The organism is Pseudohaemophilus paraphrohaemolyticus (assembly GCF_003253115.1).
Lineage (GTDB): Bacteria > Pseudomonadota > Gammaproteobacteria > Enterobacterales > Pasteurellaceae > Haemophilus_A > Haemophilus_A paraphrohaemolyticus_A.
Window position 1 is genome coordinate 461,374 of the sequence record NZ_QEQF01000001.1, and the last position, 115,343, is coordinate 576,716.

A 115,343-nucleotide genomic window follows, 5' to 3' on the forward strand; every position below is an offset into this window, starting at 1 on the left:
AAATGCCCGCTTTTGTAACCTTAGATTTATCATTACCCACAGGGATAAGCCATGCCGAAACAACACCTTTTAACCGCTCAAGGCAATCGCATTGCGATTGTAAGTGGGTTAAGAACGCCTTTTGCTCGTCGTGATACTGGCTTTAAAGATGCCTATGCCACTAGCCTTGGCACAATGGTCACCAACGAACTATTAAGCCGCTTGGCGATTGACCGCAATGAAATTGAACAACTTGTCTTTGGGCAAGTCCTCCAACAGCCCGATATTCCTAACCCTGCCCGCGAAATTGCTCTCGCTCTAAATATGCCACGCCTTCAAAGTTATAGCATTAGTAGCTCTTGTCTTTCTGGCTTGCAAGCGATTGTCAATGTTGCAGGTAGCATTCTTTCTGGCTCAATTTCAGCAGGCATTGCAGGCGGTGCAGATTCGATTTCAAACGCCCCTATTAGCCTTAGCCCTCGCGTGATTTATAAATTCAAATCCATTTTCAAAGCTGAAACGCTCGATGAAAAATTTCGCCGTTTTCGTGATTTTTCTTGGGGTGATTTCAAGCTGCACGGGGTAAATTTAAAAGATTTCACTACGCAACTTTCAGTAGCTGAACTCTCTGAACAGATAGCGCAAGATTACAACATTAGCCGAGCAGCACAAGATGAATACGCACGTTTTTCAAATGAAAAAGCCTCAAATGCGTGGAAATTGGGCTTATTTAAAGAAGAAGTAATGCAATCTGTGCCACGCCCTTACACCGATTTTGTGGTGGCGGATACGCTCATTAACGCAGCGACTCGCCTACAATATTATCAGCGCTTTTCGCCAATTATGCATAAACCTTATGCAACGGTTACTGAGGCAAATATTCCACAACCTATGGATGGAGCGGCGGCGGTGTTGTTGATGAACGAAAGCCGAGCTAAAGCGTTAGGGCTTGAAGTGTTGGGCTATATTCGCAGTTATGCAATTACAGGCAATGATATTTGGCACAATATGTTTGCAGGGGCAACGATTTCTAGTTCAATTGCCCTTGAACGTGCGAGCTTAACGCTTGCCGATATGGATTTTATTGATATTCACGAAACCTCAGCAAGCCAGATGATTATGAACATTCGCTTGTTTGAATCGGATGAATTTGCAAAAAATCAGCTAAATCGTACCGCTTGTTTGGGCAAAATTGACCTCGATAAGCTCAACCATTTGGGCGGTTCGATTGCCTTTGGTAACCCACGAGCAGTTACTAGTCTTCGCACCGTGATTCAGTCGCTTTTTACCTTAAAACGTAAAGGTGGTGGCACATCGCTGGTAGCTTCAAGTGGCTTGGGCGGTTTAGGTGCGGCAATGGTGTTAGAAACGGAATAGAAAGTGAGGATGATATGACAGATCAAATTGAACAAGCACAAAGCGAAATGAACGAGATAAACCGTCCTACTTTCCAAGTTGAAGTTGATGATAATCGTATTGCAGTGGTAAACATTTTAAGCCCAGAAAATGATGCGAACTGGCTGCCAGAAAATTGCGTAGAAGAACTGCGTAACGTGATTGGTAAGGCGATTTATCAACAAGTGCGAGGCATTTTATTTATTTCAGCTCGCCCCAAAAACTTTATTCAAGGCTTTAAACTTTCAGTATTGCAAGGCAAAACGGAAGCTCAACTCAAACAATTTTCGCAAGAAATGCAATTAGTAATGCGAGAACTAAATGTGCTTAAAGTGCCAGTGGTTGCGGCTATTGATGGTAATTGCTTCGGAGCAGGTTTGGAGCTCGCTTTAGCCTGTGATTATCGCATCGCCTCTGATGAAGTTTACACTCAATTCGCCATGCCACAAATTCGCTCTGGCATTCTTCCGTTTTCAGGCGGTACTCAGCGTCTGCCGCGTTTAATTGGCTTAAATCAGGCAGCGGATATGCTCAGCTCAGGCAAAAAAGTGGATGTGGAGCACGCCCTCAAACTCGGTTTGGTTGATATGACTGTGCCTGCAAATCGCTTATTCGAAGTGGCTTATCAGCTTTTGTTAGAAAATCAAGTCACAAAAGCGGATTACAAGAAACCTAAAAATCTCCTGCACAAATGGCGTAAAAAATTGGAAGGGACGCCATCGTTGCGTAATAAACTGCTTGACCGCTTGGAAAATCGCCTCTGGCAACGAACATTCGGTAACTATCCTGCTGTGGTTGAATTGATTGAGTTGCTCAAAGAGCCACACTTCAAGCAAGGTTTAACTTTTGAACAAGATACGTTGGTTAAACTGCTCAACACTGAAACTGCAAAAGTGTTGGTAAACTTGAAGAAAACCGAACGAGCGATGAAAGATAAATACGCCATTCGTGGCAATGTTCGTGATGTATTGCAGGTTAGTATCCTCGGTTCTGGCTATATGGGGGCGGGTATTGCTTACTTAACCGCCAATAATGCCCGTATTCCTGTGCGAATTAAGGATATTCACCCTTCTGAAATCCAAAAAGCATTACGCACTTGTTACGATTTGATGCGACAAGCGATGCAAAAAAAGCAGCTGCGTGAAGGCGAGATGATTCAAAGAATGAACCTGATCACTGGTGGCGAACGTTTAGTTGCCGCGAAATCGACCGACTTTATTATCGAAGCGGTGTATGAAGATCTCAAGCTTAAGCAAAGAATGTTGCAAGAAATCGAAAATTACTATGACGAACATGCTATTTTTGCGACAAATACCTCTACGTTTTCGATCAAAGAGATTGCATCGGTGGCGAAACGTCCAGAAAATGTGATCGGTTTTCACTATTTTAGCCCTGTAACCAAACAGCAATTGGTGGAAATTATCCCCCACGAAGGTACGTGCGAACACACCATTGCCACCGCGATCCACTTTGCGATTCAGCAAGGCAAAGTACCGCTTTTGGTTTCGGATACGCAAGGTTTCTTTATCAACCGATTACTTACGCCATTATTGCTTGAAGCGATGCAATGTGTGATTGATGGAGAAGCGATTGAATTTATCGACCGCTCATTGCAGGAATTTGGCTTCAAAATTGGACCGCTTGCCATGATTGATGAAATGGGTTTAGACGTGCTAAACAAAGCGACACCAGCCTTGGTAAACGCTTATGGCGAACGTTTCGAAATGCCAGCTAAAACAGAGCTACTTATTCGTAACGAACGCAAAGGCTGCAAAAATAAGCGTGGCTTCTATATGTATGACAAGCACGGTACGTGCTTGCAAGAGGATAAAAGTATCTATCACGTGATGGAAACTATCACGCAAAATGATTTAGAAGCAGAAGAGATCGCTCGCCGTTGTATTTTACGAATGATCAACGAAGCCGCATGGTGTTTGCACGAAAAAGTGATCCAATCGCCTGAAGAAGGGAATGTCGCTTCCGTGCTTGGCACTGGTTTCCCGCAATTCAGAGGCGGTATCTATGCCTATATGGAAAAAGTGGGCACGAAAGAGATTGTTAAACAGCTCAAAGCTCACCAGAAAATTTATGGAAATAGATTTGCGCCTTGTCCGTTTTTGTTAGTGCAAGCTGAAAAATAATGTAAAAAAACTAACCTTACTTCGCATACCGCTTTTGTCTTTCTGCCAACCATTCTGATGCAGAAAGGGCAATTAAAGAAATTGCAATCGCCACAGCGCAAAGGCGGGCTGCCGCGAGTTCTCCATCAGGCGTTTCGATAAAGGTGAAAAGAGCTGCTGGAATCGTTTGGGTTTGATTTGGAATGTTCGACACAAAAGTGATAGTCGCCCCAAATTCTCCAAGCGAACGGGCAAAACCTAATACCGCTCCAGCAATGACGCCTGAAAATGAGAGTGGAAGATTAAGCGTAAAAAAGACTTTAAGTGGGCTTGCACCTAATGTTCTAGCTGCTTGTTCAAGTTTAGGATCAATTGCATCAAAGGCTTGTTTGATAGAACGCACCATCAGCGGAAAGGCCATTACCGCAGAGGCTAATACCGCACCTCGCCAAGAAAAACTAAAAGAAAAACCGAACCACTCCCACAAATATTGTCCAATCGCCCCACGTTTTGCCATCACAATAAGCAAGAGATAGCCAATCACCACAGGGGGTAACACCAGCGGTAGATGCACGATGCCATTTAGCAATTGCTTACCCCAGAATTGTTTGCGTGAGAGTATCCAAGCAATCAAAATAGCAACAGGTAGAGCAAAAAGAATCGCAATCGTGGCGATTTTAAGGCTCAAATAAATGGCATTCAGTTCTGGTTGAGAAAAGAAAAACATAGGCAGTTTCAGTTGTTACCGAGGGTATAATACCCTCGGTTAGGCATAATTCAACCTCGTTGGGGTTGTAAGTTATAAATTATTGTACTGGATAAAAACCAGCTTCTTTAAATTTCGCTTGAGCTGCAGGTGTTTTTAAAAAATCGAGGAATTTTTTCGCTTCCGTTTTATCACTTACTGTTGCAGCAGGATAAACCACTTCACCATAACTTTCATTTGGGAAAGTTGCCACGATTTTCACTTTAGTTGCAGAGACTTTTGCATCAGTTGCATAAACAATCCCTAATGGAGCCTCGTTGCGTTCTACATAAGATAACGCATCACGCACATTTTTTGCTCGAACTAACTTACTTTCTAAACCATCCCAGAGTTTGTAATATTCCAATGCTTTTTTTGCATATTTGCCAGCAGGCACATGTGATGGATCGCCCACAGATAAATACCCATCCGCTAATTCTTTGTTAAAATCGACCGCTTGAATGCTTTTTGCTTCGATTTTACTGTCAATCGGTGCAATCAACACAAGGTCGTTTTTCACTAAATTATGCACATTTTTGGTTTTTGCAGGTTGTTTTTCTTTAACGTAATCCATCCATTTTGTATCAGCTGAAATAAATACATCCGCTGGGGCGTCTTGTTCAATTTGTTTCGCAAGCACAGAAGAAGAGGCAAACGAGAATGTAACTTTATCTTGCGGGTTGGCTTTTTCAAAATCTTTGTTGATTTCTTGAAGCACGTTGGTCATTGAGGCTGCGGCAAAAACGGTAATATCTTGCGCAAAGCTAGAGGAAGAAAAAAGAGAAAGTGCACTTACAAAGCAGAGTTTTTTAAATTTCATTTTGGGTTCCTTTTGAGATAAGCACGAGAGCAACAAGCGGTAGAATTTTTCCTAATTTTAGCAAAACTCTCGTGCAATCCGTGGCAAAGAAAATTAGGAACGTAATCCTACACCTTTCTCAATCAGTGAAAAGGCAAACCAGTATAACATAATACATAACGATCCCAATACCAAAAATGTGTAAAAAATGGGCATATCACTGATACCTAAAAAGCCATAACGGAAACCATTGATCATATACACAATGGGGTTGAACTTGGACACTGCTTGCCAGAAATCAGGCAGTAATGAGATCGAATAAAACACACCGCCCAAGTATGTAAGTGGTGTTAAAACGAAAGTTGGGATTAAACCTACATCATCAAATGTTTTCGCATACACCGCATTAATTAATCCACCTAGTGCGAAACTAATCGTTGTCAGCAAAAGCGTTGAAAAAATCATCAACCAAGAGTGGATATCAAAGGTGATAAACAACAAAGCAACCAGCATTACCAAAATACCAGCCAGCCCACCGCGAACAACACTGCCCACTACATAACCCCAAATAATGTTATGCGTCGAAAGAGGGGAAATAAGCATCTCTTCATAAGTTTTGGTAAATTTACTCAAGAAAAATGATGAGGCGGAATTGACATAAGAGGCTGTGATTGCGGTCATCATCACAAGTCCAGGGGCAATAAACTGCATATAGCTTACCCCGTGCATATCACCAATACGTCCACCAATTAATTGCCCGAAAATCAAGAAATAGAGCGTGGTAGTAATAACCGGTGGCACGAGTGTCTGTCTCCAAATGCGAATAACGCGTTTGCTCTCTTTAGTTGCGAGCGTAAAAAATCCAGTTAAATTCATACTAATTAGCCATTTTAAGGAAAAGTTCTTCCAAGCGGTTTGATTTATTTCGCATACTTAATACTTCCACATTTTGTGTGGTCAGCTGCGTAAACAAATTAGTTAAGCCTTGAGCACGCTGTACTTCTACTTCCAACGTATTTTCATCCAATAATTTATGCGGATAATGCTCAATCACAAGTCGTCTATTTTGCGGAATGTTTTGCAAATCAAGCACGAAAATTTCGGTTTCTAATTTTGCCAAGAGCGACTTCATTGAGGTATTTTCAATCAATTTACCGTGCTGAATAATACCAATGTTTCGGCAGAGGTTTTCCGCTTCTTCAAGATAGTGCGTGGTAAGAATAATAGTGGTGCCTTGTTGATTGAGTTCCCGCAAAAAATCCCAGAGTGAACGGCGAAGTTCAATATCCACGCCCGCGGTAGGTTCATCCAAAATCAACAATTTCGGGTTATGCATTAAAGCGCGAGCAATCATTACCCGACGTTTCATCCCCCCCGACAGTTCGCGGGTTAAATGTGTACGTTTTTCCCATAAATCCAATTTTTTCAGCCACATTTCTGCACGAGCTTTGGCTTCTTTTAACGGAATGCCATAAAAGCCCGCTTGCTGGGTAAGCACATCCTTCACTCTCTCGAATTGGTTGAAATTGAACTCTTGAGGCACCAAGCCGATTTGCTGTTTGAGCTGTGTTTTTTGGGTATCTAAATCATAACCGAAGACTTTTACCGAACCACTGGTTTTATTTACGAGTGAACTAATAATACCAATGGTGGTTGATTTACCCGCCCCGTTATGCCCAAGCAAGGCATAAAAATCGCCCTGCTCGACGGTAAGATCAATGCCCTTTACCGCTTGAACGCCTGTAGCATAGGTTTTGATAAGATTTTTGATTTCTAATGCATGCATAGTTTTTTAGATATAGATGCTAGGGCTACACGCCCTAGGTTAGTGATAAAAGTGTCCCTACGGGACACAAATCTCTTAATAGCACAATCCACGTTTGTGCCATCTATTGATTACAGACACTCCCAGCGCTGATTTATGCGTAACCTAGAGCGAAAGCTCTAGGCTCTTACTACCGCCCTAATCGTCGATTCATCCAGCTCAGCATCAAAGGCTTCGCGTAATAATTTTAATTTTGCATCATTAAACAACGCATTTCTTGCTTCTTGGGTTAATCCCTCAAAAATAGCACGGCGAATTTCAAGCGGGGTTTTACGTTCGGGATTATCAGCAATTGAGAGTTGATAAGTAAGCCCTTTTTCCGATAACGCATCAGCTAAACTTTGGCGAGCTTCTGGGCTGTCTAAATGCGCCATATTCGGTTTTAACACCAAATAAAGCTCATTATCTTGCTTTTCTGCCAAGTAGCTATTTAACGCAATTTGGCGAGTCAATCCGCCTAATTTCAGTTCATTAACCAACGCTGCCCACTCATCCTGTTGACAAGCTAACTCAATGGTTTTCGCCACTAATTCGGGAGTGCGTTCTTGCAAAATAGTTTGCTTAATATCGGAAGGTTTTGCGGTTTCTTCTTGATTTTCTAATTCAGGATTGAGCCAAGTCCAACGGTAATCTTCATCGTTTTTTACAGACGTTTGTTTCGCCTGTTTTTCGTGCTCAAGTTCCGCTTTTTCAGTTTCCGCCAAATGCATAAACCGCTCTTGCAAATTCATTTTTTTTGCAGAAGCACGGTTTGGCATTGAAGGTATTACGGCGTTATTCGGCTTTTTTTTTTCAGTTTGTGCCAGTTGATCTTGCGTCTGCTGTAACTGTTTTCTCGCTTGCATTGCCGCTAATGCGGGTGATATTGCAGGTGCTAAGGCTGGCGGAGTTTGAACTTGAGGTACTACAGCCTGAGTGTAAGCAGTTGGATTTTCTTGCGATTTTGCAAATTGAGGTCGATTTTCTACCGCTTTTGCTGCTGGCTGAACCGCTTTTTCACTTGGTGTTAAGTGCGCTTTAAGCTGAGCGATATTTTGCTCAGACGATGCCGAAGGTCGGCTTACAGCGGGTGTGCTTACCGTTTGATTTTGCACCTGCACACGGTTAATCTCTTCCACACGTTTTGGGTGGAAGGCTAATGCACGCAAGAAAGTCATTTCCACACCCGCACGAGGCTCTGGCGAGAATGGTAACTCTTTTTTGCCCATCAACATCATTTGATAGAAAAACTGTACATCTTCAGGCGCAATCTGTTTTGCTAATAAGTGCAATGGCGTTTCGTCCGCTTCAGGCGATTTAACCAATTGCAACAAGGCAATTTTATGCAATGTTTCTGCGACATCGCTTAATAATTGCGACCAATCGACACCTTTCTCGGATACTTGTTGAATGATAGAAAGTATTTTTTCGCCATTAGCTTGTGAAAGAGCCATCACCAATTCAAGCGGTTGATGATCGTCAATCAAACCAAGCATTTGGCTGACTGCTTCAAGCGTAATGTTAGCATTGCTGACTGCAATCGCTTGGTCTGTCAGGCTTAAAGAGTCACGAATACTGCCTTGAGCCGCTTTGGCTAATTTCTCAATGGCTGGTAGCTCATAAGGGATGTTTTCTTGCTTTAAGATGAATTCAAGATGATTGGCGATTTGATGCTGATCTAACGCACGCAAGTGGAATTGCATGCAACGCGATAAGATCGTAATTGGCAATTTTTGCGGATCTGTCGTCGCTAACAAAAATTTGACGTATTCAGGCGGTTCTTCCAAAGTTTTCAATAATGCATTGAAACTATGACGCGAAAGCATATGCACTTCGTCAATTAGATAAACCTTAAACCGCCCAACGGTTGGCTTATATTGTACGTTATCAAGTAGCTCGCGGGTGTCTTCCACTTTGGTGCGAGAGGCTGCATCGATCTCAATTAAGTCAATAAAACGTCCTTCTTCAATCGCTTTACAATTCGCACACTCGCCACAAGGGGTTGCAGTAATGCCCGTTTCGCAGTTTAATCCTTTCGCAAAAAGACGCGCAATTGAGGTTTTGCCCACCCCGCGCGTGCCAGAGAAAAGATAAGCGTGGTGCAGGCGATTTTCACGTAATCCGTTTTCTAATGCGGATAAAACATGTTGTTGCCCCACCACTTCGGAAAAACGTTGCGGACGCCATTTGCGTGCTAAAACTTGATAACTCATTGATAATAATGACTCAATTAGTGCCCTTCAAAATTCACTAAAGTGAATGATTTAATGCCTTCTTGCTCAAGTCGTTCACGACCACCCAATTCTGGTAAGCAGATCACAAAAGCGGCGTGTTCGACTTTACCGCCTAATTTGCGGATAAGTTTTGCGGTTGCATCAATTGTACCACCTGTTGCTAATAAATCGTCAATCACCAAAACATTGTCGTTAGCATTCACAGAATCGGTGTGGATTTCAAGCGTATCTTCGCCATATTCCAATTGATAAGATTGTGAAATGACTTCACGTGGTAATTTTTTCGGTTTACGCACCAACACAAACGGCAAGCCTAAAGCCAAAGCCACAGGAGCGCCAAAGATAAAACCGCGTGATTCTGTGCCGACAATTTTAGTAATACCTTTATCTTTAAACTCTGCCACAATCGCATCAATACTTGCTTTGAAAGCTTCTGGCACTTCAAGTAGTGATGTAATATCACGGAAAATAATGCCTGCTTTGGGATAATCTGGAATGGATTTGATAGAAGATTTGATTAAATCTAATTGGCTCATTTTTTAACCTTTTATAAATAACAAAATAGCTTCAAGAATTTAGACAAAAATAGATAAAATTACAAGGAAAATTGCAATAAAGAAGCAAAAAATAACCGCTTGTAAAAATTATTCATTACAAGCGGTGCTTTTTTTACACTTAATTTGAATTACAAGATAAAATTCGGTTTGCTTTTCGGAATTAAACATATTCCACATCAATAATATCAAACTCAACCTTACCACCTGGGGTTGTAATGGTTACTGAGTCATCCACTTCTTTGCCGACTAAACCACGAGCGATTGGTGTGTTTACTGAAATCAATCCTTCTTTAATATTTGCTTCATCATCACCTACGATACGATAAGTCACTTCTTCATCGGTTTCAACATTGGTTAATGTCACTGTTGCTCCAAAAATAACCTTGCCGTTATTTTGCATTTTAGTCACATCAATAATTTGGGCACTGCCTAATTTTCCTTCGATTTCTTGAATACGACCTTCACAGAAACCTTGTTGCTCACGAGCAGCGTGATATTCCGCATTTTCTTTTAAGTCACCGTGTTCACGGGCTTCAGCAATGGCAGCAATAATTTGTGGACGGCGTACGTTTTTGAGGAAATCTAACTCTTCACGCAGTTGCTCTGCGCCACGTACCGTCATTGGAATTTGTTTCATGCTCTACCTCTTAGCATTTCTCATAAAATAAAAGTGTTATTATTCAATTTCTTGGTCAAAATAGCAATAGGCGATTGAAAGTGGTCTATTTTTTGCATCAGCCAACTACTCATTAAGAGGTAATTAACTTGTGGTAAATCAAACCAATCTCTGTAATTATTTGCACCGCTTTCGCCTATTCGCTAGAATGCTCAACACTTTTTTATTTTTATTGTGGGACACATTGTAGGTAAGAATGACCATTCTAGCATTAGGCATTAACCATAAAACTGCTTCAGTAAATTTGCGAGGAAAGGTGGCGTTTGATGAACAAAAACGCCAGCTTGCTTTAACGCAGATTCAGCAACAGCATTTGGCTGAAAGCGTGGTTATTCTTTCTACTTGTAACCGAACAGAACTCTATTTCCACAATTCTGATATTACCCCTCAAGAAGAGAGCGAGGAGAACCAAGCGTGGCGTGAACGTTGCTTTGAATGGTTTGCAAACATTCATCAGCTTGAACATACCGAACTTCGCGAATGTCTGTATTTCAAACAAAATATGCAAGCCGCACAGCATTTAATGCGAGTCGCTTGTGGCTTAGACTCGCTCATTTTAGGTGAGCCGCAAATTTTAGGGCAAGTAAAACAAGCCTATCACGCTAGCGAAGATTTTTATCAAGCAAACGGTGGGATTTCAACAAAACTTTCTCGATTGTTTCAACGTACGTTTGCAACCGCAAAACGCGTGCGAACAGAGACGGATATTGGGGCAAGTGCCGTTTCTGTGGCATATGCTGCCTGTGGTTTGGCTCGCCAAATTTTCGATAATTTCGGAAAATTACGTTTTTTATTAGTCGGTGCCGGGGAAACAATTGAGCTTGTTGCGCGTTATTTAATCCAGCATGGTGCAAAAAATATAATGATTGCCAACCGTACGGCTCAACGTGCGGAACAGCTTTCTGAGAAGCTTGAAACGCCGATGCAGATTTTATCGCTAAGTGCATTGCAAATTGGTTTGAATCAAGCTGATGTGGTCATTAGCTCAACGGGTAGTCCTGATACGTTGATTACACAATCGATGGTAAAAGAGGCGCAGAAGAATCGCCAATTCGATCCAATGCTATTGATAGATATTGCCGTACCGCGTGATATTGACGAAAAATCGGGCGATGTAGATGCGGTTTATTCCTATAGCGTGGATGATTTACAAAATATTATTCAACGTAATCTTGCCCAACGCCAACAAGCGGCAGAGCAAGCAGCAGAAATTGTTGATGAAGAGTGCAAAGCCTTTTTTGAATGGCTCAAACAACAGCAGTCAAGTGACTTAATTAAACGTTATCGTCAAGATGCAGAAGCCTTACGCCAAGAGCTGCTTGCAAAAGCCATTCAAGATTTAACTTTAGGGCGAGACAGCGAAAAAGTGCTTCACGATTTAAGCTATAAATTAACCAATCACCTCCTTCACGCGCCAACACAAGCTTTACAAGAGATGGCGAAAAAAGGCAATTCGCAAGGGTTGCAGAGTTTTTCAAGGGCATTGAAGTTAAGTTAAAACCTATTCTTTTTCTCAAGCGGTTGATTTTTGCAATATTTTTGCAGAATTCAACCGCTTGTTTGCTCCTACCGTTATGCTTCGCTTTAGTATATAATATGTCGATTTTGCTGTTCTCCTTTTTAGGTTGGGCAAAGACAAATAGATTAAAGGACAGAAATAAATGACTCCAGTTGTTGCCCTTGTGGGCAGACCGAATGTGGGTAAATCCACATTATTTAACCGCTTAACTCGCACCCGTGATGCGTTAGTGGCGGATTTTCCAGGTTTAACCCGTGACCGTAAATATGGTCACGCTAATATCGCAGGTTATGATTTTATCGTGATTGACACGGGCGGTATTGATGGCACCGAGGAAGGTGTTGAAGAAAAAATGGCGGAACAATCCCTTTTAGCCATTGAGGAAGCTGATGTAGTCCTTTTCTTGGTAGATGCACGTGCAGGGCTTGTGCCAGCAGATGTAGGTATTGCACAATACCTACGACAACGTGAAAAAACGACTGTTCTGGTAGCAAACAAAACTGATGGTATTGATGCTGATTCACACTGTGCAGAATTCTATCAATTAGGCTTAGGCGAAGTAGAACAAATTGCTGCAGCACAAGGTCGTGGTGTTACTCAGTTGATTGAGCAAGTGTTAACCCCATTAGGTGAGCAATTAAATGCGGATAAAGCGGTCGAAAATGGTGAAGAATTTGCAGAAGAAGAGGAAACCTCGCAAGACGAATGGGATCACGATTTCGATGTGGACAATGAAGAAGATGCGGCATTATTAGACCAAGCATTGGAAGAAGAAATCAAAGAACGTATTGAAGATAAAAATATTAAAATTGCGATCGTTGGGCGTCCAAATGTGGGCAAATCAACCTTGACTAACCGCATCCTTGGCGAAGAGCGTGTTGTCGTTTACGATATGCCAGGCACAACTCGCGATTCCATTTATATCCCGATGGAACGCGATGGTCAGCAATATACGATTATCGACACCGCAGGTGTGCGTAAGCGTGGTAAGGTAAATTTAGCTGTCGAGAAATTCTCGGTAATCAAAACCTTACAAGCGATTCAAGATGCGAACGTAGTGCTATTGACTATTGATGCCCGTGAAGGGATTTCCGACCAAGATTTATCGCTCTTGGGCTTTATTCTCAACGCTGGTCGCTCATTAGTGATCGTGGTAAATAAATGGGACGGTTTATCACAAGATATTAAAGATCAAGTGAAATCAGAACTTGATCGCCGTTTAGATTTTATCGACTTCGCTCGTGTGCATTTTATTTCGGCATTACACGGCTCTGGCGTGGGTAACTTGTTCGATTCAGTGAAAGAGGCTTACGCTTGTGCAACACAAAAAACATCGACTTCAATGCTGACTCGTATTTTGCGTATGGCAGCAGACGAACATCAACCACCACTCGTAAATGGTCGCCGTGTGAAATTGAAATATGCGCACCCAGGTGGTTACAACCCGCCGATTATCGTGATTCACGGTAATCAAGTGGAAAAATTAGCTGATTCATACAAACGTTACTTATCGAACTATTTCCGTAAGAGCTTGAAAATTATTGGTAGCCCAATTCGCATTCAATTCCAAGAAGGGAATAACCCATTTGCGGGCAAACGCAATAAACTTACTCCAAGCCAATTGCGTAAACGTAAACGTTTGATGAAATTTATTAAGAAATCAAAAAGATAAGAGAAAACATTATGATGATGCAATACTCTCCCAAATTTAATCAAGCCAAAGTATTGGTGTTGGGCGATGTGATGCTCGACCGCTACTGGTTTGGGGCGACCAATCGTATTTCACCTGAAGCTCCTGTGCCTGTGGTGAAAGTGCAGGATATTGAAGAGCGTGCAGGCGGTGCGGCAAACGTGGCGATGAACATTGCCAGCCTTAATGTGCCTGTGGCTTTGCACGGTTTGATTGGGCGAGATGATGCGGGTAATGCGTTGGATAAATTGCTCAACTCGCACAACATTGAGAACCATTGTGTGGCTGTAGATACTCACCCAACCATTACCAAATTGCGTATTCTCTCTCGCCATCAGCAACTGTTGCGTTTAGATTTTGAAGAAGGCTTTCATAATGTCGATAGCCAACCACTTCTTGCAAAACTTCAGCAAGAAATCACCTCTTACGGGGCGTTAATTTTATCGGATTACGGCAAAGGCACATTGGAAAGCGTTCAGCAGATGATCCAAATTGCACGCCAAGCAAATGTGCCAGTGTTGATCGACCCAAAAGGTACCGATTTTGAACGTTATCGTGGTGCAACCTTGCTCACGCCAAATATGTCTGAATTTGAAGCTGTGGTAGGGCCTTGTAAAGACGATGACGAAATCGTGGCGAAAGGCTTAAAAATGATCATCGACTTTGATTTATCGGCATTATTAGTCACTCGTTCTGAAAAAGGAATGACCTTGCTTCGTCCAAATCAAGCCCCTTATCACTTACCGACTCAAGCTAAAGAGGTATATGATGTGACGGGTGCAGGCGATACGGTAATCAGCGTGTTGGCAACGGCGATTGCTGATGGTCGCCCTTACGAAGAAGCGTGCTATTTAGCCAATGCTGCAGCTGGCGTAGTTGTGGGTAAACTTGGCACTTCAACCATCACTCATGTGGAATTAGAAAATGCGATTCACCAACGTGCAACAACAGGTTTTGGTGTGGTTTCCGAAGCGGAGCTGAAAGAGATCGTGCTAGATGCCAAAAACCGGGGCGAAAAAATCGTAATGACCAACGGTTGTTTTGATATTCTTCACCCAGGACATGTTTCTTACTTAGAAAACGCGCGTAAACTTGGGGATCGTTTAATCGTAGCTGTAAACACTGATGAATCTGTGAAACGCTTAAAAGGCGAAAGTCGCCCAATTAACGATCTGGCAGCACGTATGGCTGTATTAGCAGGCTTAGCTTCTGTGGATTGGGTTGTGCCATTTGATGAAGATACGCCTCAACGCTTGATCGGCGAAATTTTGCCAGATTTGTTAGTGAAAGGCGGAGACTATAAACCCGAAGAGATCGCAGGCAGCCAAGAAGTCTGGGCAAATGGCGGTGAAGTGCAAGTGTTGAACTTCGAGAATGGCTGTTCTACCACCAATGTGATTAAGAAAATTCAATCTCTAGCCTAATTGAACCTTGTGTGTTCAGTTTGCTCTAATAGTCGTTATTTAGTGGTTCTTATATAGGAAAAATAAAATGAAAATGACTTCCGCAAAATCAATTTTAGTCGCTGTAATAGGGGCTTTATTCTTCGCTAAATCTGCAATCGCAGAAGAGCGTGTTGTAGCAACCGTTGATGGCAATATGATTATGGAAAGCCAAGTGGTACGCGCATTAGGTAAAAATGCTAATAATGCGGCAAACCGTAAAGCTGCTCTTGAAAGCATTATTGATGAAACATTGGTTCAACAAGCTGTGAAAAAAGCAGGCATTATAGTCGATCACCGCCAAGTTGATCGTGCAATTGAAGATATTGCCGCTCGTAATGGCTTAACCTATGGCCAATTATTGGATGCATTGGATTACCAAGGCATCAGCCTTAATCAATATCGCCAACAAATTGCTCAGCAAATGATGATGGAAGCTGTACGCCATCAAAGCATTGGTCAAGCAATCCAAGTGCAACCTGAACAAGTTCAAGCTCAAGCAAAAGCAATGTTAGAGCAAGATAAAGCTGCTGGAAAAGTTCAACAAGTATCAGCACCAGAATATCGCATCAGCCATATTCTTATCAAAACTAATCCTGTGTTAAATGATGTTAAAGCTAAAACAAAATTAAACCAACTTGTTGCAGATATCAAAGCAGGAAAAACGACCTTTGAAGAGGCGGCAAAAGCAAATTCAGTTGATTATGTTTCCGCAGCGGATGGAGGAGATTTAGGTTTCCAATTCTTAGATACCTTTGATCCAGCTTTTGCTAACGTGGCAAGCCGTGCGAAAAAAGATCAAATCTCTGCACCATTTAAATCACAGTTCGGCTGGCACATTTTGAAAGTGACTGATACACGTCAAGGTGACAGAACTCAAGATGCATATGCTCAAAAAGCCTATCAAAACTTGGTGAATAAACAAGCCGAGGAAGCCTCAAAAGATTGGGTAAAAACCTTACGTAAAGGGGCAAATATCCAATATGTAGATGCTAAATAATTCAATCTATTTCAGAGAACCTCGCTTAAGCGGGGTTCTTTAATTTCAAAAACATTCTTCACACATTTAAAACATAATGAGTACAAATTCAAAAAAACATTTAGGCCATACTGCTCGTAAACGTTTAGGGCAAAACTTCTTACACGATATGAATGTTATTCATAATATCGTATCAGCAATTAACCCCAAAAGCGGTCAATTTTTATTAGAAATTGGTCCAGGCTTGGGGGCTTTAACTGAACCTGTTGCGGAATTAGTCAATAAACTTACCGTCGTAGAACTTGACCGTGATTTAGCGGAGCGTTTACGCCATCATCCTTTTATCAACCAAAAACTGACCATCATCGAACAAGATGCACTGCGTTTTAATTTCCGTGAATATTTTGAAAGCCTGAATTTACAATATGGCGAGGGCGTACGTGTATTCGGTAACTTGCCTTATAATATCTCTACCCCATTGATGTTCCATCTGTTTAAGTTCCATGACTTAATCCAAGATATGCATTTTATGTTGCAAAAAGAGGTGGTAAAACGTTTATGTGCCGCACCAAATAGCAAAGCTTACGGACGCTTAACCATCATGGCGCAATATTATTGCCAAGTAATGCCTGTGCTTGAAGTACCACCGACAGCATTCAAACCTGCACCAAAAGTAGATTCTGCGGTCGTGCGTTTAGTGCCATACAAAACCTTACCACACCCCGTAAAAGATATTTATTGGCTTAATCGCGTAACAACTCAAGCATTTAACCAGCGTCGTAAAACCTTACGTAACGCATTATCAACGCTATTTACTGCCGAACAATTAGAAGCATTAGGCGTAGATTTAACCGCTCGTGCTGAAAATCTTAGCATCGCAGATTATTCTCGTTTGGCGAACTGGTTGTGCGATAATCCGCCTGCAGATGTGAATCATGAGGAAGTGTTGAAAGAGGTTTTTGAAGAATAATTGACAAAGAAAAGCTATAAACTACTGAAAAATATAAGGTTATGTTTATTAGTTTGAGGTAGGCGCTGAATAAGTAGTATTCAGAACCAATCATAAACTGATTGTTACGACGTTTAGTATTATTTTGAACTGCTACTGAATTTAATTTATTTTCTTTGTACTCATACATTGTGTACACACTTAAAATAAGTGTATTGTACCGAGTGGTGCACTGTGTAAGTTAATAAGCCATCAGAAAGGCTTCATGTGTTTGGTACTCACTTCATCGGTAATGATTGTCATATTGCCGTAAGTTAATTCACCAAATGATTAGTGACTAAAATCCACATAAAGTTGGCAGTCATAAAGATGGTCAAAACTGTTTTGTGATGAAAATAAATCTTAGAAACGCTGCTCCACACGACACAATGCATAAAAGCTTCGCCTAATTGTTGAGTTACTTTAAAGCCAAAACGTGAACCATTATCGCGAACTGCTTGGTTTACGTGGTTACGGGTAGTTTCACCATTTACTGGTGAAGTTTTATTTGTAGTACTGAGCCATTGCAAACGTACAGAGCCTGTGAAATCAATTTGAGTGCCTGTTTCTTCTACTTTATAAGTTAAAGCAGATGCTTCATTTGCTAAGAATGCAGTTGCTAAAAGTGCTAATGCTGTTTTTTCATTGTAAAATAAGGTTAGAACAAGCGGTTTGATTTTCCAAAATTTTTACAAAAAACCTCGCTAACTTTTTATTAGCGAGGTTTTTATTTAAAACGTGAAAGGTAAGACATTAGTCAAATTTGACCGTTTCTACTTTCCAAATTCTCTCCGCATACTCTTTAATCGTACGGTCAGACGAGAAGAAGCCCATATTGACGATGTTTTGGATCGTGCTTTCAATCCATTGATCGCGTTGTTTGTATTTCTCATCCACCGCATTTTGTGCTTCCACGTAGCTACGGAAATCCGCAAAGGCTTGGTAATAGTCGTGATATTGCAAGCCTTGCAATAATTGGTGATAGCGTTGTGGTTCGGCTGATGAGAATTTACCTTCGATGATTTGATCTACCACGGTACGTAATTGTGCATCATTTTGGTAGTATTCAAATGAACGATAGCCATCGCGACGAAGCTGTTCCACTTGTTCTACGGTGTTACCGAAGATAAAGATATGGTCTTCGCCCACGTTTTCCAAAATTTCTACGTTTGCCCCATCAAGCGTGCCAAGGGTTAATGCACCGTTAAGTGCAAATTTCATATTGCTGGTGCCTGATGCTTCAGTACCAGCAAGGGAAATTTGCTCTGAAATATCAGCTGCTGGAATAATCAACTGAGCAAGGCTCACGCTGTAGTTTGGGATGAACACCACTTTCAAGCGACCTTTCAAGCGTTCGTCGTTATTGATTACATTTGCCACATCATTGATGAGATGAATGGTTTGTTTGGCCGCGTAATAGGCTGAAGCCGCTTTACCCGCCAAGATGAACACGCGTGGTTGCCAATCTTTTTCTGGGTTCGCAAGCATTTCATTGTAGCGAGCGATAATGTGTAATACGTTCAACATTTGGCGTTTGTATTCGTGAATACGTTTTACTTGCACGTCAAATAACGCGTGCGGATCGAGCTCTACGCCCAATTCGCGTTTCACATATTCGGCTAATTTCACTTTATTCGCAAATTTGATGTCGGCAATCGCTTCTTTGAACACCTTTTCCTCTACGAATGGCTTGAGTTTTTCGATTTGGCTTAAATCGCAACGCCATTCTGAACCGATATATTTATCAAACAATGTGGCTAATTGTGGATTCGCCACGGCTAACCAACGACGCGGTGTGATACCGTTTGTTACATTGGTGAAACGTTCTGGGAAGATGCGTGCGAAATCGGCGAAAGTTGATGTGACCATCAAATCAGAGTGGATTTCTGCCACACCGTTGATTTTATGTGAGCCCACAACAGACAACCAGCCCATACGTACTTTGCGTTGGTAGCCTTCTTCGATAAGAGAAACACGGCGAATAAAATCGTTGTCGGTGGTCACATAAGTGCGAACATATTCTAAGAAGTGATCGTTAATTTCAAAGATCATTTGTAAATGGCGCGGTAAAATTTTCGCCATCATTTCTACCGGCCAAGTTTCTAACGCTTCCGACATTAACGTATGGCAGGTGTAAGAGAAAATATTACGCGTCATATCCCACGCTTTTTTCCACTCGAAACCTTCATCATCCACTAAAATGCGCATTAATTCTGGAATCGCTAATGCTGGGTGGGTGTCGTTTAAGTGGATCGCCACTTTGTCTGCCAAGTTTTCAAGGCTATCGTGCGTACGTTTGTGACGGCGTAAAATATCTTGCAATGAAGCCGAAACCAAGAAGTACTCTTGGCGTAAACGCAATTCTCGACCATTCCAAGTAGAATCATCAGGATAAAGTACGCGTGATAAGTTTTTATTTGCGGAGTGTTCTTCTAATGCTGCCAGGTGTTCACCGCGGTTAAAGTCTGCAAGATTAAATACTTCGCCTGCGTGTGCTGACCATAAACGTAAGGTTGCAGCTGAGTTATTGCGATAGCCTGGGATCATTTGGTCATAAGCAAGAGCAGTCACTTTTTCGGTATCTTGCCAAATGCATTTTTTACCTTCAAAGTGAATGTTACCGCCAAATTCTACGGTAAAACGTTTTGAAGGGCGGATAAATTCCCAAGGTGCACCTTTTTCAAGCCACGCATCTGGGCGTTCTACTTGCTGACCATTCTCGATTTTTTGGCGGAACATCCCATATTCATAACGAATCCCGTAGCCCATACCGGGTAAGCCTAAAGTGGCGATAGAATCCATAAAGCACGCCGCTAAACGTCCTAAGCCGCCGTTACCCAAGCCTGGATCGACTTCTTTTTCTAAAATTTCTTCCAAATCGACATTTAATTCAGATAAGGCTTCCTGTGCTAATCCGTAAATGCCTTCTGCGATCATTGCATTAGAAAGCGTACGCCCGATTAAAAATTCCATTGAAAGGTAGTACACACGGCGAGCATCTTCTGCTCGTGTTTGGCGAGCGGTGGTGATCCAGCCTTCGGTGACTAAATCACGCACGGCATGGAGTGTTGCGTTGAGCCAATCACGTTGGCTGGCTTCACACGGTGAACGACCGATTAAGAAAATCAGTTTATACACGATTGATTTTTTAATCGCTTCAACGGTCATTTCAGGACGATTGTATAGGAATGGAGAATCAAAGTTATCCATTATCATAGGTAAAACCTCTATTTGAATGTTAATAAATTATCAACGTAGGGTGTGTGAATTTGCAAAATTCACGCACGTTTGTAAAAAACAATAAAAATTTGACCGCTCTTTTCGTGCGTGAACCTTGTTCCCTCCTACAAAAGTGGTTCGAATTTTATGCTTATTTTGTCGAAAAACAAGCACAATCACACCGCTTGCAAAAGATTTTCTCACAAGCGGTGTGGTTCTTAAGGCAATTTGTAAATTCTACAAGCGTTCATAAAGTGTACGATACTGCTCTGCGGCTTTACGCCAGCTGAAATCTTGTTCCATCGCATCGGTACGAACCATTGCCCACGCTCTTGGTTTTTTCCAGATGGAGAACGCGTGTTGAAGGGCACGGCGTAAATCTTCTGCGGTTGCCTGTTCAAACACAAAACCTGTTGCGGTGCGGTTTTTGATGCTTTCGGACGTACTATCCACCACGGTGTCTGCCAAGCCACCTGTTTTACGAACTAGCGGTAAGGTGCCGTATTGCAAGCCGTAAAGTTGGGTTAAACCACAAGGCTCAAAACGACTTGGCATGAGAATCACATCACCGCCTGCCACCATTAAATGTGAAAGGGCTTCATCATAGCCGATTTTTACCGCAATATTTTCTGGATATTGGGTGGCAAGATCGCGAATGCCTTGTTCCAAGTGCGGTGCACCTGAACCTAAAATCATCAACTGACCGCCTTGTTTGACGATTTCATCTACACTTTCAATCAATAAATCCACGCCTTTTTGCTCGGTTAAACGGGTCACCATTACAAATGTCAACGCGGCTTCATCTTGTGGCAAATTGAAATACGCCTGCAATTCAGCTTTGTTTTTCTTTTTGCCTGCCATATATTTCAGCTTGTAATGGTGCGGAATATATTGATCCACGTTCGGATGCCAAATGTTTTCGTCCACTCCATTTAAAATGCCCACTAAACGCCCTTGGGCTTTTAAGCCTGAAAGCAAGCCTTGCAAGCCATAGGCAAATTCTGGTGTGGTAATTTCTTCCGCATAAGTTGGGCTAACAGCCGTGCTTGCATCAGAATAAAACAAGCCTGATTTTAAATAAGAAATTTGTCCGAATAACTCCAAACCGTCCACATTAAACATTCCCGCAGGCAAACCAATTTCATATAAATGATGATAAGAAAACTGACCTTGATACGCCAAGTTATGAATAGTAAAGACAGATTTTGCTGGTTTGCCTTTGTTGAACAAATAAGCTGCACAAAGCCCTGCGTGCCAGTCGTGAGCGTGTACCACTTCCGCACACCACCAGCTGTCTAAACCTGTAGCAAGCCCTGCCCCCACCCAACCGAGCAAGGCGAAACGTTTATAGTTGTCTCCGTAATCGTTGTAGTAGGCATCGTGATAAGGATTGCCTTCGCGACCATATAAGTGCGGTGCGTCAATCAAATAGATTCCGACACCGTTATATTCGCCATAACGCAATACCACGTGCCCTGCGAAGTTATCAAATTCCGCCACAACTTGGGTGTTTAGAATCCCTGCGGAAATGGCAGGATACGCTGGCAATAACACGCGAGCATCCAGCCCGATTTGGTTTTGTGCTTGGGGTAACGCCCCTAAAACATCGGCAAGCCCACCGGTTTTTAAGAGCGGATAGAGTTCCGAGCAAACGTGTAATATTTTCATTGAATTTTTTATTTTCCCTATAAATATGAATAACGCTCGATCAACCCCCTCTTTAGAAAAGAGGGGGGTTCAGAAAGAGCGGTCAATTTTCACCGCGTTTTTCCTAACTAATCCAAATGCCCATCTTCTTCAATTTCGTGTCCCTCAAGTTTCTTTAACATTTTCGGGGTCACAAGAATCACTTTGCCTGTTGAGCTAATGCGGAAGCGTTTTTTATCTTCTTCCATATTCACACCAATTTGCATACCGTCAGGAATTTCACATTCACGATCGATGATGCAATTTTTCAAGATGCAGTTTTTACCAATTTTCACTTGTGGCAACACTACACAGTGATCGACTTTTGAAAATGCATCAATTTTAATGCGGTCGAATAACACAGAATTGCTGATCGAAGCATCGGTAATCACACAACCACCGCCAATCAATGAGTTATCTACAGGGTGCACGTTAGAGTGTTTATAGAAGAATTTAGACGGATAAGCCTGAATCGGATTGCCACGAATTGGCCAGCTTTGGTCGTAAATATCTAATTGTGGATTTTCAGAGACTAAGTCGATATTGGATTGCCAGAAGCTATCAAGCGTCCCCACATCACGCCAGTAAATTTCGCCTTCAGTGTTGCGCCCCATGCAAGAGCGGCTGAATGGGTGAGCATAAAGAGTCTCTTCCGCTAAACATTTTGGTAACACATCTTTACCGAAGTCGTGGCTGGTGTTCGGAGTGCCAACTTCACGATCTAACATTTTGTAAAGATAATCCGCATCAAACACATAAATCCCCATTGAAGCAAGCGAAACATCAGGTTTGCCCACCATAGCTGGTGGATCTTTCGGTTTTTCCACGAAAGCTTTTACTTTCAAGTTTTCGTTCACTGCCATTACGCCAAATTCGTGTGCTTCAGAACGGGGCACTTCAATGCAACCTACGGTACATTTTGCACCGCTATTTACGTGATCCATCAACATCACGCTGTAATCTTGTTTGTAAATATGGTCGCCCGCTAAGATCAAAATATATTTCGGGCAATAGTGATTTTTAATAATAGCCATATTTTGATATACCGCATCTGCCGTACCGCGATACCAAGTGGAATCATCGATTTGTTGGCGAGCAGGTAGCATATCCACAAATTCGCCGCGTTCTTGTGGCAAGAAAGACCAACCTGTTTGCAAATGGCGAAGCAATGAGTGTGCAGCATATTGAGTCACCACGCCGATACGGTTTAAACCTGAGTTAATACAGTTAGAAAGTGCGAAGTCGATAATACGACGGTTGCCACCGAAATAAAGCGCAGGTTTTGCACGTTTATCTGTCAACTCGTGTAAGCGCGAACCGCGTCCACCTGCAAGAATAAGCACTAAAGTATTTTTGACCAAGTCATATTTGTTAAGGTCTCTCGCTTTCATAGGGATCTCCATAGTCTTTTGGTTATTCATTGCTCAATGCACAGAACCCCATCGAACATAGTTCAGCTTGCTGTGTATTGAGAGTTAAATGGTGTATGCCATTCAGGGGCGTCCATTCCCCTGCAGGTAGGCGAAATGCCTGCCCTTCGGCTTTGGCGTTAATCAATAAAAGCCAACGATTATCTAAAACTACCTGTAATGCTTTGGTTTCTCGATTTTGCCAATCTTCAACTGTCATCGGTTCGCCTGCAATGTTCAGCCATTGCACATTCTCGCCCGACCACCATTGATCTCGGTTTAAACTGCCCATTCTTTTGCGGAGTGCAATTGTTTGCTTGGTCAGTTCAAATAATACTGTGTTAAATTCTGCCCATTTTAGCCAAGTGATTTCGTTGTCTTGGCAATAGGCGTTGTTGTTGCCATATTGCGTGTTGCCGAACTCATCGCCCGCCAGCAACATTGGTGTACCATTGGCAAGCAGCAAGCTCATTAGCAAGCCCGTCTGGGCGAAAGTGCGCTCATATTCCACCGCACTTTTTTGCGGTTCAGAAAGGCTATCTGTTGAGCCTTCAATACCGTGGTTATAGCTGTAATTTTCGTTTCTGCCGTCGCGATTTTCTTCGCCGTTCGCTTCATTATGTTTTTGGTTGTAACTCACTAAATCTTTAAGCGTAAAACCATCGTGGGCAGTAATAAAATTAAGCGTTGTGTGTGGCAAGTGGTCATTTTTCTTGAACAAATCGCTAGAGCCTGCAAAGCGTTCCGCAAAGGCACCCACTTCGCCACTTTTCCACAACCAAAAACGGCATAAATCATCGCGGAAACGGTCGTTCCATTCAGCAAAGTAACTTGGGAATTGCCCCACTTGATAGCCGTAATACCCAATATCCCACGGCTCGGCAATCAGTTTCACATTCTGTAAGCTTGGATCGTTTTGAATGTCGGCAAAGAGCTGAGCCCGTGCATTAAAATCGGGTTTATCGCGTCCCAGTACGCTTGCCAAATCAAAGCGAAAACCATCAACGTGGCATTGTTCTACCCAATAACGCAGGCAATCTATCACCCATTTTCGCCCCACATCAGACGAGAGATTGAGCATATTGCCGCAGCCCGTCCAGTTGATGTAACGCCCTTGATCATTTCGCCAATAGTAGGTTTGATCATCAATCCCACGTTGACAGAAGGTCGGGTAATCTTGCTCCGATTCCGCGGAATGGTTGAACACCACGTCTAAAATCACTTCAATACCTGCCGCGTGAAAGGCTTTGACCATCGCTTTAAATTCCGCCAACGGATTGTCAGTTGCCGCATATTTCGGCTCGGCAGCGAACATCGCAAGCGGGTTATATCCCCAATAGTTTTGCAAATTTTTTTCTTGCAAATGTGGCTCATCCACAAAGAAATTTACGGGCAACAATTCCACCGCCGTCACGCCCAACTCCTGTAAATAGGCAAGATTGACAGGGTGTGCTAAGCCTGCATAAGTTCCACGTAAGGCGGCAGGAATTTTCTCATTGAGCTGGCTAAAGCCCTTAACGTGCAATTCATACACGATGGTTTCCGCCCAAGGCGTGTTCGGGGTTGGATCGTTTTCCCAATCAAAATCTTCCGAAATAATGACCGCTCTTGGAGCAAGATGGGCGTTGTCGCGATTATCCGAAAGTAAGAACCACGCACGGCTTTCTTCCGTGCTTAAATCAGGCTTGCTACTCACCGCTTTGGCATAAGGATCGAGCATTAATTTCTGCGGATTGGCAAATTCGCCGTGAATACGAAAACCATACTGCGTGCCGACCTGTACACCCGCCACAGCCAAATGCCAAGTGTTATTAGTACGCACCATCGGCAAACGGGTTTCTTGGTTTTGTTCGTCAAACAGGCAAAGTTCTACGCCTGTAGCCGCAGCGGAAAACAGGGCGAAATTGGTAATTTGCACGTCGTTTTCGACCGCTTGCATAGAGCCGAATGAGGTTGGGGTGCCATTGTTGTAAATCGTAAACATATTTCGTAGGGTGTGTGGATTGGAACAATCCACGCACGAAAATTAAAAATGGATCATTGCAGTGTGCGTGAAACGTTGTTTCACACACTCTACCCTTTAAATTTCAAATACACCGTCGCCAACGGCGGAATGCTTACCGAAATCGAATTTTCGCGTTCGTGGCTTTCAATGGCTTCACTTTGTACTGTGCCGAAATTCCCCACGTTTGAACCTTCGTAATACATTGAATCGGTGTTCAAAATTTCTTCGTAGCAGCCTGCCACATTCACGCCAATGCGGTAATCGTGACGTGGCACAGGGGTGAAGTTGCTGATCACGATAATTCGTTCATCGTCTGAGCTTCTGCGTTCAAAGGCGAATACCGAGTTTTGGGCATCGTCCACCACCAACCAATCGAAGCCTTCCGGCGAGTTATCCAGCTCAAAGAGCGGTCGATTTTGTTGGTAAATTCGGTTGAGATCCTTCACCAGTTTCAACACGCCTTTGTGCCAACCACCGCCGATGTTTTCATCGAGCAAGAACCAGTCGAGGCTTTCTTCGTAGTTCCATTCTCGACCTTGGGCGAACTCGTTGCCCATAAAGAGCAATTTTTTGCCTGGGTAGCCCCACATATAGCCGTAATAAGCACGTAAGTTAGCAAATTTTTGCCATGCGTCTCCCGGCATTTTATCGAGGAGCGAATATTTGCCATGTACCACTTCATCATGGGAAAGCGGCAGCACGAAGTTTTCGCTGTATTGGTACACCATCCCGAAGGTCATTTTGTTGTGGTGGTATTGGCGATAAATCGGGTCGAGCTTCATATAAGCGAGGGTGTCATTCATCCAGCCCATATTCCATTTGAAATTGAAACCCAAACCGCCGTTTTCGCTTGGGTGGGTTACACCAGCAAACGAAGTGGACTCTTCCGCAATAGAAATCGCACCTGCCATTTCACTGTGAATTTTCCAGTTGGTGTGTTTTAAAAACTCAATAGCTTCTAGATTTTCACGTCCGCCATATTGGTTGGGAATCCATTCGCCTTCGGCACGACTGTAATCGCGATAAATCATTGAAGCCACAGCATCCACGCGAATGCCATCTACGCCAAAACGTTCGAGCCAGTAAAGGGCGTTGCTGGAAAGGAAGTTTTTCACTTCGTTGCGTCCGTAGTTGTAAATTAGCGTGTTCCAGTCTTGGTGGTAGCCTTCTCGTGGGTCGGCATGTTCGTAAAGGGCCGTGCCGTCAAAATTACTCAAGCCGTGGGTATCACTTGGGAAATGCCCTGGCACCCAATCTAAAATTACGTTGATGCCTGCTTCGTGAGCACGTTTTACTAAACGGCGAAATGCTTCAGGCGAGCCAAAACGACTGGTTGGAGAATAAAGTCCAAGTGGTTGATAACCCCAAGAACCATCAAACGGAAATTCAGAAAGTGGTAAAAATTCAATGTGGGTAAAACCCATCTCTTTTACATAAGGAATTAATTCATCAGCAATTTGATCGTAATCTAACCAAAAATTATTTTCTAAATTACGACGCCAAGAGCCTAAATGCACTTCATAAATAGAAATCGGTTGGTTCGCTTGGTTGGCTTTTTTGCGGGCTTTGGTCATTTCCACAACATTCGGCAAGGCACTGATTTGTGAAGCCGTATCAGGGCGAAGTTGCGAACTGAACGCATAAGGATCGGCTTTCAAACGTAAGTTGCCGTGGCAATCAATTAATTCAAATTTATAAAGCTGACCGAGGCTCGCTTTCGGCAGGAACAGCTCCCACACACCGCTTTTCGGGTGAAAACGCATCGGATGGCGGCGACCGTCCCAATAGTTGAAATCGCCCACGATGGAAACCCGTTTCGCATTCGGTGCCCACAAACGGAAATTTACCCCACTCACACCATCACATTCCATAAAATGTGCACCAAGCACTTCATACGGGCGAATCATCGAACCTTCAGCAAGTAGCCATTGCTCTAAATCGTCAATCATCGGATGGAAGCGGTAAGGGTCTTCCACAATCTGCACATCGTGCCCCCAATGCACTTCAAGCTGATAAATAAAAAACTCACGGCAATTCGATACTACGCCCGCAAAGAAACCGCGATCGTCCAAGCGGTCTAATTCTGTGATGGTTTTACCACTTTCACGTGCAATCACTTTTACTTGATTGGCATCGGGTAACAAGGCTCGGATTTCAATACCACGGTCTGTTTCGTGCATACCGAGCACGGAAAAAGGATCAGAATGGGTTGCATCAAAAAAATCATCAATAACAGATTGGGCAATGAGTTGAGTCATAAAAACCTCACAATAGACGAGTGGCATGAACAAAAAACACGATAGGGATGAAAGGGAAGATAGAAATGAAGGCAAGCAGTCAAGTTTTGCCAAAATATTGCAAAAGGTTGAGAAACCTTGCCTTCATTGGTTGGCGGTTGTTGAGCAAACAAGCATGACGAAAACGTTTGCTTAAAAGAACCAGAAAAAGAGAACCCGCCTTCCTCATCAAGTGGTTTTGTGGAAATATCCCTATCAAAAAATGTGCTTTCCAATGTCATGCGTTTAAAAACTTACCAATTTTTAGTTAATTTGCATTCTAGGCTTAAACAAAATAAATACAACGACTTTTGTCAAAAAGCGTGATCTCTGTCAAGAAATTTCTGGAATATCATATAAAATTTCGGTATAGATTGCTATTCACGCCAATCACAATATAATGAAACTATTTTGACTTTAGAAAATGACAGAAAAATCAGAAAAAATGGAACAAAAATCCCCTTTAATAGCCCTCGTGGCTGGCGAGGTGTCGGGCGATATTTTAGGTGCTGGTTTAATCAATGCCCTGAAATTGCACTATCCTAATGCCCGCTTTATTGGCGTGGCAGGCGAGCAGATGAAAAAAACTGGTTGCGAGACGCTATTTGATATGGAAGAACTTTCCGTGATGGGCTTGGCAGAAGTGTTGAAGCATCTACCTCGCTTACTAAAACGCCGTAAGCAAGTGATTGAAACGATGCTTGAAATGAAACCCGATGTGTTTATCGGCATTGATGCCCCAGATTTTAACCTTACGGTCGAGGAAAAGCTCAAGGCAAACGGCATCAAAACGATTCACTATGTTAGTCCTTCTGTTTGGGCGTGGCGACAAAATCGGGTACATAAAATCAAACGTGCGACTGATTTAGTGTTAGCATTTTTACCGTTCGAAAAAGCTTTTTACGATAAATTTGACACCCCTTGTCGTTTTATCGGGCACACCATGGCAGATGCGATTGCCTTAAAACCTAACCGAACAGAAGCCTGTGAAAAGCTCGGTTTAGATGAAAGCAAACGTTATGTGGCTATTTTGATGGGTAGTCGAGGCAGTGAAATCCAATTCTTGGCAGAGCCTTTTTTGAAAACCGCTCAACTGTTAAAAGAGAAGCATCCAGATTTGGAATTTCTTGTGCCGATGGTGAATGAAAAACGGCAAGCACAGTTAGAAGAGATTAAAGAAAATATTGCCCCAGAATTGGACCTGCATATTTTACAAGGGCAAGCTCGCCAAACGATGATCGCTGCAGAATGTACGTTACTCGCTTCTGGTACGGCAGCATTAGAAGCAATGCTCTGTAAATCGCCGATGGTGGTGGGGTATAAAATGAAACCACTGACCTATTGGCTTGCGAAAAAATTGGTCAAAACCGAGTATATCTCTTTGCCAAATTTACTTGCAAATGCACCGCTTGTCCCAGAGATGATTCAAGAAGAGTGTAATCCTGATAACCTTGCATGGTCGCTCAATCACTATTTGAGCAATGATGTAGAGAGTTTAAAACAAAAAAATGAACTCAAGCACCGTTTTACAGACTTACATAAACTGATCCAATGCGATGCCGATACACAGGCAGCACAAGCTGTGGTGGATGTGTTGGAACAAAAATAACAAGCGGTCAAATTTATTCATTATTTTACAAATTAACAAAGGAACCCATTCAATGTGGAAAGATATTTTACTTAACTACGGCATTTTCTTATTAGAACTTCTCACTATCTTCGGCGTAGTTGCTGTGATTGTGATGATTATTTTAGAAAGCAAAAAGCATCCAGAAAACGGCACAATCGTGCTAACTGATTTTTCTGAAAAATATAAAGAACAGAAAGAATCGCTTGAAGCTTTTTTCCTTAGCGGAGAAGAGCTAAAACAAAAAGAGAAAGCCGAGAAAAAAGAGGCAAAAGCGAAAGCAAAAGCTGAGAAAAAACGTTTAAAAGAGGGTGAAGAAAAACCTGCCGAAGAGCAAAAATCTCGCTTATTTGTGCTTGATTTTAATGGTGATGTGCACGCTCACGCCGTGAGTGCTTTACGCCGTGAGATTACCGCAGTGCTTTCGATTGCGAAACCAGAAGATGAAGTGCTGCTGAAACTTGAAAGCCCTGGTGGTGTGGTACACGGATATGGCTTAGCGGCATCGCAGTTACAACGCTTGCGTGAGCGTAATATTCCACTCACCGTAGCTGTCGATAAAGTTGCTGCAAGTGGAGGCTATATGATGGCGTGTGTGGCGAATAAAATTGTTTCTGCACCTTTTGCTATTATCGGTTCTGTGGGCGTAGTGGCTGAAGTGCCAAACATTCACCGCTTGCTCAAAAAACACGATGTCGATGTAGATGTAATGACGGCGGGTGAATTTAAACGCACCGTGACTTTTATGGGTGAAAACACCGAAAAAGGCAAACAAAAATTCCAACAAGAATTAGAAGAAACTCACGAATTATTCAAACAATTTGTGCGTGAAAACCGTCCACAATTAGATATTGAAAAAATTGCAACGGGTGAGCACTGGTTCGGCAAGCAAGCGCTTGAACTGAATTTGATTGATGAGATTTCAACGAGCGATGATTTGCTTGTGAAAGCAGTTGAAAACAAAGAAATTATTGAAATCAAATATAAAGAGAAGAAAAATCTGACCAAACGCATTGGCTTACAGATGGAGGAGTCGATTGGTAATGTGATTACTAAGCTCTTGAATAAACGAGTGGATGTGATGTAAATAAAAAAGCGAGGAAATGATGATTTCATTACCTCGCTTGTTTTTTATTTTATATGCCTAGTCTTAGATTACCCCGCCCTTCTCGCCTCAATCACATCATCAAGCAGTGTAATGCGAGCTAAGATTTTATTCAGCATTGCCACATTATTCATCTGAATTTCCATATTGATAATTGCAAGGCTTCGTTTGGCATCAATACGGCTAGCAACACTTAATACATTGACTTTCTCGTTTGCCATAATTGCACTCACATCACGCAGTAAACCATTACGGTCGTTGGCAATAATACGAATGGTAAGACTTAAGCCTTCGCCAGCATAACTTCCCCATTGAGCTTCTACCACACGACTTGGGTTAAGGCTTTGCAATTCAAATAGCTGTTCACAATCGGCTTTGTGGATTGAAATGCCTCGTCCTTGTGTAATATAGCCGACAATTGGATCACCGGGAATCGGTTGGCAGCAGCGTGCAATGGAGTGCATCAAGTTACCCACGCCTTCAATAATTACTTGTCCGTTTTTGGCTTTATGGTGCGTATTCTTATTGAGCTGTTTCAGTACTGCTTCATCTTCTTGCTCAGCAGTTGGTTTAATTAAACGACTTTGCAAATAGTGGCTAAGCTGGTTGAGTTTAATATCGCCACCGCCAATACCTGCATAAAGATCATCCATCTGTTTTAGGTTGTAACGTGGCAATGCATAAGCTTCAATTTGCTTGTGCGTTAAACCTAATTTCACCATTTCCGCTTCAAGAGCTTCGCGTCCTATTGGAATATTTTTCTCACGATCCAGTTTTTTGAACCATGCAATAATCTTGGAACGTGCTTTTGAAGTATTCACAAAGCCCGTATTTGGATTAAGCCAGTCGCGACTTGGATTCGGTTGTTTTTGAGTAATAATTTCAACTTGATCGCCCATTTTTAAATGATAGGTAAATGGCACAATTTTACCCGCCACTTTCGCTCCAATACAACGGTGCCCAATTTCGCTGTGAATCGCATAAGCAAAATCTAGTGGCGTTGCATCTTTTGGTAAATCAATTACCTCGCCACGTGGGGTAAAGACATAAACGCGGTCATCAAACACTTGTGAACGCATTTCATCGACCACATCGCCAGAGTCAGCAATATCATTTTGCCATGCCAAGAGTTTACGCAACCAAACGATTTTCTCTTCATAGCCTGAACGTCCTGCGGTTGCTCCCTCTTTATATTTCCAGTGAGCAGCTACGCCAAGTTCAGCATCATCATGCATTTTTTGCGTACGAATTTGTACTTCAATAGGCTTATCACCTTTACCCAGCACCACAGTATGAATCGATTGATAGCCATTGGGTTTAGGTTGAGCAATATAGTCATCAAAATGTTCTGGCAGGTGTTTATATTGGGTATGAATAATACTCAGCGCTGTGTAGCAATCTTCCAATTTAGGGACGATCACGCGTACAGCACGAATATCGAACAGTTGATTAAAACGCAGATTTTTCTTCTGCATCTTTTTCCAAATGCTATAAATATGTTTCGGGCGGCCATAAACCTGCACTTCACCTAAATCTTCTTTGAGTGAAGCGGTCAAATCTGCCACAAAATTTGCAATATATTTTTCACGATCTACACGGCGTTCGCCAAGATCAAATTTTGCTATTTGACGATAGCATTGTGGATGCAGTGCACGGAAGCAGTAATCTTCAAGCTCCCATTTCAATTGCCCAATGCCCAAACGATTGGCAAGAGGTGCATACACATGCGAGCACTCTTTTGCCGCAAGTACAATATCTTCTTCGCTATAACGATTTTTAGTTCTGAGATAAGTGATGCGTTCGGCAAGTTTGATAACCACGCAGCGGAAATCATCCACCATTGCCAACAGCATACGGCGAATATTGTCGATTTGCAGATCAGAGGCAGAATTAGAAGAGAGTTGACGGATATTTTCCATCTCCAACACGCCTTTTACTAAGTTTTTGACGTGGTTGCTGAAATCTTCTTTGACTTGCACAAGGTCAATAATATTACCTTTAACCAGTGGGAAAAGCATTGCCGCAACAAGACTATCATCATCCATATTCAAGCCATAGAGAATTTCTGCCATTTCGATGCCATCCCACATCAATTCGTATTGAGAGGGCTCTAGTTTTTCTTGTGAATATTGCCACGCATTCTGCAATTTATTGAAGGTAACAGGAGACATATGCAACGACTCACTCCAACCAGCGAGTTCAAATGTTGCAGGGTTAAGTTCGTGAGAGTGTCGAATAGCTACCATAAAACCTCCATTGTGATGCAGAGCGTAAACGTATTAGGTTGCACTCCATTATAGCCTAAAATGGGTTGAAAAAAAGAACAAAAAATAGTAAAAAGTTGAGGTTTCTGTAGGGATAAAAAAAGGAAATTTTTTTGCTTTTCTACTTCTAATGCAAAATAACTATTCTCATTTAGCCTATCTAAATGAGAATTCTTATTGTTTAAACTTATCAAAAATAAAAAATTGTTAGAAAAAAACTATTAAAAACACTTGATTACTTTTTCAACCTTGTTATACTTACTCTCGTTTTAAGGGGAGAATTTTTTCTGCCCTTCGTTACATTTAGATTTCTAAATGAAAGTATCACTCATTTACATTTTCATAATATTTAGCTAGGAGTAAAAATGTTACAGCAATCTATCATTGATAAACTCAATGAACAAATCAACTTAGAGTTCTATTCATCAAACGTATATCTTCAAATGTCTTCTTGGTGTTCAAAACACGGTTTTGCAGGTGCAGCAACGTTCTTACTTCGCCACGCAGATGAAGAATTAGAGCATATGCAAAAATTATTCGACTACGTTTGTGAAGCGGGGGCAACACCATTATTAGGCAAAATCGAAGCACCACGTAAAGAATATGCTTCATTAAAAGAGTTATTCGACATCGTGTTAGACCACGAAAAACACGTTACCGCTAAAATCAACGAATTAGTGGAAGTGACTTTCGCAGCGAAAGATTACTCAACTTTCAACTTCCTACAATGGTATGTGGCTGAACAGCACGAAGAAGAAAAACTCTTCAATGAAATTTTAGATAAATTCGTGGTGGCAGGTGAAAGCAATAAATCACTTTACTTCATCGACAAAGACTTAGAAACCTTAGATCAAGGAGCAGAATAATGTTATCGCAAAATATCATCAAATACTTAAACGACCAATTAAACTTGGAATTCTATTCTTCTAACGTGTATCTTCAAATGTCAGCTTGGGCAGATAACAACGGCTTCCCAGGTGCGGCAAAATTCTTAAAAGCACACGCAACGGAAGAAATGGAACATATGCGTCGTTTATTCACTTATTTAAACGAAACAGGTGCATTAGCTGAAATCTATGCAATCGAAGCGCCACAAGCAGAATATGATTCATTAAAATCATTGTTCGAAATCGTATTAGAGCACGAAAAACACGTAACGTCTAAAATCAATGAATTGGTTGAAGTGACTTTTGATGCGAAAGATTACTCATCATTCAACTTCTTACAATGGTACGTAGCAGAACAGCACGAAGAAGAGTTCTTATTCAACTCTATCTTAGACAAGTTCCGCCTATTAGGTGAAGATGGTAAATCTTTATACTATATTGATAAAGATTTAGAACAAATGGCTGCGGCGCATTAATTTGCTCGTAGGGGGTGAGGATTGAAAATTCACTCACCTTTATTATGCAATGCGTGCGTAGACCTACGGTTCACCCTCTACTAACCAAACGCCTCAAGCGGTTGATTTTTCATAGCATTTTACAAATCGTTATGAAAAATTGACCGCTTGTTTTATGAATTTACAAGCAATCGTTTGCTTATTAAAGAGGGATTCTGTAAAATTCGCCCTAATTTTTTCTACATTAGAGGTCTTTATGTCTTTATTTAATTTTGAAGAACGTGGCTCAAACGTTCGTCAAGAGGTGATTGCAGGATTAACTACATTCCTTGCAATGGTTTATTCTATTTTTGTTGTGCCTGGAATGTTAAGCCAAGCAGGCTTCCCTGCTGAATCGGTGTTTATCGCAACCTGCTTAGTGTCAGGGTTAGGCTCAATCTTAATCGGCTTATGGGCAAACGCACCAATGGCAATCGGTAGTGCAATTTCTTTAACTGCATTTACCGCTTTCAGCTTAGTGTTAGGTCAAGGCATTTCGATTCCCGTGGCACTGGGTGCCATCTTCTTAATGGGGGTTGTATTTACCCTTATTTCAGTAACAGGCGTTCGCTCTTGGATCTTGCGCAACCTGCCATCTAGCATCGCTCACGGTGCAGGTATCGGTATCGGTTTATTCCTTCTATTGATTGCGGCAACTAACGTAAAATTAGTCATTAACAGTGGCATTGATATTCCTGTGAAAATGGGCGAATTTACCTCATTTCCTGTAATGATGTCACTACTTGGCTTGGCTGCAATCGTGGGTTTAGAACGCTTAAAAGTAAAAGGCTCAATCCTTTGGGTAATCATTGTGATCACTATCATCGGTTTGATTTTTGATCCGAACGTAAAATATTCTGGTTTCTTTAAAATGCCAAGTTTTGGCGAAAACTCATTATTCTTGGAATTAGATGTAATGGGTGCATTAAATGCGGCAATTTTACCTGTAGTATTCGCATTAGTGATGACGGCAATTTTCGATGCAACTGGGACAATCCGTGCCGTTGCGGGTCAAGCAAATTTATTAGATAAAGATGGTCAAATCTTAAATGGTGGTCGTGCTTTAACCTCTGATTCATTAGGCTCAGTGTTATCAGGCTTATTCGGCACTGCACCAGCCGCAGTTTATATCGAATCAGCTGCAGGTACTGCAGTTGGCGGTAAAACAGGTTTAACCTCAGTAGTGGTGGGTATCGGTTTCTTATTGATGCTTTTCTTCCAGCCATTAGCAGGTTTAGTACCAAGCTATGCAACCGCACCAGCATTAATGTATGTAGGCTTATTGATGTTAAGCAACGTATCAAAATTAGATTTTGATGACTTCGTTGGTGCAATGTCTGGCTTAGTGTGTGCAGTATTTATTGTACTTACCGCTAACATCGTGACTGGTATTATGCTAGGTTTCGCAACCTTAGTGATTGGTCGCACTATCTCTGGCGAGTTCAACAAATTAAACATCGGCACAGTGATTATTGCGATTGTGTTAGTTGCATTCTATGCGTTAGGGTTAGCGATTTAATTTATATATCCCTCTAAAAATAAGAATCTGCATCTTAAAAATTAGATTAAATTCTAATCTGATAAGATGCAGATTTTTTATGATTAAATATTGTCAATTCTTTGTATAACAACCTTATTATTTAAATCTAGAATATGTAAAAATGAACAGATTGGAGAAACCAGATAAACTAGATTAAGATTAAGCTTTAATCATTCATTTAATATAAAAGCCTATGAAAACCATCGTCATCAAATTCGGTACAAGCACCTTAACCCATGGCGGTAAAAGCCTTAGCCGTCCTTATATGTTGGAGCTTGTTAAGCAAATTGCACAGCTTCACAAACATCATCGTGTTATTGTTGTGACCTCTGGTGCAGCCGCTGCAGGACGGGATTATTTAGGACATCCTGAACTAGCAAAAACGCTTGCTTATAAACAGATGCTTGCTGCGGTTGGACAAAGCCAGTTAATCCGCACTTGGGAAAATCTTTTTGATATTTATGGTATCAATATCGGGCAAATTCTCTTGACCCGTGCTGATATTGATGATCGTGAACGTTTCTTAAATGCTCGTGATACGCTGAATGCTTTGCTTGAGCAGAAAATTATTCCTGTTATCAATGAAAACGACACCGTGGCAACCGAAGAATTTAAAGTAGGTGATAACGACAATTTATCAGCCTTAGTTGCTATTTTAGCTCAAGCCGATCAGCTCTATTTATTAACCGATCAAGAAGGTTTATTCACGGCCGATCCGCGTAAAGATCCAAGTGCAACTTTACTTTCTGTGGTTGAAAAAATCACACCAGAAATTCGCCAAATTGCGGGCGGAAGCTCAACTGGTCTTGGCACAGGCGGAATGAGCACTAAAATTATTGCTGCTGATATTGCAACCCGTTCAGGTGTAGAAACCATTATAGCCTCAGGTTCGCGTGAAAATGTTTTGGTAGATTTAGCCAATGGACAAGCGATTGGTAGCAAATTTTTGGTACAATCCGACTGCTTGGAAGGGCGTAAGCAGTGGCTTTTTGCTGCACCGCAAGTAGGAAGTATTGTGGTTGATAAAGGAGCTGAAACCGCATTATTGCAACACAAATCGCTCTTACCTGTTGGGATTTTAGAAGTCAAAGGTGAGTTTGCTCGCGGTGAATTGGTCAAAGTATTCAACACCGAAGGGAAACCTCTGGCACTTGGCTTGGTTCGCTACGGTGATGAGGCTTTACGCCGTATTAAAGGACAAAAATCAGCTGAAATTGAGCACTTGCTCGGCTATGAATTTGGTACGGTGGCAATTCATAGCGATGAAATGGTCGTTTATTAGGAAAATCTATGGAACTTGGATTTGATGTAATCGCAATGCTTTTTGGCGTTGCGACTGTTGCAGGTTTTATTGACGCAATTGCGGGCGGTGGCGGGCTATTGACCATTCCCGCCTTGCTTTCCACTGGCTTACCACCTGCGGTTGCATTGGGCACGAATAAATTGCAAGCTTGCGGAGGTTCATTCTCAGCTTCGCTCTATTTTGTTCGCAAAAAAGCGGTCGATTTAAAACAGGTTGCACTGCTGATTTTGCTAACATTTATAGGTGCAGCTCTCGGCACGATAGTGGTACAAAATATTGATGTGAATGCATTGAAAATCGGCTTACCTTTTCTGATTTTTTCTATCGGCATCTATTTTTTATTTAGCCCAAACATTGGCGATCAAGATCGCAAACAACGCATCAGCTACCCGCTGTTCGGCTTTACGGCGGGAATGGGATTAGGCTTTTACGATGGCGTTTTCGGACCTGCAGTAGGCTCATTTTATACACTCGCTTTCGTGCTTTTACTTGGATTTAACCTCACCAAAGCGGTTGCTCATGCTAAAGTGTTGAATTTCACCTCTAACTTTGCATCGCTACTTTTCTTCATTTTTGGCGGTGCCGTGCTCTGGAAAATTGGTTTCATTATGCTTATTGGGCAATTTATTGGTGCCACTTTTGGGGCGAGAATGGTGGTAAATAAAGGCAAAAAACTAATTCGCCCAATGTTAGTGACACTTTCGTTTATAATGGTCGCAAAAATGCTCTATGAACAAGGATTTTTTGGATAATGAACCAAGCAAAACGTGTTGAAATTTTAACAAGATTGCGGAATGAAAACCCGCATCCTACCACTGAATTAAATTACTCCTCACCTTTCGAATTACTGATTGCGGTAATTCTTTCCGCACAAGCTACAGATAAAGGTGTGAACAAAGCAACAGATAAACTTTTCCCCGTTGCTAATACACCCAAAGCGATTTTAGCCTTGGGTGTTGATGGCTTAAAAGAGTACATTAAAACCATAGGGCTATTTAATAGCAAAGCGGAAAATATCATTAAAACGTGCCGTGATTTGATTGAAAAACATAATGGCATTGTGCCTGAAGATCGTGAGGCATTAGAAGCACTAGCAGGCGTTGGGCGAAAAACGGCTAATGTAGTGTTGAATACCGCATTTGGGCATCCAACTATCGCGGTTGATACGCATATTTTCCGTGTTTCGAACCGCACAGGTTTTGCCCCTGGAAAAAATGTCGTGGAAGTCGAGAAGAAGCTCTTGAAAGTGGTGCCCGATGAGTTTAAAGTCGATGTACATCACTGGCTGATTTTACACGGTCGCTACACCTGTATTGCTCGTAAACCGCATTGTGGCTCGTGTATCATTGAAGATTTATGTGAATATAAAGAGAAGACGGATATTTAATTTTTTAAAATTGTTTACCACAAAAAGGCGGTCTGTTTTATAGGAAAGTTTCCAGCTTTCTAGTAAAATACCGCCTTTTGATTTTTACAGAGTATTTAATAATTTTATGATTAGTGTGTTTGATATGTTTAAAGTAGGGATTGGTCCTTCTAGTTCTCATACCGTTGGCCCAATGAAAGCCGCGAAACAGTTTGTCAATGAATTGATTGCTTGCAAATTATTACCTAAAACTAACCGCTTGGAAGCCCATATTTATGGCTCACTTTCACTCACTGGCCGTGGGCATAACACTGACATTGCTGTAGTAATGGGCTTAATGGGCTATTTGCCAGATAATGTGGATATTGAAAGTATTGAGCCAACCATTGAGCAAATCAAACAAACGTATCAGCTTCATTTAGCCGAAGCGGATAGTGCAAATACACATACCATCAATTTTGATTTCTATAAGGATATGCCATTCCACTACGACTTTCTGCCTCGCCACGAAAATGGGATGACGCTTAAAGCGTTCAATGCGGATGAGCTACTTTTCGAAAAAACATTTTATTCGATTGGCGGTGGGTTTATTGTCGATGATGAACATTTTGGCGAAACGGCTCAAAATGAAGTGCAAGTTCCTTTTCCATATCAACATGCCGACGATCTGTTAAAACATTGCCGTGAGCAAGGTTTACCGCTTTCAAGCCTGATGTGGAAAAATGAGTTAGCGCTGCGTTCAAAAGAAGAAGTAGAGCGCTATCTTGCTCATATTTGGCAGGCAATGGAAGCCTGTATTCAGCGTGGCTTGCATACTGAAGGCTTGTTGCCGGGTTCTCTAAAAGTGGTTCGCCGAGCAGCATCACTGCGTCGAAGTTTGGAAGCGAATAGTAAATTCAACCAAGACCCAATGCAAATTATCGACTGGGTTAATATGTTTGCCTTAGCAGTAAATGAAGAAAATGCAGCGGGTGGACGAGTGGTTACTGCACCAACAAATGGTGCTTGTGGTATTGTCCCTGCTGTGTTGGCTTATTATCAGCAATTTATCGCCCCACTTAACCAAGAAACCATAGAGCGTTATTTGTTAGCAACCAGTGCGATTGGCTCGTTATATAAAATGAATGCCTCAATTTCAGGGGCAGAAGTGGGTTGTCAAGGCGAAGTGGGGGTAGCTTGTTCAATGGCAGCAGCGGGCTTAACCGAAATTATGGGTGGTACACCAGATCAGGTTTGCATTGCAGCAGAAATTGCAATGGAACATAACCTAGGCTTAACTTGCGATCCTGTAGGCGGACAAGTGCAAGTGCCTTGTATTGAACGTAATGCGATTGCAGCAGTTAAAGCTATCAACGCCAGCCGAATGGCATTACGCCTCACAACACAGCCGCGAGTCACGCTTGATAAAGTCATCGAAACAATGTACGAAACAGGCAAAGATATGAACGCCAAATACCGTGAAACTTCAACAGGTGGCTTGGCGATCAAAATTTTGCCGTGTGATTAGTTTTATACGACTTAAATGAGGTTTTAACCAACATTTTTGTCTACTATGTCTATAACATAAGCGGTCTATTTCTTTAAGCATTTTGCAAAATCTTAAAAGAAATAGACCGCTTGTTTATTCAGAATGAATTACTTCAATTCTCTCGCCCCTAAATTATCTACTTTACAGATATGAATAAATCCTTCGTTGTTTTGAAGGTATTCTTTTTCTAAGTAGGCTTCCAGTTTTTGAGCGTGTTCCAAATCTGGCGCAATCGCAAACATCGTTGGACCTGAGCCAGAAATGCCAACTGCTAATGCGCCGAGATCTTTACAACCTTGACGAACGGTTGGGAAGTTTGGCAGTAAGTTTTCGCGATAAGGTTCAGCGATTAAATCTTTCATCATCACAGCAGCCAATATATCTTGGTGTGTGTGGCAAGCATGGACGAATGAGCCTAAATAACGAGCTTGTTGGATCATATCTTGGCGGGTGTAATTTTTCGGTAAAATCGCACGCGCTTCAGCGGTTGAAACTTCAATGCCAGGGTAGGCAAGTACCCAATACCATTCATCAAAGAAAGGTAACGGCTGGCAGATATTGCCGAGCGACTGGGTCATTAATTGCAAACCGCCTAAGTAGCATGGTGCAACGTTGTCGTAGTGGATTGAACCTGAAATGCGTCCCTCCAATTCTCCCATCATCTCCAATAATTCCATTTTTGAAAATGGCTCATCATGGAATTTGTTGAGTGCAACTAACGCAGCCACAATCGAACATGCACTTGAACCTAAGCCCGAACCGATTGGCATATTCTTTTCGAGCGTTAAGCGTAAATTTTTCACTCTGCCACCGCGTAATTTAAAGCGTTCGCTGAAAAGTACATAAGCCTGATAAACGATGTTTTTTTGCGGTTCTTTTGGTAATTTGCGAACGAAATAACCGACACTTTCAAGCTCAAATAGCTGATCGCAATCTTCAATTTGCACCACATCGCCCAATAAAGAGCCGTTAATTGGCGAAATAGCAGCCCCTAGAGAGTCAAAACCTACACTAATATTTGCACTCGAAGCGGGCGCATAAATGCGTAATGTTGTCATTATTGTGCTCCTCCGTGCAGGGTACGTAAAATATCTGCGAAGATACCCGCAGCCGTTACGCTATTGCCCGCACCGTAACCACGTAATAAGAGTGGAATTGGGCTGTAGTAACGAGTGAAGAATGCTAGAGCGTTTTCGCCATTTTTCACTTTGTAAAGTGGATGTTCAGAATCGACCGATTCAATCGCGACACGGCATTTGCCATTTGCGATAGAACCAACATAACGGAGTACTTTGCCTTCCACTTTTGCAGCTTCAATGCGTTTGTTGAATTCTGCATCAAGCTCTGGCAATACTGATAAAAATTCTTCTTTATTCATGCCTTCCGAGAAACCTTGTGGCAATACACCTTCCACTTCAATGTCTTCGAACTCAAGCGCTAAGCCCATTTCGCGCGCTAAAATCAACAATTTACGTGCTACATCCGCACCCGATAAATCATCACGCGGATCAGGTTCAGTAAAGCCTTTTTCTTTTGCGAGTAAGGTGGCTTCTGAAAGGCTTAAGCCTTCTTCTAATTTACCGAAAATAAACGAGAGTGAGCCAGATAAAATTCCTTCGAATTTCTCTACTTCATCGCCTGCGGCAAGCAAATTTTGTAAGTTTTCAATAACCGGTAAGCCTGCTCCTACGTTTGTTTCGTATAAGAATTTATGCTGACTTTGGCGAGCATTTTCACGCATTTCTTGGTAGTAAGCGTAGCTTGAGGTGTTCGCTTTTTTGTTTGGTGTCACCACGTGGAAGCCTTCTTTTAACGCACGAGCATAAAGATTTGCCACAGATTGTGCTGAGGTACAATCTACAAACACAGGGTTTACCACGTGATGTAATTTGATGAATGAGAGCAACACATCAAAATCTGATGGCTGTGTTGCATTTTCTAAATCTTGTTGCCAGTTATCTAAATTTAAACCGTTTTCATTGAGTAACATTTTATCTGAGTTTGCTAATGCACATACTCGGATTTCAATATCCTTCTTTGCAAGGAACTCTTTTTGTTGTTTCACTTGTTCAATCAATGAGCCGCCAACGCCCCCCACGCCAACAAGGAACATATCCACCACTTTTTTATTGCTGAATAAGCGTTTATGCGTTGCTTTTACCGCTTCAATTGCTTTATTTAATGGCACAACCGCAGAGATAGAACGTTCAGAAGAACCTTGGGCGATTGCTACGATGCTGATATTTGCTTGAGCAAGAGCCGAGAAGAAACGGGCTGCGATCCCTTTTGCAGTACGCATACCATCACCCACCACAGAGACGATAGAGAGATCTTTGATGATATCGATTGGATCGAGCAAGTTTTCTGTTAATTCTGGGGCAAATTCTGCATTTAACGCTGCAAGGGCTTTTTCTGCTGATTTTGCAGGCACACAGAAACTGATGCTGTATTCGGAAGAAGATTGAGTGATTAAAATAACTGAAATGCCCGCTTTCGACATTGAAGAGAACACGCGAGAAGCCATCCCTACCATACCTTGCATTCCTGCACCAGACACATTGAACATCGCCACATTATCAAGGTTGGTAATGCCTTTTACTTTTAAGCCATCATCAGAGATATTGCCGTCAATGTAAGTTCCCTTGCCGGATGGATTACCTGTGTTTTTGATTAAACATGGAATATTGAGCGGCACAAGCGGTCCGATTGTGCGAGGGTGAATCACTTTCGCCCCGAAGTAAGAAAGCTCCATCGCCTCTTGGTAGCTCATCGATTCTAAGCAGATTGCATCAGGTACTAAACGTGGATCGCAAGTATAAACGCCGTCTACGTCCGTCCAAATTTCACAACATTCTGCGTTTAAACAAGCTGCTAAACAAGCCGCAGAGTAGTCTGAGCCATTACGACCTAACAACACTAATTCGCCTTTTTCATTACCTGCCGTAAACCCAGCCATTAACACGATATTTTTCTTCGGAATTGCGTTAGCATCAACACGTTTAGTTGATTCCTCAATATCCACAGAAGATTCTAAATAGCTACCCAAAGCGAGTAATTTTTCAACAGGGTTGATGTTAGTGACTTCATAACCTTTAGCCTCAAACCACGCTTGCATCATCGCAATTGAAAGCTTTTCACCACGACAGTGAATCGTTGCTGCCACAGAATCTGGAAGAGACTTACTTTGTGCAGCTTCTTGAGCAACGCCTTGGATTTGTTTAAGTTCAGCTTCAACTAATGCTAATAAACCTTCACGATCAACCTTATTATTTACTGCATGTAATCCATTGATAATATTGTGGAAAATGGCTGTTGCTTCAGAAAGGTTTTGTTCAAAAGATTCGCCAGCAATCGCTTTATCAACGATGGCGACTAAATGATTGGTAATTTTAGCGGGAGCAGAAAGCACACCTGCCGCCTGAGATTTTAAATGTGCCTTTTCGATGATGTCCGCCGCTTGCATAAAGCGCTCTGGATTTGCAAGCGATGTGCCTCCGAATTTAAGAACTCGCATAGTTTCTCCTGAATGATAAAAGAATGATGTTGTAAATTTTCCTACAAAAAAGCCCGCTTGTAGCGGGCTTTTCTTGGTTGATTTTAGCAATACTGACCCGCACTACACGAAGATGGTAATGATCGTAATCATGGTAGTCATCATTGCTTGAGTATTCATAAATTAGCTATTTGATTTAGCGTGAAAGATAGGTAGAGAATGTGCCAAAGTGAGAGATTTGTCAATGATTTTTTGTTGAGATTTGGGAAATATTTTTGCTGGTTTATTATTTTTCCTCCGCATAAATTTTCTACTCGTGAAAAAATCAATTTTATGCTATTTTATAATGTACTTTTCCCCGCTGATTTTGGCAGAATATGGAAAAAGGATATTTTTAACTTAACTCATTGATTTTAAGGAGCTTTTATGCAACAAGGTAGCGGTTTAGAAATGTTGATCATTCTCGCAGTGTTCGGTGTGATTTTCTATTTTATGGTTTTCCGCCCACAATCTAAACGCCAAAAAGAACAACGCAACTTGCTTTCAAGCCTTTCAAAAGGGGATGAAATCTTAACAAGCGGTGGTTTAATCGGTAAAATTACCAAAGTAAGTGCTGAAGACGAAAACATCGTGATCGCGTTAAACGACAACAACGAAGTGATGATTTCTCGTAACTTCGTGGTTGCGACCTTACCAAAAGGTACAATGAAAGCATTAAAACCTTAATCTCATTTTTTAACGCTTGTTTTGGGTGCATCAGTGTGCTTAAAAACAAGCGTTTTACTTTTAGGAGAATTAGTGTGTTAAATCGATTCCCGTTATGGAAGAATCTGATGATCATCATTGTGACGCTCATCGGTAGCTTGTATGCTCTTCCAAACTTATATGGTGAAGATCCATCCGTGCAAATTTCAGGGACACGTGGGCAAGAGGCAACAACGGAAACGTTGGCTCAAGTCAATAATGCCCTTGCATCGTTAAATATCTCACCAAAAGCAACGCAGCTTGAAAATGGCTCGATCTTAGTGCGTCTGGAAAAAGACGATCAACAATTGCCAGCTAAAGAGAAAATCTCAGAAATGCTAGGCGATAAATATTCAGTGGCTTTAAACCTTGCTCCCGCGACACCAACTTGGCTAACGGATATTGGTGGTAGCCCGATGAAACGTGGTCTAGACTTACGTGGTGGGGTTCGCTTCTTAATGGAAGTAGATATGAATACCGCAATGCAAAAGCAGCAGGAAGGCTTACAAGACTCTTTACGCAGTGATTTCCGAAAAGAGAAAATTGGCTATAAAGCGGTTAAAAAAGGCGAGAATTTTGCAACTGTGATTGAGTTTAATGACTCTGCTGATGCAGATAAAGCAGTGCGCTTAGTAAAACGTACGCATACTACCCTAGAAGCCTCTTACAACTCACCGGCAGAAGTAACTTTTGCACTTTCTACAACGGGTTTATCTTCTGCTAGAGATATGGCCATTGAGCAGAACTTATCTATTTTACGTAAACGTGTGGAAGAGTTAGGTGTTTCTGAACCGACTATTCAGCGTCAAGGTGCCGATCGTATCGTAGTTGAATTACCAGGAGTGCAAGACACCGCTCGAGCAAAAGAGTTGCTTGGTGCAACAGCAACACTTGAGTTCCGTTTAGTCAATGATACTGTAAATCCAGAAGCAGCAACGCGTGGGATTGTGCCTGCGGATTCAGAACTCAAATATATGCAAGATGGTCGCCCAATGGTACTTAAACGTAACCCAAGTTTAGGCGGTGAACATATTATAGATGCAAATTCTGGAAAAGATGACCGTGGTTTACCACAAGTTAGCATTAAGCTAGACAGTGATGGTGGTAACCAAATGGCAGAAATTACGAAAAGTGCAGTCGGTAAGCCAATGGCAACACTTTATAGAGAGTTCAAAGATTCTGGTCGTCGTGATGCGAATGGCAAAGTGATCCTTGAAAAACACGAAGAGGTGATTAATGTAGCAACCATCAACAGTCGCTTGGGTAACCAATTCCAAATCACAGGGATTAACTCACCTGCTGAGGCTCAAAACTTAGCGGTATTACTTCGTTCAGGTGCATTGATTGCGCCAATTGTTATCGTAGAAGAACGTACAGTCGGTGCGTCACTTGGTGCAGATAACGTGGAAAAAGGCTTGGAAGCAGGGATGTATGGTCTCGTACTCACTATTATTTTCTGCTTAGTGTACTACAAAATGTTCGGTGTGTTTGCTTCGATTGCATTAACCGTTAATATGATTTTAACCATGGGGTTAATGTCGTTAATTGGTGCAACCTTAACGATGCCAGGGATTGCCGGTATAGTGCTTGCCGTGGGTATGTCAGTGGATGCGAACGTATTGATTTACGAACGTATCAAAGAAGAATTGCGTAACGGTCGCTCAGTACAACAAGCGATTCACGAAGGCTATAACGGTGCATTTACCTCTATTTTCGACTCCAACTTAACCACTGTGTTAACCTCATTAGTGCTTTATGCCGTGGGTACTGGGCCTGTAAAAGGCTTCGCGATTACTTTGGCATTGGGCGTAATAATCTCTATGTTTACAGCAATAACTGGAACGCGTATGCTTGTAAACTGGGTTTATGGTGGTAATAAACGTGTAAAAAAACTTTGGATTTAAGGTGATATAAATGGCAATTATTCAAAAAGAAAAAGACGCATCGGAAATCAAGCTTCCGTATAAGCTCATTCCATTTATGCGTTATCGCTTTATCGGTTTTGGCTTTTCACTCATTGTAACAGCACTTTGTCTTTTCTCCATTGTAACCAAAGGCTTTAACTGGGGCTTAGATTTCACGGGTGGTACTGTGATTGAAACCTCATTTTCACAACCTGCTGACTTGGAAAAAGTGCGTGCCTCTTTAGAAAAAGAAGGCTTTGGCAGTGCGTTAGTGCAAACTACGGGTAGCCAAAAAGATATTATGATCCGCTTACCAGCTTCTGCGGGTGATAAAGATCTCGGCAATAAAATTATGAATATGGTTCATAAAGATATTGACTCACAAGCAGTAATTAAAAGCGTGGAATTTGTTGGACCAAACGTGGGGGAAGAACTCACGCAAGGGGCCATCTATGCAACGCTTGCAACGCTTGGAATGCTCTTACTTTACGTTGGTACGCGTTTTGAAGTGCGTATGGCATTTGGTGGTATTTTAGCCTTGTTCCACGACGTATTGGTTACCGTGGGGATTTTCTCTTTCCTCCAAATTGAGATTGACCTTACCTTCGTGGCAGCGATTCTTTCGGTCGTAGGTTACTCACTGAACGACTCCATCGTGGTATTCGACCGTGTGCGGGAAAACTTCAGCAAAATCCGCCGCGTAAGTTCGCAAGAGGTGATTGATATTTCATTAAGCCAAACGCTTTCACGTACCTTAATGACCTCTGTAACCACACTCTTTGTGGTAGCCGCTCTCTTCTGGTTTGGTGGACCAAGTATTCACAGCTTCTCGCTCGCCTTGTTGATCGGTATCGGCTTTGGTACTTATTCTTCGATCTATATCGCAATCGGTGTAGCATTAGAGCTAGGCTTAGACCGCGAACATATGAACAAACCCGTGGTTGAAAAAGAAGGTGCAAATACCGAATCTTTTATTGACTACTAGTTGGTAAGTTTCAAACAAAAAAAGACCGCTTGTTAGAATGACAAGCGGTCTTTTTATAATAATTTTATCTATTATAACTTTTGTTTGCTAGTTTAATAACTCCGCAAAATCTCCTTGCGATTTAATCTCTGCAAATTTTCCTTTTTGGATAATCTTTCCTTTTTTCATTACCCAAATTTCATCGCAATTCGCTAAATCTTCAACACGATGGGTGATCATCAACGCTGTGTGTTGCTGGCTTAAATGTTGCAAAGCTTGTAGTACTTGTTGTTCAGACTGCAAATCTAAACTTGCGGTGGGTTCGTCTAACAGCAATAATTCATAATCTCTTAATAGAGCACGAGCAATGGCAATACGTTGAGCCTGCCCGCCAGAAATGCCCGCATTGCTGTCTTGTACTTGGTGCTCTAAGCCTAAACGGTAAACAAACTCATCCGCTTTAGAACGCGAAAGTGCTTGCTCAAGTGCTTGTTCTGAGACTTCGCGATTACCAAGCAGAATATTCTCTTTTAATGAACCGCGAATAAGTTGAGGATTTTGTCCCACCCACGCTAACTTTGCTCGCCATTGGCTTAGGTTTAATTCACGTAGTTCAACACCATTGATGGTAACCGAACCTTCATACGGTAAGAAACCAAGCAACATATTCATCAATGAGCTTTTGCCTGCCCCGCTCTGTCCAACTAAAGCGATATGCTGTTTTTCACAAATTTCGAAATTGAGTGGCTGAGTTAAGCATTTGCCTTGCACAGAAAGCACCACGCAATCTTTGGCTTGAATCACAAGCGGTTGATTTTGGAAATCTTTTTGTGAAGCTTGGTGAGATAATACCTCTTCATTTAAAAAGGTTTCGATATTATCCGCTGCTGCAATAGCCGCCGCCTTATCGTGATAGAACACACCCAATTCGCGCAGCGGCTGATAAAACTCTGGTGCGAGCATCAAGCAGAAAAAGCCGGTAAATAACCCAACGGCAACGCCATAACCACCAAAATCTAATTCGCCTAAGAAGGTAAAGCCAAAGTAAACCGCCATTACCGCAATCGAAATTGCCGTAAAAAATTCAAGCACAGCCGAAGAAAGAAACGCCATTTTCAACACATCCATGGTGCTCAAACGGAACTCTTCCGTGCTTTGATAAATTTGCTCAGTCTGCTTTTCCGCTTGCCCAAATAGACGGATGGTTTCTAATCCGCGAAGTTTATCTAAAAATTGACCGCTCATTCGTGAGAGCACGCCAATATTGCGTTGGTTGGCTTCCACCGCTTTAATTCCCGCTAATGCCATAAAAATAGGGAGCAGTGGTAGTGTTGCGAATAAAATTAAACCTGCCGCCCAGTTGATTGGAAACACTATGCAGAGAATTAAGATGGGTACAATCAGAGATAAGAACTGCTGAGGCAGATAACGAGCATAGAAATTATGCAGATTTTCGACTTGTTCTAACATCAAGTTTGCCCAACTGCCTGTTGGTTTTTGCTGGAGCGACATCGGACCGACCGCTAACAGTTTTTGAATAATCTGCTGGCGTAAATGCAAGCGCAAGGTCTGCCCCGCTTTAAAGCCCATTCGTTCACGCAACCAAATCAACACCGCTCTGGCTGTGAAGCAGCCGAATAATAATCCTATTTCAGCTAGAAATTGGCTTGCAGTTTGGTGTTCAATAATGATTTTATGCAACATCAAGGCAATCAGCGCCATCTGTCCCATCATAAACAAGGCGCTGATTGCGCCAAAGAGCACGTTTAGCAGCAGATATTTTTTCACAGTTTTCTGCTGTTCACGTAGCCATTTTTGTAGAAGTTTTTGTCGTTCTTTTTTCATTTATTTCTCTATAAGTGCTTGGCGAATTTTTTAATCAAAATCAAAACGATACATTAAATCGACCGCTTGATTTACACTAGAAACCCATTGTAAATACAATTTCGGAGCGAGATTATAACGTAAAGTTAGCTCCGTTAAAGGGGCAAAAATGCCTACACCATATTTCACTCTAAATTTTGGCGTGAGGCTCGCACTCACTTCCACTTTCGTATTATCGCCAATCCCCGCCGTGCTTACGCTTAAATCATTTAAGCCAAAAGCACTGCCCACTTTGCCGACCGTTTTACTGCTTTTTGCCAAACTCATACCAAGCAAGGCTGCCGCCATTGAGTTACTCGAGCTGGTATCGCCGCTACTATCTAACGAACGCCCTGTTAAGATATAAGAAAGTGCATTATTTTGTGACATTGCAGGCTCTGAGAACACTTTAACTTCAGGGCTATCCGCCAAGCCAACCACTTTTACACCAGCGGTAATTGAGCTATCTTCCATTGCTTCTGGATTGCGAATCGCTTCAATATTCAAACTTGGTTGAGAAGGCAAGCCTGCAAAGCTGATTTGCCCTTTGCGGATAATTAAATCCTGTCCAAATGAAGCATATCGCCCTTTGGTTAAATTCACTTGACCATACAACCCTAAGCCCTGTTTGCCTTGGCGCACTGCAATCGTACCATCTAAGTTGGCTTTCAAGCCATAGGCATTGAGTTTCACATCATCACCAATATGGATGTTAATGTTCGATTTAATCGCCATTCCGCTTGGCGTGGTTTGTGGAATTTGACGCTGTGCCAGCGGGATTTTTTTCTTCACAGAACCATCCATAATCACTTCGTCATCACTTACGCTTACCGCGCTTTCTGGCAACTCTTCAACTTCAATCCTTGCCCACGGAATATCAATGTTTCCGCCCAATTCAAGCTCTTTTGGCGTGACTGAAACCGAAATATTCGGGCTTACTTCCACTTTCCCAATATTTGGCATACTTACTTTAAAGCGATTCGCACGGGCATTGATTGTACTTCGCCATGCGTCTAATTTTCGCCAATCGGCAGAACCCTCTAAATGTAGATCACTCTCTGGCGTTTGAACTACACCCGAGAGGGTAGAACTCGCCCCATGGAACTGCATCGCCAAACGCCCATCAGTAATATCAAACGGCATTGAAACCGATTTTGCACGTAAATTGCTTAAACCCAATTGCCCGTGTAATTGTGGTGCAAGCACGTTTCCGCCCATCGTCAATTTCGCATTGATATTGCCATCGACCGATTCTCCGCCCGTCAATAACGGTTTGATTAAACGAAGCGAAAGCTGATCAATCTCAATTTGTCCAGATAATGTTCGTGACTTGGCAATGTCTTTCATCACTAAATCTGTTGTCAATCGCCCGTTATTTTCAATCCGTAAATCTGTTTTCAGATTCAGATTATTGTCTGCCAAACGAGCGTTGATTTTAAGCGGGCTTGCCGTAATCGGGAATGTTTTGCCCTCCGATAAAGCTTGCGTAAATTTTAAGTGATGTGAATTAACCTCTAAATTTACTTGTGGTGCTCTGTTTTTAAACCATGCTGCATCGCCTTTTGCCGAAAGAATTCCCGATAATTGCGTGCTGTTATCTAAATAGGTTTTTAGCATCGCTAAATCTAATCGCTTGATCTCAAACGGAATTTTCCCTTCTTGCCCCGCATTAAAAATTTGCGGGAAACAGAGTTCAGCGTGCGAATTTAACCAGCAATGAGGCGACACTTGGGCGTTAATTTGCTGATTGTTATAATTCACATTCACCGCTTGATTGATTCTAAATTTGCCAAGCTCTCGGTTTTCAATTGCCAATTGGCTAATTTGCCCATTCCAGACTTGTTGCAAGCGGTCAAATTTGCCAGAAAGTTGCAAATTCGCCGAGATTGGGTCGCCTTTTGCGTTGAATGTGAGACTATGTTGCGCTTCTGAACCTTTCGCGTTGAGATCCGCTTTTTCGACTTTGATTTCGCCATAGGCAAATTTTTGCAGCGTTAATGCAACATCACCTTGAATGGTTTTCTCGGTCGTGACTTTCCCTTTCGCCGTTAAATATTGCAAATTCAGCTCATCATAGACTACATTATTTGCTGTCAGATCGAGATCTAAGTTTGGCTCGCTCACTTTACCTGAAAGCGTTATATCACCTTTGATGCCCGCTTTTAAACGTGGCACTAAACCTTGTAAATTAGGGGCGTTTAGATTGGCGGTAAAGTTTGAATTATCACCCAACACGCCTTGCATTGCGATGCGATTTTCGCCATAAATCAAGGTTGCATTTGGTACGTTCAACAAAGTTTGATGATCAGACTTCAATTGCCCTTGAAGTTGAAACGAGCGTTGTGAAAGCATGCCTTTGATATCCATTTTGGGCACATCAACCGCCCATTCTCCACTCTCTTTTCCGCGAGCGGCGTAGCCGTTATTTTCAAGATCGCCACTTAACACTGCAGCCCAATCTGGGGCGAGCGATTTTGTGTTGATATTGTTGAGCTTCAATTTGCTTTGCCATTCAACGCCATCACGCCAATCGATCAAGCCTGAAAGCTGAGCTTTACCGTCTAAAGCGGTTAAATTTAGGTTATCAATGGCAAAATGAGTAATAGTGCCATTACCTTTTAAATTCACACTTGTAGCAGGAATATTCATTCCCTTCGCATAGCCTGAAAGCGTGAGTTGATAATGGCTCATATCGCCTTGTAAATTCAAGGCAACATTATTTAATTTCAGCGGATCATTCTTGTCCAGCGTAATGGCACAGCTTGCCGACGGGCTGTTTAGGTTAAGATTAAACGGATTTTTCTCTGTGGCTAACGCAATATCGCCTGATAATTCGGCTTGAATTGCTCCCGTCGTTTTTACATTTAATAACGTTTTTTGGAAAAGATCTCCAGAAAGTGCGACATCCGCATTATTCACAGGAATTGCCGATGAGAAGTTTTGCAAACCTTCCGCATGCAATTGCAAATCAAGCGGGTAATCCCCGTTTAGCATCAGCTGCCCTCGTGCGGAAAGATTGCCTTGCTGACTTTTCAGATTTAAACGGCTAATTTCAACTGTTTGGGAATCTGCTTTTGCGGCTAAGGTTGCTTTATCCAAATTAAAAATCTGGCTTGGTTTCTCATCTGGGGTTAATGGCTTTTGAGTGATATTGATATTGTCTAAATTCAGCTGCTCAATATTAAAATCAAGTGGCAAAATAAGAGGTTGTTTTTTGGTTAAAAATGGTGAATTTAGCGTTTTCTGAATAGCTGCCCAATCAATCGGCTCTTTTGCAGATTGTTCTTTAGATTGTACCGCTTGTTTCGCCTCAGGATCCTCCAATTTCATTGGGGCAAGTGAAATCGTCAAGCCATTTAACTCGGTTGGGAAAAGAATAACAGAACGCCCTTTACCTTGAATGCCCGACTGGAAATGATCAAGTTGAATATCTAACGCATCCACTTTCACTCTGATATTATCCAACGCAATTTTTTTCGCGGTAATCCCAAGTGGCAAATTAAGTTCGGTAAAAGGCTCGCTCTCTTCTTGGGGTTGAGATGGCGGAAGTTTGCTCGTGTCAATCGCAACTTGCGTATCTTTTAAGCTCAAGTTTTCAAGACAAGCATCATATTTCCACAAGCAAGAAAAATCGAAATGTAACTGTGCCAAGCCAGCCGAAACATTCACGCCCGCCATTTTGTATTGGGTATTGGTAAGCGTTAGTCCCTGTTGCAAGCTGCCTTCAACCTGCTCAATGGAAAACTCATCTAATAAGCGATCAGCCAAATGAATGACCGAACGTTGCCCGTAACCTGTGGCGAGATAGCCCATTACACCAACAAAAAGTAGCGAAACCCCGCACAGCATCCAATGCACAAACTTACCTTTGAGTTTTGGTTTTATTTCTGAAGATTGCTTTTCTGTTTTGCTCGATTTTTCTGTGATTTCTTGTTCTTGCATACTAAAGTTCTGAACCTAATCCGATATAAATTTGCACGCCTTTTTTATTACTTGGCGATTTTACAGGAGTTGCGACATCAAGTTTGATGGAACCAATGGGGGATGCCCAACGCACACCAATACCCGCCCCTGAGTGTAAATCTTTGCTGTTGAATTTGTCAGACGCTAATCCCGTATCATAAAAAGCGGCTGCCCACCAATCTGGGTAAACTTGATATTGATATTCTACCGAACCTGTGGCTAAGCGCGAACCGCCGAGCCGTTTTCCATTATGGGGATCGCGTGGTGAAATATCTTTGTAGCCAAAGCCTCGCACGCTCATATCCCCCCCCGCAAAATAGCGTAACGCAGGAGGGATTCGTTCAAATTCTTTGGTGTGAATACTGCCCACTTCGCCACGCAATACAAAGCGGTGATTTTTAAAGTAAGTTCGAATCCAAGCGGTAGCCAGTTTCCAGCTATAAAAATTAACATCCGAAGTCAGATCTTTTGAACCCCAGTTCACCGTTAATTTTTGCGTATCGCCCCACAATGGGAAACGACGTCCATCTGAACGGGTACGATTTAATGATGCTGTTGGGTAAATCAGCAGCGTTTTATGCGAAATATCCGCTTGCGTAAAGGAATCATAACGGGCTTTCACGCCAGCCGAAAACGACCAGCCTGTTTCGCGTGTCCAAAACCGCATTAAGCCCAAGGTTGCCGCGGTTGATTTGGTATCATTTTGATCTTCACGCTCAATGCCGCCAGACACTTGGTAATAATAATGAATTGGGTTTGCTCGCACAGGAATGTTGTAGCCAAATTCTGCAGTCTGTTCAGGGCGAGAAATATAAGTGCGGGATTCAAAACTATGCCCACGACTGTTAATCCAAGGTTTCTTCCAGTTAAATTGCAAACGTGGCCCCACATCGGTTGCAAAACCTAAACCGACTTCCATCTCATTGCGTTTACGAGGCTGAAAGAGTATATTGAGATCCACTGTTTTCTGCTCTTCATTTAGCTTTGGTTCAACCAACACGGAAGAGAACCAATTGCTTGATGTGTAATCTGAAGTCAGCGTGGTTAAATCGTTGCCGTTGTATGGCTCGCCCGTATGGATTTTAAGAATATTCCGCAAATAATCTTCACGAATTTGGTTATCGGTAAATTCGATTTCTCCATAACGATAACGCTCACCGCTGTCATAGCCTAATCGCCAATCGGCGGAATGCTCAGTTGGATACACCTCAAGACGATGATAGAGCCAATGCCCATCAAAATAGCCTTTTTTGAAGGCAAGCCCTTCTAAGCTACTTTTAAAATTATCATAAACGCGATGATATAAAGTCGCCCCTTTTTTCGGCACGGTGGTGAGTAGATGTTCAAAATCCGGATCGGTTTTCGCCTCGCCAATAATTTGTACATCCGTTTCATCAATTTTGATGGTTTCTTTATCCAGCTCAACATTTAACACCAAGATCGGCTTTTTGCCCTTGCGCGGTTCTAACACAAACTGATATTTTGTGTTGTAAAAACCTTTCGCGCGCAAACCTTTATCGACCGCATTTTTGACTAAATATTGGTAACGCTCGGAACCATCGGCATATTCGGGTGCAATTTGCGATAAAAAAATCTGCACGTTTGCCCAAGCATCTTTATCTCTGCTTGCAATGCCTCTGACCTCTAAATCAACTTGAGCTTGTTCGCTATTTTCTGAAGGCTCAGAAGCGGTCGAGTTTTCTTCCTCTTTTGCGATTTCTTCTGCATAGCTCAATGAAGAGATTGCTATCAGGCAACAAAGTGTTAAAAAACGAAATTTAAAATGCACGTTATTTCCTTGGAAATCACCTAGGGCTACACGCCCTAGGTTAGTTATAGATATGTCTCCGGGACACTAATCATTTAGTTATTAAGCCCTATAGGGGCTGCTGATTTATGAGTAACCTAGGGCAATAGCCCTAGAGTGATACTAACAGTGATAAATTTATCTCACCAATCTCAACGGATTCACCGCTACACCTGCTCGAGTAATACCAAAATAAAGCGCGGGGCTACTTCGACCGCCAGAGTTCCCCACGGTTGCAATCGTTTGACCTGCGGAAACGCGAGCACCTTCTTTCACCAAAATACTTTGAGCATAACCATAAACGGATAAATCGTCACGACCGTGGCTGATTACTACCACATTGCCGTAACCTTGTAGCCAGCCAGCCACCATCACTTTACCGCCAGCAATAGTTCGAATTGGTGTGCCTGCACTGGCTGAAATCACGACACCATTCCAACCATTACCAAAGTTAGTCACGACTTTACCAGAAACTGGCATCGAATATTTGCTTGAATCTAAACCACTACCTGCTCGTACTTGCTGCTTCTCACTTTCTGTCGCTTTGCGGTTCTCTTCTCTGCTTTTCTTCGCATCTAACTGAGCAATATCACGTTTTTCTTGCTCTTCTGCTTGGCGCGTTGCTGCCACCAATTTTTGTTGAAGAGCTGCCGCATTCGCTCTTAATTCTTCCAATTGACTTTGGTCTTTTTCAAGTGTTTTATCAATCGCCTTTAATGTATTTTCTCGCTCACGCTGCACTTTTTTTAAGTCTTGCTCTTGCTTCTTTTGGGTAGAAAGCTGCGTTTGATGCCCTTTCTGCTGTCCTTTTAATTCATCGCGACGCGCTTTTAGTTCCTTTTGAGTATGGCGTAAATCATTAATTAAATCAATGCGAACTTGATTGATGTGTTCATAGTAAGCGGTCATTCTGTCTGCATTTTTTGCAGAATCGGACATCAACCTTTCAAGCACAGAAGGATGAATACCCGAACGGTACGCCGAATCCAACTGATCTTTTAATCGCTCTTTTTGCTCTTTTTCTTGCTGTTCTAACCGCTGGATCTCTTGTTCAGTGCGTTTAATTGAAGCCCGAATATCCGCCAATGAACTCTCAGTATCTTTTAGTTTAGTAAAGACTTGCCCCATTTCCACTTCTTGCTGTTTAAGTGTAGTTTGCAACGCATTACGTTTTTGGCGGCTTTCATTGATTTTACTTTTCTGTTTTTCGATTTTTTGATTGATTTCAGAAAGTTGATTGGCGTGACTTATCGCAATTAGGCTATTTAAACCAAATAAGCTAAATATGAGAACGAAAAGGTAGCGAATTTTCACAAAAATTCCTTAAGCAAGCAGATATAAATGTTGCTATTCTAGTGAAATTTTTGAGGAAAATCAGCTTTTCTACGACTTTTTACACGCTTTTACAAAAAGAAAGTGCTTTACCCTTTAAAAATCAGGGATTTTTTGCTATAAATACTGAGTTTTCATAATCAACTCAACTTAATAGGAGCTCCTATGGAATTAGTATTTATTCGTCACGGTTTCAGTGAATGGAATGCTAAAAACTTATTTACAGGTTGGCGTGATGTTAATTTAACAGAACGTGGTATCGAAGAAGCAAAAGCGGCGGGTAAAAAATTATTAGACGCAGGCTATGAGTTCGATATCGCATTTACTTCTGTGTTAACACGTGCAATCAAAACTTGTAATATCGTATTAGAAGAATCTAACCAATTATGGATTCCTCAAGTGAAAAACTGGCGTTTAAACGAACGTCACTACGGTGCATTACAAGGCTTAGACAAAAAAGCAACAGCAGAACAATATGGCGATGAGCAAGTTCACATATGGCGTCGTTCTTACGATATCTCCCCTCCTGATTTAGATCCGCAAGACCCAAATTCCGCACACAACGACCGTCGTTACGCACACTTACCAAAAGATGTGATTCCAAACGCAGAAAACTTAAAAATCACATTAGAACGTGTTTTACCCTTCTGGGAAGACCAAATCGCACCAGCATTATTATCTGGTAAACGTGTGCTTGTAACGGCTCACGGTAATTCATTACGTGCGTTAGCAAAACACATTATCGGTATTTCTGATGCTGAAATTATGGATTTCGAAATTCCAACGGGTCAGCCATTAGTATTAAAACTAGATGACAAATTAAACTTTGTAGAGAAATTCTATCTATAAGTTAAAAACTAATTGAATAGAAAGCTTAAAATAAAAATAATCTGCACTCTAAAAGTTGGATTAAACATCCACTGATTAAAGTGTAGATTTTTTTATGGTAACAGATAGGCAGACATGGCATAGTAGACAAAATAATTGCTAAAAGAGGAACTAAAGCCTTGAACTATGGGGCTTCAATTCCTCTTTTAGCAATTATTTTGCTTTTATCTATTATAATAAATCTTAAAGCACTCTGCGTGATTGAGTATAAGTTCTTGACCAGTAGCTTTCAGAAAGAGAGCTTGTTGTTACACCTTGGCTTGTGCTAGCATGAACGAATTTTCCTCCACCAATATACACACCTACGTGGTTATTCTTTCGGAAAAAGACTAAATCTCCAGGCTGTAAATCCGATTTAGAAATAGAACGCCCTGAATGACGTTGCTCAGCAGTTGAACGAGGAAGATGGATATTGAAAGCACCACTCATTGTTTTTTGTACAAAAGCTGAACAATCAATTCCACCTACACCTGTACCACCTAAGTGGTAACGCGTTCCAACCCATTGGCGATAAACTTGGTTTACCTTTTGTGAGCTATTTTTTGAAGCGGTCGTATTTGGGGTTTGGTTTGCATTTACTTTCACAAATTTGCTTTTCGCATTTTGTTCAATCTGCTCTGCTGTTGCAGTTTTAGCCACAATACGTGCTTTAACTTGATGGGTTGAAGTACTACTTAAACTCGCATTTGCTTGAAACGTAAAGCCTGCAAAAAGTACAACTAATGAGAGTTTCAGTTTAGTGAAAAGTGGGAGTTTTTTATTCATAATTTTGTCTCGCCAGAACAACTTAAGCGTGTTTCGTTCCTATTAAAAAAAATTGATCAATATGCAATAAAAATTTATTGCGAAAACTGGTTTGATGAGTATAAACTATTTTCTCGTCAATGTCCGTAAAAATTTTATCTCTTCTGCCCAAATATCGGGATTTATCGTCTCCAAAATCATTGGAATGCCATCAAAGCGGTCATCTTTCATAATAAATTCGCAAAATGCAGTGCCGATAGTGCCTTCTCGCAAGGTATCGTGACGATCTTTTCGACTGCCTAATGGCGTTTTCGAGCCATTGAGGTGTATTCCGCGTAAATATTCGAAGCCTACCACTTGCTCAAATTCTGTAAAGGTTTTTTCGCATTGTTCAAGAGAGCTGATATCGTAACCCGCAGAGAATGTGTGGCAAGTATCTAAACAGACCCCAACACGGCTTTTATCGTCCACTTGTTCAATAATCTCCGCTAAATGCTCGAAACGATAGCCTAAATTTGATCCTTGCCCTGCCGTATTTTCGATCACGGCAATTACATTTGGTACTTTACTCACAGCAATATTGATTGACTCGGCAATTCTTGCCAAACAATCTTGCACAGATATTTTGTTTAAATGAGAGCCAGGGTGGAAATTTAGCAGCTTTAAACCCAATTGATTGGCTCGCTCCATCTCATCAATAAAGGCGTTACGCGATTTTTCTAAGCCTTCTGCCTCTGGACTGCCTAAGTTAATTAAATAGCTGTCGTGTGGCAAAATTTGATCAGCAGTGAAATGATGCACTTGGCAAAAACGTTTAAATTTCTCAATAGTTTCCGCTTTTAATGGCGGTGCTTTCCATTGACGCTGATTTTTGGTAAACAACGCAAAAGCATTCGCGCCAATTTCTACCGCTCGCAACACGGCTTGTTCAACACCACCTGATGCACTCACGTGAGCCCCAATATATTTCATTGTATTTCCTCTTATTGTGTTCTATAAAAGTCGTGTAGAATAGTGTCATTCACTCAATATTTTCGGTTTATTTTATGAGCAACACTCACATTAATGATTTTTCACTTTTATGCCGTCTATTCGGTAACCTGTTTTATCGCGAACCAAACGATCCCATATTAGCGGACACCTTCGCGTGGCTTACTCAAGGCGGATTGCGCCAGCAATGGGCGTTAAACACCGATAGCCAAAGCGAACTTTCGCTCACTCTATTAGAAAAACAGGCTAACCCTACAGAATTAACCTCAAGCTATCAAGCACTTTTTGCAGAAAATGGCGCAATTCCGACCGCTATTTCAGCTTATAAATTTTCTGTGGAAGATTTTATTACCTTTAGAAATGAACGTGGAATGCCTGCATTAGAGCAAGCCGATCACGTAGCCTTGTTATTGCTTACCGCATCTTGGATTGAAGATCATCTTGATTCCATCCAAGCTCAGCAAATGCTGTTTGAAGAATATCTTCTGCCTTGTATGAATAAATTTTTAGGTTTGGTGGAAACAAAAGATAACGGATTTTACAAAGTGCTAGCCCAACTTACCCGCGAAGCATTGAGTGCAATGGCGGATGAATTGGACGATGAAGAGATTTAAAATAGATTTAATTTACCTTTAAGGAGGTGCTATGAAATACTCACATCTCACCACCATTTTAGTGAGCCTTGCATTGACAGGCTGTGCCTTAACACCAGCACAAAAAGCACAAAGAGAAGCAGAGAAAATTAAAGCTCAACAGCTGCTTTCAATTGAATTAGCCAAACAGTGTGATGCAGAAACTGCTTCACTGATGGAGCAAAAACTTAATCCGCCAGTTAGCCAAACAGCTGAAGAAAAGGAAAAATTGGATAAAGCCTATGCGGAAAAAATCCAAAATCCGATTTTCCAAGCTTGCCACAAAATGGCGTGGGATAGCTATAAAGCACAAGCTGAAGTAGAAGAGATGCAACAATATTACCGCTTTGAACGCCCATATTGGGGATCGCCGTGGCATTATTGTTACATTTGTTGGTAAATTTTCTACTAATAGATAGTTGCTAGTTTGTTAAAAACTACGCCAACCTATATGTAAATGAAAAAAAGCTAGGCTTTTACGCCTAGCTTTCATTATATATTTCACCAAAGATTATAATTTCGGACCAGCCGCAACTAATGATTTACCTTCGTCATTGGTTGTGTATTTTACAAAGTTTTTCACAAAACGACCCGCTAGATCTTCTGCTTTTGCTTGCCATTGTGCCTTATCTTCGTAAGTGTTACGAGGGTCTAAAATATGGGTATCTACACCTGGTAAAGTTTTTGGAATTGCCAAGTTAAAGATTGGTAATTCACCCATTTCTGCTTTTTCGATTGAACCATCTAAAATCGCATCAATGATACCGCGAGTATCTTTAATTGAGATACGTTTACCTGTGCCGTTCCAACCTGTGTTCACTAAGTAAGCTTCTGCACCAGATTCTTCCATACGTTTCACTAACACTTCTGCATATTTAGTTGGGTGAAGCGTTAAAAATGCTGCACCAAAGCATGCAGAGAAGGTTGGTGTTGGTTCAGTAATACCACGTTCTGTACCTGCTAATTTTGCCGTGAAACCAGATAAGAAGTAGTATTTGGTTTGTTCTGGTGTAAGTTTAGACACAGGCGGTAATACACCAAACGCATCTGCGGTTAAGAAAATCACTTTTTTCGCGTGACCTGCTTTTGATACAGGTTCCACAATATTATCAATGTGATAAATTGGGTAAGACACTCGGGTGTTTTCTGTTTTTGATTTATCGGCAAAGTCGATAGAACCATCTTCACGTACAACCACGTTTTCTAATAACGCATCGCGACGGATTGCACGGTAAATGTCTGGTTCATTTTCTTCGCTTAGGTTGATGGTTTTCGCATAGCAACCGCCTTCGAAGTTGAATACACCTTCATCGTCCCAACCGTGTTCATCGTCACCAATAAGTTTACGTTTTGGATCAGTTGAAAGCGTGGTTTTACCTGTACCAGATAAACCGAAGAATACCGCTACATCGCCATCATTACCTACGTTTGCAGAGCAGTGCATTGCAGCAATATCTTTTAATGGTAAGAGAAAGTTCATCATTGAGAACATCCCTTTTTTCATTTCTCCACCGTACCAAGTACCACCAATAAGTTGTACCGCTTCGGTTAGGTTAAACGCCACAAAGTTTTCAGAATTTAAGCCTTGTTCTTTCCAGTTTGGATTGGTTACTTTTGAACCATTCATTACGACGAAATCTGGCTTAAAGTCTTTGAGCTGTTCTTCTGTTGGACGAATGAACATATTTTTTACAAAGTGAGCTTGCCACGCCACTTCCGTAATAATACGAACAGCGATGTGATGGCGAGGGCTTGCGCCACAGAAACCATCAATCACGAATAAGCGTTTGTTTGAAAGTTCGTGAGTGACTAACTCTTTCAAACTTTGCCACGTGGTTTGGCTCATTGGTTTGTTATCATTTTTTACTTCATCGGTTGTCCACCAAATATGATCTTTGGTAGTTTCATCGTAGACGATATATTTATCTTTCGGTGAACGACCTGTAAAAATCCCTGTATCTACTGCAACGGCACCTAAATTCGTCAAGCAACCTTTCTCATAACCTTCTAAATTTGGGTTCATCTCTTCCTCAAAGAGCTGTTCGTAACTTGGGTTACGCACAATTTCTTTGGCGTTCGTAATGCCGAGTTCTGCAAGTTCTTGTTCGATACGATTTAACATAAATCACCTCACTCCAATGTGTGTATTTAAGAATTAGGGCAATTCTACCCCGTTATGATTAAAAAAAATGCCAACTACTTCACATTTTTGAAAAAAGTGAAAAAAAATTGAAAAAGATTTGAAGTTTTTGCTCCGTTTACATGAATGATTTTTCTGGCAATAACAAACTTTTCCATTTTTTGTAAAAAGACGGTAAAATTCTACCGCTTTTTAAATAAGGAACAAGAAAAAGATGCGTGTATTAGTTGGGTTTTTAGCATTTCTTCTGATTTTCTTTCAATATAATTTCTGGTTTGGCGAAAATGGGTGGAATGATTATCGAGCAGCTTCAGTAAACTTGGAAGAAGTCAAAAAAGAGAATGAGCGCTTGGCAATTCGTAATGGTTTAATTGAAGCAGAAATTTACGATTTAAAACACGGTGTGAACGCCTTAGAAGAGCGTGCCCGTACAGAACACGAAATGGTGAAATCAGATGAAGTGTTCTACCGCATTATTCCTAAAAATGGGAAATAAAATGAGCAGACAAATTTTTGCGATTATTCCAGCATCTGGTGTGGGCAGCCGAATGAAATCCAATATACCAAAGCAATATCTTAAACTGCTTGGTAAAACAATTTTAGAGCATACGCTTTCGATTTTCTTAGCTCATCCGTACATTGAAAAAGTGGTAGTTGCGGTTTCAAAAGAAGATCAATACTATCCTGAAATAGCCTTATTACAAGATTCGAAAGTTAAGGTGGTTTTTGGGGGTGAAACCCGTGCAGATTCAGTATTCAATGCATTGCAAAACGTGCCAGAAAATGCTTGGGTGTTAGTGCACGATGCTGCTCGCCCCTGCTTAAAGCGGTCTGATTTAGACAAACTTTTGCAAATTGAAGATGAGCAGGGAGGTATTCTTGCCACACCTGCGATTGATACAATGAAACGCACCCAAGATGCCAAAATGATTTCGCATACTGAAGATCGTTCAACCTTATGGCACGCATTAACTCCGCAGTTTTTCCCTGCTCAGAGATTAAAAAAAGCATTATCTGAGGCATTTGCTGCAAATGCGGTAGTGACTGATGAAGCTTCTGCTATGGAGTTTCTCGGTTTCCATCCGCAATTGGTTGCAGGCAGAGCTGATAATATCAAAATTACCCGCCCCGAAGATTTAGCGTTGGCGGAATTTTATTTAACAAGAAACGATTAAGATAGATTGATGAGGGTTAAAAAATGATTCGAATTGGACACGGTTTTGATGTACACGCTTTTGGGCAAGCTCGCCCATTGATGATTTGTGGCGTGGAAGTGCCTTATCACACAGGATTTATTGCCCATAGTGATGGAGATGTGGCGTTACATGCCTTAACAGATGCATTATTAGGCGCAGTCGCGTTAGGTGATATTGGTAAACTTTTCCCTGATACTGATATGCAATACAAAAATGCCGACAGCCGTAAATTGTTGATTGAAGCCTATCGCCATGTGCGTGAGCAAGGTTATAAAGTAGGCAACGTAGATGTAACCATTATTGCACAAGCGCCGAAAATGCGACCTTATATCGACCAAATGCGTCAAACCATTGCCGATGATTTGCAATGCGATGTGATGCAAGTGAATGTAAAAGCGACGACAACTGAAAAATTAGGCTTTACAGGGCGTGGCGAAGGCATTGCGTGTGAAACGGTGGTATTGTTAACCAAAATTTAATAAGTAAAAATAGTGGTATTATGCAGCACTTTTACAAAGCTGAAATTAGGGCATAGTAGACAAAAGTAGTCTACTATACCTCAAATTATCTATGCATTGGTTCTGCCTTCAACTTCCCAATCAATTTCTCATTTGCAGGAGGGAATTGCCCTTCATCTAGCTCAGATTGAGCAATCCAGAAGCCTTCTTGTCCTTCGCGTCCAAAAGGTTCGCCAATCCACTCTTCGATTAAGAAAAAGTAGAATTCTATAATTTTTGTTGGGTATTCAAATTGGAAATGCTCGTAGGGGAATGCACTTAATACTTGAATGCCTGCTTCTTCTTCCAGTTCGCGTTTTACTGCTTCCTCTGGAGTTTCGTACGGTTCAATTTTTCCGCCAGGAAATTCGAGGGATTGAGCGAAATCTTGCCCTTCAAGGCGTTGAGCTAAATAAATTTGTCCAAATTCATTGCGGATAATGCCTGCGGCAACTCGAACAATGGGTTTTGACATAGTGGTTTTTCTTCCTTTTTAATGGATAAAGTTTATATAGAAGAGCGGTCTGATTTTGCAAATCTTTTACAAAATTAGACCGCTTGTGTTATTACTTACGCATATTTCGCTTTGCTGCCATGGCAATGTTTGTATTTTTTACCTGAACCGCAAGGGCAAGGATCGTTGCGACTAATATTTAAGTTCGCTAATTGCTCTTCGGTCAGGTTGTCCATATCTACTGCCTGTTCAGCCTCTGACTCTTGTGCTTGCTGAGCAGCTTGCTCTTCAGCTTCAACTTCTGCTTGGCTACGCACTTGAATACGGCTTAATACGCTGATGACGTTGTTTTTTAGTAGATCCAACATTTCAGTAAACATGGCAAACGACTCTTTTTTGTACTCGTTTTTTGGATCTTTCTGACCATAGCTGCGTAAGTGAATCCCTTTGCGGAGATAATCCATTGCAGAAAGGTGTTCTTTCCAAAGTTCATCAAGAGTTTGTAATACGATACCTTTTTCAAAGTTACGCATCACTTCTTCTCCTACAATCGCTTCTTTCGCTTTGTATTCTTCTTTCGCAATGTTCAGAATACGTTCACGTAATGTTTCCTCGTGCAGATCTGGCTCATCTTCTAACCAATGTTGAATTGGCAGTTTCATGCCGAATTGACGATCTAAACGCACTTCTAAGCCTTCAATATCCCACATTTCTTCGATAGATTGAGGTGGAACATACTGGCTAATGATTTGGTTAAACACATCATCACGGATGGTTTCAATCATTGGCGAAACGTCGTCCGTTTCAAGTAAGTAATTACGTTGTTCGTAGATCACTTTACGTTGCTCATTTGCCACGTCATCGTATTGAAGTAAGTTTTTACGACCATCAAAGTTATGTGCTTCTACTTTCGCTTGTGCTGAGGCAATCACTTTAGTCAGCAGTTTTGACTCCATCGCTTCACCTTCCTCAGTAAAGGCTTTACGCATCATATTGAGCTTGCCTTCGTTGAGGTAAATACGCATTAAAGGATCGTCCAATGATAAATAAAAACGTGATGAACCAGGGTCGCCTTGACGGCCTGAACGACCGCGCAATTGGTTATCAATACGACGTGATTCGTGGCGTTCTGTCCCGATAATATGTAAACCACCTGCTGCCATCACTGTTTCATAACGTTCTTTCCACGTTGCTTTGATAGCTTCGATTTGCTCTTCGGTTGGATTTTCTAATTTTGCGACTTCCGCTTTCCAATTACCACCAAGCACAATATCCGTACCGCGCCCCGCCATATTGGTTGCGATAGTTACCGCACCTGGTAAGCCCGCATCAGCTATAATTTCCGCTTCTTGTGCGTGGAATTTCGCATTCAATACGTTATGTGCAATGCCGGCTTTGTTAAGTAAATTAGAAAGCACTTCTGATTTTTCAACTGATGCCGTCCCCACCAATACAGGCTGATTACGAGCAATACAATCTTGAATATCTTTGATTACCGCTGAAAATTTTTCTGGCTCGCTCTTGAACATTAAGTCGGTGTGGTCTTTACGCAGCACAGGTTTATTAGTTGGGATAACCACCGTGTTCAAGCCATAAATTTGTTGGAATTCAAAGGCTTCGGTATCTGCCGTACCTGTCATCCCCGCCAATTTTTCATATAAGCGGAAGTAGTTTTGGTAAGTAATTGAAGCAACAGTTTGGTTTTCGCCTTGAATGTTTACGTGCTCTTTGGCTTCAATTGCTTGGTGTAAGCCATCAGACCAGCGACGTCCTGCCATTGTACGGCCTGTATGTTCGTCGATAATCACGATTTCACCATTTTCAACGATATAATCCACATCTTTTTCGAACAATTTATGTGCACGTAGTGCTGCATAAGTGTGATGTAAAAGTGAAATACGAGCTGGCTGATAAAGGCTCTCGCCTTCTTGCATCAAACCCATTTGGGTTAAGATGTTTTCCACTTTCACCATACCGCGTTCGGTTAAGTGTGCTTGTTTGTTTTTTAAGTCAAGCGTGTAGTCGCCTTCACCCGTATATTCATCGCTATCTTCTTTTTCTTGGAAAGTTAGATGCGGAATGACTTGGTCAATCGCTTGATAAATTTGGGTCGCATCTTCCGCTGGCCCTGAAATAATTAATGGCGTACGTGCTTCATCGATTAAGATTGAGTCCACCTCATCCACCAACGCATAGTGCAATTCACGTTGGAAACGCTCATTTTTATCGTGAGCCAAGTTATCACGCAAATAGTCAAAACCAAGTTCGCTGTTGGTCGAATAGGTAATATCCGCTTTATAGGCTTCGCGTTTATCCGCCGGCAACATTCCTGGAACGTTTACCGCTACGCTCATGCCTAAAAATTCAAATAACGGACGGTTCGTTTCCGCATCGCGTCGTGCTAAGTAATCGTTTACGGTCACGACATGTACGCCTTTTCCTGTTAATGCATTTAAATAGCAAGGTAACGTTGCGGTTAAGGTTTTGCCTTCACCCGTACGCATCTCTGCGATATTACGGTCAGTCAGCACCATACCGCCAATCAATTGCACATCAAAGTGACGCATACCCATCACACGTTTACTTGCTTCACGTACAGTTGCAAAGGCTTCTGGCAAAATGGCTTGTAAGGTTTCGCCCGCACTCAAACGTTCTTTAAATTCAGCGGTTTTTGCTTGTAATTGCTCGTCTGAAAGTTGCTCGAAAGTGGGTTCTAATTTGTTAATTTTTGCTACGGTTTTGCGTAAGCGTTTTAAAGTGCGTTCATTGCTTGAGCCGAAAATCGCGGTTAATACTTTTGAAATCATTGTTTATCCTTATTTTGTTTAGATTGATACATAAAATTTTAAGCGATAAACAATGCGGGTCCCGCTCGAATAGGATGGTTTAAATCGCCATCAAAATGAAAGGCTTTTGCAAAAAATGGGGTAATTTCGACCGCTTGTACTTCGCTTGCAACATTTTCTGGCTTGGATTCAGCTAGAAATAAGTGCTGTTCTTGCTCAGCTTCTGCTGTAATAGCTTGAACAAGCGGTTGATTTAAAATGGTCTGTTCACTTTCAGGGATTGGCTGAATTTCAGGCAACGAAAAAATCGCAAGAATTCCTAAAAGGAACTGCGATAATAATGGTTTGCGGTGAAAGTGATTAAATAAACTCATTAAAAATACCTAAAAAATCAAGTGGTATTATATGTTAATTTGCCCAGAAAGGCTAAGTTAATGCGGTCAAGTTATGTAAATTCAAGTTAATTTTAGCGGTTATTTGTGCAATCCGCTCAAAATGGCACATTCTGGATTGTCATTTCCGCAGCAAGTTTTATTCCAACCTTTCAATAAGGTCAGCATCTGCTGTAAATCTTGGATTTTCTGTTCCAACGCTAAAATATGTTGCTCGGTAAGCTGTTTTACTTCGCGACTGGTACGATGCGGGTCATCATTTAATGCTAATAAATGTGTGATTTGAGCCAAAGAGAACCCTACTTTGCGTGCATTACAAATAAAATGCAATCGTTCCAAATCGGCTTCGGTATAAATACGATAGCCTGATTCACTTCGACAAGCTCTCGGTAATAAGCCCGCTTCTTCATAATCACGAATTTGTTTGGCGGAAAGCCCCGTTTTTTTCGATGCTTGACTAATATTCATTTTTCTTCTTGACTCTAACCTATGGTTAAGGTTTAGCATATACCCAATCTTTTGATTTGTCATTTACTATTTAACAGGAGTTTATTATGACTATTATCTTAAAATTAGACGGGTTACATTGTGGCAACTGCGTGAAAAGCGTAGAAAAAGCCTTGCGTGAAGTGGTGGGCGTAGAAAGTGTAAGCGTTTCTTTAGAACCCCAACAAGCAGTCGTTGAAGGCAATCCTGATCCAAAAGCATTGATTGATGCAGTAGATGAAATGGGTTTTGAAGCGACTTTGTAATAAGGAGAGGGACCATGTCTAACTCAGAAACTCAACTTTTAATTAGCGGCATGCATTGTGCCGCTTGTGTTCGCCGTGTTGAAAAAGCACTTGGCAAAGTTGAAGGAGTCAATTTTGCCTCAGTCAATCTTGCCGATCAAACTGCCTTCGTAGAGGGGAATGCCGATCATCAAGCGATTATTCAAGCGGTCGAAAAAATAGGCTTTGGTGCAGAAATGTTGGAAAGCGAAGAGGAACGTCGCACCAAACAGCAAGCCCAAACCAAAGCAATTTTAAACCATAAAAAATGGCAATTTACTTTGGCGTTAATTGTTGGTTTTAGCTTAATGGTTGTGGGAATGTTTATCGGTATGATGGTCACTGAACGCAATCATCTTACTTGGTTTGCACTTGCCTTTGTTAGCCTTGCGACAATGTGTTTTTCAGGTAAAGATTTCTTTATCGGTGCGTGGAAAAGCCTACAAAATCGAGCAGCAAATATGGACACGCTCGTTGCGGTGAGCACAGGTATCGCGTGGTTTTATTCGTTCGGTTTGTTGCTTTTCCCACAGGAGCACGCCCACGTCTATTTTGAAGCCAGCGTGATGATTTTAGGTTTTATCAATTTAGGCAAATTCTTAGAACTGAAAGCAAAACAACGCTCGTCGCTTGCTCTTGAGAAATTGCTTGATTTAGCCCCAAAACAAGCGGTTATTTTTGAAGAGAATGTTGCAAAAACCATTCCAGTTAAAGGTATTAAGCCCGATATGTTAGTACAAGTCTTAACGGGTGATCGCTTGGCGGTAGATGGTGTCTTAACCGACGGTATTATTTGGGTCGATGAATCCATGCTTACGGGCGAAGCCTTGCCTGTTGAGAAAAAAGTAGGCGATAAAGTCCACGCTGGTACGCTCATTCAAGACGGTTCTGGTATTTACAAAGCCGAGCAAGTAGGCTCACAAACGGCATTGGCACGGGTCATCAACGCTGTTCGCCACTCACAAAGTAGTAAACCACCACTAGCACACTTGGTAGATAAAATCGCCTCTATTTTTGTGCCTATAGTCGTGACAATTGCCGTGATTAGTGGTCTGATTTGGCTTGCACTTGGCAAAGATTTTGCCTTTGCCTTGTCAGTCTTTACTACGGTGCTGATTATTGCTTGTCCCTGTGCACTCGGTTTAGCGATTCCGCTTTCCACCATTGCGGGTGTAGCACGTGCTGCAGAAATAGGCGTATTGGTTAAAAATATTGATGCTTTGCAAGCCAGCAGTGAAATCGATACGCTCGTGTTTGATAAAACAGGAACGCTTACTACAGGTGAGATGACTGTCACCCAATTTACTGCCTTACAAGGCAATGAGAGTAAGCTTTTGGGATTAGCCAAAAGTTTGGAACAACAGGCTTCCCACCCAATTGCTAAAGCCATTGTACGATTTGCCGAACAAGCAGAAAGCCTTGAAATCAGCAATATCAATGTAGTCAAAGGCTTAGGCATTACGGGTGAATGGAATGGCCAGATGATCAAAATGGGAAATTTAGCGTTCTTGGAACTTGATGAGCGGTTGATTTCTTCACTTAATTTGCAAACCCATAATGCTTCAACTCAAATTTATTTAAGCGTGAATAACCAGCTCGCAGCGGTCTTCACACTTGCGGATGAATTGCGAGTAGAAAGTAAAGCGGTCATAGCAAAATTCCAAGCGGAAGGCTACCAATGCTATATGCTCACGGGTGATAGAAAATCGACGGCTGAGTATTTCGCCAAAGTGCTTGGCTTAAATGGTGTGATTGCGGATGTCTTGCCAGAGCAAAAAGCAGAGAAAATTCATCAATTGCAACAGCAAGGCAAGATCGTTGCAATGGTAGGAGATGGCATCAATGATGCCCCAGCCCTTGCTCAAGCTCACGTAGGTATTGTGATGCATTCAGGTTCAGATATCGCGATTGAAACCGCCGATCTTTCACTCTTACGAGCAGGGCTTGAACCGATTGCAGACATTCTACCGTTCTCAAAACGTGTGCTGCGTAATATGAAACAGAGTCTGACAGGAGCATTTTTCTACAATGTGATTGCCATCCCTGTTGCTGCGGGTGTGCTTTATCCCTTCACGGGCACATTGCTCAACCCAATGATCGCCGCCATTGCGATGACGATGTCATCCATTACGGTGGTGTTGAATAGCCAGCGGTTGTTGAGATAGTTCATAAAAGGTCTAGTTGAGAAACTAGACCTTTCTACGTTCTCTAGGCTAAAATAAACCTCTTTTTACTTTCAATTTTATTATGCGAAAAACACCAAATTCAAAACCGCAAAAACAAACCTCAAAAGCAATGGGCGAAGTGCGTTTGATTGCTGGCTTATGGCGTGGTCGGAAATTACCCGTGCTCAATGCGGAGGGGTTACGCCCGACAACCGACCGAGTAAAGGAAACGTTATTTAACTGGTTGATGATGGATGTGGCGAATGCTCGATGCTTAGATTGCTTTGCAGGCAGTGGTTCGCTTGGGATTGAAGCCCTTTCTCGTCAAGCACAAGCGGTCGTTTTTTTAGAAAAATTTGCTAATGCTGCTCAGCAATTAAAGAAAAATTTAGCCAGTTTAAAAACGGATAAAGGCACAGTGATTAACACCGATACGCTCACTTATTTATCGCAAAAAAACAGTACTGAGCCTTTCGAGATTATTTTTATTGATCCGCCATTCCATCACAATTTTGTCCCACATGTATTGACTTTGCTCCAGCAAAATAATTGGTTGGCAGAAAATGCGTTAATTTATGTAGAAACAGAGAAAAATCATCCACCTTTACTTTTAGCCGAAAATTGGCAAATCATTAAAGAAAAATCAGCGGGAATGGTAACCAGCTGTTTAATTCAAGTAACATCCATTTAAAAAGAGAATACAATGAAAAAATTAACTCCAGATGAAGCAATTGATATTGCATACGATATTTTCCTTGAAATAGCCGGCGAGAATTTAGATCCTGCCGATATTTTATTATTTAATCTGCAATTTGAAGATCGCGGTGCGGTCGAAATGGTGGAAACAGCAGACAATTGGGATGAAGAAATCGGTACAATAATCGACCCAGATGCTTTTGTGGAAGTTTGGGTCGGTTTAGTCAATGACCAAGATGAAATGGATGATGTATTTGCGAAATTCTTGATTTCTCACGAGGAAGAAAACCGCGAATATCACGTAGTGTGGAAAGAGTAATTTCCAAATATCCCTAAAATGAGGTAAATCCGACTAAATTAGTCGGATTTTTATTGCCCAGAAAATGCGAAGTGATAGAATAATGATAGCTTTATTATTACTTAAAGAAAGGAAATCCTATGGAAAATTTAATCTGCTATAAACAAATGCCTGTTTGGAATGCCAACACACTCCCGCAAATGTTCCAAGAACAGCACAACACTAAAGTCGGCACTTGGGCAAAATTAACCATTTTGAGCGGTTCATTAAAATATTTTGAATTGACTGAAAATGGCGAAGTGTTAAGCGAAACCGTGTTTGATACCGAACATCAGCCGCCTTTTGTTGCACCTCAAGTTTGGCACAAAGTCCAAGCTCTTTCTGATGATTTAACCTGCCAGCTCGCTTTCTACTGCACGCCTGAAGATTTTTATGCGAAAAAATATAACCTAACCACCACACATTCTGAAGTGTTAAACGCAGTTAATTATGTGAAAGGCGGAAAAGCATTGGATTTAGGCTGCGGACGCGGTCGTAACTCACTCTATTTAAACTTGCTTGGTTTTGATGTTACCGCGGTCGATCACAACGAAGATAGCATCGATTTCTTAAACCGTATTATTGAAAAAGAAGAACTCTCAAATATTTCAACAGGCGTTTATGACATCAATGACGCAACGATTGGCTCTCAAGCAGGCGAATTTGATCTGATTGTTTCAACGGTAGTAATGATGTTCCTTAATCGTGATCGCATTCCAGCTATTATTGAAAATATGCAGAAAAACACCAAAGTGGGCGGGTATAACTTAATCGTGTGCGCAATGAGCACCGAAGATCATCCTTGCCCAATGCCGTTCTCATTTACCTTCAAAGAGAGCGAATTGGCGAACTATTACCAAGATTGGGAATTAGTGAAATATAACGAAGATTTAGGGCATTTACACAAAACCGACAGCGAAGGAAACCGCATTCAGCTCCGTTTTGCAACAATGTTGGCAAAAAAACTAAAATAGCGGTAAGATTGGGATTATTTTAAATGTTCAAATTTGATGAAAAATTACGCAATAAAAAACATTACGGAAATTTTGGAGAACTCCAGTCTGATTAAGATTGTCCAACGAGCAAATCAATTGAACGAGCTTAACGAGAAAATTCAGTCGCTTTTGCCCGCTCAATTCCGTAAACTTTATCGCATTGTTAATTTAGTGGAAAATCAACTAATTATTGAAGTGCCAAATGCAACTATTTCGCAGGGTTTGCAGATGCAGCAGACACAACTACTTCCAATAATCCAAAAAGTTTCCCCCCAGATTGATGAATGTGTTTTTAAAATCAATCCCGATTTCAAATTGAGCTAATTAAGGAGATTGCCACGATGAAAAAAATCGCATTAGTTTTAACCGTAGGCTTATTAGGTGCATGTTCAATGGTTCCAAATAAAAATGTTGCAGGCACTTATCAAGGCGAACTACCTTGCACCGACTGCGACAAAATCCAAGCTGAATTGGTGCTAAACGCAGATAATACCTATCAATACAACACCGTTTATTTTAAAAATGGTAAACAATATCCCTTTATTGATAAAGGTAAATTTGCTTGGGATAAACAAAAATCTGACGTAATTCGTTTAGAACAAGACTCAGGCAATTTATTATTAAAAGTAACAGATAGTTATGCTGAGCTTTTAGATGCGGATGGTAATCCTGTTGTTAATACGCAGTTAAATTATAAATTGATGAAAAAATAATTTATTTGTTGCTTTAATTTAAACAAAAATATTAATTTTTTAATTATGTATTTAATTGTAATTAAAGTAAAATAAATGTTACAAAAGAGCGAAAAAATCGTGAGAAATCAAGATTTTTTCGCTCTTTTTTGATTTTTGCTAGAACGGTTTAGCTAAAATGGGGTACAATCGCCATCATTTTTTAATTTTAAACTTACCTTTTATTAAGGAGCAAAAATGCTTAATTTATCGGCAAAAAATATCCGTTTAAATGGCAGTGCCGCAAACAAAGAAGAAGCAATTAAATTAGTTGCTTCGGGCTTAGTTGCAAATGGCAATGTTGAAAATGGTTATGAAGCAGGTATGCTTGCACGTGAGCAACAAACTTCGACTTTCTTAGGCAACGGGATAGCCATTCCTCACGGTACGTTAGACACACGTGGTTTAGTGAAAGAAACCGGCGTGCAAATCATCCAATTCCCACAAGGCATTGAATGGGGTGAAGGCAATACAGCTTATGTAGCAATCGGTATTGCGGCAAAATCGGATGAGCATTTAACCTTACTTCGTCAATTAACCACAGTATTAAGTGATGAAGAAGCGGCTGAAAAATTAGCAAAAACACAAGATGTACAAGAATTTGCAGACATTTTAAGTGGCAAGAAAACCCTCCCTGCGATTGCAGAAGAAAACCTTTCTTTAAATCTCGACACTTCAAGCCTGATTACTTTATCGGCAGTAAATGCAGGTAAGTTACAAGAAAAAGGCTATGTTAATCAACAGTTCATCAGCGATGTAGTGGCTCAAGCTCCGCTTGCGTTAGGCAATAATGTGTTTATTGTAGATAGTGCAAAAGGCAATTTAGCCAACGGTATTGCGGTGGCGCGTAGTACGCAAGGTCAAACTTTAGTCAGCGTGGCGGCTGTTGATAGCGGCTTAGAAACACAGCTTGCTCGTCTATTAAATGCGGAAACTCGCACTCAATTAGCAGCAGCCACAGCAGCACAAATCGTGGCGTTATTCAACGGTGAAGCGGTATCTGTTTCTGCAAATCCTGCAGTAAATTCGACCGCTTCTTCAGCTGGTCAAGTGATTGGTACATTTACCGTACGTAACGAAAACGGGATTCACGCTCGCCCATCTGCTGTGTTAGTACAAACGTTAAAACCATTTGCGGCGAAAATCACGGTGGAAAACTTAGACCGTGGCACAGCGCCTGCGAATGCGAAAAGTACAATGAAAGTAGTAGCATTAGGAGCTTCGAAAGGTGCTCGTTTACGTTTTGTGGCGGAAGGCGAAGATGCTCAACAAGCAATGGAAACGCTTGCGAAAGCGTTTGAAACAGGGTTAGGCGAAAGTGTGTCATTCGTACCAGAAGTGGCTGATACTATCGAAGGTAACGTAGCTCAAACTGCACCAACTACCGCTCAATCCGTAGCAAAACAAGCACCTGTTTTAGCTGAAGGTGCATTAGAAGCGTCATTTGTTATTCAAAACGAACACGGCTTACATGCTCGTCCAAGTGCGGTGTTAGTCAATGAAGTGAAAAAATATGCTTCAAAAATTGAAGTGCAAAACGTTGATAAGAACTCACCGCTTGTAAGTGCAAAAAGCTTAATGAAGATCGTGGCACTTGGTGTCACCAAAGGCACAACTTTACGTTTTGTGGCAACAGGTGAAGATGCTCAAGTCGCACTTGATGGCATTGGTGCTGCAATTGCGGCTGGTTTAGGCGAGAAATAAGGCGGTAAAAAATGCGTATTGCAACGGTAACATTAAACCCTGCTTTGGACTTAGTCGGTCGCTTGGCACGTATTGAAATTGGTGAAGTAAACACCGTAGAAACACTTGGTTTATACCCTGCAGGTAAAGGCATCAATGTGGCAAAAGTGTTGGCGGATTTAGGCACAAAACTTTCTGTAACAGGCTTTTTAGGAGAAGAAAATCAAGGCGATTTTGTGCAAGCCTTTGCTCAAAATGGCGTAGAAGATAAGTTCTACCGCATTGCAGGTAAAACACGTATTAACGTGAAAATTACTGAAACCGAAGCGGATGTTACAGACCTTAACTTCTTAGGTTTTGAAATCAGCGAACAAGATTGGGAAGCCTTTACTCACCAAAGCCAAGCTTGGGAAAGCCAATATGATTTAGTGGCTGTGTGTGGTTCACTTCCTCGTGGTGTAACGTCTGAGCAGTTTGCAGCTTGGTTAGAAAGCCTCCATCAACAAGGCTTAAAAGTGGTGTTAGATAGCTCAAATGCAGCATTAACCGCAGGCTTAACCACTCATCCTTGGTTAGTGAAACCAAACCTCCGCGAATTAGAAGTTTGGGCGGGGCGTTCATTACATACAATTGAAGAAGTGATCGAAGCCGCTGAACAATTACGTTCGCATGGCATTGAAAACGTGATCATCTCAATGGGAGAAAAAGGTTCTGTATGGCTTAACAGCGAAGGCGTATTACAAGCACAACCACCACGTTGTGAAAATGTGGTAAGTACCGTTGGTGCAGGCGACTCAATGGTGGCAGGCTTAATTTACGGTTTCAGCCAAGGTTGGAGTAAAGAGAAAACCTTAAGTTTTGCAAGTGCAACATCTGCCCTTGCGGTTTCACAAAGCAACGTGGGCATTAGCAATAAACAGGCGTTAGAGCAAATTTTAGCCCAAGTGAAATTAACCAATTTATCAACTTTTTAATAGGAATAGCGTATGAATTTCTCATTTATTTTTCCTGCACAACTGGGCAAAGCACGTGCTTTTCTGGTAAATGAAGTATTGAGTGCGGCAGTAAAACAGCAAGGGCATTCTGTGGTTGCAGCAGATCAAGCTGATTTCATCGTGTTATTTGACGATCAAATTCCAGCAGCTGCCGCAGGAAAACAAGGGGCTGTACTTGAATTAGACAAAGCCTTTGCAAATCCAGAAGCAGCTATCAAACAAGCGGTAGAAAATGCAAAAATATTTGCAAATGCGACCGCTTCATCATCGATTTCATCAAGTGGTGTGAAAAACATCGTGGCGGTAACGGCTTGTCCAACGGGTGTGGCTCACACTTTTATGTCAGCTGAGGCAATTGAAAATTATGCTAAAGCTCAAGGCTGGAACGTGCGTGTAGAAACTCGTGGACAAGTCGGTGCGGGCAACCCAATCACTCCAGAAGAAGCGGCCGCAGCCGATCTTGTATTCGTTGCAGCAGATATTGATGTACCATTAGATAAATTCAAAGGTAAACCGATGTATCGCACTTCAACTGGTTTAGCCTTGAAGAAAACCGCTCAAGAGTTTGAAAAAGCGTTCAAAGAAGCGAAAGTGTTTGAAGGTGCTGCAACCAGTGCAGCAACAGAAACCAAAACCGAAGAGAAAAAAGGTGTGTACAAACACTTAATGACGGGCGTGTCGCACATGCTTCCGCTTGTGGTTGCAGGTGGTTTATTGATCGCAGTTTCCTTTATGTTTGGTATCGAAGCATTCAAAACTGATGACTTCGCCGGCTTACCAAAAGCATTGATGGACATCGGTGGCGGTGCAGCATTCCACTTAATGATTGCCGTATTCGCAGGTTATGTGGCGTTCTCTATTGCTGACCGTCCAGGGTTAGCTGTGGGTCTCATTGGAGGTATGTTAGCAACAACTGCTGGAGCGGGTATCTTAGGTGGTATCGTAGCAGGTTTCCTTGCTGGTTACGTGGTGCAATTCCTAAACAGCATCATCAAATTACCACCAAGTTTTACCTCGCTTAAACCAATCTTAATTCTGCCATTATTCGGTGCCGCCATCGTTGGCTTATTGATGATCTATGTCATCAACCCACCAGTAAAAGCGTTGATGGACGCATTAGTGGATTGGTTAAATACAATGGGTCAAACCAATGCGGTGATCTTAGGCCTTATTCTTGGTGCGATGATGTGTGTTGATATGGGCGGACCAGTAAACAAAGCGGCTTATACCTTCGGTGTGGGCTTGATCGCTTCTCAACAATATGTGCCAATGGCAGCAGTAATGGCAGCAGGTATGGTGCCACCAATTGGTATGGCAATCGCGACTTTCCTTGCTCGCTCTAAATTCACCGCAAACCAACGCGATGCAGGTAAAGCTTCATTTGTATTAGGTTTATGCTTTATTTCTGAAGGGGCATTACCATTCGTGGCGGCAGATCCTATGCGAGTGATCATCTCATCTATATTAGGTGGTGCAACGGCTGGCGCAATCTCAATGGGCTTAGGTATTACACTTCAAGCACCGCACGGTGGTTTATTCGTCATTCCATTCGTCTCACAACCGTTGATGTACTTAGGTGCAATCGCATTAGGTTCAGTGGTAACAGGTGTAATTTACTCTGTCATTAAACAAAAAGCGGCAGAATAATTCTGAACTTTTGCAAATAGAACAGTAGGGGGGGCTTTCAGCCACCATTAAAATCTGATAATGTTTGAGGTGGGCTAGAAAGCCCACTCTACGGATAAAGTTAGCCTCTTAGCGTAAGTTAAGAGGCTATTTTTTATCTTTAACTTTAAAAAACTTCGCTTTTGTGCTATTTTCTACACCGATTTTTTACCCTTTTTCGGAATAGAACAAAATGAACTTAACAACAAAACAAAGACAATTTTTAAAAGGCTTGGCACACCATTTAAGTCCTGTGGTTATGCTGGGTGGCAACGGTTTAACTGAAGGCGTGTTAGCTGAAATTGATAATGCATTAAACCACCACGAGTTAATCAAGGTAAAAATCGCAGGTGCAGATCGTGAGGTAAAACAGCTCATTATTGATGCGATTTTACGTGAAACTAACGCAGTAAACGTGCAAACGATCGGTCATATTTTAGTGCTTTATCGTCAAAGTGATGATAAAAAAATCACACTGCCAAAAGCAACAAAATCAATTTAATTAAAATGGGCAGCCCGCAGGGGGATATGCCCATTTTCTCTTTTTAAACATTATTTATGATCAATAAACTCTCTTTTTATACTGCGTTAATGCTTTGTATTCCGCTCTTTGTCTGGGCAACAGGTTGGCACTGGGTTAATGATGCTCATTTAATTTCAGGCTTCGATACCTTTATGTATTTCTTAACCGAAAGTGGTTCAGCTCCTTATGCTTTGATTACCTGCGTTGTGTTTATGTTATGGCTAATGAAATTAGCGACAAAACGTTACTCTTGGCTTTTAGTTGGAGCTGTGTGTGCTACTTCTGTGATTGGCACGCAAGCAATTAAAATCGTAGCAAAACATACTTTTGCTGAGCCTCGCCCTTATGTTGTGCAAATGATGGGTGGAGAAGCTCAAGCCGAGCAATTTTATGAACTTTCACGTGATGAACGTGCGGTATTAGTCGCACAACATTACCAAAACCACAATTTCCCGCTGGTGGTAAAACATCGTGAAAGTGAAACAGGCTATTCATTCCCATCAGGGCATACGATTTTTGCGGTTTCGTGGCTACTCCTTTTTGCGGGCTTATTAATCGGAATACGTTCGCAAGCGGTCGTTTTTGCCCAAGGTTTTGCATTAGTTTGGGCAGCATTAATGTTAATCAGCCGTTTGCGTTTGGGCATGCATTACCCAATCGATCTCTTTATTAGCACCCTGATTGCGTGGATATTCCATTGCATCCTCTTTATTTGGATTATCCCTTTTGCTGAAAGATTTTCATTATTTAAAAAACGAGGTTAATTATGGCAGTTTATTACGGCTTAGACATCGGCGGCACAAAAATTGAGCTTGCGGCTTTCAATGAAAAATTGGAAAAACTGTATAGCGAACGCGTGCCAACCCCGCAAACAAACTATGAAGATTGGCTTTACACCGTTGAAACATTAGTGCGTAATGCAGATGAAAAATTTGGTGAAAAAGGCTTTGTTGGCTTAGGACTCCCAGGCTTTGTAAACCGTGAAACTGGCGTGGGTGAAATTACTAATATTCGCGTAGCAGATGGTAAAACCATCTTAAAAGATTTAAGCGAACGCTTAGGACGTGAAGTACGCGGCGAAAACGATGCAAACTGTTTTGCTCTTTCTGAAGCGTGGGATGAAAACAACAAGCAATATTCAACTGTGCTTGGTTTAATTATCGGCACAGGCTTTGGCGGTGGCTTAGTATTTGATGGCAAAATTCACTCTGGTCATATCGGTATGGCAGGCGAAGTGGGTCATATGCAATTAAATTACCACGCTTTAAAACTACTTGGTTGGGATAACGCACCAATCTACGATTGTGGTTGCGGCAACCGTGCTTGTTTAGATACCTATCTTTCAGGTCGTGGCTTTGAAATGCTGTTTCAATCACTTGAAAAAGAAACAGTAAAAGCCAAAGAAATTATCGAACGTTTCTACGAAAAAGAGCCGAAAGTAGTGACATTTGTTGAGAAATTCATCGAATTGATGGCAATCTCAATCGGAAATTTAATTACTATTTTAGACCCTGATATGATTGTCTTTGGCGGTGGTTTATCAAACTTTGATTACATTTACGAAGCACTACCAAAAGCGTTACCACCACACTTAATGCGTACGGCAAAAGTTCCTGTGATTAAAAAAGCGATCCACGGCGATTCAGGTGGTACACGCGGTGCGGCGGCGTTGTTCTTAAAATAACTATATGATCTAGGGTAATAACAAGTTGAGGTTGGTTGATTAATTTCTTCGTTAATTGCTACTGCCAAATCTCCCCTTCCCCTCTTTACTAAAGAGGGGTATTGTTATAGCAAAATTAGATTTTCACGTCCAACATCAACATTGCAAAAATTGAGAATATAAATAAGCCAACAACTATCAATTCATTAAAGAATTTCCCCTCTTTAGCAAAGAGGAAGAGGGGAGATTTGGCAGAAGATAAAACGAAGAGAGTAAAATATAAAGGAAAAATATGCTAAACATTATCCCCATCCCCGTTCTGGCGGATAACTATATCTGGGTTATAGTCCAAGAGAACCAAGCTATTATTGTTGATCCTTCCGAAGCTAAACCTGCATTAGATTATCTTGCAAAACATTCGCTAAATTTAACCGCAATTTTACTCACACATCATCATCACGATCACGTGGGCGGCGTAAATGGAATCAAACAACATTATCCAAACATCCCTGTGTATGGACCTGCTGAATGCCAAGAATGGACAACTGAGATTGTGGAGCCCGAAACGCATTTGACATTGTTTGGCTATGATATTCGTGTGATTGAAAGTGCAGGGCATACCGAACAGCACATCAGCTATCTGTTTGGCAAAGAATATCTCTTCTGTGGCGATGCATTATTCTCAGCAGGTTGCGGGCGAGTTTTCACAGGCGATTATCAAGCCGAATTTGATGCACTACAACGCTTTAAAGCCTTACCAAGTTTTGTTGAAATTTTCCCTGCTCACGAATATACAGCAAGTAATTTAAAATTTGCTGAAACGGTGATGAAGCCGAACTGTGCTTTCTTTGAATATCAAGAATTAGCGTTAATGAAACGTAAACAACATCGTCCAACTTTGCCAACAACGCTTGAAAAAGAACTGGTAATTAACCCATTTTTAAGAGCAGAAACGTTGGAAGAGTTTATTGAGTTGCGGAAGCAGAAAGATAATTTTTAGGTATTTTTCCTAAAAAATGCTAGGATAACAGAATAAACAATCAGTAAAAACAATCAAAAACGAAAATATATGAAAGACACCCTACGTATTGCAACCCGCCAAAGCCCGTTGGCACTTTGGCAGGCAAATTTTGTTAAAGCAGAATTAGAAAAACATTTCCCAGAATTAAGTGTCGAATTGGTCACGATGGTGACTAAGGGCGACATTATTTTAGATACGCCATTGGCAAAAATTGGTGGTAAAGGCTTGTTTGTGAAAGAGCTAGAACTTGCCTTGTTAGAAAATAGAGCAGACATCGCCGTGCATTCAATGAAAGATGTGCCGATGAGTTTTCCTGAAGGCTTAGGCTTAGCGGTGATTTGTGAGCGTGAAGATCCGCGCGATGCTTTTGTTTCTAACCGCTATGCAAATTTAGATGAATTGCCTGAAGGTGCAGTTGTAGGTACTTCAAGCTTGCGTCGTCAATGTCAATTGATGGCGAAATATCCGCATCTCACCGTGAAATCCTTGCGTGGTAATGTGGGCACACGTTTAAGCAAGTTAGACAATGGCGAATATGATGCGATTATTTTGGCTTCGGCAGGCTTAATCCGTTTGGGAATGCCTGAACGTATTAAAAGTTTTATCTCTGTTGATCAATCGTTGCCAGCAGCGGGGCAAGGTGCGGTGGGAATTGAGACCCGCATCAATGATGAACGCATATTGAACTACCTTGCAAAATTAAACCACGAAACGACCGCTTGTTGTGTGAAGGCCGAACGTGCAATGAACACTCGCTTGCAAGGTGGTTGCCAAGTGCCAATCGGTGGTTTTGCGACCATTAAAAATGGCGAAGTTACTTTGAATGCTTTAGTTGGAGCATTAGATGGTTCGAGCATTATTCGAGCTGCTGGCAAAGCCCCTGTGAGTCAAGCGGAAGAGCTTGGTGTGAAAATCGCTGAGCAGCTACTTGCACAAGGTGCGGATAGAATTCTGGCTAAAGTTTACGCTGAATAATTTATGAATGTATTAGTTACTCGCCCCGACGCACGTGGGCAAGAGTTGGTAGAGTTACTCAACCAACAGCAGATTTTCGCTTTGCATCAACCGCTTTTTACGCTAGAAGCGGGGAGAGAATTGCCAATTTTACCTTCGCTTTTTTCACAGTTGAATGCTGGCGATTATGTCTTTGCGGTGTCGAAAAATGCGATTGATTTTGCGTGTAATACGCTGGCTGAAACAGGTTTTAAATTCCGGCGTGATCTGCAATATTTCTCTGTTGGGATACGAACTGCCAGTTATTTTGCTGAAAAATCAGAACAAGCGGTCAAATTTCCTATCCATTTTGAAAATAGCGAAGGCGTGTTAGAGCTGCCAGAAATGCAAGCACTCAAAGGAAAAAATCTAGTGATTTTGCGTGCGGATAGCGGACGAGAATTATTGGCTCAAGAAGCGGTAAAACGTGGGGCAATGGTACAGAATGTGGAGTGTTATCGTCGCGTGCTGATTTCCGACCAACTTGCTGAGAAAATCAGTCTTGCGAAACGTTCGGGCATTGATACCATTGTGATTACAAGCGGTGAGATTTTAGCGACCTTAGTAGAGTTGACCGCTAGTGAAGATCAATCTTGGCTGTTTGAGTGCCAAGTTGCGGTAGTGGGCGAGCGAATTGCGACTTTAGCCAAGCAATATGGCTGGGAACGTGATAAGATCATTGTGTCGCAAAAAGCAGATAATCAAACTTTATTAGATGTATTAGTAAATAATAAGCGATAACGGTTTCGTTTTCGTAAGAAGAGGTGATTATGTCAGAGAAAAATACGCCAAATGCAGAAGAAACGCTAGAACAAGCGGTCGAATCTTCAGAAAAATTTGCAGAGAATTTAGCCTCTGCAGGCGTGACGTCTGAAAAAATTATAGTGAAAAAAGGCGGCACAGTAATAGGCTTATTAGCTTTATTGGTTTCATTAGCTGTGGGTGGGGCAGGTTATTATTTTGGCTCTGAAAAATTATCTGAGGTGAATACTCAACTTCAGGCTTTAACTAAAGTAGCCAGTGCCGAAAATACATCACAAGCGGTTGATTTTTCAAAAGAAAAAGCAGAATTAGCGGAACTTTCAAGCAGCTATGCAAAAGCTCAGGATCGAATTGCTCAACTTGAAAAAGAACAGGTGGCTTATACTAACCAAATTTCGGCTTTGCAGTTGCAAATTGAAAAGGTTAATTTGCCACAAGCAGACTCAAGTGCGTGGTTACTTTCAGATGCGAATTTTTTATTAAATAGCGCATTACGTAAACTGAAGATTGATACTGATGTTGATACCGCTCAGAGTTTGTTAGAAGAAGCGGATACGGTGTTGAGTAAGGTAACAAACCCACAATTAACTGCTCAGGTATCACTTGTGCGTAGTGCGATTCAAGCCGATTTAACCAACCTGAAAAATCTTAATCAAGTTGATCAAAACGATCTGATGCAACGTTTAACCTCGTTGGCAAACAGTTTAGATGACTTGCCAATGTTAGATAATGGCATGGTTGAAGTGGCTCAACCTTCGGGTGAAGTAAGTGATTCAATTGATGATTGGCAGCAAAATTTAGAAAAAACAGCTAACTCATTCTTAGATCATTTCATTCGCGTCAGCGATAAGAATAAAAATGAAGACAAAGGCTTTATTGCTCCAAATCAAGAAGTGTATTTGCGTGAAAATATTCGCTTACGTTTGCAATTAGCAATCTTAGCGATTCCTCGTCAGCAAAATGCACTTTATGATAAATCATTAGAGGCTGTAGGCACTTGGATTCGTAGCTATTTTGATACGCAAAACGAGAATGTGAAAAACTTCTTAAAAACCTTAGATGAGTTAAGTGAGCAATCAATTTATATTGATGTGCCAGAAAAATTACAGAGTTCGAGCATGCTTAATGATATTTTACGCAAAGAACCTGTAAAGCTGGATAAAATTGAAATAAAAGAAGAAAAAGAGCTTGTTGAACCTTCCGCAAAAGAAGAGACTAAAGCCGAAGATCCAAAGGAAACATCTGAAAAATCAGATGCAGAACCTGTTAAGCAAGATACTCAAGCACAATAAGGAGTAGCTATGTTTCGTGTTCTCTTTTTAATGTTATTAGTGCTTGCGGCTTTAGTGGCTGGTCCTTATTTAGCTGGGCAGCAAGGTTATGTGCGTATTGAAACTGATACCAAAATTATCGAGATGAGTATTGTCACCTTAGTACTTTTCTTTGCGGCTGCAATGGCATTGCTTTATGGCACTGAATGGCTTGTTCGCCGATTCTGCCACTTAAGCAAAGGTTCGTACGATTGGTTTTTTTATCGTAAACAAAAACGAGCTCAACAAGAAACTTTGGAAGGTTTAATGCAAATGAGCGAAGGCAATTATTCCAAAGCAGAGAAACTGTTTAGCAAAAATGCAAAATATGCGAATGAGCCAATCATCAATTTAATCAAAGCAGCTGAAGCTGCACAACAACGTGGCGATGATTTAGAAGCGAATAAATATTTAATTGAAGCCAGTAAAATTGGTGGAGAAAATAATGTCGCTGTAGAATTAGCTCGTGCGAAAATTCTCGTGCAACAAGGTAAATTACCAGCAGCACGTACTGCCATTGATAGCTTATTAGAGCTTACCTCAAACAATACAGAGGTGTTACGCTTAGCAATTCGCATTTACCAAGATTCAAAAGCCTATGTAGCGTTAGATAAAATCTTGGAAAGCATCGGGCAACGCAGTTTCTTACCTTGCGAAGAATATGAAGCCCTTGAACATTTCGTAGATGATGGTTTACTCGATGAAGTGATGAACGAAAAAGGGCAGGAAGGCTTACTCAGCTGGTGGGAAGGGCAACCTAGCCGCCGCCGTAAATCTGTTTATGCACGTGTAGGCTTGATCAAACGCTTAATCGATAGCGAAGATCACGAATCAGCCCAAGAACTTGCCTTCGAAACACTCAAAAAATATGAAGATGAGCAACTTGGTAACTTATTCGAGCAATTAACTCGCTTACAAATTGATGAAGGGGCGAAATTGATTAAATTATTGGTGAAACGAATGGCAAAAGCTGATGTGCATTACACCGATGATTATGGCAGAGCGTTAGGTTACATTTATGCCCGTGAAGGCGATTTTGCTCGTGCAAAAGGTTATTTTGCAGACTTATTGGAACACCAAGAATGTATCGCAAACGATCGTATTATGGCGTTATACGTTGCTGAACAAGTAGGCGACACTGAACTTGCCGAGAAAATCCGTCAAATTAACTTGAAGAAAGTGAATATTGCGGAGAAGGTAGAGAGTGAATAGCAAACTTATTTAGCTATCGCTAATAAGTTACTCAACCTGACAATTTAATCTGCATCTCAACAATTGAAATTAGATAAGCAATTGATTGAGATGCAGATTTTTATTTATTAGTATTATGAAAAATTAAAGTAGGGTCGTTTTTTTCAGAGATCAGACCGCTTTCTTTATTATTTTGGGCAAAAATAGATTAAAATCGCCAAATTCCAATTATATAGAAATTAACGAAAAAGGAGATTTTATGTTATTTCTTATTCTCGCCGTATTTTGTAGTGTTGCGGTTTCTGTGCTATTAAAAGTGGCTCGCTCTAAGCAAATTATGATTGAACAGGCAATTGCCTTTAACTACGTGACAGCAATTTCACTTTGCTATTTCTTACTTCAACCTGATTTCAAAGGCTTAGGCTTTACGGAATTTTTCCTTGAAAGCGAAGCGCAACCTATTTTCCTTTCACTGGGTATTTTATTGCCATCTGTGTTTGTGTTTATGTCTAAAGCAGTGGAATATGCAGGGATCGTCCGTGCAGATGCCGCACAGCGTTTGGCATTATTCCTACAAATTATCGCCGCTATTTTCCTCTTTAATGAACAACTAAGTCATTTACGTATTGTTGGTGTAGTAATTGCTTTCCTTGCTTTATTCTACTTACTTTCTAAACCAACTAAAGAGATAGGAAATGCAGGCAAAGCTGTGCTTTTCTTAGGATTGGTTTGGCTTGGCTACGGCACAATCGGTATTTTATTCAAACAGATCTCGAAAATGGGCGGTGCATTCCCTACCACGCTCTTTATCTCGTTTGTACTCGCAGGCACGATTATGTTTATCTACCTCATGTTTAAACGCACGCAATGGAACGTACCAAGTTTTTTAGGCGGCATTTTGTTAGGCGTGTTGAATTTCTTTAACATCCTTTTCTACATCAAAGCGCATCAACATATGAGCGACAACCCAACCATCGTATTTGCGGGGATGGATCTTGGGGTAATCTGCTTAGGCGCACTCACTGGGGCGTTTATCTTTAAAGAGAAAATTAGCAAACTAAATGCAGTTGGTATTGGCTTAGGCGTGATTTCGATTTTGTGTATGTACGCAGAGAAATTGTTTGGTTAATAAAGAATGAGGATCTTCAAAAAATGTAGTGAAAACTACGTAAACTGGGTTATCAAGCTTGGCAAAATCCGTTCAGCAATTTTGGGTTTTGTCGTTCTTGCTGTTTCGGCTATTTTGCTACAATTTTTTCTTGATTATCTATTTCTGGGTGAAGTACTCGCCATTGATATTCTTCGTTCGGTGCTCTTTGGGCTGATCTCAGCTCCTTTTGTGATCTATTTTTTCAACGTTATCGTGGAAAAATTAGAAAAATCACGGATTAAATTAGAACAAAATGTGTTTGAATTAGGGCGTTTACGTGAGCAAGATTTTGTGCTGAATAAACGCCTTGAGAAGAATAGCCAAGATAAAACGCAGTTAATGGCAACCATTAGCCACGAGCTTCGCACACCGCTAAACGGCATCATTGGGCTTAGTCGCATTTTGCTGGATGGCGGATTGAACGCTGAGCAACAACGGGAATATCTGAAAACGATTAATATGAGTGCAATGTCGCTGAGTAATATTTTTAGCGACATTATTGACCTTGAAAAAATCGACAGCAAGCGTATTAAGTTGTTTAACAGACCTGTCGAAATGATACGAATCATCCATGACATCAACCATTTTGCTCAGCTAATGGCAGGTAAAAAAGCAATTAAATTTGAGATGAATTATGAAAAAAATTTGCCCGAATTTATTCTGACCGACAACGCTCGTCTCAGCCAGATTCTTTGGAATTTGCTCAGCAATGCAGTGAAATTTACCCCTGAAGGTGGCTCAATTCGATTAAACATTGAAAGCACCTCCCCCAAATATTTGCAATTTAGCGTGCAAGATACAGGCTTTGGTATTGCAACAAGTGAGCAAGAAAAAATCTTCCAGATGTTCTATCAATCGGAAAATTCTAACGGACATAAAGCGCAAGGTAGCGGCATTGGCTTGGCAGTTTCAAAACAGATCGCTCAGTTAATGCAAGGCGATCTTACTGTTCAAAGTGAATTAGGCAAAGGTTCAACATTCACACTTACGATCAAAGCAGAAGAAGTGGTAAATGATCAGCAAATTCAAATTGCCAATTTAGGCTTAGAAGTCTTGCTAGTTGAAGATGTGGAAGTGAATGTAATTGTCGCGAAAACAATGCTTGAAAAATTTGGATGCAAAGTGGATGTCGCGATGACAGGTGCGGAAGCCTTCCAAAAATTTGAACACAATAGCTATGATTTGCTTCTGTTGGATATTCAACTGCCTGACACAACTGGCACGGCAATTGCTCAAGAATTACTTCGCCGCTATAAAGCCGAAGAGATCGATTACTTACCACTGATGATCGCTTTAACTGCCAATATTATGCTGTCCAAAGGTGATTACCAGCAACAAGGAATGGATGATGTGCTTCGCAAGCCCCTTTCGTTAGAGGCGCTTTCCACTTGCTTAAACGAATATTTTGGCGATATGATTTTGCCAATTTCTACTGAAAATCCATCGCTTGCAGACGATCCTTATTTACCTTACAGCCCTCAAATGGTGCAGGAGCTGTTACGTGTAATGGGTAAGCAAGGTGTTTTAGTCAATCTTGCACTATTCGAGCAATTGATGCCTGATTATTTACGAGAACTCGGCAAGAATTTTACCCGCTGGCAACAAGATAATTCACCAGAAAATCGTAAAAAAGTGGCAGATCAAGCCCATAAAATCAAAGGAGCATTTGCCTCTGTGGGGTTAAATCGCTTACAAGAGATTGCTCAGTTGGCACAGGCTGATGATGGGAAACATTGGGAAGGTCAGATTTCTAGTTGGATCTTGCAGATGCAAAATGAATGGAAAGTGGATCTAGCGAGCTTGAGAAATTTTATTTCCTAGGGCTTTCGCTCTAGGTTACGCATAATTCAGCCCCTTTGGGTTGTATATTAGAGGGAATATGAAAACCAGTATTATTGTTGCACGAACCTTAAACCACGTTATTGGTAAAGATAACGCAATGCCATGGCATCTGCCTGTTGATTTAGCTTGGTTTCGCCAAAACACAGTGGATAAGCCCGTTATTATGGGGCGAAAAACTTACGAATCTATCGGAAGATTACTGCCTAAACGCTCGAATATAATTCTTTCTCGTTCAGGCTTTGAAATTGAAGGGGCCTATTCTGCTGCTAATCTTGAACAAGCGGTGGAATTAGCCAAAACATTTGCCAATGTAGATGAAATTATGATTATTGGTGGTGGTGAATTATTCAAACAAGCGTTACCGCTAGCGGATACGCTCTATCTAACCGAAATTCAAGCCAATATTAAAGGTGATACATTCTTTGAATTTGATGAAGAGAATTGGGCATTACAATCACAACAATATTCAGACATTGATGAGCAAAATCCATATCAATGTCGGTTTATGGTGTGGAAAAGAAAATAAAGGGACATAGTAAACAAAAGAGTTGTTGATGATTTGTTATAATCTTCCCCAACTCTTTTAGTTAAAAAATCAAATTATTTCAATAACTTATCCACCACTCGACTTACTGCAAAAAAGCCAAAGGTAGCCGTTACCATCGTTACCGCACCAAATCCATTGGCACAATTCATGGTGGCGGAAATTTCACAGCCCTCTCCCATTTTCGGGAAAATTAGCGGTTGAGTGGAAAATACGCAATCTACGCCAAATTTACGCTTCGGATTCTGGCTGAAATTGTACTCTTTTCTCAGCAACGATCGCACTTTGGATGCCAACGGATCTTGGATAGTTCTGCTTAAATCGGCAATTTGAATTTGTCTTGGGTCAGTCTGTCCACCTGCACCACCTGTGGTAATCAACTTGATTTTATTTCGCTTGCAATAGGCAATTAATGCCGCTTTCGTTTTTACGCTATCAATCGCATCAATCACATAATCATAGCCTCGATTGAGGTATTCAGGAATATTCTCAGGCGAAATAAAATCATCAATAATTTCGACCACACACTCTGGGTTAATTCTCTCCACACGCTCTTTCATCGATTCCGTTTTAAGCTGGGCAACCGTGCCCGTCATCGCGTGAATTTGGCGGTTAATGTTGGTTACGCAAATATCGTCCATATCGATCATCGTGATTTTGCCAATCCCTGTGCGAGCCAATGCCTCAACTGCCCAAGAACCCACGCCCCCAATGCCAATCACACAAACGTGAGCTTGGCGCAATTTTGACAAACCTTCTGGCGTATAAAGACGTCCAATTCCACCAAAACGCTGTTCATAATTATCCACTCTACTCATTTTTATCCTTTTTCTCCGACATTCGTGATAGAAATCATTATATAATGCATTCAATCATCACGAAGGTTGCTTATATGTTAAAAATCAATGTAAAAAAAACGCTCGGCACGTTATCGCTTAACCTCAATATCAAGATTCCCACCAGAGGCGTTACCGCTATTTTCGGGCGTTCGGGAGCGGGAAAATCAAGCTTGATCAATCTCGTCGCAGGCTTAGTCACACCACAATCGGGCACGATTATACTTAACGATAACGTGCTGTTTGATAGCGAACAAAAAATCAATCTTCCGCCAGAAAAACGCCACATCGGTTACGTGTTCCAAGAGCACCGGCTTTTCCCGCATTATACCGTGGAAAAGAACCTCAAGTATGGTTGCAAGCGGTTTAATTCAAGCTATTTTTTGCAAATTGTGGAATTGCTCGGTATTCAGAACCTACTGGAACGTTTTCCGCTCAGTTTATCGGGCGGCGAAAAACAGCGTGTAACTATTGGGCGAGCCTTATTAAGTAATCCAGATATTTTGTTGATGGATGAACCGCTTTCTGCCCTCGATTTACCCAGAAAGCAGGAATTGTTGAATTATCTTGACCAGCTTTCCAATCAGCTTGAAATCCCGATTTTATACGTAACTCACAGCCTTGATGAGATTATCCGCCTTGCCGATCAAGTGATTTTGATTGAAGAAGGGCAAATTATGGCGTTCAATCAGGTTAAACATATTTGGCAACATACGGCTTTCCAGCAATGGCTACCTGAACAGCATCCACTGAGTTTATTGGAGTTACCGATTAAATCGCACCAAACTGATTACCAAATGTTGGAATTATCACTCGGGACACAATCTGTATGGGTAAGCGAATTACCGCGTTATCAATTGAACGACAATGTGCGAATTACCATCAACAGCAAGGATGTATCGATTACCTTAGCACAACCGCAAAACACCTCAATTCGCAACATTTTACAAGGTAAAATTTGCCAGATTCAACAGCAATCGCAGCAAGTGAATGTGGAGGTGGATGTTGAAGGGCAAAAAATCTGGGCAAGCATCAGCCTTTGGGCATTTAATGATTTGCAATTAAGCATTGAGCAGGCTGTTTATCTGCAAATTAAGAGTGTTTCGTTGTAGGTGCTGCCTTTATCATTTAGCAAAGTTCACGTAAAATATGACCGCTTATTTACGAGGTTGATATGTCAGAAAAAATTGTTGTTGAAGTAGTTTATGCCTACCCCGAGCGTTATTTTTTGAAAAAACTCACGCTCGAAAATCCGATTACGATCCAAAATGCGATTGTGCAGTCTGGCGTTTTAGAAAAATATACCGAGATTGATTTACGCCAAAATAAAGTCGGCATTTTCAGCCGTGCCGCAAAATTAACGGATATAGTAGAAAACGGCGATAGAATTGAAATTTATCGCCCGCTAATTGCCGATCCGAAAGAGATTCGCCGTAAAAAAGCAGAAGAGCAAGCTAAAATAAAGAAAAATGAAAATGTTTGAGATAAGGGCACTATTAGTGCCCTTTTCTTCTTTAATTAGTGATTATTCTTGTGTATATTTCGGCTCCGTAAACACCGTCACAGTAGGTACTTCTCCAGTGAATTTCTCAACTTGCACCGTTGCGGTATTTGGTGAGTTACCTTGCGCAAGTTTGGAAGTTCCTTCATCGCGGGTAAGCACATTCGGGTTGCCATTTTTACAAAGCGGATGCTCTGATTGACCTAAATCTTGTGGGTCGTACCAAGCTCCTTCGTGAATCGCAACTGTGCCTTTGATGATACCATCAGTCACCACTGCTCCTGCCAATACTTGTCCACGTTTGTTAAATACACGCACAATATCACCGCTGGCAATGTTGCGAGCTGTAGCATCTTCGGTGTGAATTAACACTGGTTCACGATCATTTACTGCATAAAGTTTACGCAATGAACTATAAGCTAATTGGCTATGTAAGCGATATTTTGAGTGCGGTGTGACTAACGCTAACGGCTCTTCTGCCGTGGTTTTGCCAGAGAACTCTTCATGTTCCATCCAAGTTGGATGACCTTTACAATCATCGTAGTTCATTTTTGCTACTACATCAGAGTAGATCTCAATTTTGCCTGATGGCGTGCCTAATGGGTTGAGTAACGGATCGTTACGGAACTCTTCATAACGTACCCATTTTTTCGCTTTTTCACTGGCTTTGAAAGTAATCGGTTTGTTTTCTTGCCAGAATTGTTCGAATTTCGGCATTAATACGCGGTTTTTACGTGCTGCATCAAAGGCCGTTTGGTAGAAGCCTTTTAACCAATCCATTTCGGTTTTGCCTTCAGTAAATTCCGCTTCTTTGCCCGCACGTTTTGCAAGCTCAGCGAAAATATCGTAGTCATTTTTCGCTTCAAATTGTGGCTCAACCGCTTGTTTCATCGGGTAAATATTCATCATTGAATAGTCGCCAGACATGGTTAAGTCGTTGCGTTCATAGCTAGTTGTAGCAGGCAATACAATGTCTGCCATACGTGCGGTTGGCGTCCAATGGCATTCATTGACCACCACCATATCTGGTTTTTGCCACGCTTTCACTAAAGTGTTGGTATCTTGGTGGTGGGTAAATGGATTACCGCCAGACCAATAGATCACCTTAATGTCTGGATAGGTCACTTGCGTGCCGTTGTAATCAATGGTTTTGCCTGGATTTAACAATGCCTCAGAAATACGAGCTACAGGGAATGAATATTTTGAGGTTTCATCTAACCACGTTTTCGCCCCTGCTTCTGTGGATGGATTTGCGGTAATTGAACCTAAGATGCCACCCGTTGCGGTTGGTGCACCACCATTTGAGTAATGATAACTTAAACCAAAACCGCCACCAGGTAAGCCTATTTGACCTAACATTGAAGCAAGGGTCACTAACATCCAGTGGCTTTGCTCACCATGGCGCTGGCGTTGCATTCCCCATCCGCCCATAAGCATGGTGCGTTTGCTTGAGAAATCTGCCGCTAATTGTTTAATGGTTTCAACTGGTACGCCACAAATTTTACTTGCCCACGCCGCATCTTTCGGCTGTTTGTCTTCTGTGCCGAGTAAGTAGCTTTCAAATTTTTCAAAGCCAGTTGTGTATTTTTTGAGGAACTCTTTGTCGTGTTTATTTTCGGTTACTAAAGTGTGAGCGATACCTAGCATTAACGCTACGTCTGTACCAGTGTTTACAGGCACCCATTCTGCCCCTAAGAATTCGCAGCTTTCACTTTTCACAGGATCGATACAGATAATACGTTTGCCGCTCTCTTTGAATTTTTTGAAGTATTCGATACCTTGTTGGTCAGTGGAAGTCCACGCAATACGCAAAGTATTTAGCGGGTTCGCAGACCAAAGTACGATAATATCGCTACTTTCAAGAATCATCTCCCAGCTAGTTTGTTGCTCATACACTTCGATAGTGCCTAACACGTGCGGCATAATTACTTGTGCCGCCCCTGTGGAATAGTCACCTTTCACGCCCACAAAACCACCTGTTAAGTTAAGGTAGCGTTGTAATAAGGTACGAGAAGCGTGCAATGCACCTGAGCTATACCAGCCGTAAGAACCACCGAAAATTGCGCTTGGACCGTGAGCTTCACGAACGCGTTTCATCTCGTTTGCTACCAGTTCAAAGGCTTTATCCCAAGAAACTCGCACCCACTCATCGCGACCGCGTAAGCTGCTGTCTTTGTTGCCTTCTAAGTAGCCTTTACGCACCATCGGGTATTTCACACGAGTTTCTCCGTGCACTTGATCTGCCACTACCGATTGCAATTCGTTGACTACGCTTGGTTCAATCGCAGGGCCTGATTTCACCACCTTGCCATCTTGCACCACCACGCCTAATGGCCCCCAATGCGCTGCAGTCATCACAGTTTGCATTTCAGCTGCTTTAGCTTCGGTTGAAAGTAACGCACTGACGCTACCGCCAGCTAAAGATGTCCCAGCAAGACCAAGTGAGGTGGTTTTAATAAAACCACGACGGCTTGCGTTGATATTTTCTTGTTTTTTCATACGGATTATCCTCTGAAAGTAAGTTAAATATGACACCTTTCTAAGCACGAGGGGATAGTGCATTTCTTTGCTATCCTGTGTTGCAAGCGGTGAGATTTTGCAAACGTTTTACGAAAAACCACCGCTTGTAACAGGCTGGAATGGCATATTTTGTAGAGTGTGTGAATTTGAAAAATTCACGCACGCTTACAAAACTTAGCTACAACAGCTCGGTATCGGATTTGTTGATAAAAATTAGTGTGTGTTTCCACTCATATCTTTGGCATTGCGTTGCAAGTAAATGGTTACAGCACGCACATCATCGGCAGTCATTGAAGTTCTATCCTTCATAGAATTTACTACCCCAATCCATTGGTTTGCGGTGTAATGGCTTGCACCGATGGCTGCGTGACAGCCGCTACAATGGGTTTGGTTTAGATTATCGCCAAAGGCATTGAGAGATTTTAAATCTGAAGTGACGGCAGTTTTCGGCATAGAAACTTCCACACTGACTTCTTTCCAATCAGAATTAGTCACTTTATCGTTAACGGTTTGATGAACGGTAAGTTTGTCTTTGGCTTCATCACTGACTAATCCTACCATGATGCGTTGTCCAAGTGCCGCATAAAGTACGCTCTCTGCCCCCGCTTGTTGCCAGCCTTTTAAGCTCGCTTTAACGTTGTCACCCTCGGCTTTCCAATCGTGTAATTCAGCATAAGGTAGCAAACGAATTTCTGCTCCTCCCGCGGTTTTTGCAGATGCCATCACAAGGTTATAAAGGATTTTATCATTTTCGCTAAATTGCCCTGCGTGTTTAGTGAGTTCTCCTAGTGCAGCCGCATTATCCACTGGCATTTCTGGTATAAAGTGAGCGATACCTTTATGGCAATCGATACAAGTTTGGTTGGTTTCTTGCGCTAGCTTGTGCATTTTTTGTGCTGCCTCTTTCTGCTCAGAAACCACCATCGCCTCGAAACTATGGCAAGAACGGCAAGTCGCAGAATCACTCTCTTTCATCTCTTGCCAAACTCGTTGTGCCATTTCTAAGCGGTGTTGCTCATAGGCTTCTTGATCGGGCAATTTGTTAGTAACAAAGGTGTGCCAAACATCTTTGAGTGCCACAAATTTCGCTTTCACATAGTCAATTCCTTCATGCGGAACGTGACAATCGGCACATTCAGCTCGAATCCCTTTACGGTTTGAAAAATGCACCGTGCTTTCCCATTCCGCTTGTGGATGGCTCATTGAATGGCAACTGACACAAAATTCAGGGCTGCTGGTTGCTTTCATAATCGACTGCACGCTAAATAATGCAGCCGCACCAACCACAATACAAATCAGACCGCTTGCAAGCGAAAGTTTTAATTTAGGCATAAATTCCCCACAAAAATAAAAGATAAAAGTTTTATGGGAATTTTATGCCTATAAAAAAGAAGCTCAATAAGTAAAAATACGTATTAAGAGGTATATCGAAAGGAAATTTGATTTAACTCAAAAGAGGTAACGTTATTTCACCATAAACCAAGGTGGTAATTTAAAAAAGGTATTGGCGAACATCTCGGGAGAAATAATTTTGCTGTACCCTTGCTGAATTTGATAGACCAGATGCGGGAGGCTAATTGAGAGATCTTTGGTGTTATCAGGGTAAGTCAATCCCGTTTGCGTACCAGTGCCAAAATAATAAGTACCATTCACGCCATAATGTGGCATCGCCCGAATTCCTCCAGAAATGGCTTTAAATGCTCGCGTTGAAAAGCTATGTTTCCACACATTTGCCAAAATATTCACTTGGTCAAAAGCAATGCTGGCTTGAGAATAGCTTGGTTGATAACCGAAAAATTGCTCATAATGTTGGCAAAATTGTTGCCCTAAATAATTTTGGCTTAATCCACTTGTAGTAGACCAAATCACGCCTTCGCAAGGCTGATTTTCAGGTAAAAAAGCAGAAGGGGCATAAATGCTATAAAGCACCGCATTCGTTGGTTGTTGAGTAAAGGCGTGATGAAAATTCACCATATCTTCTGCAAAATAAGAAGCTAACACCACCATTGAGGGGAAAATTTGATGGATTGCTTTCATGGCAGTTTCAAAATCTTGTTCTTTTTTATCAAGATCCAACACTTCGACTCGCCAATGCTCTTTTTTGAGGTCAAAAATGAGCTTATCAATCCCAATATCAATCGGCTGCCATTTCACCCGAATCACTAAAATGATGCGATTTTGCAACAAATTAGGGTAATAATGCTGGTAAGTTTGCAGAAAACGGCTGACACCCGATCCATAATTAGTATCACTCGCACATACTTGGAAGATATTATCAAACTGGCTAATCGGCAGATTATGGGCTTTTTTATCTGAATTGCTGTGGGTGGCAATATGCAAATAAGGAATGCCACTTTGGGCAACTAATTCATGAATTTCTGGCGAATAGCAGGCGTAACTGGTTGAGATCGAATCCACTTCACGATCAAATAACTCATTATAGGCGTGCAAAATACTTGCCTTATCTTCCACTGAAAAGCCCACTTTTTCTAGTTGAATTATCCGCCCGTTAACCCCTCCTTGACGGTTAATCATCTCAACTGCTAGCTCTGAACCATTCAGCAGTTCTTTAGTATCAATTTGCCCAATGCCTTGTTCGACATAAGGTACTCCAAGAATGATCGGACGTTTGGTTTGGCTTTGAATGGAAAAATAAGTCTCTTGCTCAAACTTCGCTTTTTGATTGGCACGCACTTCAATTTGATGGGTTGCGAGAATAGAGTGCGATAAATGCCCAGGTGTGGGTAAACAGCAAAGTGATTGGGTTAAACCAAAAACCGCCAACGCCGTGCGATTTTCGGTTTCTGTTTTAGTAAAAATATTTTCAACATGTTTAGCGACCGTGCGTTCGCTAATACTCAATTGCTCTCCTATTTCCGCATTTGACAAGCCCGCACAAATTAAAGTCAGTAACTCAATTTCACGCTTACTTAATGCAAAAGGTAATTCATTTTTGACCGCTTGCACCAACGCAAAATCAGATTGATTCCGTAAAAAGCTAATCAAAAACCACTGATTTTGATGATTAAAATAGAAATCTAAACTGTTATAACTAGAGTACAAAAAGGCTTGAGCATATTCTGTAATGGCAGGCATACTAGCGATAAAAGTCGCACCCGATTTATCTTCCCATTCCAAAATTTCCGCCTGTTTATTCACCAAACAAGACCATTGCATACGTTCGTGCATTTTACCCTTCAAATATCATTGAAATAGTTGTATTACTATCTATTCGCATTCTTAATACTCTCAAGCTCTTCCCAGCGTTCAAAAGCCTGTTCAAGTTCGGCTTCTTTATTCGCCAGTGCTTGTAATTTTTCTTGGGTGTAATCTACCTCTTTGCTGAAGAAATCGGCTGAACTTATCTCTGTTTGTAGAGCTTCAATTTCCGCTTCAAGGGCTTCCATTTGTGTAGGCAATGCTTCCAGTTCACGTTGTTCTTTGTAAGACAGCTTCACTTTTTTCGCTTCTGTTTTTGGTTTTTCTTGTTTTGTAGACTCGCTTACAAGCGGTTCATTTTTCTTCTGATTTTGCAATTGTTCTGCTTGATTTGCATGGTAGTTTTGTTGCTGCTGTTTTGCATCAAAATAACCACCGATGTATTGATTCAACACGCCATTACCTTCAAAGAAATAGCACTCTTCCACGGTGTTATCAATAAATTGACGGTCGTGGCTGACGATTAACAAGGTACCCTGATAATCGGCAAGTAGCTCTTCTAACAGCTCTAAAGTTTCCACATCCAAATCATTGGTCGGTTCGTCCAGAATCAGTAAGTTATTGGGCTTGAGCAATAATTTTGCTAATAAAAGACGGTTACGTTCGCCACCTGATAAGGCTTTAACGGGCGTCATTGCACGTTTTGGCGGGAATAAGAAATCTTGCAAATAGCCAAGCACGTGGCGTTTTACCCCGTTGACTTCAATGTCTTGCTTGCCGTCGGCAACGTTATCCATCACCGTTTTTTCTAAATCTAACTCTGCACGGTATTGGTCGAAATAAGCTATATCTAACTTGGTTCCGCAACGAATTGTACCCGAAGTGGGTTGCAATTCGCCTAATAACAGTTTGATGAAGGTAGTTTTACCGCAACCATTTGGACCAACTAAGGCGATTTTATCGCCACGTTGAATGGTCGCAGAGAAATTTTTAAGTAGAGTTTTACCTTCCACTTCGTAGTTTGCATTCTCAATTTCAAACACGATCTTACCTGAACGGGCGGTGCTATCTAGCTGAATTTTGGCTTTACCCTGCACTTCGCGGCGGTTGCGACGCTCTTCACGCAATTTTTTTAAAGCACAGACTCGCCCTTCATTACGCGTGCGGCGGGCTTTAATGCCTTGGCGAATCCAAACTTCTTCTTGAGCCAATTTTTTATCGAAAAGCTCATTTTGTAAGGCTTCGACACGTAAATCTTCCGCTTTGGTCTCTAAATAGAGATCATAGTTGCTTGGGTAAGAAACGAGCTTGCCGCGATCTAAATCGACAATGCGAGTTGCCATTTTGCGAATAAATGAACGGTCGTGCGAGATGAAGATAATAGAGCCTTTGAAATTGAGCAATAGATCTTCAAGCCAAGTGATGGCTTCCACATCTAAGTGGTTGGTTGGTTCGTCTAATAACAGAATATCGGGATCAGCAACCAAGGCACGGGCAAGGGCAGCACGGCGAACCCAACCACCTGAAAGTTCGCAGAGTTTTTTATCTGGATCAAGCTCTAGCAATTTCAGCGTATCTTGAATACGGTTTTCAAACTGCCAGCCGTTGTTGTGTTCAAGTTGAGCTTGCACTTGTGACAATTTTGCCAACAGCTCATCGCTGTAATCGGTCAACATTTGTTGCGAAATGTGGTGATATTGCTTCAATAAGTCGCTTAAATGGGCGATACCTTCAGCAACATATTCAAACACGGTTTCTTGAATATGGCGTGGCGGATCTTGCTCAAGACGTGTCACAATGATGTCTTTTTCAAAAATCAACTTGCCATCGTCTAATTGCACTTCGCCTGCAAGTACTTTCATTAACGTTGATTTTCCCGCTCCATTGCGCCCCACTAAACAGACTCGTTCGTTAGGTTCAATATGTAATTCGGTATGATCTAAAAGTGGGAAATCCCCGAAGCCTAAATAGGCGTTTGATAGGTTTAGTAATGCCATAAAATTTGTATAAGAAAGTAAAATTGCCCGTATTTTAGCAGATTTGTATAAGTGAAGTGAGGTAAATAAGTTAAAATGAATCAGAAATCAATACTGTTTTGAGCATAAAAATACAAAAGTCGCTATTATTTAAAATAGCGACTTTTTTATTAATTAGAGAGATAACTTCTACAATTATTTAACTAAATCTTTTAATGCTTTACCAGCAACGAATGCTGGGATTTTAGCTGCTGCGATTTTGATCTCTTCGCCAGTACGTGGGTTACGACCAGTACGTGCTGCACGCTCGTTTACTTTGAAAGTACCGAAGCCGATTAATTGAACAGCATCACCTGCTTTTAAGCTTTCAGATACTGCTTCTAACGTTGCTTCTAAAGCTGCTTTAGCATCTTTTTTGCTTAAGTTTGCTTTTGCTGCGATAGCATCAATTAATTCACTTTTGTTCATAGTTTAATCCTCAAAGATTGTTTAGTTATGGCGAAAATCGCCGAAAAGGTTGATATAACTTAGTGTAGCTTAATTCAAAGTTCGAATTTCTCAAATAGGCAAATATTATTTTTTATCAAAAAATAATTCTACTGGTTAAAAATTATACCAACATTACTTATTCCCGTACTTCTGATCTCATTTTTAAGGTCTAAAATCAAGGGAACATCACGCTCTTCGCATTCGTTGAGTAGGCGGTAAATTTGCCATTGCACATCTAATTCTTCTTGAATTTCTTCTGAGTTTTTTAGCTCAACTTCGCTTAATTCTCGTTCATTTTGCATTTCTAAATAGCTTGCAACGGTGCCAAGCGAGATTTGACTAATGCGAATCGCTTGTTCAAGTGTTGAACCTGCAATGATACTATGTAGCAACTCAGAAAGGGCTTCGCACGCTTCTTGAGCTGGAAGCACGCCGAAAAATTCATATTCGTTCACATCTGGAATGATGTTTTCCAATTTTTCTAGCTGATTATCAAAGTTAATTTTCGCTCCTTTAACGGTGAGATGTTCCCAAACAAGATTTAAGATGTTCTGATAGAGCTTCGCATTCTCTTCTTGCTCAGCAACGTGGCAGAACATTTGAAAGTTAGGGTACATTCTTTCACACAAACATGCCATAAAGGTAAGGTGTTGCCAAGGTTCAAAGCGTTCTATACGTTTGTGGATAGGATTTCGCATATTATTCCTCGTGATAGTTAATGATGAAGCGGTCGAAATTCGCAAAAGTTTTGCAAAATTCCGCCGCTTGTCACCAATAATTACTTATGGTACTGCTTCGAAAACTCGTGAATTGCATCCACAAACACTTTCGGGCTTTCCGCTGGGACATCTTGATGGATGCCGTGCCCGAGGTTGAATACGTGTCCGGAACCTTTGCCAAAACCTGCAAGAATGTTTTTTACTTCTTGCTCAATGCGTGCAGCTGGTGCGTATAATACGCTTGGGTCCATATTGCCTTGCAGTGCCACTTTGTGCCCTACGCGTTTTTTCGCCTCACGAATATCAACGGTCCAGTCTAAACCAACCGCATCGCAACCTGTCTCTGCAATTGCTTCAAGCCATAATCCGCCCCCCTTGGTGAATAGGGTAACTGGCACTCTTCTGCCTTCATTTTCGCGAATTAAACCTTCCACGATTTTTTGCATATATTGCAATGAGAAGGTTTTGTACTCTTCGTGAGCCAATACTCCGCCCCAAGTGTCGAACACCATGACCGCTTGAGCACCCGCTTTGATCTGTGCATTCAAATAAAGGGTCACACTGTCAGCAAGTTTATCTAATAAGGCATGTAAAATTTGCGGATCGGCATACATCATTTTTTTGATTTTGGTAAAAGCCTTGCTTGAACCACCTTCAACCATATAGGTTGCTAATGTCCACGGGCTGCCTGAGAAGCCTATTAACGGCACTTCGCCTTTTAATTCACGGCGAATGGTGCGAACAGCATTCATGACATATTGCAATTCGCCTTCAGGATCAGGGATTGGCAAGCTCTCTACTTGGCTTTTGTTCTCAATTGGACGAGCAAATTTAGGACCTTCGCCAGCACCGAAACTTAATCCTAATCCCATTGCATCAGGAACAGTCAAAATATCTGAGAATAAAATGGCAGCATCTAACGCATAACGGCGTAAAGGTTGTAAAGTCACTTCACAGGCTAAATCCGCATTGCGACAAAGCGACATAAAATCGCCTGCTTGAGCACGAGTTGCTTTATATTCTGGCAAATAACGACCTGCTTGACGCATCATCCAAACGGGCGTCATATCCACAGGTTCGCGTAACAGGGCTTTTAAATAACGATCATTTTTAAGCTGAGTCATAATTATCCTTATTCTTCAAAATTAGTGCAGTTGAGTTTTATTTGTAGGCATCGCATTTAAAGCGAAATTGCTGTGTAAAAAAAGTGCAAGCACACGCAGATATTCGACAACCTCTTCGCCTGCTTCGATAAGTTCTTCGTTTTTATCATCGTCGTGGTAGCCAAGACGTGAAATCTCTTCTAAATCGTCAATTGCTTCGCCGATTTCATCTTTTTCTTCACTTAATTTGGGTTGAGCTAAACCCAATCCCAAAATAAAGTGGCTTGTCCATTCCGCGATACTATCAGCAAGAGCGAAGCCATCGTTTTCATCTTGAGGTAACCAAAGGCTGAAAAGCGTGTTAGCTTCCGTATAACTAGCAGTCAATTCTTGATAAAAATTTTCCAATGTTTTAAGAGGAGCTTGAGAAAAAGCGTGCCCATCATTGGTGAATTGGTAAGTTAAGGTTTTCCAAGACTCATCTTGTACACCGCCAACAATTAAGCCACTTAAAAAGCCATGAAATTCGGCTGGAGTGAGCTCAAGTTGTAGTTGCGTAACGAGCCCTTTAAATTCTGCCGGTGTTGTCATATCAATAAAATCAGAGGGTCATCAATAAGACTCGCATAATAGCAAAAAAACGGAGAATAAGGGATAAAAATCCGACTATTGTGCTGATTTACCTCAAAATAATTAAAAGAGAGGAATTAAATTCACCGATTTTCTATTTATGATTAAATTGAATAATGGCATAATAAACCAATTTTTATTGACTAATTTACTATTGATAAGGACAGCTCGCTATGTCGGCAAATAACATTGAGATACAACTTTTTGGGCAAATTTTGCGATTGAATTGTCCACCTGATCAGAAAGAAAATCTACTTATTTCCGCGCAACATTTGGAGGAGCGAGTAGGCGTTCTAAAAGAACAATCGGGCATTATTCAGTTAGAAAAAGTGTTAGCAATCGTAGCACTTAATCTAAACTATGAACTTGAGCTTGAAAAACAACACAACGAAAACAATAAAAATGTGTTGCAAAACTGTATTCAACAGCTTGATAGTTCATTGAATAAACTCCAGCCAACCGCATCAATTACGGTTGATGAATAACTATTATATGCTCGTCTAAAAGCTAGACAAACGTAAAATAAATTACGTTTAAGACTAGGAAAAAAGGCAAAATTCCGTTAATATTCTAACCCGTCTGGGGTGTGCGTTATTGGTTACGTCCCTGAGCCGATAATTTAAAACTTTGAGTTGAGCATCCAGTTGTTGGTGAGCATGCTTACTTTAAGTAAGAAGCCTAAAAACAAATACGTTCGACTCCCTTGAACCTTCTGGTTCAAGGACTATTACCAATAGCGGCACTTCGGACACCTCATCATCTATTTGCTATGCAATCTTCCATTCAAACAGACCGCCAAGTTCTTCGTAAACAACTTCTTGAAAAACGCTCACATTTATCGGCTGAAAAACAGTTACAGGCCTCATACGATCTCGTTCCTATTGCATTAGATATTATCGAAAAACAGCAAGCTGAACATATCGCTGTTTATTTGCCATTTAAACACGAAATTTCACCGCTTGTATTAGTTGAAGAGCTACGTAAACAAGGCAAAAAATGCTACTTACCGATTATTCATCCCTTCTCAAAAAACAATCTGCTATTCTCTCGTTTCAAAGCTAACACACCGTTAGAAAAACATCCGTGGGGCTTGTTACAACCGAAATTAGATGTAAGGAATGTGATCCCAACTTCGCAAATTGAGATGATTTTCACACCGCTTGTTGGCTGTGATAAACAGCTTGGGCGACTTGGCTACGGTGGCGGTTTTTACGATCGCACTTTTGAACAAAATCCAAAAGCAATTCGCGTAGGGCTGGCTCACACTTGTCAATGTGTAGAAAAGCTACCACTTGAGCCTTGGGATAAACCGCTGCATCATTTAATTATTGCGAAATAAACCCGCTTAAATCAAAAAAATCCTCCTTTTTATGAGGTTTAAGTTGAAATTTTACAAAAAATCAGTAATCTCTTTTCTTTAAAATTTTAAGAGGATACATAATGTTTGGCTTAGATCCAACCGTAACTACTTTCCTGATTTATTTGTTAGGAATGATCTTAATTGGCTTTATCGCCTATCGTGTTACCAATAATCTCTCTGATTACATCTTAGGTGGGCGTCGCTTAGGGAGCTTTGTTACCGCACTTTCTGCGGGCGCATCAGATATGTCTGGTTGGTTGCTAATGGGATTACCAGGGGCAATTTATGCGGGCGGTTTAATTGAAGCTTGGTTGGCAATTGGCTTAACATTAGGAGCTTATCTTAACTGGAAATTGGTTGCAGGGCGTTTACGTGCGCACACAGAATATTTTGGCGATGCTTTAACTTTACCAGAATATTTCCACAACCGTTTTAGCGATAAAACCCGTATCATCAAAATCCTATCTGCACTGATTTTCTTACTTTTCTTTGCTGTTTATTGTGCTTCTGGCGTTGTAGCTGGTGCTCGCGTATTCGAAAATCTCTTTGGCGTGCCTTACGCTGATGCTATCTGGTATGGCGCTGTTGCTACGATTCTTTATACCTTTATCGGCGGTTTTTTAGCGGTAAGCTGGACGGATACCATTCAAGCCACATTGATGCTTTTCGCATTAATTCTTACACCTGTTTTTGTGCTGATGAATATTGGTGGCTTTGAGGTAATGGAGGCAGCTATCACACATGCAGAAACAATCGCTCAACGTAACTACAACGATATGTTTACAGGCACAACCTTGCTGGGCGTAGCGAGTTTAATGGCATGGGGTTTAGGCTATTTTGGTCAGCCACATATTGTGGTTCGTTTTATGGCTGCAGAAGGCGTTAAATCACTCGAAAATGCTCGTCGCATTAGTATGACGTGGATGATCATTTGCCTTGCTGGTGCAATCGGTATTGGCTATTTTGGTATGGCTTATTTCTTCGTACACCCAGAACAAGCTAGTGTAGTAAGCCATAACAACGAACAAATTTTCATTGAACTGGCAAAATTATTATTCAACCCTTGGATTGCTGGCATCTTACTTTCTGCTATTTTGGCTGCTGTAATGAGCACACTTTCAGCCCAACTATTGATCTGCTCAAGTGCAATTACCGAAGATTTATACAAAGGCATCCTTCGTCCAGAAGCCTCTGATAAAGAACTCGTTTGGTTAAGCCGTTTAATGGTGCTCGCTGTTGCTGCCCTTGCAATTTATATCGCTCAAGATCCAAACAGTCAAGTATTTGGATTAGTAAAAGATGCGTGGGCAGGTTTTGGCTCTGCATTCGGTCCAATTGTTTTACTCTCTTTATTCTGGAAACGAATGAACGGTTTAGGCGCTATAGTTGGAATGCTTACAGGGGCATTAATTGTTTATTTCTGGAAAGATTTAACCGCTTTATTTGAATTACCAGAAATGTATTCTATGATTCCAGGTTTCTTACTTGCAACACTGATGATTGTCGTGATTTCTCTCATCACACCAGCACCAAATGCAAAAATATCCGAAACCTTTCAAAAAGCGAATAAAGCATATTTCAATGAAATACAATAATCATTACTTAATTTAATCGCAAAATCCTTTTAATTGTTAAACAGTTAAAAGGATTTTTTCTCTCTCCCATATCCAAGCGGTCTGATTTTTAGTATAATTTACTTTCAGTTGTCGAAAGATAACCAATTTGTTTTTATTATCACAACTGAGAAAACTTCCATGAACAATCAAACCATTAGCAGACCGAAACAAGCCTTTGTAGGCTTACAAATGCTCTTTGTTGCTTTCGGTGCTTTAGTGTTAGTTCCGCTTATCACGGGGCTCGATCCAAATACCGCACTACTTACTGCAGGTGTCGGTACTCTCCTTTTCCAACTCTGTACCAAACGTCAAGTACCTATTTTCCTCGCCTCCTCTTTCGCTTTTATTGCGCCAATTCAGTATGGTGTGCAAGAATGGGGAATTGCAGTCACTATGGGTGGTTTAGCGTGTACGGGCCTGGTTTACCTCTGTTTAAGTACCCTTGTAAAATGGAAAGGTGCACAAATTATGGACAGAATTTTCCCGCCTGTGGTTGTTGGCCCAGTGATTATCATCATTGGTTTAGGCTTAGCACCTGTGGCAGTTGATATGGCATTAGGCAAAAATACGAATGGTGCGATTTCACAAGACACTGCAATGTTTGTTTCAATGGTCACCTTAATTACCACTGTGATTGTTGCCGTCTTCGCCAAAGGCTTGATGAAGCTCGTGCCGATTATGTTTGGTATCGTTGTGGGTTATCTACTATCTCTCTTCTTAGGCATTGTAGATTTCACGCCAGTTCAAAATGCATCTTGGTTTGATTTACCTACAATCACAACGCCAGAGTTCCGTTTGGATGCGATTTTATACTTGCTTCCCATTGCTATCGCACCAGCAGTTGAACACGTGGGCGGGATTATGGCAATCAGCTCTGTAACGGGTAAAGACTTCCTGAAAAAACCAGGCTTACACCGTACCTTATTGGGCGATGGTATCGCAACCTCTGCAGCATCAATGATCGGTGGTCCACCAAATACAACCTATGCTGAAGTAACTGGCGCGGTAATGCTTACCAAAAACTTCAACCCAACCATTATGACTTGGGCGGCTTGTTGGGCTATTGCTATTTCATTCTGCGGAAAAGTGGGTGCATTCTTGCAAACCATTCCAGGTGTTGTAATGGGCGGTATTATGATGCTTGTCTTCGGCTCAATCGCTGCAGTAGGGATGAGTACGCTTATCAAAGCGAAAGTAGATATGGGTGAAGCACGCAACCTTGTAATTGTTTCCGTCGTAATGACCTTTGGTATTGGTGGTATGCTTATCAATGTAGGCGAATTTTCACTTAAAGGCATCAGCCTTTGTGCAATTGCTGCAATTCTGATGAATTTAGTTTTACCAAAAGCATCAGGGCAAATGTCAGAATAATTTATTCAAAAAATGAAGGATAAATAGTTGGTAAAAAATTAGATGTTTCCTTATTAATTAAGGTTTTAACTCGTTTTTACCAACTTTTTTCCTACATACTCATTCTAAAACATCCTTCTCTTCGGCTCAAAACTAACTTTTTCTTGTCCAGAGCGTTGTGTGACAATCACTTGCTCCCCTTCCTCAAGCCCAGACAGAATTTCTGTATATTGGCTATCTTTTAAGCCTGTTTGCACTGTTTTTTCTTCCACTTTATTATTTTTCAGCACTTGCACAACCGTTTGATCGCCTTGTTTTTTCAGTGTGGAAGTCGGCACAACAAGCACATTCTCACGTTTAGCAATGTTGATTTGCCCTTGTACCGTCATACCAATTCGCAATCTATTTTCGGAATTACCTACAAGCGAATTGGCATAATAATAAACCGCTTCGGTATTTCCTGATTCTTCGGTGTAATTGTTGTCAGTTAATGTTGTTAAAGCAGGATCAACGGTATCAATCTTACTCTCATAAGGATGGTTTGGTTCAGCCAATGTGGTAAAGCGGATCGATTGCCCTGCTTGTACTTGTGCAATATCGCCTTCTGAAACTTCCAGCTTAATCAACATTTTAGACAAATCAGCTACTTGTACAATCGTTGGTGAAGTTTGGTTTGAGTTTACCGTTTGTCCAACCGAGATGGGCACAGACACAATCACCCCATCCATTGGGGAAAGGATTTGGGTGTAATTTAAATTGGTTTTTGCATCACTTACCGAAATTTGGGCGGATTTAATTTGCGATTTTGCTTCGTCCACGCTAGCTTTAGCAGAGGCAAGCGTATTTTTTGCGGTTTCTAACTCAGAAAGTGAGGTGCTGTTCGTTTTGTAGAGCTGGCTTAAACGGTTGTAATTCGATTGTGCAACATCAAGCGCCACTTGTGCCGATTTCAATTTCGCTTGATAAGAGGCTAGATTTGCTTCCGCCGTGCTTAAGCTGTTACTTTGGTTGCTAGCATCAATTTCTGCAATCAAATCTCCTTTTTTAACCGCTTGTCCAAGTTTGACGTTGAGAGAAATGATTTTACCAGACACCTGAGCGCCTACTTCGGTGCGTTGGCTTGCTCGCACAGAGCCTGTTGCTAGAACGCTTTTATCAAGCGTCATTTTAGTTACAGGTTCGGTGATGTAGTAAATTTGCTCAGCATTATCGCTGCTTTTTATATAAAAATAACTCGCTACACCAATTGCCAGTAGCAAGCCCAAAATAATCGGTTTTAATTTCATTCAATATCCAAATAGTAGTTTAACAAGCGGTGATTATTGACTGATTTTTTGCAGATTGGTTCAATCTTCTTCTTACCTGTGATCTTTACTCCTATATTCCGTAGGAAAGAGCAACATTCACTCTCTCCCCTCGTGGGAAAGAGACAGATTGACGCAATGCTCAGTTGCGGCAAGCAGAGAGAGGGGAAGAGAGAGTGTGATATCACAACTGCAAAAGATCATTCAAAATTGCCCGCTTACCCCTCTTCCGAATTTCAATGCTGAACGCCTTGAAATTATCACTCTCCCACAAGGAGCGAGGGTATATGCTTACTAAGTTAAAAAATATCCCTAATATATCTAGCCACTGCTTCATCTTTATTAAACCCAATCACTTCATTATTGGGCAAGGCTTTTTTCAAACGTGGGTCAGCATTGCCCATCACACAGCCTTTGCCTGCTTGTTTAAGCATTTCAAAATCGTTCATTCCATCGCCAAAAACAAGGCAATCTTTGAGCGTGTAGCCTCGGCGTTCGGCAAGTTCTTCTAAGGCGTTGGCTTTGGAAACACCTTTGTTCATCACTTCTAAACATTGTGGCGTGGAGTAAACCATATAAACTTGGTCGCCATATTGCTCACGGATTTTTTTCTCAATAGGCAAAAGGTCTGCTAATTCTTTACCGATAAAAAAGACTTTTTCCGTTTGCTTGCCGTGATGATGTTTAAAATCGACCACTTGATAGGTAAATCCCGAATCTTTGTGGAATTTGCGTAGCGATTCTAAATCAATGTTGATAAACCACTCATCACCTTGATAAGTGTTTAAACAAATGCGTGAGGAGTCAAATTCTACTTGCATAAGCTCAACAGCAAGATCTTCAGGTAAGTGATGGTTTAAGACACATTCACCCGAAAGAAAATTCGCTCGTGCACCATTTGATGTGACTAACATCGCTTCATCTACATTCACTTTACGAATAATATGTTTTACATCTGGTAAGCTGCGACCCGTGGCGATATAAATATCAATGCCTTTTTTGGCAAGTTGGCTGAGGGTTTCAATCGTAAAATCACCGATTTTATGCTCGGCATTTAGCAGTGTGCCATCCAAATCTGAAATAATGGCTTTATAGGGATATGTCATTTTCTTTACCTTTTGACAAAAATTTACGATAGGCTATCAAAATTCAGCTACTCTCGCAAAGCAAATAGCGATTTCTTATAGAATATATCAAAAAGTAATTTATTTTCTTCATAAAGTAATTATAAAGATAAAAAATCCTCTATTTACAAATCTAGTTTGCGTTTATATAGTAATCCTTGAATATTAACTATATTTATATCTAAAATAGATTTATTTTTTGGTTTTTTATTCTATACACTGATTTAAAAATATAAGATAATCGTTTGCTTTAAGTGAAAAATGCTATTGACATAGATTTTTTTACCGCTATGATAACGCCCATCAACTGAATAACAATGCAAACATAAACACACACAACACACATGGAAAAACTACTTTCACTCCGATTATCTCTGTTATCGCATTCCGTGCGAGGCTAAAGGTTATCTGAAAGAAGTTAGTTCACTATCCAAACTTTGCCCGCATATCCTCCGATTATGCGGGTCTTTTTTTATCTAGAATACTTAAACGCAAGTTTAATAAGGAATGTTTATGGCAAACAATAATGTAATTATTTTCGATACCACCCTTCGTGATGGCGAGCAGGCACTGAAAGCAAGCTTAACGGTAAAAGAGAAATTGCAAATCGCATTGGCGTTAGAGCGTTTAGGCGTGGATGTGATGGAAGTAGGCTTCCCCGTTTCTTCCGCGGGCGATTTTGACTCTGTAAAAACCATTGCACAAAACATCAAAAACAGTCGTGTTTGCGCCCTTTCTCGAGCGGTAGATAAAGATATTGATGTGGCAGCAGAAGCGTTAAAAGTGGCGGAAGCTTTTCGTATTCACACCTTTATTGCAACCTCAGCACTCCACGTTGAAGCGAAACTTAAACGCTCTTTTGAAGATGTCGTAGAAATGGCAATTCACGCAGTAAAACGTGCGAGAGGCTACACCGATGATGTCGAATTTTCGTGTGAAGATGCAGGGCGTACAGGGATTGATAACATCTGCCGTATTGTTGAAGCTGCGATTAAAGCTGGAGCAACAACGGTAAATATCCCAGACACAGTGGGCTACTGCTTACCAACCCAGTACGGCAGCATTATTGCTGATGTGGTAAACCGCGTGCCAAATATCGATAAAGCAGTAATTTCGGTGCACTGTCATAACGATTTAGGGATGGCAACCGCAAATTCTTTAACTGCGGTGTTAAACGGTGCACGCCAAATTGAATGTACCATCAACGGCATCGGAGAACGCGCAGGCAACACTGCGCTTGAAGAAGTGGTAATGGCAATCAAAACCCGTCAAGATATGTTCAACGGCTTGGACACTCGCATTAACACTCAAGAAATTCATCGTGTAAGCCAAATGGTAAGCCAGCTTTGCAATATGCCAATTCAACCGAACAAAGCAATTGTGGGCAGTAATGCGTTTGCACATTCATCCGGCATTCACCAAGATGGTATGGTGAAAAATAAAAACACCTACGAAATTATGTCGCCAGAAACTATTGGCTTGAAAAAAGAGAAATTAAATTTAACCGCTCGTTCAGGTCGTGCTGCGGTGCGTAATCATATGGCAGAAATGGGTTACCAAGATAGCGATTACGATTTAGATAAACTTTACACAGCATTCCTTGAACTTGCCGATAAAAAAGGTCAGGTGTTCGACTACGATTTAGAAGCCCTTGCATTCATTGATATGCGTTCTGGCGATGAAGATCGTTTAAAATTAGATGTAATCACCTCACAAACCATTAGCACTCTTCCAGCCTCTGCATTTGTACAGGTTGAATTAGATGGCGAGAAATTAAGCCAAGTATCAAATGGCGGTAACGGTCCTGTGGATGCTGTATTCAATGCGATCTTAAACATCACAGGTTTAGATCTAAAAATGTCTCACTACAACCTTACTGCAAAAGGCGAAGGCGCAGAAGCGTTAGGGCAAGTTGATATTGTGGTAGAGCACGAAGGGCGTAAATTCCACGGCGTTGGCTTAGCGACAGATATTGTGGAATCTTCGGCTCGTGCGTTAATTCACGCCATCAACGCAATTTATCGTGCACATAAAGTGGCACATTTAAAGGCTAAAAGAGCTTAATTAACATTTAACACACTTAAAAAACGGGATTGTTACAATTAACAATCCCATTTTATTTTGTAAACTTATTATTACACTGCAAAACTATTTTTACTTTTTAGCAAAAAAGAGTAGCAAAATCTCTATTTTTCGCTACAATCAAACCGTTCATTTTTATTGACAGGTGATTGTATGAAAAATAAAACACTCGGAAGCACACTGATTGTTGCAGGAACAACAATTGGGGCTGGAATGTTAGCGATGCCTTTAACTTCAGCGGGCATTGGGTTTGGTTTTACCGTGGTTCTTCTCGTCTCTTTATGGCTGCTACTTTGCTTTACGGCATTGCTATTCGTTGAAGCGTATCAAACTGTAGATAGCGATGCAGGCTTAGGCACATTGGCAGAAAAATATTACGGCACATTTGGGCGAGTAATTTCTACCGCTGTTCTCATTATTTTCCTTTACGCTATTTTATCTGCTTATGTTTCAGGTGGTAGCTCAATTTTAGGTGGATTACTTCCAACCATTGTGGATACAGAAACCACAATCAAAATTGCGGGCTTGATTTTCACCGTAGTATTCGGAAGCTTTATTGTGGTAGGTACAACTAGCGTAGATGCCGTAAATCGCATTATTTTTGCGACTAAAATCTTGGCTTTTATCTTAGTGTTGGGGCTATTACTGCCGAAAGTAACCATAGGTCATTTATTAGCAATGCCAATCAATAATGCACTATTGATTTCTGCAATGCCGATTTTCTTTACCTCATTTGGTTTCCACGGCTCAATCCCAAGCTTAAACAAATACCTTGAAGGTAATGTAAAAGCATTGCGAATCTCGATTGTCGTCGGTACGGCAATTCCACTTATCTCTTATGTTTTATGGCAATTAGCGACTCACGGCGTATTAAGTCAAACTGAATTTATGGAAATTTTAGAGCGTGATCCAACTTTAAACGGTTTGGCAGAAGCCGCTCACTATATTACAGGCAGTTCTATTATTGGCACTACAGTTCGAATTTTCTCTGCCCTTGCTTTAATTACCTCATTCTTAGGGGTAGCATTAGGTTTATTTGAGGCGTTGGAAGATTTGCTCAAACGTGTGAACATCAATGCAGGGCGTAAAAGTTTAGGCTTGCTGACATTCTTACCGCCAATGTTATTTGCATTTTTCTACCCGCAAGGTTTTATTACCGCGTTAGGTTATGCTGGGCAAATGTTCGCGTTCTACGCTGTCGTGTTACCAATTGCGATGGTATGGCGTTTACGTAGCCAAAATGCAAACCTAGCATATCGCGTAAAAGGTGGCAAAGCCTCATTGATTATCGCGTTAGTAATTGGCGTATTTATCGTGATTGTACCATTCTTAATCCAACAAGGTTTATTGCCACAGGTTGTGGGTTAGAAATATTTCTCAAGCTGTTGATTTTGTAAAGAAATTTATAAAAGCTATTCCGCTTTGAACATTCTTTGCTAGAATGCAACCTTCTTATATACAGGAGAGCTTATGAAAAATAAAATTTTGGGCAGTGCCTTAATGATTGCAGGCACGACCATCGGTGCGGGGATGCTGGCGATGCCACTGACTTCAGCTGGGATGGGATTCGGGGTGACGTTGGTGTTGTTAGTCGGTTTATGGCTACTGCTTACCTACACAGGCTTGCTTTTTATGGAAGTTTATCAAACCGCAAAAGAGCAAGATGTCGGCGTAGCAAGCCTTGCAGAGCAATACTTCGGTATGACGGGACGAGTGCTTGCAACTGCAAGTTTATTAATTTTACTTTATGCACTTTTAGCCGCTTATATCACAGGTGGTGGTTCACTCGTTTCAGGGATTTTGCCTGAAAGTTTAGGAGCTGATAACGCATTAAAAGTTGGGATTTTAATCTTTACCCTTATTCTTGGTGCATTTGTGGTTGTAGGGATTAAAGGTGTGGACGGCTTAACCCGAGTGCTTTTCATCGGCAAAATCATTGCATTTATCGGTGTATTGATGATGATGTTGCCGAAAGCTAAATTGGAAAACCTCACCGCAGTGCCACTTGATAACTTATTAGTGATTTCAGCGATTCCGATTTTCTTCACATCTTTCGGTTTCCACGTAATTATGGGTAGCATCAATAGCTACTTAGAAGCGGACATCAAAAAAATCCGCGTGGCGGTGTTAATCGGGACGTTAATCCCATTAACCGCGTACCTCTTATGGCAATTAGCAACGCACGGCGTATTAAGCCAAAATGAGTTTGCGACATTATTAAAACAAGATGCAACCTTAAACGGCTTAGTCAAGGCGACTAGCCAAATCACAGGTAGTACAATTTTGGGCGAGATGGTTCGAATCTTCTCAACCTTGGCATTGATTACTTCATTCTTAGGTGTAGCAATGGGGATCTTTGAAGGCGTAGGCGATTTACTCAAACGCGTGAATTTACCAAATAACCGCTTAGTTTTAACCCCATTAACCTTTATTCCACCGCTTGCGTTTGCGTTGTTCTATCCAAACGGCTTTATCGCAGCATTAGGCTATGCGGGTTTACTCTTCGCATTCTACGGCTTAGTGCTTCCAATCGGCTTAGCGTGGAAAACCCGTCAACAACATCCAAATCTTCCATATCGCGTTGCAGGCGGAAACTTGGCGTTAATCGTAGCTCTGATTATGGGCGTGATTATTATGATCATTCCATTCTTAATGGAAACGGGCATTTTACCGCCAGTGGCTGGTTAATAGGCATAGTGGACAAAATTGTTGCTAACGTTTATTTTTCAAAATGTTAGCAACTCTTTTTATTTAAAAAATCTTTTATAAACATCACCTTACATTTTTTCGTTAATCCATTATGATTATTTAATTGACGCTCTAGATGGTTAAATAATCCTTCTGGCCTATGTGTCGTATTTTCGATATTTATTTCAATATACCTTTCAAAGGTGAATAAATAATTCATATAATACTTCAAACTTGTATAAGCACCTCTCACATCCCTGCATTTATAAGGAAAATAGCCCTTTTCATTCGCTTTATCACTCAGTTCTTTTAAAAAAGTTGGGGCTGTACTAGATAACGACTAAAAATTCCATTTAGGCAACATTATTGCCAATTATCCGAGAGAAAGTTAAGCCTGATAGCATAGTGCACACGGATACTTTTCGTCGTTATGATATGCTTGATGTCAGTGAATTTAGCTATTTTCGCATCAATCACAGCACGCATTTTACTGAAAATCATCACCACATAAACGGAATTAAGAATTGATAGAGTATACTCTTTATCTTTTGACTTTGATTTATCTACTTCTGTATTAGTCAAAGGTTTTGTTACTTTAGGCATTTATTCCACCTTAAACACATTTTTTGTAACCACGAGATTTCGGCATTATACCGTGGTTACAATCGTGGTTACATAAATCAGCGGTCAAATGCGTTTTAATACGTTAAGTTACGTTGATTAAAAGCAATAAAAAAGCCTTTCGAACTAGGCTACACAAGGCTTTTGTGAGCGGTTACGAAAGGCTACAATAGGAGCTATGGTGCGACTAGCTGGACTCGAACCAGTGCCCCCCACCATGTCAAGGTGGTGCTCTAACCAACTGAGCTATAGTCGCATAATTGGTTTGTATTCTATTGAAAAAGCAGAAATGATGCAACTCTTTTTCGCATCAAGCGGTTATTTATACATCATATTTTGCAAATTTATAGATCGTCAATCACCACATAAATTTTTGATACAGGACCGTGTACGCCAACCACTTTGATTAACTCAATATCCGCTGTCGCACTTGGGCCTGAGATAATGTTGATACAAGATGGCATACGTTCGCCTGCTTGGGCTTTTTGGTGCAAAATTTGTGCTAATTGTGCCACGCGTGGCAATACTTGGCTTTTACGTACTACGACAACAGAAGTCGTTGGAAGCAAGCTGGTTGAACGCCCATTGTCTTTGGTCGCAAATAACACGATACCACCAGACTCGGTTAAACCGTATTCAGCGTGAACGATCCCGATGTTTGCCGCTGCAGATTTCACGATGTTTTCTTCATCTTGCTGGAAATCCCACACGAAGCTGTCGAAGTGTGCTTTTACCGCATCAGTAATGCCCAATGCATTTAAACGTGCATCGTTATTTAACACCACGCTACCGCCACCGTATTTTTGGCAAACATCCACAACGGCTTGTGCAACATCAGCTTCTTTGGTTTCTACCACATCCACCAGTAACACTTTAGCGAAGTTCATAAATTCTTCGCAAAGCTCTTGTTGCGATAAATGGGTTAAGCGTGTGGTTGGGTGATCGTTAACAGGCGTATCCATTTGATCTGGCACGAGTTTACGTTCACGCCCCATTTTCGCCGCCAATTTATTTAAAAAATTCTCTCTATTTTCTACGTTCATTGTGTTGTCCTTTTATTTACGATTCGCAAACCACTCGCGGAAACTTTCACCTTCTGGCGTTGGTAAGTCACGTGCTTTTGTCCATTCGCCCAATGCACCTGCTTGGATTGGGGCTTTACCATTTTTGATAAATTTACCTGCCAATTTCGCACCGATTTTCACGCCCGCATTCCAAAGCGTTGGATGTGAGTTGGCAAAAGTGAAACCTTTGATTTCAATTTGTTCAAGTTTCGGTGTAAGCCCTTCTTCCACCAATTTTTCACGGTGTTTTAAGATAAGCTGTGCCAGTGGAATTTTCACAGGGCAAACGCTGTTACACGCATTACACAATGAGCAAGCATATGGTAATTCTTTGAACTCATCGTAACCGCCAAGTAACGGAGAAATCACCGCACCGATTGGGCCTGGATAAATTGAGCCGTAGCCGTGTCCACCAATTTGGCGATAAGCAGGGCAAGTGTTCAAGCACGCACCACAACGGATACAACGTAAAACTTCTTCAAATTCGCTCTCTAAAATTTTTGAACGACCGTTATCAACAATCACTAAGTGAAAATCTTCAGGACCATCAACTTCACCTTCTAAGCGAGGGCCTGTTAACCAAGTATTGTAAGCGGTTAATTTCGCCCCCACCGCACTGCGGCAAAGCATGGTGATTAACACATCCACCTCTTTGAAAGTTGGAGCGATACGTTCCATTCCCATTACTGCGATGTGTGTTTTGGGTACCGTGGTAGCCAAACGTAAGTTACCTTCATTAGTTACCAAGCAGACAGAACCTGTTTCTGGCACGGCAAAGTTACAGCCTGAAATCCCAATATCGGCTTCTAAAAAATCTTTTCGTAAGGTTTTACGCACAAAAGCGTTCATCTCTTCTGGTTGTTCGCTGCCTTCATAGCCTAAAACTTCATGCAATTCTTTGCGAATACGGTGGCGATCTTTATGAATTGCAGGCACAACAATGTGAGAAGGTTTATCACCCACGATTTGTAGTAAGTATTCGCCCAAGTCGGTTTCTACCACTTTAATTCCTTCCGCTTCTAAAACGTGGTTCATACCGATTTCTTCGGTTACCATCGATTTAGATTTCACAATGGTTTTTGCCTTTTTTTCTAATGCGACTTTGCGAATATAAGCGGTCGCTTCTTCAGCAGTTTCTGCAAAAAAGACTTTACCACCATTTTGCGTCACTTTTTCGCTTAATTGGTAAAGATACGCGTCTAGGTTTGCTAAAACGTGATTACGGAACTGTTTAGAAAGATCGCGCCACTCTTCCCAGTTACCTAATTCGTCTACCATTTTTTGGCGGTTTGCACCGATGGTTTCTTGAGCTTTTACCACCGCTTTACGCATAATTTCGTTATTAACTTGTTGGTCAACGCGTTGTTTAAATGGTAGCGTGCTTGTTTGTAAATGTGACATTTTAGGCTTCTCTCTCTTCTTGCATTAACACTTCCGCAATGTGCATCACTTTTACGTTTTTCCCTTCACGGCTTAAACGACCAGCGATATTCATTAAGCAGCTTACGTCTGCACCGACTAAATAATCAGGATCTACTTCTGAAATGTTAACTACTTTTTCTGTCACCATTTCACCTGAAATCTCTGCCATTTTTACCGAGAATGTGCCGCCGAAACCGCAGCAAGTTTGTTGGTTGTGAATTGGCATTAACTCTAACCCTTTTACATTTTGAAGTAGAGTTAATGGCTCATTCACCACGCCTAATTTACGCGTTAAGCTGCAAGATGGGTGATAAACGG

The 115,343-nt window shown here is 41.3% G+C and carries 97 protein-coding genes, 1 tRNA gene, 1 other RNA gene, 1 pseudogene and 1 riboswitch (1 of these 101 running past the window's edge); of the genes and pseudogenes, 58 read left to right on the forward strand and 42 right to left on the reverse strand.

The window, feature by feature from the left end:
* Positions 1 to 51: 51 nt before the first annotated feature.
* Positions 52 to 1,356, forward strand: coding sequence for an acetyl-CoA C-acyltransferase (locus tag DPV92_RS01995; protein ID WP_111353427.1), 1,305 nt, complete (start codon positions 52 to 54; stop codon positions 1,354 to 1,356).
* Positions 1,357 to 1,370: 14 nt separating this feature from the next.
* Complete coding sequence (locus tag DPV92_RS02000) at positions 1,371 to 3,515, forward strand: 3-hydroxyacyl-CoA dehydrogenase NAD-binding domain-containing protein (protein WP_404810731.1); 2,145 nt, start codon at positions 1,371 to 1,373, stop codon at positions 3,513 to 3,515.
* Between the two features lie 16 nt (positions 3,516 to 3,531).
* Here the strand turns inward: DPV92_RS02000 and modB are convergent, their stop codons facing one another.
* From modB to greA, 7 genes are all read right to left on the reverse strand, one after another.
* Positions 3,532 to 4,221, reverse strand: a complete 690-nt coding sequence (gene modB, locus DPV92_RS02005; RefSeq protein WP_111353428.1) for a molybdate ABC transporter permease subunit — start codon at positions 4,219 to 4,221, stop codon at positions 3,532 to 3,534.
* A 79-nt stretch (positions 4,222 to 4,300) separates the two neighbouring features.
* On the reverse strand, positions 4,301 to 5,059 hold the full coding sequence (gene modA, locus DPV92_RS02010) for a molybdate ABC transporter substrate-binding protein (RefSeq protein ID WP_111353429.1): 759 nt from the start codon (positions 5,057 to 5,059) through the stop codon (positions 4,301 to 4,303).
* Positions 5,060 to 5,152: 93 nt separating this feature from the next.
* Complete coding sequence (locus DPV92_RS02015) at positions 5,153 to 5,914, reverse strand: ABC transporter permease (protein ID WP_111353430.1); 762 nt, start codon at positions 5,912 to 5,914, stop codon at positions 5,153 to 5,155.
* 1 nt (position 5,915) lies between these two features.
* Positions 5,916 to 6,824, reverse strand: coding sequence for an ABC transporter ATP-binding protein (locus DPV92_RS02020; RefSeq protein ID WP_111353431.1), 909 nt, complete (start codon positions 6,822 to 6,824; stop codon positions 5,916 to 5,918).
* Positions 6,825 to 6,982: 158 nt separating this feature from the next.
* The gene (dnaX, locus tag DPV92_RS02025; RefSeq protein WP_111353432.1) at positions 6,983 to 9,055 is read right to left on the reverse strand and encodes a DNA polymerase III subunit gamma/tau; all 2,073 of its coding nucleotides are present in this window, start codon (positions 9,053 to 9,055) and stop codon (positions 6,983 to 6,985) included.
* Positions 9,056 to 9,072: 17 nt separating this feature from the next.
* A complete protein-coding gene (gene apt / locus DPV92_RS02030) occupies positions 9,073 to 9,612 on the reverse strand; it encodes an adenine phosphoribosyltransferase (protein ID WP_111353433.1) in 540 nt (179 codons plus the stop codon).
* A 181-nt stretch (positions 9,613 to 9,793) separates the two neighbouring features.
* Positions 9,794 to 10,270, reverse strand: coding sequence for a transcription elongation factor GreA (greA, locus tag DPV92_RS02035; protein WP_111353434.1), 477 nt, complete (start codon positions 10,268 to 10,270; stop codon positions 9,794 to 9,796).
* Positions 10,271 to 10,505: 235 nt separating this feature from the next.
* On the opposite strand from greA, the gene hemA reads away from it, so the two are divergent.
* From hemA to rsmA, 5 genes are all read left to right on the forward strand, one after another.
* The gene (gene hemA / locus DPV92_RS02040) at positions 10,506 to 11,807 is read left to right on the forward strand and encodes a glutamyl-tRNA reductase (protein ID WP_111353435.1); all 1,302 of its coding nucleotides are present in this window, start codon (positions 10,506 to 10,508) and stop codon (positions 11,805 to 11,807) included.
* A gap of 163 nt (positions 11,808 to 11,970) precedes the next feature.
* Complete coding sequence (der, locus tag DPV92_RS02045; RefSeq protein WP_111353436.1) at positions 11,971 to 13,500, forward strand: ribosome biogenesis GTPase Der; 1,530 nt, start codon at positions 11,971 to 11,973, stop codon at positions 13,498 to 13,500.
* An 11-nt stretch (positions 13,501 to 13,511) separates the two neighbouring features.
* Positions 13,512 to 14,942, forward strand: coding sequence for a bifunctional D-glycero-beta-D-manno-heptose-7-phosphate kinase/D-glycero-beta-D-manno-heptose 1-phosphate adenylyltransferase HldE (hldE, locus tag DPV92_RS02050; protein ID WP_111353437.1), 1,431 nt, complete (start codon positions 13,512 to 13,514; stop codon positions 14,940 to 14,942).
* 67 nt (positions 14,943 to 15,009) lie between these two features.
* Positions 15,010 to 15,960 carry a peptidylprolyl isomerase gene (locus DPV92_RS02055; RefSeq protein ID WP_111353438.1) on the forward strand — a complete coding sequence of 317 codons (951 nt, stop codon included), beginning with the start codon at positions 15,010 to 15,012 and terminating at the stop codon, positions 15,958 to 15,960.
* Positions 15,961 to 16,033: 73 nt separating this feature from the next.
* A complete protein-coding gene (gene rsmA / locus DPV92_RS02060; protein WP_111353439.1) occupies positions 16,034 to 16,909 on the forward strand; it encodes a 16S rRNA (adenine(1518)-N(6)/adenine(1519)-N(6))-dimethyltransferase RsmA in 876 nt (291 codons plus the stop codon).
* 293 nt (positions 16,910 to 17,202) lie between these two features.
* Here rsmA and DPV92_RS09800 read toward each other — a convergent pair whose 3' ends face one another.
* The 6 genes from DPV92_RS09800 to glgB all read right to left on the reverse strand — a co-directional run bounded on the left by DPV92_RS09800 (position 17,203) and on the right by glgB (position 27,504).
* Positions 17,203 to 17,457 (reverse strand): hypothetical protein, encoded by a 255-nt coding sequence (locus tag DPV92_RS09800; protein WP_192574163.1) that lies wholly within the window; start codon positions 17,455 to 17,457, stop codon positions 17,203 to 17,205.
* Between the two features lie 223 nt (positions 17,458 to 17,680).
* Positions 17,681 to 20,143: a glycogen/starch/alpha-glucan phosphorylase gene (locus DPV92_RS02070; protein WP_111353440.1), complete on the reverse strand. Its 2,463-nt coding sequence runs from the start codon at positions 20,141 to 20,143 to the stop codon at positions 17,681 to 17,683.
* A gap of 240 nt (positions 20,144 to 20,383) precedes the next feature.
* The gene (glgA, locus tag DPV92_RS02075; RefSeq protein ID WP_111353441.1) at positions 20,384 to 21,814 is read right to left on the reverse strand and encodes a glycogen synthase GlgA; all 1,431 of its coding nucleotides are present in this window, start codon (positions 21,812 to 21,814) and stop codon (positions 20,384 to 20,386) included.
* Between the two features lie 107 nt (positions 21,815 to 21,921).
* The gene (glgC, locus tag DPV92_RS02080) at positions 21,922 to 23,223 is read right to left on the reverse strand and encodes a glucose-1-phosphate adenylyltransferase (protein ID WP_111353442.1); all 1,302 of its coding nucleotides are present in this window, start codon (positions 23,221 to 23,223) and stop codon (positions 21,922 to 21,924) included.
* A gap of 22 nt (positions 23,224 to 23,245) precedes the next feature.
* A complete protein-coding gene (glgX, locus tag DPV92_RS02085; RefSeq protein WP_111353443.1) occupies positions 23,246 to 25,225 on the reverse strand; it encodes a glycogen debranching protein GlgX in 1,980 nt (659 codons plus the stop codon).
* An 89-nt stretch (positions 25,226 to 25,314) separates the two neighbouring features.
* Positions 25,315 to 27,504 (reverse strand): 1,4-alpha-glucan branching protein GlgB, encoded by a 2,190-nt coding sequence (gene glgB / locus DPV92_RS02090; RefSeq protein ID WP_111353444.1) that lies wholly within the window; start codon positions 27,502 to 27,504, stop codon positions 25,315 to 25,317.
* 25 nt (positions 27,505 to 27,529) lie between these two features.
* On the opposite strand from glgB, the gene DPV92_RS09805 reads away from it, so the two are divergent.
* The 3 genes from DPV92_RS09805 to sohB all read left to right on the forward strand — a co-directional run bounded on the left by DPV92_RS09805 (position 27,530) and on the right by sohB (position 30,236).
* Positions 27,530 to 27,679 carry a hypothetical protein gene (locus DPV92_RS09805; RefSeq protein ID WP_192574164.1) on the forward strand — a complete coding sequence of 50 codons (150 nt, stop codon included), beginning with the start codon at positions 27,530 to 27,532 and terminating at the stop codon, positions 27,677 to 27,679.
* 288 nt (positions 27,680 to 27,967) lie between these two features.
* Positions 27,968 to 29,131, forward strand: a complete 1,164-nt coding sequence (gene lpxB / locus DPV92_RS02095; protein WP_111353582.1) for a lipid-A-disaccharide synthase — start codon at positions 27,968 to 27,970, stop codon at positions 29,129 to 29,131.
* Positions 29,132 to 29,183: 52 nt separating this feature from the next.
* Positions 29,184 to 30,236 (forward strand): protease SohB, encoded by a 1,053-nt coding sequence (sohB, locus tag DPV92_RS02100; protein ID WP_111353445.1) that lies wholly within the window; start codon positions 29,184 to 29,186, stop codon positions 30,234 to 30,236.
* 68 nt (positions 30,237 to 30,304) lie between these two features.
* Here sohB and relA read toward each other — a convergent pair whose 3' ends face one another.
* A complete protein-coding gene (relA, locus tag DPV92_RS02105; RefSeq protein ID WP_111353446.1) occupies positions 30,305 to 32,500 on the reverse strand; it encodes a GTP diphosphokinase in 2,196 nt (731 codons plus the stop codon).
* Positions 32,501 to 32,883: 383 nt separating this feature from the next.
* On the opposite strand from relA, the gene ftnA (DPV92_RS02110) reads away from it, so the two are divergent.
* The 7 genes from ftnA (DPV92_RS02110) (at position 32,884) to DPV92_RS02140 (ending at position 39,615) form a co-directional block, all read left to right on the forward strand.
* Positions 32,884 to 33,384 (forward strand): non-heme ferritin, encoded by a 501-nt coding sequence (gene ftnA, locus DPV92_RS02110; protein WP_005708467.1) that lies wholly within the window; start codon positions 32,884 to 32,886, stop codon positions 33,382 to 33,384.
* Positions 33,384 to 33,881: a non-heme ferritin gene (gene ftnA / locus DPV92_RS02115; protein ID WP_005708582.1), complete on the forward strand. Its 498-nt coding sequence runs from the start codon at positions 33,384 to 33,386 to the stop codon at positions 33,879 to 33,881. The genes ftnA (DPV92_RS02110) and ftnA (DPV92_RS02115) overlap by 1 nt, the downstream gene beginning before the upstream one ends.
* Before the next feature lie 235 nt (positions 33,882 to 34,116).
* On the forward strand, positions 34,117 to 35,418 hold the full coding sequence (locus tag DPV92_RS02120) for an NCS2 family permease (RefSeq protein ID WP_111353447.1): 1,302 nt from the start codon (positions 34,117 to 34,119) through the stop codon (positions 35,416 to 35,418).
* 214 nt (positions 35,419 to 35,632) lie between these two features.
* Positions 35,633 to 36,721 carry a glutamate 5-kinase gene (gene proB / locus DPV92_RS02125; RefSeq protein WP_111353448.1) on the forward strand — a complete coding sequence of 363 codons (1,089 nt, stop codon included), beginning with the start codon at positions 35,633 to 35,635 and terminating at the stop codon, positions 36,719 to 36,721.
* An 8-nt stretch (positions 36,722 to 36,729) separates the two neighbouring features.
* Positions 36,730 to 37,494 (forward strand): TSUP family transporter, encoded by a 765-nt coding sequence (locus DPV92_RS02130; protein ID WP_111353449.1) that lies wholly within the window; start codon positions 36,730 to 36,732, stop codon positions 37,492 to 37,494.
* Positions 37,494 to 38,129 carry an endonuclease III gene (gene nth / locus DPV92_RS02135; protein ID WP_111353450.1) on the forward strand — a complete coding sequence of 212 codons (636 nt, stop codon included), beginning with the start codon at positions 37,494 to 37,496 and terminating at the stop codon, positions 38,127 to 38,129. The genes DPV92_RS02130 and nth overlap by 1 nt, the downstream gene beginning before the upstream one ends.
* A 106-nt stretch (positions 38,130 to 38,235) precedes the next feature.
* Positions 38,236 to 39,615: an L-serine ammonia-lyase gene (locus tag DPV92_RS02140; protein ID WP_111353451.1), complete on the forward strand. Its 1,380-nt coding sequence runs from the start codon at positions 38,236 to 38,238 to the stop codon at positions 39,613 to 39,615.
* A 128-nt stretch (positions 39,616 to 39,743) separates the two neighbouring features.
* On the opposite strand, the gene thrB is transcribed toward DPV92_RS02140, so the two are convergent.
* Positions 39,744 to 40,694, reverse strand: coding sequence for a homoserine kinase (thrB, locus tag DPV92_RS02145; RefSeq protein WP_111353452.1), 951 nt, complete (start codon positions 40,692 to 40,694; stop codon positions 39,744 to 39,746).
* Positions 40,694 to 43,150: a bifunctional aspartate kinase/homoserine dehydrogenase I gene (thrA, locus tag DPV92_RS02150; protein WP_111353453.1), complete on the reverse strand. Its 2,457-nt coding sequence runs from the start codon at positions 43,148 to 43,150 to the stop codon at positions 40,694 to 40,696. The genes thrB and thrA overlap by 1 nt, the downstream gene beginning before the upstream one ends.
* Before the next feature lie 405 nt (positions 43,151 to 43,555).
* Here thrA and yajC point away from each other — a divergent pair, with 405 nt between their 5' ends.
* The 3 genes from yajC (at position 43,556) to secF (ending at position 46,762) form a co-directional block, all read left to right on the forward strand.
* Complete coding sequence (gene yajC / locus DPV92_RS02160; RefSeq protein ID WP_005706203.1) at positions 43,556 to 43,855, forward strand: preprotein translocase subunit YajC; 300 nt, start codon at positions 43,556 to 43,558, stop codon at positions 43,853 to 43,855.
* A gap of 74 nt (positions 43,856 to 43,929) precedes the next feature.
* Positions 43,930 to 45,777, forward strand: coding sequence for a protein translocase subunit SecD (gene secD, locus DPV92_RS02165; RefSeq protein WP_111353455.1), 1,848 nt, complete (start codon positions 43,930 to 43,932; stop codon positions 45,775 to 45,777).
* A 10-nt stretch (positions 45,778 to 45,787) separates the two neighbouring features.
* Entirely contained in the window at positions 45,788 to 46,762 is a 975-nt protein-coding gene (gene secF / locus DPV92_RS02170; RefSeq protein WP_111353456.1) for a protein translocase subunit SecF, read from the forward strand.
* 87 nt (positions 46,763 to 46,849) lie between these two features.
* On the opposite strand, the gene cydD is transcribed toward secF, so the two are convergent.
* The 4 genes from cydD to envC form a co-directional block, all read right to left on the reverse strand.
* Positions 46,850 to 48,586 carry a heme ABC transporter permease/ATP-binding protein CydD gene (gene cydD / locus DPV92_RS02175; RefSeq protein WP_111353457.1) on the reverse strand — a complete coding sequence of 579 codons (1,737 nt, stop codon included), beginning with the start codon at positions 48,584 to 48,586 and terminating at the stop codon, positions 46,850 to 46,852.
* Between the two features lie 30 nt (positions 48,587 to 48,616).
* On the reverse strand, positions 48,617 to 52,546 hold the full coding sequence (tamB, locus tag DPV92_RS02180; RefSeq protein WP_111353458.1) for an autotransporter assembly complex protein TamB: 3,930 nt from the start codon (positions 52,544 to 52,546) through the stop codon (positions 48,617 to 48,619).
* Between the two features lies 1 nt (position 52,547).
* The gene (tamA, locus tag DPV92_RS02185) at positions 52,548 to 54,284 is read right to left on the reverse strand and encodes an autotransporter assembly complex protein TamA (protein WP_404810733.1); all 1,737 of its coding nucleotides are present in this window, start codon (positions 54,282 to 54,284) and stop codon (positions 52,548 to 52,550) included.
* A 228-nt stretch (positions 54,285 to 54,512) separates the two neighbouring features.
* Positions 54,513 to 55,688: a murein hydrolase activator EnvC gene (gene envC, locus DPV92_RS02190; RefSeq protein ID WP_111353460.1), complete on the reverse strand. Its 1,176-nt coding sequence runs from the start codon at positions 55,686 to 55,688 to the stop codon at positions 54,513 to 54,515.
* 183 nt (positions 55,689 to 55,871) lie between these two features.
* Here envC and DPV92_RS02195 point away from each other — a divergent pair, with 183 nt between their 5' ends.
* The gene (locus DPV92_RS02195) at positions 55,872 to 56,555 is read left to right on the forward strand and encodes a 2,3-diphosphoglycerate-dependent phosphoglycerate mutase (protein ID WP_005708618.1); all 684 of its coding nucleotides are present in this window, start codon (positions 55,872 to 55,874) and stop codon (positions 56,553 to 56,555) included.
* Positions 56,556 to 56,777: 222 nt separating this feature from the next.
* On the opposite strand, the gene DPV92_RS02200 is transcribed toward DPV92_RS02195, so the two are convergent.
* Together DPV92_RS02200 and nfo are read right to left on the reverse strand one after the other, a co-directional pair.
* On the reverse strand, positions 56,778 to 57,359 hold the full coding sequence (locus tag DPV92_RS02200; protein ID WP_111353461.1) for a C40 family peptidase: 582 nt from the start codon (positions 57,357 to 57,359) through the stop codon (positions 56,778 to 56,780).
* A gap of 105 nt (positions 57,360 to 57,464) precedes the next feature.
* A complete protein-coding gene (nfo, locus tag DPV92_RS02205) occupies positions 57,465 to 58,310 on the reverse strand; it encodes a deoxyribonuclease IV (RefSeq protein ID WP_111353462.1) in 846 nt (281 codons plus the stop codon).
* 74 nt (positions 58,311 to 58,384) lie between these two features.
* On the opposite strand from nfo, the gene DPV92_RS02210 reads away from it, so the two are divergent.
* Complete coding sequence (locus DPV92_RS02210) at positions 58,385 to 58,942, forward strand: TorD/DmsD family molecular chaperone (protein ID WP_111353463.1); 558 nt, start codon at positions 58,385 to 58,387, stop codon at positions 58,940 to 58,942.
* 31 nt (positions 58,943 to 58,973) lie between these two features.
* Entirely contained in the window at positions 58,974 to 59,360 is a 387-nt protein-coding gene (locus tag DPV92_RS02215) for a hypothetical protein (RefSeq protein ID WP_111353464.1), read from the forward strand.
* A 111-nt stretch (positions 59,361 to 59,471) separates the two neighbouring features.
* Here DPV92_RS02215 and pckA read toward each other — a convergent pair whose 3' ends face one another.
* Positions 59,472 to 61,082 (reverse strand): phosphoenolpyruvate carboxykinase (ATP), encoded by a 1,611-nt coding sequence (gene pckA / locus DPV92_RS02220; RefSeq protein ID WP_111353465.1) that lies wholly within the window; start codon positions 61,080 to 61,082, stop codon positions 59,472 to 59,474.
* A gap of 232 nt (positions 61,083 to 61,314) precedes the next feature.
* On the opposite strand from pckA, the gene ftsB reads away from it, so the two are divergent.
* The 3 genes from ftsB to ispF are packed head-to-tail and all read left to right on the forward strand — an operon-like array spanning position 61,315 to position 62,775.
* Positions 61,315 to 61,596 carry a cell division protein FtsB gene (gene ftsB, locus DPV92_RS02225; RefSeq protein WP_111353466.1) on the forward strand — a complete coding sequence of 94 codons (282 nt, stop codon included), beginning with the start codon at positions 61,315 to 61,317 and terminating at the stop codon, positions 61,594 to 61,596.
* Position 61,597: 1 nt separating this feature from the next.
* The gene (gene ispD, locus DPV92_RS02230; RefSeq protein WP_111353467.1) at positions 61,598 to 62,275 is read left to right on the forward strand and encodes a 2-C-methyl-D-erythritol 4-phosphate cytidylyltransferase; all 678 of its coding nucleotides are present in this window, start codon (positions 61,598 to 61,600) and stop codon (positions 62,273 to 62,275) included.
* A gap of 23 nt (positions 62,276 to 62,298) precedes the next feature.
* A complete protein-coding gene (gene ispF, locus DPV92_RS02235; RefSeq protein WP_111353468.1) occupies positions 62,299 to 62,775 on the forward strand; it encodes a 2-C-methyl-D-erythritol 2,4-cyclodiphosphate synthase in 477 nt (158 codons plus the stop codon).
* 85 nt (positions 62,776 to 62,860) lie between these two features.
* On the opposite strand, the gene mutT is transcribed toward ispF, so the two are convergent.
* The 4 genes from mutT to DPV92_RS02255 all read right to left on the reverse strand — a co-directional run bounded on the left by mutT (position 62,861) and on the right by DPV92_RS02255 (position 66,893).
* Positions 62,861 to 63,268, reverse strand: a complete 408-nt coding sequence (mutT, locus tag DPV92_RS02240) for an 8-oxo-dGTP diphosphatase MutT (protein ID WP_111353469.1) — start codon at positions 63,266 to 63,268, stop codon at positions 62,861 to 62,863.
* Positions 63,269 to 63,363: 95 nt separating this feature from the next.
* On the reverse strand, positions 63,364 to 66,054 hold the full coding sequence (gene secA, locus DPV92_RS02245; RefSeq protein WP_111353470.1) for a preprotein translocase subunit SecA: 2,691 nt from the start codon (positions 66,052 to 66,054) through the stop codon (positions 63,364 to 63,366).
* Positions 66,055 to 66,092: 38 nt separating this feature from the next.
* On the reverse strand, positions 66,093 to 66,407 hold the full coding sequence (gene secM, locus DPV92_RS02250) for a secA translation cis-regulator SecM (RefSeq protein WP_005708569.1): 315 nt from the start codon (positions 66,405 to 66,407) through the stop codon (positions 66,093 to 66,095).
* A gap of 99 nt (positions 66,408 to 66,506) precedes the next feature.
* Positions 66,507 to 66,893 carry a Cu(I)-responsive transcriptional regulator gene (locus DPV92_RS02255; protein ID WP_111353471.1) on the reverse strand — a complete coding sequence of 129 codons (387 nt, stop codon included), beginning with the start codon at positions 66,891 to 66,893 and terminating at the stop codon, positions 66,507 to 66,509.
* 86 nt (positions 66,894 to 66,979) lie between these two features.
* Here DPV92_RS02255 and DPV92_RS02260 point away from each other — a divergent pair, with 86 nt between their 5' ends.
* The 21 genes from DPV92_RS02260 to DPV92_RS02360 all read left to right on the forward strand — a co-directional run bounded on the left by DPV92_RS02260 (position 66,980) and on the right by DPV92_RS02360 (position 87,443).
* On the forward strand, positions 66,980 to 67,177 hold the full coding sequence (locus tag DPV92_RS02260; RefSeq protein WP_111353472.1) for a heavy-metal-associated domain-containing protein: 198 nt from the start codon (positions 66,980 to 66,982) through the stop codon (positions 67,175 to 67,177).
* Between the two features lie 14 nt (positions 67,178 to 67,191).
* Complete coding sequence (locus DPV92_RS02265; RefSeq protein ID WP_111353473.1) at positions 67,192 to 69,360, forward strand: heavy metal translocating P-type ATPase; 2,169 nt, start codon at positions 67,192 to 67,194, stop codon at positions 69,358 to 69,360.
* Between the two features lie 82 nt (positions 69,361 to 69,442).
* Complete coding sequence (gene rsmD / locus DPV92_RS02270; RefSeq protein WP_111353474.1) at positions 69,443 to 70,051, forward strand: 16S rRNA (guanine(966)-N(2))-methyltransferase RsmD; 609 nt, start codon at positions 69,443 to 69,445, stop codon at positions 70,049 to 70,051.
* Between the two features lie 12 nt (positions 70,052 to 70,063).
* On the forward strand, positions 70,064 to 70,375 hold the full coding sequence (locus tag DPV92_RS02275; protein WP_111353475.1) for an HI1450 family dsDNA-mimic protein: 312 nt from the start codon (positions 70,064 to 70,066) through the stop codon (positions 70,373 to 70,375).
* Between the two features lie 119 nt (positions 70,376 to 70,494).
* A complete protein-coding gene (gene tehB / locus DPV92_RS02280; protein WP_111353476.1) occupies positions 70,495 to 71,367 on the forward strand; it encodes an SAM-dependent methyltransferase TehB in 873 nt (290 codons plus the stop codon).
* 36 nt (positions 71,368 to 71,403) lie between these two features.
* The gene (locus DPV92_RS02285) at positions 71,404 to 71,712 is read left to right on the forward strand and encodes a DciA family protein (RefSeq protein WP_039851299.1); all 309 of its coding nucleotides are present in this window, start codon (positions 71,404 to 71,406) and stop codon (positions 71,710 to 71,712) included.
* Positions 71,713 to 71,729: 17 nt separating this feature from the next.
* Positions 71,730 to 72,101: a copper resistance protein NlpE gene (locus DPV92_RS02290; protein ID WP_005708435.1), complete on the forward strand. Its 372-nt coding sequence runs from the start codon at positions 71,730 to 71,732 to the stop codon at positions 72,099 to 72,101.
* A 216-nt stretch (positions 72,102 to 72,317) separates the two neighbouring features.
* The gene (fruB, locus tag DPV92_RS02295) at positions 72,318 to 73,823 is read left to right on the forward strand and encodes a fused PTS fructose transporter subunit IIA/HPr protein (protein ID WP_111353477.1); all 1,506 of its coding nucleotides are present in this window, start codon (positions 72,318 to 72,320) and stop codon (positions 73,821 to 73,823) included.
* An 11-nt stretch (positions 73,824 to 73,834) separates the two neighbouring features.
* The gene (gene fruK / locus DPV92_RS02300) at positions 73,835 to 74,776 is read left to right on the forward strand and encodes a 1-phosphofructokinase (RefSeq protein WP_111353478.1); all 942 of its coding nucleotides are present in this window, start codon (positions 73,835 to 73,837) and stop codon (positions 74,774 to 74,776) included.
* Between the two features lie 12 nt (positions 74,777 to 74,788).
* Positions 74,789 to 76,444: a fructose-specific PTS transporter subunit EIIC gene (locus DPV92_RS02305; RefSeq protein WP_111353479.1), complete on the forward strand. Its 1,656-nt coding sequence runs from the start codon at positions 74,789 to 74,791 to the stop codon at positions 76,442 to 76,444.
* A gap of 211 nt (positions 76,445 to 76,655) precedes the next feature.
* Positions 76,656 to 76,964, forward strand: a complete 309-nt coding sequence (yhbY, locus tag DPV92_RS02310; RefSeq protein WP_111353480.1) for a ribosome assembly RNA-binding protein YhbY — start codon at positions 76,656 to 76,658, stop codon at positions 76,962 to 76,964.
* A 56-nt stretch (positions 76,965 to 77,020) separates the two neighbouring features.
* On the forward strand, positions 77,021 to 77,749 hold the full coding sequence (locus tag DPV92_RS02315; protein ID WP_111353481.1) for a phosphatase PAP2 family protein: 729 nt from the start codon (positions 77,021 to 77,023) through the stop codon (positions 77,747 to 77,749).
* 2 nt (positions 77,750 to 77,751) lie between these two features.
* Positions 77,752 to 78,669, forward strand: coding sequence for an N-acetylglucosamine kinase (gene nagK, locus DPV92_RS02320; RefSeq protein ID WP_111353482.1), 918 nt, complete (start codon positions 77,752 to 77,754; stop codon positions 78,667 to 78,669).
* A 271-nt stretch (positions 78,670 to 78,940) separates the two neighbouring features.
* Entirely contained in the window at positions 78,941 to 79,648 is a 708-nt protein-coding gene (gene gloB / locus DPV92_RS02325; RefSeq protein WP_111353483.1) for a hydroxyacylglutathione hydrolase, read from the forward strand.
* A gap of 69 nt (positions 79,649 to 79,717) precedes the next feature.
* Positions 79,718 to 80,644, forward strand: coding sequence for a hydroxymethylbilane synthase (gene hemC / locus DPV92_RS02330; RefSeq protein WP_111353484.1), 927 nt, complete (start codon positions 79,718 to 79,720; stop codon positions 80,642 to 80,644).
* A 3-nt stretch (positions 80,645 to 80,647) separates the two neighbouring features.
* Positions 80,648 to 81,403 (forward strand): uroporphyrinogen-III synthase, encoded by a 756-nt coding sequence (locus tag DPV92_RS02335; protein WP_111353485.1) that lies wholly within the window; start codon positions 80,648 to 80,650, stop codon positions 81,401 to 81,403.
* Positions 81,404 to 81,432: 29 nt separating this feature from the next.
* Positions 81,433 to 82,716, forward strand: a complete 1,284-nt coding sequence (locus tag DPV92_RS02340) for a uroporphyrinogen-III C-methyltransferase (RefSeq protein WP_111353486.1) — start codon at positions 81,433 to 81,435, stop codon at positions 82,714 to 82,716.
* 9 nt (positions 82,717 to 82,725) lie between these two features.
* On the forward strand, positions 82,726 to 83,946 hold the full coding sequence (locus tag DPV92_RS02345) for a heme biosynthesis protein HemY (RefSeq protein WP_111353487.1): 1,221 nt from the start codon (positions 82,726 to 82,728) through the stop codon (positions 83,944 to 83,946).
* A gap of 238 nt (positions 83,947 to 84,184) precedes the next feature.
* Entirely contained in the window at positions 84,185 to 85,054 is an 870-nt protein-coding gene (locus tag DPV92_RS02350) for an EamA family transporter (RefSeq protein WP_111353488.1), read from the forward strand.
* 6 nt (positions 85,055 to 85,060) lie between these two features.
* Positions 85,061 to 86,896 (forward strand): ATP-binding protein, encoded by a 1,836-nt coding sequence (locus DPV92_RS02355; protein ID WP_111353489.1) that lies wholly within the window; start codon positions 85,061 to 85,063, stop codon positions 86,894 to 86,896.
* Between the two features lie 58 nt (positions 86,897 to 86,954).
* Positions 86,955 to 87,443, forward strand: a complete 489-nt coding sequence (locus DPV92_RS02360) for a dihydrofolate reductase (protein ID WP_111353490.1) — start codon at positions 86,955 to 86,957, stop codon at positions 87,441 to 87,443.
* 74 nt (positions 87,444 to 87,517) lie between these two features.
* Here the strand turns inward: DPV92_RS02360 and tcdA are convergent, their stop codons facing one another.
* Complete coding sequence (gene tcdA / locus DPV92_RS02365; RefSeq protein WP_111353491.1) at positions 87,518 to 88,279, reverse strand: tRNA cyclic N6-threonylcarbamoyladenosine(37) synthase TcdA; 762 nt, start codon at positions 88,277 to 88,279, stop codon at positions 87,518 to 87,520.
* 74 nt (positions 88,280 to 88,353) lie between these two features.
* Here tcdA and modC point away from each other — a divergent pair, with 74 nt between their 5' ends.
* On the forward strand, positions 88,354 to 89,409 hold the full coding sequence (gene modC, locus DPV92_RS02370) for a molybdenum ABC transporter ATP-binding protein ModC (RefSeq protein ID WP_111353492.1): 1,056 nt from the start codon (positions 88,354 to 88,356) through the stop codon (positions 89,407 to 89,409).
* A 62-nt stretch (positions 89,410 to 89,471) separates the two neighbouring features.
* Positions 89,472 to 89,780 carry an RnfH family protein gene (locus tag DPV92_RS02375; RefSeq protein ID WP_111353493.1) on the forward strand — a complete coding sequence of 103 codons (309 nt, stop codon included), beginning with the start codon at positions 89,472 to 89,474 and terminating at the stop codon, positions 89,778 to 89,780.
* A gap of 42 nt (positions 89,781 to 89,822) precedes the next feature.
* Here the strand turns inward: DPV92_RS02375 and torA are convergent, their stop codons facing one another.
* The 8 genes from torA to DPV92_RS02415 all read right to left on the reverse strand — a co-directional run bounded on the left by torA (position 89,823) and on the right by DPV92_RS02415 (position 100,361).
* Positions 89,823 to 92,297, reverse strand: a complete 2,475-nt coding sequence (gene torA / locus DPV92_RS02380; RefSeq protein WP_111353494.1) for a trimethylamine-N-oxide reductase TorA — start codon at positions 92,295 to 92,297, stop codon at positions 89,823 to 89,825.
* A 17-nt stretch (positions 92,298 to 92,314) separates the two neighbouring features.
* Positions 92,315 to 92,524, reverse strand: a riboswitch (molybdenum cofactor riboswitch).
* Between the two features lie 7 nt (positions 92,525 to 92,531).
* Positions 92,532 to 93,650 carry a NapC/NirT family cytochrome c gene (locus DPV92_RS02385; RefSeq protein WP_111353495.1) on the reverse strand — a complete coding sequence of 373 codons (1,119 nt, stop codon included), beginning with the start codon at positions 93,648 to 93,650 and terminating at the stop codon, positions 92,532 to 92,534.
* A gap of 132 nt (positions 93,651 to 93,782) precedes the next feature.
* Positions 93,783 to 95,507: a LuxR C-terminal-related transcriptional regulator gene (locus tag DPV92_RS02390; protein ID WP_111353496.1), complete on the reverse strand. Its 1,725-nt coding sequence runs from the start codon at positions 95,505 to 95,507 to the stop codon at positions 93,783 to 93,785.
* Between the two features lie 35 nt (positions 95,508 to 95,542).
* Positions 95,543 to 97,474: an ABC transporter ATP-binding protein gene (locus tag DPV92_RS02395; protein ID WP_111353497.1), complete on the reverse strand. Its 1,932-nt coding sequence runs from the start codon at positions 97,472 to 97,474 to the stop codon at positions 95,543 to 95,545.
* A gap of 174 nt (positions 97,475 to 97,648) precedes the next feature.
* A complete protein-coding gene (locus DPV92_RS02400) occupies positions 97,649 to 97,921 on the reverse strand; it encodes an HU family DNA-binding protein (RefSeq protein ID WP_005708418.1) in 273 nt (90 codons plus the stop codon).
* Between the two features lie 128 nt (positions 97,922 to 98,049).
* A complete protein-coding gene (locus tag DPV92_RS02405; protein WP_111353498.1) occupies positions 98,050 to 98,640 on the reverse strand; it encodes a YjaG family protein in 591 nt (196 codons plus the stop codon).
* Positions 98,641 to 98,720: 80 nt separating this feature from the next.
* Positions 98,721 to 99,785: a uroporphyrinogen decarboxylase gene (hemE, locus tag DPV92_RS02410; protein WP_111353499.1), complete on the reverse strand. Its 1,065-nt coding sequence runs from the start codon at positions 99,783 to 99,785 to the stop codon at positions 98,721 to 98,723.
* A 21-nt stretch (positions 99,786 to 99,806) separates the two neighbouring features.
* On the reverse strand, positions 99,807 to 100,361 hold the full coding sequence (locus DPV92_RS02415) for a UPF0149 family protein (protein ID WP_404810734.1): 555 nt from the start codon (positions 100,359 to 100,361) through the stop codon (positions 99,807 to 99,809).
* Between the two features lie 206 nt (positions 100,362 to 100,567).
* Here DPV92_RS02415 and DPV92_RS02420 point away from each other — a divergent pair, with 206 nt between their 5' ends.
* The 5 genes from DPV92_RS02420 to DPV92_RS02440 all read left to right on the forward strand — a co-directional run bounded on the left by DPV92_RS02420 (position 100,568) and on the right by DPV92_RS02440 (position 104,741).
* A complete protein-coding gene (locus DPV92_RS02420; RefSeq protein ID WP_111353501.1) occupies positions 100,568 to 100,879 on the forward strand; it encodes a cell division protein ZapA in 312 nt (103 codons plus the stop codon).
* Between the two features lie 88 nt (positions 100,880 to 100,967).
* Positions 100,968 to 101,149, forward strand: a non-coding RNA gene (ssrS, locus tag DPV92_RS02425) — 6S RNA.
* 14 nt (positions 101,150 to 101,163) lie between these two features.
* Positions 101,164 to 101,733 (forward strand): 5-formyltetrahydrofolate cyclo-ligase, encoded by a 570-nt coding sequence (locus tag DPV92_RS02430; protein ID WP_111353502.1) that lies wholly within the window; start codon positions 101,164 to 101,166, stop codon positions 101,731 to 101,733.
* 101 nt (positions 101,734 to 101,834) lie between these two features.
* Entirely contained in the window at positions 101,835 to 103,349 is a 1,515-nt protein-coding gene (gene putP, locus DPV92_RS02435; RefSeq protein ID WP_111353503.1) for a sodium/proline symporter PutP, read from the forward strand.
* A 159-nt stretch (positions 103,350 to 103,508) separates the two neighbouring features.
* Positions 103,509 to 104,741 (forward strand): uracil-xanthine permease family protein, encoded by a 1,233-nt coding sequence (locus DPV92_RS02440; RefSeq protein WP_111353504.1) that lies wholly within the window; start codon positions 103,509 to 103,511, stop codon positions 104,739 to 104,741.
* 104 nt (positions 104,742 to 104,845) lie between these two features.
* Here DPV92_RS02440 and DPV92_RS02445 read toward each other — a convergent pair whose 3' ends face one another.
* Entirely contained in the window at positions 104,846 to 106,006 is a 1,161-nt protein-coding gene (locus tag DPV92_RS02445) for an efflux RND transporter periplasmic adaptor subunit (protein WP_111353505.1), read from the reverse strand.
* Between the two features lie 317 nt (positions 106,007 to 106,323).
* Positions 106,324 to 107,130, reverse strand: coding sequence for a Cof-type HAD-IIB family hydrolase (locus DPV92_RS02450; RefSeq protein WP_111353506.1), 807 nt, complete (start codon positions 107,128 to 107,130; stop codon positions 106,324 to 106,326).
* A gap of 531 nt (positions 107,131 to 107,661) precedes the next feature.
* Here DPV92_RS02450 and leuA point away from each other — a divergent pair.
* The 4 genes and pseudogenes from leuA to DPV92_RS02475 all read left to right on the forward strand — a co-directional run.
* A complete protein-coding gene (leuA, locus tag DPV92_RS02455) occupies positions 107,662 to 109,212 on the forward strand; it encodes a 2-isopropylmalate synthase (protein WP_111353507.1) in 1,551 nt (516 codons plus the stop codon).
* A gap of 171 nt (positions 109,213 to 109,383) precedes the next feature.
* The gene (locus DPV92_RS02460) at positions 109,384 to 110,598 is read left to right on the forward strand and encodes an aromatic amino acid transport family protein (RefSeq protein ID WP_111353508.1); all 1,215 of its coding nucleotides are present in this window, start codon (positions 109,384 to 109,386) and stop codon (positions 110,596 to 110,598) included.
* A 102-nt stretch (positions 110,599 to 110,700) separates the two neighbouring features.
* Positions 110,701 to 111,918: an aromatic amino acid transport family protein gene (locus DPV92_RS02465; protein WP_111353509.1), complete on the forward strand. Its 1,218-nt coding sequence runs from the start codon at positions 110,701 to 110,703 to the stop codon at positions 111,916 to 111,918.
* 357 nt (positions 111,919 to 112,275) lie between these two features.
* Positions 112,276 to 112,443 (forward strand): annotated as a pseudogene (locus DPV92_RS02475) (transposase); the annotation flags it as partial.
* A 275-nt stretch (positions 112,444 to 112,718) separates the two neighbouring features.
* Here DPV92_RS02475 and DPV92_RS02485 read toward each other — a convergent pair.
* The 4 genes from DPV92_RS02485 to DPV92_RS02500 all read right to left on the reverse strand — a co-directional run.
* Positions 112,719 to 112,795: transfer RNA gene (locus DPV92_RS02485), tRNA-Val, on the reverse strand.
* Positions 112,796 to 112,883: 88 nt separating this feature from the next.
* A complete protein-coding gene (locus tag DPV92_RS02490) occupies positions 112,884 to 113,582 on the reverse strand; it encodes a LutC/YkgG family protein (protein WP_111353510.1) in 699 nt (232 codons plus the stop codon).
* Between the two features lie 12 nt (positions 113,583 to 113,594).
* The gene (locus tag DPV92_RS02495) at positions 113,595 to 115,004 is read right to left on the reverse strand and encodes a LutB/LldF family L-lactate oxidation iron-sulfur protein (protein ID WP_111353511.1); all 1,410 of its coding nucleotides are present in this window, start codon (positions 115,002 to 115,004) and stop codon (positions 113,595 to 113,597) included.
* 1 nt (position 115,005) lies between these two features.
* Positions 115,006 to 115,343: the end of a (Fe-S)-binding protein gene (locus DPV92_RS02500; protein ID WP_111353512.1), read on the reverse strand. The gene runs 400 nt beyond the window's last position; 338 of the gene's 738 nt are visible here — the last part of the coding sequence; its start codon lies beyond the right edge, outside the window — the gene reads right to left on this strand; its stop codon occupies positions 115,006 to 115,008.

Bases quoted from the DNA above. Each gene is read 5' to 3' on its own strand.
- DPV92_RS02210 (WP_111353463.1), top strand. From the start codon at position 58,385: ATGAGCAACACTCACATTAATGATTTTTCACTTTTATGCCGTCTATTC.
- putP (WP_111353503.1), top strand. From the start codon at position 101,835: ATGTTTGGCTTAGATCCAACCGTAACTACTTTCCTGATTTATTTGTTA.
- tcdA (WP_111353491.1), bottom strand. From the start codon at position 88,279: ATGAGTAGAGTGGATAATTATGAACAGCGTTTTGGTGGAATTGGACGT.
- apt (WP_111353433.1), bottom strand. From the start codon at position 9,612: ATGAGCCAATTAGATTTAATCAAATCTTCTATCAAATCCATTCCAGAT.
- DPV92_RS02395 (WP_111353497.1), bottom strand. From the start codon at position 97,474: ATGGCATTACTAAACCTATCAAACGCCTATTTAGGCTTCGGGGATTTC.
- glgX (WP_111353443.1), bottom strand. From the start codon at position 25,225: ATGTTTACGATTTACAACAATGGCACCCCAACCTCATTCGGCTCTATG.
- DPV92_RS02265 (WP_111353473.1), top strand. From the start codon at position 67,192: ATGTCTAACTCAGAAACTCAACTTTTAATTAGCGGCATGCATTGTGCC.
- DPV92_RS02305 (WP_111353479.1), top strand. From the start codon at position 74,789: ATGAATTTCTCATTTATTTTTCCTGCACAACTGGGCAAAGCACGTGCT.
- DPV92_RS02200 (WP_111353461.1), bottom strand. From the start codon at position 57,359: ATGAATAAAAAACTCCCACTTTTCACTAAACTGAAACTCTCATTAGTT.
- DPV92_RS02360 (WP_111353490.1), top strand. From the start codon at position 86,955: ATGAAAACCAGTATTATTGTTGCACGAACCTTAAACCACGTTATTGGT.
- yajC (WP_005706203.1), top strand. From the start codon at position 43,556: ATGCAACAAGGTAGCGGTTTAGAAATGTTGATCATTCTCGCAGTGTTC.
- DPV92_RS02440 (WP_111353504.1), top strand. From the start codon at position 103,509: ATGAACAATCAAACCATTAGCAGACCGAAACAAGCCTTTGTAGGCTTA.
- modA (WP_111353429.1), bottom strand. From the start codon at position 5,059: ATGAAATTTAAAAAACTCTGCTTTGTAAGTGCACTTTCTCTTTTTTCT.
- DPV92_RS02255 (WP_111353471.1), bottom strand. From the start codon at position 66,893: ATGAATATTAGTCAAGCATCGAAAAAAACGGGGCTTTCCGCCAAACAA.
- ispF (WP_111353468.1), top strand. From the start codon at position 62,299: ATGATTCGAATTGGACACGGTTTTGATGTACACGCTTTTGGGCAAGCT.
- hemA (WP_111353435.1), top strand. From the start codon at position 10,506: ATGACCATTCTAGCATTAGGCATTAACCATAAAACTGCTTCAGTAAAT.
- DPV92_RS02495 (WP_111353511.1), bottom strand. From the start codon at position 115,004: ATGTCACATTTACAAACAAGCACGCTACCATTTAAACAACGCGTTGAC.
- secM (WP_005708569.1), bottom strand. From the start codon at position 66,407: ATGAGTTTATTTAATCACTTTCACCGCAAACCATTATTATCGCAGTTC.
- secA (WP_111353470.1), bottom strand. From the start codon at position 66,054: ATGATTTCAAAAGTATTAACCGCGATTTTCGGCTCAAGCAATGAACGC.
- dnaX (WP_111353432.1), bottom strand. From the start codon at position 9,055: ATGAGTTATCAAGTTTTAGCACGCAAATGGCGTCCGCAACGTTTTTCC.
- der (WP_111353436.1), top strand. From the start codon at position 11,971: ATGACTCCAGTTGTTGCCCTTGTGGGCAGACCGAATGTGGGTAAATCC.
- DPV92_RS02120 (WP_111353447.1), top strand. From the start codon at position 34,117: ATGTCTTTATTTAATTTTGAAGAACGTGGCTCAAACGTTCGTCAAGAG.
- DPV92_RS02070 (WP_111353440.1), bottom strand. From the start codon at position 20,143: ATGATAATGGATAACTTTGATTCTCCATTCCTATACAATCGTCCTGAA.
- ftnA (WP_005708582.1), top strand. From the start codon at position 33,384: ATGTTATCGCAAAATATCATCAAATACTTAAACGACCAATTAAACTTG.
- DPV92_RS01995 (WP_111353427.1), top strand. From the start codon at position 52: ATGCCGAAACAACACCTTTTAACCGCTCAAGGCAATCGCATTGCGATT.
- DPV92_RS02290 (WP_005708435.1), top strand. From the start codon at position 71,730: ATGAAAAAAATCGCATTAGTTTTAACCGTAGGCTTATTAGGTGCATGT.
- tehB (WP_111353476.1), top strand. From the start codon at position 70,495: ATGGAAAATTTAATCTGCTATAAACAAATGCCTGTTTGGAATGCCAAC.
- DPV92_RS02140 (WP_111353451.1), top strand. From the start codon at position 38,236: ATGATTAGTGTGTTTGATATGTTTAAAGTAGGGATTGGTCCTTCTAGT.
- nfo (WP_111353462.1), bottom strand. From the start codon at position 58,310: ATGAAATATATTGGGGCTCACGTGAGTGCATCAGGTGGTGTTGAACAA.
- fruK (WP_111353478.1), top strand. From the start codon at position 73,835: ATGCGTATTGCAACGGTAACATTAAACCCTGCTTTGGACTTAGTCGGT.
- glgC (WP_111353442.1), bottom strand. From the start codon at position 23,223: ATGAAAGCGAGAGACCTTAACAAATATGACTTGGTCAAAAATACTTTA.
- rsmD (WP_111353474.1), top strand. From the start codon at position 69,443: ATGCGAAAAACACCAAATTCAAAACCGCAAAAACAAACCTCAAAAGCA.
- ftnA (WP_005708467.1), top strand. From the start codon at position 32,884: ATGTTACAGCAATCTATCATTGATAAACTCAATGAACAAATCAACTTA.
- mutT (WP_111353469.1), bottom strand. From the start codon at position 63,268: ATGTCAAAACCCATTGTTCGAGTTGCCGCAGGCATTATCCGCAATGAA.
- glgB (WP_111353444.1), bottom strand. From the start codon at position 27,504: ATGACTCAACTCATTGCCCAATCTGTTATTGATGATTTTTTTGATGCA.
- DPV92_RS02460 (WP_111353508.1), top strand. From the start codon at position 109,384: ATGAAAAATAAAACACTCGGAAGCACACTGATTGTTGCAGGAACAACA.
- DPV92_RS02215 (WP_111353464.1), top strand. From the start codon at position 58,974: ATGAAATACTCACATCTCACCACCATTTTAGTGAGCCTTGCATTGACA.
- glgA (WP_111353441.1), bottom strand. From the start codon at position 21,814: ATGAAAATATTACACGTTTGCTCGGAACTCTATCCGCTCTTAAAAACC.
- secF (WP_111353456.1), top strand. From the start codon at position 45,788: ATGGCAATTATTCAAAAAGAAAAAGACGCATCGGAAATCAAGCTTCCG.
- DPV92_RS02385 (WP_111353495.1), bottom strand. From the start codon at position 93,650: ATGCCTAAATTAAAACTTTCGCTTGCAAGCGGTCTGATTTGTATTGTG.
- gloB (WP_111353483.1), top strand. From the start codon at position 78,941: ATGCTAAACATTATCCCCATCCCCGTTCTGGCGGATAACTATATCTGG.
- DPV92_RS02350 (WP_111353488.1), top strand. From the start codon at position 84,185: ATGTTATTTCTTATTCTCGCCGTATTTTGTAGTGTTGCGGTTTCTGTG.
- thrB (WP_111353452.1), bottom strand. From the start codon at position 40,694: ATGACAACATTACGCATTTATGCGCCCGCTTCGAGTGCAAATATTAGT.
- DPV92_RS02375 (WP_111353493.1), top strand. From the start codon at position 89,472: ATGTCAGAAAAAATTGTTGTTGAAGTAGTTTATGCCTACCCCGAGCGT.
- ispD (WP_111353467.1), top strand. From the start codon at position 61,598: ATGAGCAGACAAATTTTTGCGATTATTCCAGCATCTGGTGTGGGCAGC.
- modB (WP_111353428.1), bottom strand. From the start codon at position 4,221: ATGTTTTTCTTTTCTCAACCAGAACTGAATGCCATTTATTTGAGCCTT.
- DPV92_RS02450 (WP_111353506.1), bottom strand. From the start codon at position 107,130: ATGACATATCCCTATAAAGCCATTATTTCAGATTTGGATGGCACACTG.
- DPV92_RS02430 (WP_111353502.1), top strand. From the start codon at position 101,164: ATGCAATCTTCCATTCAAACAGACCGCCAAGTTCTTCGTAAACAACTT.
- DPV92_RS02260 (WP_111353472.1), top strand. From the start codon at position 66,980: ATGACTATTATCTTAAAATTAGACGGGTTACATTGTGGCAACTGCGTG.
- DPV92_RS02340 (WP_111353486.1), top strand. From the start codon at position 81,433: ATGTCAGAGAAAAATACGCCAAATGCAGAAGAAACGCTAGAACAAGCG.
- greA (WP_111353434.1), bottom strand. From the start codon at position 10,270: ATGAAACAAATTCCAATGACGGTACGTGGCGCAGAGCAACTGCGTGAA.
- hemC (WP_111353484.1), top strand. From the start codon at position 79,718: ATGAAAGACACCCTACGTATTGCAACCCGCCAAAGCCCGTTGGCACTT.
- DPV92_RS02390 (WP_111353496.1), bottom strand. From the start codon at position 95,507: ATGCACGAACGTATGCAATGGTCTTGTTTGGTGAATAAACAGGCGGAA.
- DPV92_RS09805 (WP_192574164.1), top strand. From the start codon at position 27,530: ATGAACAAAAAACACGATAGGGATGAAAGGGAAGATAGAAATGAAGGC.
- DPV92_RS02275 (WP_111353475.1), top strand. From the start codon at position 70,064: ATGAAAAAATTAACTCCAGATGAAGCAATTGATATTGCATACGATATT.
- nagK (WP_111353482.1), top strand. From the start codon at position 77,752: ATGGCAGTTTATTACGGCTTAGACATCGGCGGCACAAAAATTGAGCTT.
- DPV92_RS02445 (WP_111353505.1), bottom strand. From the start codon at position 106,006: ATGAAATTAAAACCGATTATTTTGGGCTTGCTACTGGCAATTGGTGTA.
- cydD (WP_111353457.1), bottom strand. From the start codon at position 48,586: ATGAAAAAAGAACGACAAAAACTTCTACAAAAATGGCTACGTGAACAG.
- DPV92_RS02335 (WP_111353485.1), top strand. From the start codon at position 80,648: ATGAATGTATTAGTTACTCGCCCCGACGCACGTGGGCAAGAGTTGGTA.
- leuA (WP_111353507.1), top strand. From the start codon at position 107,662: ATGGCAAACAATAATGTAATTATTTTCGATACCACCCTTCGTGATGGC.
- DPV92_RS02355 (WP_111353489.1), top strand. From the start codon at position 85,061: ATGAGGATCTTCAAAAAATGTAGTGAAAACTACGTAAACTGGGTTATC.
- DPV92_RS02405 (WP_111353498.1), bottom strand. From the start codon at position 98,640: ATGCGAAATCCTATCCACAAACGTATAGAACGCTTTGAACCTTGGCAA.
- thrA (WP_111353453.1), bottom strand. From the start codon at position 43,150: ATGCGAGTTCTTAAATTCGGAGGCACATCGCTTGCAAATCCAGAGCGC.
- proB (WP_111353448.1), top strand. From the start codon at position 35,633: ATGAAAACCATCGTCATCAAATTCGGTACAAGCACCTTAACCCATGGC.
- DPV92_RS02000 (WP_404810731.1), top strand. From the start codon at position 1,371: ATGACAGATCAAATTGAACAAGCACAAAGCGAAATGAACGAGATAAAC.
- tamB (WP_111353458.1), bottom strand. From the start codon at position 52,546: ATGCAAGAACAAGAAATCACAGAAAAATCGAGCAAAACAGAAAAGCAA.
- DPV92_RS02315 (WP_111353481.1), top strand. From the start codon at position 77,021: ATGATCAATAAACTCTCTTTTTATACTGCGTTAATGCTTTGTATTCCG.
- DPV92_RS02490 (WP_111353510.1), bottom strand. From the start codon at position 113,582: ATGAACGTAGAAAATAGAGAGAATTTTTTAAATAAATTGGCGGCGAAA.
- fruB (WP_111353477.1), top strand. From the start codon at position 72,318: ATGCTTAATTTATCGGCAAAAAATATCCGTTTAAATGGCAGTGCCGCA.
- hemE (WP_111353499.1), bottom strand. From the start codon at position 99,785: ATGACTCAGCTTAAAAATGATCGTTATTTAAAAGCCCTGTTACGCGAA.
- ftsB (WP_111353466.1), top strand. From the start codon at position 61,315: ATGCGTGTATTAGTTGGGTTTTTAGCATTTCTTCTGATTTTCTTTCAA.
- sohB (WP_111353445.1), top strand. From the start codon at position 29,184: ATGTGGAAAGATATTTTACTTAACTACGGCATTTTCTTATTAGAACTT.
- DPV92_RS02465 (WP_111353509.1), top strand. From the start codon at position 110,701: ATGAAAAATAAAATTTTGGGCAGTGCCTTAATGATTGCAGGCACGACC.
- DPV92_RS02400 (WP_005708418.1), bottom strand. From the start codon at position 97,921: ATGAACAAAAGTGAATTAATTGATGCTATCGCAGCAAAAGCAAACTTA.
- DPV92_RS02285 (WP_039851299.1), top strand. From the start codon at position 71,404: ATGAAAAATTACGCAATAAAAAACATTACGGAAATTTTGGAGAACTCC.
- pckA (WP_111353465.1), bottom strand. From the start codon at position 61,082: ATGTTAAATCGTATCGAACAAGAACTTGCAGAACTCGGCATTACGAAC.
- DPV92_RS02020 (WP_111353431.1), bottom strand. From the start codon at position 6,824: ATGCATGCATTAGAAATCAAAAATCTTATCAAAACCTATGCTACAGGC.
- torA (WP_111353494.1), bottom strand. From the start codon at position 92,297: ATGAAAAAACAAGAAAATATCAACGCAAGCCGTCGTGGTTTTATTAAA.
- DPV92_RS02130 (WP_111353449.1), top strand. From the start codon at position 36,730: ATGGAACTTGGATTTGATGTAATCGCAATGCTTTTTGGCGTTGCGACT.
- modC (WP_111353492.1), top strand. From the start codon at position 88,354: ATGTTAAAAATCAATGTAAAAAAAACGCTCGGCACGTTATCGCTTAAC.
- DPV92_RS02055 (WP_111353438.1), top strand. From the start codon at position 15,010: ATGAAAATGACTTCCGCAAAATCAATTTTAGTCGCTGTAATAGGGGCT.
- relA (WP_111353446.1), bottom strand. From the start codon at position 32,500: ATGGTAGCTATTCGACACTCTCACGAACTTAACCCTGCAACATTTGAA.
- DPV92_RS02195 (WP_005708618.1), top strand. From the start codon at position 55,872: ATGGAATTAGTATTTATTCGTCACGGTTTCAGTGAATGGAATGCTAAA.
- lpxB (WP_111353582.1), top strand. From the start codon at position 27,968: ATGGAACAAAAATCCCCTTTAATAGCCCTCGTGGCTGGCGAGGTGTCG.
- DPV92_RS02345 (WP_111353487.1), top strand. From the start codon at position 82,726: ATGTTTCGTGTTCTCTTTTTAATGTTATTAGTGCTTGCGGCTTTAGTG.
- DPV92_RS02420 (WP_111353501.1), top strand. From the start codon at position 100,568: ATGTCGGCAAATAACATTGAGATACAACTTTTTGGGCAAATTTTGCGA.
- nth (WP_111353450.1), top strand. From the start codon at position 37,494: ATGAACCAAGCAAAACGTGTTGAAATTTTAACAAGATTGCGGAATGAA.
- hldE (WP_111353437.1), top strand. From the start codon at position 13,512: ATGATGATGCAATACTCTCCCAAATTTAATCAAGCCAAAGTATTGGTG.
- yhbY (WP_111353480.1), top strand. From the start codon at position 76,656: ATGAACTTAACAACAAAACAAAGACAATTTTTAAAAGGCTTGGCACAC.
- DPV92_RS02015 (WP_111353430.1), bottom strand. From the start codon at position 5,914: ATGAATTTAACTGGATTTTTTACGCTCGCAACTAAAGAGAGCAAACGC.